The 114,993-nt window shown below is 59.6% G+C and carries 107 protein-coding genes (1 of these 107 only partly in view); 59 read left to right on the forward strand and 48 right to left on the reverse strand.

The window, feature by feature from the left end; all coding sequences use genetic code 11:
* On the reverse strand, window positions 1–498 hold a 498-nt coding region (locus FKB36_RS03520), incomplete at its 3' end, for an ATP-binding protein (RefSeq protein WP_315901824.1).
* A 408-nt stretch (window positions 499–906) separates the two neighbouring features.
* Here FKB36_RS03520 and FKB36_RS03525 point away from each other — a divergent pair.
* The 4 genes from FKB36_RS03525 (at window position 907) to FKB36_RS03540 (ending at window position 5,544) form a co-directional block, all read left to right on the forward strand.
* Window positions 907–1,392 (forward strand): hypothetical protein, encoded by a 486-nt coding sequence (locus FKB36_RS03525; protein WP_261596659.1) that lies wholly within the window; start codon window positions 907–909, stop codon window positions 1,390–1,392.
* Window positions 1,393–1,395: 3 nt separating this feature from the next.
* Complete coding sequence (locus FKB36_RS03530; protein ID WP_261596660.1) at window positions 1,396–2,181, forward strand: DUF1828 domain-containing protein; 786 nt, start codon at window positions 1,396–1,398, stop codon at window positions 2,179–2,181.
* A gap of 429 nt (window positions 2,182–2,610) precedes the next feature.
* Entirely contained in the window at window positions 2,611–3,750 is a 1,140-nt protein-coding gene (locus tag FKB36_RS03535; protein WP_261596661.1) for a DNA double-strand break repair nuclease NurA, read from the forward strand.
* Between the two features lie 9 nt (window positions 3,751–3,759).
* A complete protein-coding gene (locus FKB36_RS03540; RefSeq protein WP_261596662.1) occupies window positions 3,760–5,544 on the forward strand; it encodes an ATP-binding protein in 1,785 nt (594 codons plus the stop codon).
* A 228-nt stretch (window positions 5,545–5,772) separates the two neighbouring features.
* On the opposite strand, the gene FKB36_RS03545 is transcribed toward FKB36_RS03540, so the two are convergent.
* Window positions 5,773–11,133 (reverse strand): DEAD/DEAH box helicase, encoded by a 5,361-nt coding sequence (locus FKB36_RS03545; protein WP_261596663.1) that lies wholly within the window; start codon window positions 11,131–11,133, stop codon window positions 5,773–5,775.
* 127 nt (window positions 11,134–11,260) lie between these two features.
* On the opposite strand from FKB36_RS03545, the gene FKB36_RS03550 reads away from it, so the two are divergent.
* Together FKB36_RS03550 and FKB36_RS03555 are read left to right on the forward strand one after the other, a co-directional pair.
* Complete coding sequence (locus tag FKB36_RS03550) at window positions 11,261–12,298, forward strand: hypothetical protein (RefSeq protein ID WP_261596664.1); 1,038 nt, start codon at window positions 11,261–11,263, stop codon at window positions 12,296–12,298.
* Entirely contained in the window at window positions 12,291–13,178 is an 888-nt protein-coding gene (locus FKB36_RS03555; protein WP_261596665.1) for a hypothetical protein, read from the forward strand. The genes FKB36_RS03550 and FKB36_RS03555 overlap by 8 nt, the downstream gene beginning before the upstream one ends.
* Window positions 13,179–13,276: 98 nt before the next feature.
* Here the strand turns inward: FKB36_RS03555 and FKB36_RS03560 are convergent, their stop codons facing one another.
* Together FKB36_RS03560 and FKB36_RS03565 are read right to left on the reverse strand one after the other, a co-directional pair.
* Window positions 13,277–17,803, reverse strand: coding sequence for an AlbA family DNA-binding domain-containing protein (locus FKB36_RS03560; protein ID WP_261596666.1), 4,527 nt, complete (start codon window positions 17,801–17,803; stop codon window positions 13,277–13,279).
* Window positions 17,800–20,646, reverse strand: coding sequence for a helicase-related protein (locus FKB36_RS03565; RefSeq protein WP_261596667.1), 2,847 nt, complete (start codon window positions 20,644–20,646; stop codon window positions 17,800–17,802). Before FKB36_RS03565 ends, FKB36_RS03560 begins: the two co-directional genes overlap by 4 nt.
* 167 nt (window positions 20,647–20,813) lie before the next feature.
* Between FKB36_RS03565 and FKB36_RS03570 the strand changes: the two genes are divergently transcribed.
* Genes FKB36_RS03570 through FKB36_RS03580 form a run of 3 tightly spaced genes read left to right on the forward strand, consistent with a single transcriptional unit; the run spans window position 20,814 to window position 22,639 of the window.
* A complete protein-coding gene (locus tag FKB36_RS03570; protein WP_014866540.1) occupies window positions 20,814–21,257 on the forward strand; it encodes an EVE domain-containing protein in 444 nt (147 codons plus the stop codon).
* Window positions 21,258–21,270: 13 nt separating this feature from the next.
* Entirely contained in the window at window positions 21,271–21,699 is a 429-nt protein-coding gene (locus tag FKB36_RS03575) for a DUF365 domain-containing protein (protein WP_261596668.1), read from the forward strand.
* 4 nt (window positions 21,700–21,703) lie between these two features.
* Entirely contained in the window at window positions 21,704–22,639 is a 936-nt protein-coding gene (locus FKB36_RS03580; protein ID WP_261596669.1) for a DUF5655 domain-containing protein, read from the forward strand.
* Between the two features lie 105 nt (window positions 22,640–22,744).
* Here the strand turns inward: FKB36_RS03580 and FKB36_RS03585 are convergent, their stop codons facing one another.
* Window positions 22,745–24,616, reverse strand: a complete 1,872-nt coding sequence (locus FKB36_RS03585) for a DUF262 domain-containing protein (RefSeq protein ID WP_261596670.1) — start codon at window positions 24,614–24,616, stop codon at window positions 22,745–22,747.
* Window positions 24,617–25,040: 424 nt separating this feature from the next.
* Between FKB36_RS03585 and FKB36_RS03590 the strand changes: the two genes are divergently transcribed.
* Window positions 25,041–25,205: a hypothetical protein gene (locus FKB36_RS03590; RefSeq protein WP_214166643.1), complete on the forward strand. Its 165-nt coding sequence runs from the start codon at window positions 25,041–25,043 to the stop codon at window positions 25,203–25,205.
* Window positions 25,202–25,384: a hypothetical protein gene (locus FKB36_RS03595; protein ID WP_214166657.1), complete on the forward strand. Its 183-nt coding sequence runs from the start codon at window positions 25,202–25,204 to the stop codon at window positions 25,382–25,384. The genes FKB36_RS03590 and FKB36_RS03595 overlap by 4 nt, the downstream gene beginning before the upstream one ends.
* A 61-nt stretch (window positions 25,385–25,445) precedes the next feature.
* Here FKB36_RS03595 and FKB36_RS03600 read toward each other — a convergent pair whose 3' ends face one another.
* Window positions 25,446–28,574 carry an ATP-binding protein gene (locus FKB36_RS03600; RefSeq protein ID WP_261596671.1) on the reverse strand — a complete coding sequence of 1,043 codons (3,129 nt, stop codon included), beginning with the start codon at window positions 28,572–28,574 and terminating at the stop codon, window positions 25,446–25,448.
* Complete coding sequence (locus FKB36_RS03605; protein WP_261596672.1) at window positions 28,571–29,863, reverse strand: metallophosphoesterase family protein; 1,293 nt, start codon at window positions 29,861–29,863, stop codon at window positions 28,571–28,573. Before FKB36_RS03605 ends, FKB36_RS03600 begins: the two co-directional genes overlap by 4 nt.
* A 210-nt stretch (window positions 29,864–30,073) precedes the next feature.
* Between FKB36_RS03605 and FKB36_RS03610 the strand changes: the two genes are divergently transcribed.
* From FKB36_RS03610 to FKB36_RS03630, 5 genes are all read left to right on the forward strand, one after another.
* Window positions 30,074–30,844: a phospholipase D family protein gene (locus FKB36_RS03610; RefSeq protein ID WP_261596673.1), complete on the forward strand. Its 771-nt coding sequence runs from the start codon at window positions 30,074–30,076 to the stop codon at window positions 30,842–30,844.
* Window positions 30,845–30,850: 6 nt separating this feature from the next.
* The gene (locus FKB36_RS03615; protein ID WP_261596674.1) at window positions 30,851–31,345 is read left to right on the forward strand and encodes a hypothetical protein; all 495 of its coding nucleotides are present in this window, start codon (window positions 30,851–30,853) and stop codon (window positions 31,343–31,345) included.
* A 106-nt stretch (window positions 31,346–31,451) separates the two neighbouring features.
* A complete protein-coding gene (locus tag FKB36_RS03620) occupies window positions 31,452–32,603 on the forward strand; it encodes an HNH endonuclease domain-containing protein (RefSeq protein ID WP_261596675.1) in 1,152 nt (383 codons plus the stop codon).
* Entirely contained in the window at window positions 32,591–32,968 is a 378-nt protein-coding gene (locus FKB36_RS03625) for an HIT family protein (protein WP_261596676.1), read from the forward strand. Before FKB36_RS03620 ends, FKB36_RS03625 begins: the two co-directional genes overlap by 13 nt.
* Before the next feature lie 247 nt (window positions 32,969–33,215).
* The gene (locus FKB36_RS03630) at window positions 33,216–33,524 is read left to right on the forward strand and encodes a hypothetical protein (protein WP_261596677.1); all 309 of its coding nucleotides are present in this window, start codon (window positions 33,216–33,218) and stop codon (window positions 33,522–33,524) included.
* A 231-nt stretch (window positions 33,525–33,755) separates the two neighbouring features.
* Here FKB36_RS03630 and FKB36_RS03635 read toward each other — a convergent pair whose 3' ends face one another.
* Window positions 33,756–35,636 carry an RNA-binding domain-containing protein gene (locus tag FKB36_RS03635; protein ID WP_261596678.1) on the reverse strand — a complete coding sequence of 627 codons (1,881 nt, stop codon included), beginning with the start codon at window positions 35,634–35,636 and terminating at the stop codon, window positions 33,756–33,758.
* Window positions 35,637–35,795: 159 nt separating this feature from the next.
* Here FKB36_RS03635 and FKB36_RS03640 point away from each other — a divergent pair, with 159 nt between their 5' ends.
* A complete protein-coding gene (locus FKB36_RS03640; RefSeq protein ID WP_261596680.1) occupies window positions 35,796–36,245 on the forward strand; it encodes an EVE domain-containing protein in 450 nt (149 codons plus the stop codon).
* Between the two features lie 3 nt (window positions 36,246–36,248).
* Window positions 36,249–36,677 carry a DUF365 domain-containing protein gene (locus tag FKB36_RS03645; protein WP_261596681.1) on the forward strand — a complete coding sequence of 143 codons (429 nt, stop codon included), beginning with the start codon at window positions 36,249–36,251 and terminating at the stop codon, window positions 36,675–36,677.
* A 323-nt stretch (window positions 36,678–37,000) separates the two neighbouring features.
* On the opposite strand, the gene FKB36_RS03650 is transcribed toward FKB36_RS03645, so the two are convergent.
* Entirely contained in the window at window positions 37,001–38,188 is a 1,188-nt protein-coding gene (locus tag FKB36_RS03650; RefSeq protein ID WP_261596682.1) for an RNA-guided endonuclease InsQ/TnpB family protein, read from the reverse strand.
* 454 nt (window positions 38,189–38,642) lie between these two features.
* Here FKB36_RS03650 and FKB36_RS03655 point away from each other — a divergent pair, with 454 nt between their 5' ends.
* Together FKB36_RS03655 and FKB36_RS03660 are read left to right on the forward strand one after the other, a co-directional pair.
* Window positions 38,643–38,900, forward strand: a complete 258-nt coding sequence (locus FKB36_RS03655; RefSeq protein ID WP_261596683.1) for a UPF0175 family protein — start codon at window positions 38,643–38,645, stop codon at window positions 38,898–38,900.
* Window positions 38,901–39,400: 500 nt separating this feature from the next.
* Window positions 39,401–39,688 carry an HIT family protein gene (locus FKB36_RS03660; RefSeq protein WP_261596684.1) on the forward strand — a complete coding sequence of 96 codons (288 nt, stop codon included), beginning with the start codon at window positions 39,401–39,403 and terminating at the stop codon, window positions 39,686–39,688.
* A gap of 439 nt (window positions 39,689–40,127) precedes the next feature.
* On the opposite strand, the gene FKB36_RS03665 is transcribed toward FKB36_RS03660, so the two are convergent.
* A complete protein-coding gene (locus FKB36_RS03665; RefSeq protein WP_261596685.1) occupies window positions 40,128–41,822 on the reverse strand; it encodes an RNA-binding domain-containing protein in 1,695 nt (564 codons plus the stop codon).
* A 126-nt stretch (window positions 41,823–41,948) separates the two neighbouring features.
* Window positions 41,949–42,341, reverse strand: coding sequence for a hypothetical protein (locus FKB36_RS03670; RefSeq protein WP_261596686.1), 393 nt, complete (start codon window positions 42,339–42,341; stop codon window positions 41,949–41,951).
* Window positions 42,342–42,383: 42 nt separating this feature from the next.
* Here FKB36_RS03670 and FKB36_RS03675 point away from each other — a divergent pair, with 42 nt between their 5' ends.
* Together FKB36_RS03675 and FKB36_RS03680 are read left to right on the forward strand one after the other, a co-directional pair.
* The gene (locus FKB36_RS03675) at window positions 42,384–42,704 is read left to right on the forward strand and encodes a nucleotidyltransferase family protein (RefSeq protein ID WP_261596687.1); all 321 of its coding nucleotides are present in this window, start codon (window positions 42,384–42,386) and stop codon (window positions 42,702–42,704) included.
* The gene (locus tag FKB36_RS03680; protein WP_261596688.1) at window positions 42,694–43,053 is read left to right on the forward strand and encodes a HepT-like ribonuclease domain-containing protein; all 360 of its coding nucleotides are present in this window, start codon (window positions 42,694–42,696) and stop codon (window positions 43,051–43,053) included. The genes FKB36_RS03675 and FKB36_RS03680 overlap by 11 nt, the downstream gene beginning before the upstream one ends.
* Window positions 43,054–43,179: 126 nt before the next feature.
* Here FKB36_RS03680 and FKB36_RS03685 read toward each other — a convergent pair whose 3' ends face one another.
* From FKB36_RS03685 to FKB36_RS03695, 3 genes are all read right to left on the reverse strand, one after another.
* Complete coding sequence (locus tag FKB36_RS03685; protein WP_261596689.1) at window positions 43,180–44,103, reverse strand: hypothetical protein; 924 nt, start codon at window positions 44,101–44,103, stop codon at window positions 43,180–43,182.
* A 351-nt stretch (window positions 44,104–44,454) separates the two neighbouring features.
* Window positions 44,455–44,742, reverse strand: a complete 288-nt coding sequence (locus FKB36_RS03690) for a hypothetical protein (protein ID WP_261596690.1) — start codon at window positions 44,740–44,742, stop codon at window positions 44,455–44,457.
* Between the two features lie 4 nt (window positions 44,743–44,746).
* Complete coding sequence (locus FKB36_RS03695) at window positions 44,747–45,166, reverse strand: MarR family winged helix-turn-helix transcriptional regulator (protein WP_261596691.1); 420 nt, start codon at window positions 45,164–45,166, stop codon at window positions 44,747–44,749.
* Window positions 45,167–45,285: 119 nt separating this feature from the next.
* On the opposite strand from FKB36_RS03695, the gene FKB36_RS03700 reads away from it, so the two are divergent.
* The 6 genes from FKB36_RS03700 (at window position 45,286) to FKB36_RS03720 (ending at window position 48,071) form a co-directional block, all read left to right on the forward strand.
* The gene (locus FKB36_RS03700) at window positions 45,286–45,843 is read left to right on the forward strand and encodes a hypothetical protein (RefSeq protein WP_261596692.1); all 558 of its coding nucleotides are present in this window, start codon (window positions 45,286–45,288) and stop codon (window positions 45,841–45,843) included.
* Window positions 45,840–46,214, forward strand: coding sequence for an HIT family protein (locus FKB36_RS03705; protein ID WP_261596693.1), 375 nt, complete (start codon window positions 45,840–45,842; stop codon window positions 46,212–46,214). Before FKB36_RS03700 ends, FKB36_RS03705 begins: the two co-directional genes overlap by 4 nt.
* A gap of 77 nt (window positions 46,215–46,291) precedes the next feature.
* Complete coding sequence (locus FKB36_RS03710; protein WP_261596694.1) at window positions 46,292–46,549, forward strand: UPF0175 family protein; 258 nt, start codon at window positions 46,292–46,294, stop codon at window positions 46,547–46,549.
* Window positions 46,550–46,939: 390 nt separating this feature from the next.
* Window positions 46,940–47,080, forward strand: a complete 141-nt coding sequence (locus FKB36_RS13385; RefSeq protein ID WP_292559313.1) for a DUF3368 domain-containing protein — start codon at window positions 46,940–46,942, stop codon at window positions 47,078–47,080.
* A gap of 74 nt (window positions 47,081–47,154) precedes the next feature.
* The gene (locus tag FKB36_RS03715) at window positions 47,155–47,436 is read left to right on the forward strand and encodes a hypothetical protein (RefSeq protein ID WP_261596695.1); all 282 of its coding nucleotides are present in this window, start codon (window positions 47,155–47,157) and stop codon (window positions 47,434–47,436) included.
* A 107-nt stretch (window positions 47,437–47,543) separates the two neighbouring features.
* Window positions 47,544–48,071 carry a flavodoxin domain-containing protein gene (locus FKB36_RS03720; protein WP_261596696.1) on the forward strand — a complete coding sequence of 176 codons (528 nt, stop codon included), beginning with the start codon at window positions 47,544–47,546 and terminating at the stop codon, window positions 48,069–48,071.
* 261 nt (window positions 48,072–48,332) lie between these two features.
* Here the strand turns inward: FKB36_RS03720 and FKB36_RS03725 are convergent, their stop codons facing one another.
* The 4 genes from FKB36_RS03725 to FKB36_RS03740 form a co-directional block, all read right to left on the reverse strand.
* Entirely contained in the window at window positions 48,333–48,719 is a 387-nt protein-coding gene (locus tag FKB36_RS03725; RefSeq protein WP_261596697.1) for a hypothetical protein, read from the reverse strand.
* Window positions 48,720–48,768: 49 nt separating this feature from the next.
* A complete protein-coding gene (locus tag FKB36_RS03730) occupies window positions 48,769–50,910 on the reverse strand; it encodes a BMP family ABC transporter substrate-binding protein (RefSeq protein ID WP_261596698.1) in 2,142 nt (713 codons plus the stop codon).
* Between the two features lie 141 nt (window positions 50,911–51,051).
* A complete protein-coding gene (locus tag FKB36_RS03735) occupies window positions 51,052–51,327 on the reverse strand; it encodes a hypothetical protein (RefSeq protein WP_261596699.1) in 276 nt (91 codons plus the stop codon).
* Window positions 51,328–51,428: 101 nt separating this feature from the next.
* Window positions 51,429–53,843 carry a PAS domain-containing protein gene (locus tag FKB36_RS03740; protein WP_261596700.1) on the reverse strand — a complete coding sequence of 805 codons (2,415 nt, stop codon included), beginning with the start codon at window positions 53,841–53,843 and terminating at the stop codon, window positions 51,429–51,431.
* 327 nt (window positions 53,844–54,170) lie between these two features.
* On the opposite strand from FKB36_RS03740, the gene FKB36_RS03745 reads away from it, so the two are divergent.
* Complete coding sequence (locus FKB36_RS03745; RefSeq protein WP_261596701.1) at window positions 54,171–54,500, forward strand: tetratricopeptide repeat protein; 330 nt, start codon at window positions 54,171–54,173, stop codon at window positions 54,498–54,500.
* A gap of 296 nt (window positions 54,501–54,796) precedes the next feature.
* On the opposite strand, the gene FKB36_RS03750 is transcribed toward FKB36_RS03745, so the two are convergent.
* The gene (locus FKB36_RS03750; protein WP_261596702.1) at window positions 54,797–57,388 is read right to left on the reverse strand and encodes a hypothetical protein; all 2,592 of its coding nucleotides are present in this window, start codon (window positions 57,386–57,388) and stop codon (window positions 54,797–54,799) included.
* A 614-nt stretch (window positions 57,389–58,002) separates the two neighbouring features.
* Between FKB36_RS03750 and FKB36_RS03755 the strand changes: the two genes are divergently transcribed.
* On the forward strand, window positions 58,003–59,205 hold the full coding sequence (locus tag FKB36_RS03755) for a hypothetical protein (RefSeq protein WP_261596703.1): 1,203 nt from the start codon (window positions 58,003–58,005) through the stop codon (window positions 59,203–59,205).
* A 444-nt stretch (window positions 59,206–59,649) separates the two neighbouring features.
* Entirely contained in the window at window positions 59,650–60,342 is a 693-nt protein-coding gene (locus tag FKB36_RS03760; protein ID WP_261596704.1) for a hypothetical protein, read from the forward strand.
* Between the two features lie 273 nt (window positions 60,343–60,615).
* On the opposite strand, the gene FKB36_RS03765 is transcribed toward FKB36_RS03760, so the two are convergent.
* The 7 genes from FKB36_RS03765 to FKB36_RS03795 all read right to left on the reverse strand — a co-directional run bounded on the left by FKB36_RS03765 (window position 60,616) and on the right by FKB36_RS03795 (window position 65,981).
* Window positions 60,616–60,888: a hypothetical protein gene (locus tag FKB36_RS03765; RefSeq protein ID WP_261596705.1), complete on the reverse strand. Its 273-nt coding sequence runs from the start codon at window positions 60,886–60,888 to the stop codon at window positions 60,616–60,618.
* Entirely contained in the window at window positions 60,885–61,427 is a 543-nt protein-coding gene (locus tag FKB36_RS03770) for an MFS transporter (RefSeq protein WP_261596706.1), read from the reverse strand. Before FKB36_RS03770 ends, FKB36_RS03765 begins: the two co-directional genes overlap by 4 nt.
* 187 nt (window positions 61,428–61,614) lie before the next feature.
* Complete coding sequence (locus FKB36_RS03775) at window positions 61,615–62,298, reverse strand: SatD family protein (RefSeq protein ID WP_261596708.1); 684 nt, start codon at window positions 62,296–62,298, stop codon at window positions 61,615–61,617.
* 202 nt (window positions 62,299–62,500) lie between these two features.
* Window positions 62,501–63,328: a hypothetical protein gene (locus tag FKB36_RS03780; RefSeq protein WP_261596709.1), complete on the reverse strand. Its 828-nt coding sequence runs from the start codon at window positions 63,326–63,328 to the stop codon at window positions 62,501–62,503.
* Between the two features lie 279 nt (window positions 63,329–63,607).
* Window positions 63,608–64,699 carry a LolA family protein gene (locus tag FKB36_RS03785; protein ID WP_261596710.1) on the reverse strand — a complete coding sequence of 364 codons (1,092 nt, stop codon included), beginning with the start codon at window positions 64,697–64,699 and terminating at the stop codon, window positions 63,608–63,610.
* The gene (locus tag FKB36_RS03790; protein WP_261596711.1) at window positions 64,696–65,238 is read right to left on the reverse strand and encodes a hypothetical protein; all 543 of its coding nucleotides are present in this window, start codon (window positions 65,236–65,238) and stop codon (window positions 64,696–64,698) included. The genes FKB36_RS03785 and FKB36_RS03790 overlap by 4 nt, the downstream gene beginning before the upstream one ends.
* Window positions 65,235–65,981 (reverse strand): carboxypeptidase-like regulatory domain-containing protein, encoded by a 747-nt coding sequence (locus FKB36_RS03795; RefSeq protein WP_261596712.1) that lies wholly within the window; start codon window positions 65,979–65,981, stop codon window positions 65,235–65,237. The genes FKB36_RS03790 and FKB36_RS03795 overlap by 4 nt, the downstream gene beginning before the upstream one ends.
* A gap of 140 nt (window positions 65,982–66,121) precedes the next feature.
* Between FKB36_RS03795 and FKB36_RS03800 the strand changes: the two genes are divergently transcribed.
* Window positions 66,122–66,673, forward strand: coding sequence for a GNAT family N-acetyltransferase (locus FKB36_RS03800; RefSeq protein ID WP_261596713.1), 552 nt, complete (start codon window positions 66,122–66,124; stop codon window positions 66,671–66,673).
* A 73-nt stretch (window positions 66,674–66,746) separates the two neighbouring features.
* Here the strand turns inward: FKB36_RS03800 and FKB36_RS03805 are convergent, their stop codons facing one another.
* Window positions 66,747–67,595, reverse strand: a complete 849-nt coding sequence (locus FKB36_RS03805; protein WP_261596714.1) for an MBL fold metallo-hydrolase — start codon at window positions 67,593–67,595, stop codon at window positions 66,747–66,749.
* A 194-nt stretch (window positions 67,596–67,789) separates the two neighbouring features.
* On the opposite strand from FKB36_RS03805, the gene FKB36_RS03810 reads away from it, so the two are divergent.
* Window positions 67,790–68,479 (forward strand): Hsp20/alpha crystallin family protein, encoded by a 690-nt coding sequence (locus FKB36_RS03810; protein ID WP_261596715.1) that lies wholly within the window; start codon window positions 67,790–67,792, stop codon window positions 68,477–68,479.
* 5 nt (window positions 68,480–68,484) lie between these two features.
* On the opposite strand, the gene FKB36_RS03815 is transcribed toward FKB36_RS03810, so the two are convergent.
* Window positions 68,485–69,180 (reverse strand): uracil-DNA glycosylase family protein, encoded by a 696-nt coding sequence (locus FKB36_RS03815; RefSeq protein ID WP_261596716.1) that lies wholly within the window; start codon window positions 69,178–69,180, stop codon window positions 68,485–68,487.
* Window positions 69,181–69,292: 112 nt separating this feature from the next.
* On the opposite strand from FKB36_RS03815, the gene FKB36_RS03820 reads away from it, so the two are divergent.
* On the forward strand, window positions 69,293–70,876 hold the full coding sequence (locus FKB36_RS03820) for a DEAD/DEAH box helicase (protein WP_261596717.1): 1,584 nt from the start codon (window positions 69,293–69,295) through the stop codon (window positions 70,874–70,876).
* A 513-nt stretch (window positions 70,877–71,389) separates the two neighbouring features.
* Here FKB36_RS03820 and FKB36_RS03825 read toward each other — a convergent pair.
* Window positions 71,390–72,649: a glycosyltransferase gene (locus FKB36_RS03825; protein WP_261596718.1), complete on the reverse strand. Its 1,260-nt coding sequence runs from the start codon at window positions 72,647–72,649 to the stop codon at window positions 71,390–71,392.
* A gap of 295 nt (window positions 72,650–72,944) precedes the next feature.
* On the opposite strand from FKB36_RS03825, the gene FKB36_RS03830 reads away from it, so the two are divergent.
* Window positions 72,945–73,622: an FkbM family methyltransferase gene (locus FKB36_RS03830; RefSeq protein WP_261596719.1), complete on the forward strand. Its 678-nt coding sequence runs from the start codon at window positions 72,945–72,947 to the stop codon at window positions 73,620–73,622.
* A 108-nt stretch (window positions 73,623–73,730) separates the two neighbouring features.
* Window positions 73,731–74,186 carry an FKBP-type peptidyl-prolyl cis-trans isomerase gene (locus FKB36_RS03835; RefSeq protein ID WP_074368485.1) on the forward strand — a complete coding sequence of 152 codons (456 nt, stop codon included), beginning with the start codon at window positions 73,731–73,733 and terminating at the stop codon, window positions 74,184–74,186.
* A gap of 2 nt (window positions 74,187–74,188) precedes the next feature.
* On the opposite strand, the gene polX is transcribed toward FKB36_RS03835, so the two are convergent.
* A complete protein-coding gene (gene polX / locus FKB36_RS03840) occupies window positions 74,189–75,922 on the reverse strand; it encodes a DNA polymerase/3'-5' exonuclease PolX (RefSeq protein ID WP_261596720.1) in 1,734 nt (577 codons plus the stop codon).
* Window positions 75,923–76,071: 149 nt separating this feature from the next.
* Here polX and FKB36_RS03845 point away from each other — a divergent pair, with 149 nt between their 5' ends.
* Complete coding sequence (locus tag FKB36_RS03845) at window positions 76,072–76,506, forward strand: hypothetical protein (protein WP_261596721.1); 435 nt, start codon at window positions 76,072–76,074, stop codon at window positions 76,504–76,506.
* Window positions 76,507–76,513: 7 nt separating this feature from the next.
* Here the strand turns inward: FKB36_RS03845 and FKB36_RS03850 are convergent, their stop codons facing one another.
* On the reverse strand, window positions 76,514–76,780 hold the full coding sequence (locus FKB36_RS03850) for a hypothetical protein (RefSeq protein WP_261596722.1): 267 nt from the start codon (window positions 76,778–76,780) through the stop codon (window positions 76,514–76,516).
* Between the two features lie 85 nt (window positions 76,781–76,865).
* Window positions 76,866–77,249 carry a hypothetical protein gene (locus FKB36_RS03855; protein WP_261596723.1) on the reverse strand — a complete coding sequence of 128 codons (384 nt, stop codon included), beginning with the start codon at window positions 77,247–77,249 and terminating at the stop codon, window positions 76,866–76,868.
* A 67-nt stretch (window positions 77,250–77,316) separates the two neighbouring features.
* Between FKB36_RS03855 and FKB36_RS03860 the strand changes: the two genes are divergently transcribed.
* From FKB36_RS03860 to FKB36_RS03880, 5 genes are all read left to right on the forward strand, one after another.
* Window positions 77,317–78,114 (forward strand): FHA domain-containing protein, encoded by a 798-nt coding sequence (locus FKB36_RS03860; RefSeq protein ID WP_261596724.1) that lies wholly within the window; start codon window positions 77,317–77,319, stop codon window positions 78,112–78,114.
* On the forward strand, window positions 78,104–79,357 hold the full coding sequence (locus tag FKB36_RS03865; protein ID WP_261596725.1) for a serine/threonine-protein kinase: 1,254 nt from the start codon (window positions 78,104–78,106) through the stop codon (window positions 79,355–79,357). Before FKB36_RS03860 ends, FKB36_RS03865 begins: the two co-directional genes overlap by 11 nt.
* The gene (locus tag FKB36_RS03870) at window positions 79,354–80,034 is read left to right on the forward strand and encodes a potassium channel family protein (protein WP_261596726.1); all 681 of its coding nucleotides are present in this window, start codon (window positions 79,354–79,356) and stop codon (window positions 80,032–80,034) included. The genes FKB36_RS03865 and FKB36_RS03870 overlap by 4 nt, the downstream gene beginning before the upstream one ends.
* Before the next feature lie 121 nt (window positions 80,035–80,155).
* Window positions 80,156–80,893: an SIMPL domain-containing protein gene (locus FKB36_RS03875; protein WP_261596727.1), complete on the forward strand. Its 738-nt coding sequence runs from the start codon at window positions 80,156–80,158 to the stop codon at window positions 80,891–80,893.
* 107 nt (window positions 80,894–81,000) lie between these two features.
* Window positions 81,001–81,663, forward strand: coding sequence for an MBL fold metallo-hydrolase (locus tag FKB36_RS03880; protein ID WP_261596728.1), 663 nt, complete (start codon window positions 81,001–81,003; stop codon window positions 81,661–81,663).
* Window positions 81,664–81,670: 7 nt separating this feature from the next.
* On the opposite strand, the gene FKB36_RS03885 is transcribed toward FKB36_RS03880, so the two are convergent.
* The gene (locus tag FKB36_RS03885) at window positions 81,671–82,531 is read right to left on the reverse strand and encodes a mechanosensitive ion channel family protein (RefSeq protein WP_261596729.1); all 861 of its coding nucleotides are present in this window, start codon (window positions 82,529–82,531) and stop codon (window positions 81,671–81,673) included.
* Window positions 82,531–83,184, reverse strand: a complete 654-nt coding sequence (locus FKB36_RS03890) for a DUF432 domain-containing protein (RefSeq protein WP_261596730.1) — start codon at window positions 83,182–83,184, stop codon at window positions 82,531–82,533. The genes FKB36_RS03885 and FKB36_RS03890 overlap by 1 nt, the downstream gene beginning before the upstream one ends.
* A 471-nt stretch (window positions 83,185–83,655) precedes the next feature.
* Between FKB36_RS03890 and FKB36_RS03895 the strand changes: the two genes are divergently transcribed.
* From FKB36_RS03895 to hisE, 3 genes are all read left to right on the forward strand, one after another.
* The gene (locus FKB36_RS03895) at window positions 83,656–85,089 is read left to right on the forward strand and encodes a sensor histidine kinase (protein WP_261596731.1); all 1,434 of its coding nucleotides are present in this window, start codon (window positions 83,656–83,658) and stop codon (window positions 85,087–85,089) included.
* Window positions 85,090–85,580: 491 nt separating this feature from the next.
* A complete protein-coding gene (locus tag FKB36_RS03900) occupies window positions 85,581–86,021 on the forward strand; it encodes a NusA-like transcription termination signal-binding factor (protein WP_261596732.1) in 441 nt (146 codons plus the stop codon).
* Window positions 86,014–86,307, forward strand: a complete 294-nt coding sequence (gene hisE / locus FKB36_RS03905) for a phosphoribosyl-ATP diphosphatase (RefSeq protein WP_261596733.1) — start codon at window positions 86,014–86,016, stop codon at window positions 86,305–86,307. Before FKB36_RS03900 ends, hisE begins: the two co-directional genes overlap by 8 nt.
* On the opposite strand, the gene FKB36_RS03910 is transcribed toward hisE, so the two are convergent.
* From FKB36_RS03910 to FKB36_RS03940, 7 genes are all read right to left on the reverse strand, one after another.
* Window positions 86,308–86,754 carry a bifunctional nuclease family protein gene (locus FKB36_RS03910; protein ID WP_261596734.1) on the reverse strand — a complete coding sequence of 149 codons (447 nt, stop codon included), beginning with the start codon at window positions 86,752–86,754 and terminating at the stop codon, window positions 86,308–86,310.
* Window positions 86,755–86,800: 46 nt separating this feature from the next.
* Window positions 86,801–87,841, reverse strand: a complete 1,041-nt coding sequence (locus tag FKB36_RS03915; protein ID WP_261596735.1) for a lysylphosphatidylglycerol synthase transmembrane domain-containing protein — start codon at window positions 87,839–87,841, stop codon at window positions 86,801–86,803.
* Between the two features lie 198 nt (window positions 87,842–88,039).
* Complete coding sequence (locus FKB36_RS03920) at window positions 88,040–88,609, reverse strand: DUF357 domain-containing protein (RefSeq protein WP_261596736.1); 570 nt, start codon at window positions 88,607–88,609, stop codon at window positions 88,040–88,042.
* A complete protein-coding gene (dph5, locus tag FKB36_RS03925; protein WP_261597221.1) occupies window positions 88,606–89,358 on the reverse strand; it encodes a diphthine synthase in 753 nt (250 codons plus the stop codon). Before dph5 ends, FKB36_RS03920 begins: the two co-directional genes overlap by 4 nt.
* Before the next feature lie 34 nt (window positions 89,359–89,392).
* On the reverse strand, window positions 89,393–90,115 hold the full coding sequence (locus FKB36_RS03930; RefSeq protein ID WP_261596737.1) for an RAD55 family ATPase: 723 nt from the start codon (window positions 90,113–90,115) through the stop codon (window positions 89,393–89,395).
* A 13-nt stretch (window positions 90,116–90,128) separates the two neighbouring features.
* Window positions 90,129–91,979: a ferrous iron transport protein B gene (feoB, locus tag FKB36_RS03935; RefSeq protein WP_261596738.1), complete on the reverse strand. Its 1,851-nt coding sequence runs from the start codon at window positions 91,977–91,979 to the stop codon at window positions 90,129–90,131.
* Entirely contained in the window at window positions 91,976–92,605 is a 630-nt protein-coding gene (locus FKB36_RS03940; protein WP_261596739.1) for a metal-dependent transcriptional regulator, read from the reverse strand. The genes feoB and FKB36_RS03940 overlap by 4 nt, the downstream gene beginning before the upstream one ends.
* Window positions 92,606–92,763: 158 nt before the next feature.
* Between FKB36_RS03940 and FKB36_RS03945 the strand changes: the two genes are divergently transcribed.
* Window positions 92,764–94,377 carry a helix-hairpin-helix domain-containing protein gene (locus FKB36_RS03945; protein WP_261596740.1) on the forward strand — a complete coding sequence of 538 codons (1,614 nt, stop codon included), beginning with the start codon at window positions 92,764–92,766 and terminating at the stop codon, window positions 94,375–94,377.
* A complete protein-coding gene (locus FKB36_RS03950) occupies window positions 94,374–94,964 on the forward strand; it encodes an undecaprenyl diphosphate synthase family protein (RefSeq protein ID WP_261596741.1) in 591 nt (196 codons plus the stop codon). The genes FKB36_RS03945 and FKB36_RS03950 overlap by 4 nt, the downstream gene beginning before the upstream one ends.
* Window positions 94,965–95,256: 292 nt before the next feature.
* Here FKB36_RS03950 and uppS read toward each other — a convergent pair whose 3' ends face one another.
* Window positions 95,257–96,039, reverse strand: a complete 783-nt coding sequence (gene uppS, locus FKB36_RS03955; RefSeq protein WP_390895698.1) for a polyprenyl diphosphate synthase — start codon at window positions 96,037–96,039, stop codon at window positions 95,257–95,259.
* Window positions 96,036–96,968, reverse strand: coding sequence for a radical SAM protein (locus FKB36_RS03960; RefSeq protein WP_261596743.1), 933 nt, complete (start codon window positions 96,966–96,968; stop codon window positions 96,036–96,038). The genes uppS and FKB36_RS03960 overlap by 4 nt, the downstream gene beginning before the upstream one ends.
* Before the next feature lie 259 nt (window positions 96,969–97,227).
* Between FKB36_RS03960 and FKB36_RS03965 the strand changes: the two genes are divergently transcribed.
* From FKB36_RS03965 to FKB36_RS03985, 5 genes are all read left to right on the forward strand, one after another.
* Complete coding sequence (locus FKB36_RS03965; RefSeq protein ID WP_261596744.1) at window positions 97,228–98,139, forward strand: DUF7289 family protein; 912 nt, start codon at window positions 97,228–97,230, stop codon at window positions 98,137–98,139.
* 10 nt (window positions 98,140–98,149) lie between these two features.
* Window positions 98,150–99,034, forward strand: a complete 885-nt coding sequence (locus FKB36_RS03970) for a type IV pilin N-terminal domain-containing protein (protein WP_261596745.1) — start codon at window positions 98,150–98,152, stop codon at window positions 99,032–99,034.
* 9 nt (window positions 99,035–99,043) lie between these two features.
* The gene (locus FKB36_RS03975; RefSeq protein WP_315901817.1) at window positions 99,044–103,090 is read left to right on the forward strand and encodes a PKD domain-containing protein; all 4,047 of its coding nucleotides are present in this window, start codon (window positions 99,044–99,046) and stop codon (window positions 103,088–103,090) included.
* Window positions 103,091–103,475: 385 nt separating this feature from the next.
* The gene (locus FKB36_RS03980) at window positions 103,476–103,637 is read left to right on the forward strand and encodes a hypothetical protein (protein WP_261596747.1); all 162 of its coding nucleotides are present in this window, start codon (window positions 103,476–103,478) and stop codon (window positions 103,635–103,637) included.
* 44 nt (window positions 103,638–103,681) lie between these two features.
* Window positions 103,682–105,040: an ATP-binding protein gene (locus FKB36_RS03985; RefSeq protein WP_261596748.1), complete on the forward strand. Its 1,359-nt coding sequence runs from the start codon at window positions 103,682–103,684 to the stop codon at window positions 105,038–105,040.
* Window positions 105,041–105,404: 364 nt separating this feature from the next.
* Here the strand turns inward: FKB36_RS03985 and FKB36_RS03990 are convergent, their stop codons facing one another.
* The gene (locus FKB36_RS03990; RefSeq protein WP_261596749.1) at window positions 105,405–105,590 is read right to left on the reverse strand and encodes a hypothetical protein; all 186 of its coding nucleotides are present in this window, start codon (window positions 105,588–105,590) and stop codon (window positions 105,405–105,407) included.
* A gap of 288 nt (window positions 105,591–105,878) precedes the next feature.
* Here FKB36_RS03990 and FKB36_RS03995 point away from each other — a divergent pair, with 288 nt between their 5' ends.
* Complete coding sequence (locus FKB36_RS03995; protein WP_261596750.1) at window positions 105,879–106,775, forward strand: hypothetical protein; 897 nt, start codon at window positions 105,879–105,881, stop codon at window positions 106,773–106,775.
* 143 nt (window positions 106,776–106,918) lie between these two features.
* On the opposite strand, the gene FKB36_RS04000 is transcribed toward FKB36_RS03995, so the two are convergent.
* The 4 genes from FKB36_RS04000 to FKB36_RS04015 form a co-directional block, all read right to left on the reverse strand.
* A complete protein-coding gene (locus FKB36_RS04000) occupies window positions 106,919–108,124 on the reverse strand; it encodes a KamA family radical SAM protein (RefSeq protein WP_261596751.1) in 1,206 nt (401 codons plus the stop codon).
* Between the two features lie 280 nt (window positions 108,125–108,404).
* Complete coding sequence (locus tag FKB36_RS04005; RefSeq protein ID WP_261596753.1) at window positions 108,405–108,779, reverse strand: Zn-ribbon domain-containing protein; 375 nt, start codon at window positions 108,777–108,779, stop codon at window positions 108,405–108,407.
* 21 nt (window positions 108,780–108,800) lie between these two features.
* Window positions 108,801–109,169, reverse strand: coding sequence for a DUF2073 domain-containing protein (locus FKB36_RS04010; RefSeq protein ID WP_261597222.1), 369 nt, complete (start codon window positions 109,167–109,169; stop codon window positions 108,801–108,803).
* Between the two features lie 5 nt (window positions 109,170–109,174).
* Window positions 109,175–109,816, reverse strand: coding sequence for an Era-like GTP-binding protein (locus tag FKB36_RS04015; protein WP_261596755.1), 642 nt, complete (start codon window positions 109,814–109,816; stop codon window positions 109,175–109,177).
* A 213-nt stretch (window positions 109,817–110,029) separates the two neighbouring features.
* Here FKB36_RS04015 and FKB36_RS04020 point away from each other — a divergent pair, with 213 nt between their 5' ends.
* The 6 genes from FKB36_RS04020 to FKB36_RS04045 all read left to right on the forward strand — a co-directional run.
* Window positions 110,030–110,593 carry a CBS domain-containing protein gene (locus tag FKB36_RS04020; protein WP_261596756.1) on the forward strand — a complete coding sequence of 188 codons (564 nt, stop codon included), beginning with the start codon at window positions 110,030–110,032 and terminating at the stop codon, window positions 110,591–110,593.
* Complete coding sequence (locus FKB36_RS04025) at window positions 110,590–111,345, forward strand: CBS domain-containing protein (protein WP_261596757.1); 756 nt, start codon at window positions 110,590–110,592, stop codon at window positions 111,343–111,345. Before FKB36_RS04020 ends, FKB36_RS04025 begins: the two co-directional genes overlap by 4 nt.
* Before the next feature lie 37 nt (window positions 111,346–111,382).
* Window positions 111,383–112,330 carry a CBS domain-containing protein gene (locus tag FKB36_RS04030; protein WP_261597223.1) on the forward strand — a complete coding sequence of 316 codons (948 nt, stop codon included), beginning with the start codon at window positions 111,383–111,385 and terminating at the stop codon, window positions 112,328–112,330.
* 7 nt (window positions 112,331–112,337) lie between these two features.
* Window positions 112,338–113,177, forward strand: a complete 840-nt coding sequence (locus FKB36_RS04035) for a CBS domain-containing protein (protein ID WP_261596758.1) — start codon at window positions 112,338–112,340, stop codon at window positions 113,175–113,177.
* Window positions 113,174–113,956: a CBS domain-containing protein gene (locus FKB36_RS04040; protein ID WP_067072106.1), complete on the forward strand. Its 783-nt coding sequence runs from the start codon at window positions 113,174–113,176 to the stop codon at window positions 113,954–113,956. The genes FKB36_RS04035 and FKB36_RS04040 overlap by 4 nt, the downstream gene beginning before the upstream one ends.
* 546 nt (window positions 113,957–114,502) lie before the next feature.
* Window positions 114,503–114,993, forward strand: partial view of a deoxyhypusine synthase gene (locus tag FKB36_RS04045; RefSeq protein ID WP_261596759.1) — the 5' portion only. 487 nt of this gene lie beyond the right edge of the window; only the first 491 of its 978 coding nucleotides appear in the window; it begins with the start codon at window positions 114,503–114,505; its stop codon lies off the right edge, out of view.

Genomic DNA, 114,993 nt, shown 5'->3' on the forward strand with positions numbered 1-114,993 from the left:
TACTTGTTCGGTTACTTGTTCGGTTACTTGTTCGGTTACTTGTTCGGTTACTTGTTCGGTTACTTGTTCGGTTACTTGTTCGGTTACTTGTTCGGTTACTTGTTCGGTTACTTGTTCGGTTACTTGTCCCTCCGTCTCCTCTACGGCTTCGCGCTTAATTCCGGGTGAGATCTTCTCCGCAAGAAAAACAGTAAACCGAACTTTCATCCCGATCTCCTCGAGCACAGGCTCAGGCAGGTTCTGCTTCTCTGCCTCATCCAGAATACGGCAAAACCCGCTACCCCATTGCTCGATCAGACCCAGTTCCCGAAACACACGCGCGATGACGCGGTTGCGAATTTTAGATACGCCCTGTTTCACATCCTCAATGGTCATGCCCGGAAGCAGGATGCCCGGATTTTCTATCTCCACCCGGTCGTCATAGATGGCAACCCGCAGAGGCGCACCGATCTGCGAATAATCGGCATGTACTATAGCACCTGCTCTGGTTTCGAGTATTCATTGCAACCATGGATGAGCCTATTATGGGCCAATTATGATTCGTTTCAGTTCCTTAACGCAATCTTACGATCCCTCTCACTTTACGTACCTCAATGAGTAGCGCACGCCCGCTCCTGCCGTCCCCTCTTTACGGAAAATGCCTCGTTAAACAAGATCTGTAAGATCCCGCGTTGCGGTTGACTTCTTAACACTTTAGAGGTGATGATATTCCTGATTTGAGATGGAGCCCCCGCTCTTCAGGTAGTGCAGGGAAGCGATCTGCCGCTCATTCAGCCCGAGCGAGTCGAGTCGCTCTCCATATGCGGAGGACGGTTCTCACACCCGTGGTTATGGAAATAGTTATCTTTCTCCCCGGCGACCGTAGAATCATTGAAATGAAATAGTACTCCGGTGGAGGCTACCTGAATGAATTTGCGGCTCACTGATGATGAGATCGATGCGTTACTCAGAGAGGCCAAGCCGCTGCCGGGAGATTTCTCCAGGAGATTTCGCCCTAAAGAGAAGGGCGGCCATAAGGAGTACGAGATCGGTATAGAAGGTGCGAATCAATCCCGGTTCAGGTTAATATTTCGGCAAAGTCTATTCAACTCGCTGGACTTCTCCGTGATCCTCGGCTATATCATTCCAAACACAAACCAGGTGTTCCGGCTACGCCGATATAACGGGAAAAGTCACGAACACACGAACAGGCTTGAGCAGGAGAAGTTTTATGATTTCCACATCCATACTGCAACAGAGCGCTACCAGACCGCGGGCTGGAACGAGGATGGGTATGCGGTTCCGACAGACCGGTACCCGGATCACCACGGCGCGCTGAAGAGCATGTTCAACGACTGCGGGTTTGAGGGTTCAGCGGTAACCACGAAGGATCTTACCGACTGGGGGATATAACCAATGGCAATCGAGGCAATCGAAGAGGAGTTTCGGAGGAAGGTCTGCAGCCAGATCCATCTCCGCCCGGAGGGTATCAACCGGTACCGGGTCTTCACACCGTTTGTCTTTGACGATGGGGATAACCTCGCGATCGTCCTGAAGGATGAGGACGGCGCCTGGACGCTGACGGATGAGGGGCATACCCTCATGCACCTGACCTACTCGATCGACGCAAGGGAGTTAGAGCGGGGAACCCGCCAGAAGGTGATCGCGAGTGTGCTGTCCCGGTTCGGGCTGGAGAACAACCGGGGCGAGCTCGCTATTCGCATCACGGGCGACCGGTTTGGGGATGCCCTCTGGAGTTTCATCCAGGCGCTGATCCGGATATCGGATCTTACGTATCTGTCGAGATCGCGCGTCTACTCCACGTTCCAGGAGGATCTCCGTGCGCTCATCGAGGAGGCTGTCCCTGAGGGGCGCAGGGAGTTTGACTGGCACGATCCCGAGCATGATCCGGAAGGGAAATACACCGTTGACTGCAGGATCAACGGCATGCAGAGGCCGATCTACATCTTTGCACTCGCGAACGACGACCGGGTCCGTGACGCGACGATAAACATCCTGCAGTTCGAGAAGTGGGGGCGGCCCTTCGTCTCGGTCGGCATATTCGAGGATCAGGAGGAGGTCAACCGCAAGGCCCTCGCGAAGTTCAGCGATGTCTGCGATAAGCAGTTCTCAAACCTGCCGGGGAACAAAGACCGGATTATGCAGCACCTCCGGGATATGGCCGGGACGGCTTCCGGCTGAGGTTGCAGCGGCGTCCCGCTCTGCCCGGGGGAGGAATCCCCCTTTCATCACGTGATAAAACCCCCTGGCCCGGAACGTCAGGCCGCTCCCTCCACGATTGCGATCTCCTCCTCGGTGAGCCCGTAGAGTGGGTACACCGGCCGGTCGTGAGCGGCGGGGTGGTGGCGGTGATTGTGCGGGGGCTCGGGGGGGTGAGGCTGCTGGACATAATGTCCCTGGTCCCTGCCGCCCTCATTGCACCTTGTTCTAAAAGGTTTTTCCGAGGGGATTGGATGGCACCTTACTTATTCGGACCGTTGTTATCGATCAGATGTTTCTGACGTTCTAGATCCAAAATTCAGGAGAAGAGACACCTCAAAAGTCAGATCGAAACCGCAACATTAATTATAGCCCTTGCAAAGGTCTTCAATAATCAGGTTCCGTGATTATATGCAGGTAAACTCTCCCGATGTTCAGCCGTTCAACGAATTACCTGAAGCTCTGGTTGAAGAATTGCTCGACCAGTGCGGATCGATGGGAGAGACACTTTCACATTCATTCCGAAATTTACTCGATAATAAGGGCTCCATCCGGAACGATCTGGTTGAGAATGGTTTACTGAGGCATGACTCGGATCTGCTCACAAATCAATCATATCCAACAACCTGTGGCGTCGATGGTGCGTATACGCTGGAGAGGCTGCTTTCAACCGATATGGTTGCAGTAGCAGGAGTCGCCGTTGAAGGGCTGACCCCCCCAAGCGAGACCAGGCACTGGGAATACCCCCATCATCTCTGCGAGGTGCTGCCCGCCAGACACCACGATAAAACGGGCCTTGTCTCAAAGGCGATCATGCTCATGATGGAGCTGGAACTGGCCAGTTCAGCTCCCCACGACGTCATTTTTCTCGACGGGTCATTCACCACGCCTCTCATCAATATCCAGCAAGCATTGTACACCATCGATGGAGTCGATAACCATCTCTCAGAGATCCTGCTCGAACGAATGAAGACCACGATGGAGGCATACGAAACAGTCGTTCATGCCCGGCGGTCTGACCAGCAATTTGTCAGCGTGCCCAAGTACACGTCTCATAACCAGATAACTAAAATTCTCCTGAAAGAGGGCGTATATGAGGACCGGGCGCTCCTCTCCTTTGTACTGCATGCCGGCGAGTATATCCGGCCGTTTCCATTCAAGGTCCCGGATGGCCTGTGGTCTTTTGCAGAACCCCTCCTCAAGGAAACAGGAAGTCTGAAGGCCATCATTGACGGCATGAGTAATCTCTACGTAGTGTATTACCGCCCGTTTCTCCATTCACCAACCTTCAGGTTGGAGCTCCCCCGATCGGTCGCGACCGACAAAAACCGCCTAAGTATGGTCTTCGAAGCGATCAGGTTGCAATGTGGCACTCCCGGGATATTTGAGCCCTATCCCCTCTATCTGGCGGATAGAATGGTGAAACAGATGGGAAAGGTCATTCCTGCCATCAGGAAAGCAACGACGCAGGAGATGCTGCAATTCTGGGACCAGGCAGAGGCTGAGGTGTATCTGCTGATGCACGGCTATCGAACGGAAATTGGACGCTGAGCTGATACCATGTCAGAGATCAAGGAAAATTTTGACCGCACAGAGAAGATCGGAGTCGTCGGATCGCCGTCCTCAACAGCGGGACTGAATATCGATATTCTCGGTACTGCGGTGAAGAAGCGCCTTGTCGGTAGTCTGAGTGTGTTTCACTACACGCAGGACGGTGAAGATCACTACGCTATGGGTCAGATCACCGAAGTGCAGATGCAGAATGTCTGGACCCAGGATCCGACCATGCGGGGTATTATCCGGCAGAAAGGCAGGGTGGATCCGATAACGGAGCGGCAGGACGTCCACACCGCCAATATGATGGTAAGTTCGGTCTTTTCGGATGGGAGCAAGGGGATCGAGCCGAGCTCACTCGGCACGGTCCCTGCGACGGGGACATCGATCCGGCTGCTGGATCAATCCACCATGGAGTCTCTGTTCACAAACTATCGCGATGAGATGTTCTACTTAGGAAATGCCTACGGCACATCGATTCCGATGCCCATGTGGCTCAAGCATTTCGGGAAGTCCCAGGCGGGCAGCGGCGGTGTCGGTGAGGCATACCACATCGGGGTGTTTGGAAAGACGGGCTCCGGAAAATCAGTTCTTGCAAAGATGATGGTGATGGGGTATGCGCAGCACCCGTCAATGAGCATATTCATCCTCGACCCCCAGGGGGAATTCGCCGGCGATCTGGCAGAGGCTTCTCCTCTACGAAAAATATTGGTTGAGAGGTTAGGCAGGAACGTCGAGATCTACGATCTTCACAACCTTGTCCTGGACGATAAAGAGTTGTTCAAGAGGATACTGGCCAACTCCGGATTTTTTGAAGAGCTCGGCATAATCATGGACACAAACCGGTATCGTGCAGCGAATGAGGTGCTGAAAGCGCTCCAGCCAAAGAAACGATCGGCAAAGAAGGGCGGTCTGAGCTCATTTGGTATCGATACAGAATCGTCGTCACCTTCCGGGAGCATCCCACTCCATCAGGCGCACACCCGCGAAGCGTTCGACCGGGTGTGGGATGCGCTCGGCCTGGAGCAGGTTCAGAATAACATTTACACATCAAAAGATACCCGGGAGAGGCTCAGCCTGAATTACGAGACTGCCGATCCCGACGAGTTCTACGAGCGCTGGAGGAAGGTTGCCAACCTCTTCTCGTATGAGCATAAGGTTCGCGGGGTGAAGATCCAGGATCTGGTCAAGAAGATAGGCGAGCGGCAGGGAAATACTATCATCATCGACTTCTCCGAGAACAACATCCCGCCGGACACCTACTGGAACGATTCAATCCGGTTCATCCTGATCGGGGAGTTCCTCAGGACGATCAAAAGCGAGGCGGAGGCGTCATATCGAGCGAAGCAACTGCTCAACTGCCTTGTGGTCATCGATGAGGCCCACCGCCTTGCACCACGGGAAGATCCTGAGACCGAGGATATGAATGTCGTAAGAAATTCACTCATCGACGCCATCCGCACGACACGGAAGTACGGCCTGGGCTGGATGTTCATCAGCCAGACACTCTCCAGCCTGCACCGTGAGATCATAAGCCAGATACGGGTCTACGTCTTCGGGTTTGGCCTGGGGTGGGGGACGGAGCGGTATGCCCTGACAGACATCATCGGGGGTGCTGAGGATGCGATCCAGCTCTACCAGATGTTCCGCGACCCCCAGAGTTCCCTTGGCGAACGCACGTACCCGTTCATGACCATCGGCCCCATTTCGCCGCTTTCGTTCTCAGGGACGCCGCTGTTCTTCAATGCATTGAAGTATCCGGATGAGTTCTTGAGGATGAATTTTGAGTGAATTTTAATCGAGACTACCCCAATGTTCACCGAGACATGGATTCCAGGCCAATCTCCCCCTCTACACCCTAGAGGAACGTGGCAGCGAGATGTATTCGTTGTATAGTATCAGATCTGTTAATTTCCGGTGTTTCTACGGTTTTCACGCCCATTGCCGCGGTACTCAGCGGGTCCAATCAATTCAGGCAAAAGAAACAAAAAAACAAGAAATTTAGATCTGCATTAAGGACTATTGTAGCAACGCAGAAAGGCTCTTAATGCGCTCTTCCAGAGAATCCCGGTAATCTATCGGGAAGACAGTATAGCCCATCAGGTCAAGTCTATCCCTCTTTTGTATATCATCCCGCTTCTGAGCTTCCTGCTCATGATCCGGCCCATCAACAAAGATTACAATCGAGTGACCGTTTTTCTGGTAGGTAAAATCCGGACGGGCAATCATCTCATCTCCTTCTGCAATGACCTCCTGTCCGCTATCCGGAAGAGGAAGACCTGCCTGATAGATCGCCTCAAGAACCTGCTTTTCAAGAGAAGATTCACACCTTGACATAAGTTCATCGAGTCGGTTCTTCGCCGAGGGAGAATGGTCGGGGATGATGCTGACTTCTGCCATCTGAAGAGAACGGAGGAGAGGAAGCACAAGTTTTCGGTCAAGGATGTCGTGGTCGAACTGGTTGTAGTAGTTGCACAGACATTCGTAGCACGCACGGTCACACTTCTTCTCATCATATTCGTGGATGATAGTCAGCGCCTGTCTGATAACCTCGTGGAACGTGGAACGATCAGCGATGGACTCGAGTATTCCGGCGCCCCCTTCCGAAGTCTCGTAGAGAATGATGCTTGACTTCTTCCTGTTCTCGGGATCCGACATCAGGAAGTACCGGATCTCATCTACATCGACGTTCATGCTGATCTGGACGCCCTCGATGATCGCCTGAGCAAGGGTGGTAAAGAACGATCGATACAACTCCTCATCCAGCGGATTTCCCTCACCATCAAGCGGAACGGGCACATCAATCTTGACAACGTCGTGTCGGGTGTTCGTGTAGAGAATGATATTCCTGATGATATTTTCCTCAGTTCCGTTCCTCCAACACCTCTTCATCTCATTCGTTGAGTCAAGGTGGTCTTTCACCCCGTCCTTCCCGAAGATCCAGCGGTTGCATGCCGTGCAGAGTGTGAAGCCCGACTGTGGTTCATCCTTATCGGATGGTATCGGACCGTGGTTGATGCTGACGATCTTTCCCGAATGGTCGTAGGAGAGGGTGAGCAGCGGTTCGCCGGGGTCTCCCGCCACGTAAAATTGTCGTGCGCCTGAGGGGGCATAGTGGCGGGTGACCTCATAGCCGAGACGTTGCCGTTCTTCCTCGTCGCTCGTGATCGTCGATCTGGACTCCGCCAGCTGGTCGGGCATCTCAATTGAATGTTGAATCACTGCTGCATTTTCCAAGGACGCACCACAGTTCCTGCAGGCGCCACCGGTCATTGAGATCTCCTTCTCGTCCAGGAAGACCGCTTCACAGTATGGGCAGATGAGGACGGTGCTCATCGCGGGCTGGTTGTTCTCGGTCCTGAGCCGGGGAGTCCTGACCGAGTACCGGTTCCCGCTGAAGTACACGCTGTTGCCGGGTGCGTACTCGACCAGCGCGATGTTGCGATCCCGCTTCAATTCCGCCTCTTCCGACCCGAAGACCCCCTTGTAGTTGATTGCAAGGGATGTAACCTGTGTGGGGAAGCCGTAGTTGGGGAGGAAACCCTGTGAGCCAAGATACCGATAGGTCGTGAAGTCCCCGCCGCCGTTCCGCATATCGTTCAGTTTCTTCTCGATTGAGTCCCGTCTTCGCTTATAGACGCCTCTCTGCCGATCGGAGATCCGACCTCTCTGCAGGAAGATGTTAATTTCGTCCAGTTCTTTGAGGAGGGCTGAAAACTCACTCCTGAAGAGGTTGAATGCACCGTCAAACGAGGAGACGAACGAATCGACGGTCTGTATGATGAAAGTGTCGTCAAGCCAGTCGAGTGATTGCTTCTCCTCCGCAAGCACCTCGTTGATTGCGTTCAGGATCTGCACCCGGTGTTCCTCGATCATCTCGCCGAGGCGGGTTCTGCTGAGGCCGTTCTCCACATCCGGGGCGCTTTCCGTGAACATGGGGAGGTTATCCTTCTCGAAGTCGAGGATCCCATCGATCTTCTGCGGGATCTTAAGGGTGATGATCTCAAGGATGAGAGCATGGATGTGTGCACGGATCAGCATCCGGTTGTCCATCAGGAATCGGGGGGAGGCGATCTTTCCGGAGATCATCTTTGCTGGATACCGGTAGAAGTACTGGTCATGAGGACCGCGGCGTGATCCGACACCGCAGAACGTGAGGATCATCGAGGCCTGCGACTTCCGTCCAGCACGCCCGGCACGCTGTGCGTAGTTGGAGGGCGATGGGGGAACGTTTCTCAAGTAGACAGCCGAGAGGGTTCCGATATCGATACCCAGTTCCATAGTAGGGGTGCATACGATTACGTTCAGGCTATCCTGTGAATCCCGGAACCGGGTCTCAAGCAGTTTTCGAGTCTCCCCGTCGATCTGTCCGCTATGCTCCTCTGCATGGAGCTGGACCGCTTCCCGGAACGACCTTGTATACTCCTGCCGGAAGTAGTTGTTGGAGAGATCGAGCGAGATTAGGTCGGTGCAGTTCGGGTTGATGCAGAGGTTGAGTTCATGGAAGTGGGTCACCTGCCCGCATTTCCTGCAGACCTGCACCTCTCCGGGAGGAGCGAGCGAGAGTTCGATGATCTCGGGGTTGATCATGGAGAGAGTTCCAACCCGGTCGATACGCTCCTGCTTCAGCCCGCCTTCGCCTGCAAGCACTGCTTCTACATGTTCGACGATCTGTTGCGCTTCTTCAGTGGTCTCTGTTCCCAGCGACTTCTTTGTCCAGCGAACCAGCGACCCGTTCGGGTGGGTGAGACGGAAGACCGTGGCCCGATAGGTCTCTCTCCGCGCGTTGTCGCTGTACCCGGTTGGCCGCGTGGAGAGCAGCTCGTTGTGGAATATGAGATCCGGGTTCAGGAACCGCTCAATCCTTTCGGCAAACTCAAAGGGCCGCATGAAGAAATCGGAGGAGATGGCAAGATTATGCCGCATGATGTCCAGGAACCCCTTCAGGTAATCCTCCCGCCTGCGAGGACCTACCCGCGAGAGTTGAGATACGCCTTCCCAGAGGCTGTCATCCTCGGCGAGGCTGTCCAGCCCGGCATAGGTGACTCGCAGCAGGCCAACATCCTCAAGGTTCGGCTGGTTCTTCTGACGGGTTGAGCCCATTTCGAGGATGGTATTCAGCAGGAGGTATTTCCTGTACACTGGTTCAGCCTGTGAGCCCCTCCGCATTCTGCCCTGACCGGGATCCTTCTCGTATTGAGGGAGAGCACCGTCTGCACGATATTGCATAAAGGTGTCAAAGATGGCGTCACCTGCCTCGGTGAGAGGGAGGGAGTCCTCGGCATGAGCCAGGGCATGATACAGGCCCCGCCTGAAGTGGATCCGCTTCTGGATATTGTTCATGTGGGCGGCCTGTAGGGCTGTATCCTGCCGGTTATCGGAGAATGCGATGACTTTCTGCTCCATTTCAGGGAGGGTGGTGAGCATATTCGAGACTAAAATGTCGGTAGCGGTAGATCTCCCCACAGTGCCGAAGGAGAAGAGTTTGTTGAACTCCCTCCGCGTTCTCAGGTCATATGATACGCCGCAGCCTTCACTCGGACAGAACCGGAACGGCATCTCGATGAGAGTGACGCGGAGTTTCTCCGGGCACAGGCAGATCTCTCCATCTTCTCCATCAACAGTCAGTTTGTTACAGTCCGGGCAGTAAGTGCCGGTCCGCGGAGTGGCTATGGTGCGATACCTCTCTTTGACCGCTCCGGAATCGGTGCACCACCACTCCGGCGGGGATGCCCTTTCCTCGCTAAACTCTCCCAGATAGAGGTACAGGGCTTCTCCCTCCTGCGCGGGAGCATCCAGATCACGTGGTCTGACCGTTCCGTCGGTCAGGAGTTCGACACTGTAGTACTCCTGGCCGCAAGCCCGGCAGAAGACCATGGGGAAGGTGATCCGTGTTCGCCCTCTCTCCGCACAGACCGGGCAGGTGACCTCGCCGGCATCGTGAAGGTGGGGGCCGTCGCGGGAGAGGCAACACTTGATCTCTCTCCCCTGGGAGAAGTACATGTGCATCTTGGGGATGAACCGTTTCTGGAGGGTATCCCCAACAGGCACCTCGCTGAGCATCCCTGCAATGAACGCAGCCTCGATCTCCCGGGCAGCCTCTTCATATGTAGCGTCCTGCCTGACGGTCACGCGATATATGCGGATCAGGTCGGGAATGCTCTTTGGTTCGTCGGCAAGTTGATCCTCGATGAACTGGATGGTCTTCTGCGACCCGAGAGTCTCCCCGAGGTAGGCGGCTGAGGGATCCTGAATCCCGATCGGCTCGCCGATGAGTTGTTCGGTGAGTTCCTTCAGGTAGTCCCTGCCAGGCTCCTTTACCCGGAGCAGGTCGTCGCCGACGAGAACCCTGTCGGGAAGTTTGCTCTCCGTGCCGCGGGGCGGAAGGAGGAATGTCTCTCCGATGACCGATGTGCTGTCAAAGAGTTCACCAAAGAGTTTTGCGGCGAACGCGGCGATGGCCTCTCCTGCCCTCTCACCCTCCCCCTCTCTCACGGTCGCACTGGTTCCGATGCACCGGAGCGTGCCGGTGGTTCCGGTGTGCTGCTTCAGTCTCCGGATGAGGTATGCGGTGTCGGCGCCTTTCTTCCCGGTGTAGGTATGGATCTCGTCGAGGACGAGGTACTTGAGGATGCCGAGGTTCTCCGGCGGGAAGAGGATCTTGTCCTCGAACCGGGTGAGGATGTACTCGAGCATGACATAGTTGGTGATCAGGATGTCCGGAGGGGTTCGCTGGATCTCCTCCCGTGAGATGAGCTCGCTGTCGTAGGGAGCGTCCCGCGCGGTCCGTTCCCGGTATGTGATGAGCGCTTCGTTGTAAGTGTGCGGTGTATCGCCGGTGTAGATGGCGACCTTCAAACCCGAGCCGTCCAGGCGGGCCGCGAGGTCATCGTACTGGGAGTTTGCGAGCGCGTTCATCGGGTAGACGAGGATTGCCTTGATGCCCCGGAGGCCCCGGTCCTGCATCTCAAGACATGTGGAGACGACCGGTATCGCAAAGCAGAAGGATTTCCCGGAGCCGGTTCCCGATGTGACGACGGTGTTCTTCCCGGAGAGTATCGATCGTATTGCGTCACTCTGGTGCCGGTAGAGGCGGACCGGAGAGGAGGATCGGTCTTCCGGGTCCCTGGTGAAGTACTGCGAGGTTTCTGGATGGAGGATATGCTCTCCGGTGAGGGTCACAAATGAGTCTCCATCGGCATACCGGCGAGCAAGCTCGATGTACGGGCCTTTGTAGAGGAGGGTTCCCTCCTCGATCTTTCTGTCGATCCATTCTTTGATGACGGGATTCTTGAATTTCTGGAAAGAACTGACAAAGGTTCGATATGCGCCGGCAACTGTATCGAGGGCTGTTACCGGGTCAAAACTGGTATTTGTCATGGGACGTAATGGATCATCTCTGTTGCAGACAATAAGGTTTATGATAAGGATTGTGTGGATGATGATCGCGGGGCATTTAAGAAGCAAACCCTTTTCTCTATAAATTCCTTACAGTAGGTTAGCAGATATGAAACGCATCCAGACTCTCCAGGGTTTAAAAGAGGTGTTGCAGGCCGGTTTTGATGACAATGAAGCGCTTTTAGAGCAGTACGGCCAGACACACATCACGCAACTTAAAGCGTACCTGCTGGAGACTAATCGTTCCATCGACGAGGTTGGTTGCCCTCTCGGGAGCTGGAAGAGTCTCGATGCCAGCGGCTGGTATATCAATCATGGTAGCCTATCGCCGAATACTCTCTTCCTGGACACTACTCGTGAGCGGGTCTGGATACTTTACACGATACTCGATGCGACCGAAGCAGATGCGGTCACCGATAAATGGATCCGGAATTTGCAGGGCCTTGATAGGTGCTGGTTGTCCAGAAACCATCTTCTTCATTACGATGCTAAGGAATCGTGGCAACAGCGCGGCCTTGGGCTAAAATTTTCCGATGGGCTGGCATCTGATGAAGAAGCAGGATACTTCAGCCTGAAGGCCTGGTATGGAGCAACAGAAAAAGTACATGGTCTGGCAGAGGTACTGGAAACAGCGAGAGAAAATTTTGCAATATATAGCAGTCGTTGGCAGAAACTAAAGGAAGATTCGGTGACGCTGGCTGTAGAGTGGTATAGCAGCGGAAAGGTAACCGTCAACAAAGCAATTGATCTTGACGAGGTTATGTTATCGATCTCCGATATGGCGAATCGGTACGAGGATGCACTGGTTGAGGCGACAACTCTGAGGAATGAGAGCCTGGGAGCTTTTGAACTGAACTTCACCCAGAATATCGACCTTGAAGCATTTTCTAAAGCGGTATCGATGGGTAAAGGAAGGATGAATCTCTGGCTCATTGAAACCGAGACAGAGCCAGATTTCAGGCGGTTCAAGGGTGTAGACCTGCATACATGGGATAGAGTCTTCTTGGATGTCGGGTCTGACTTTGCATACCTGACGGTTCCGGGTAAAGGGTGTGTCAATGCGGCACCTCGGATAGCAACAATCCAGGGTGAAGATAACGCCGGAAAAACCTCAATTTTCTTCGACGGAGTTGAAGTTTTTGATTGAGGTGGACAGGAGGATCATCCTCTGGCGTAATACGATTGCTCTCTTTCACAAGTTGAATAAACCGAGGTTTGTCGGACCGTTTCGAGAGGCAGGGTATGCCTATCGTATCGAACCGATATTATCGGTGCGGAGGACCGGAGAGGAGAAAAACCCCGATATCGTGGCAAGCAGCCCTTCAGGGTGGCTGCTCCTCGAGTTAACCTGCAACGATCACTCAAAGAGTGATAAGCTGGATTCCTACAGACAGATTGATCCGCGAAGTTTGAGCCAGTATGGATTACACGTTCATCAGAGTGCTCCTGACACGATTTGCAGTAGGTTGTCTGAAGTTGATGATGGAGAGCACTGCCAGATAATCGTTAGAGATACTGTTCTTGTCAGGAGGTTGGACTGCCTGAGCGATACGAATCTCAAATCGGCTCTTCAGGAGTTTTCCGGGACGGAGTTAACCAGACTGCCCAATATTGCGATTAACTTGCTACCCGAATCCAAAAACCATGAGGTTCGGAGAGGGTTGGTTGACATCGTAATGCAGCTTTTCCAGCCGGGCAGTGAAGGGAAGACTGCGTATCAGATGGTGGAAGAGGGACTAGATAGACTATCGGATAAGGTCAGCGCAAGTAAGAAAACCGCGATGATGAACAGGGTAAAGCAGGAGATGGATGTTTTGGTGAATCGGGATCTTAAGGGATATCTCGAGCTGAGGGATGACGGTACATACGTTCCAACAGATAAGTTCAAGCCGCATCCAAAGGCGCTTGAGCGCATATCTTCAAGGCTGAGGGAATGGGCGGATCCCACACAACGAAGTCTGAGCTCTTTTGAACCTTGCAGTGATAGTGTCCGGTGCGATGGACCGAACACTGGTGATGGCAGTTAGTGCTGCCTGCCAGGCGGAGGCATGTATTCAGCCAGAGAGGGGAGATCTCAGGTAACCGGCGAATCTTTGTAGCGCTACATGAGAGGGCCTCCCCCCGCTCATTCCTCCTCACCCGCATCGGGATCCCCGGCCCCGCCGGACTTCCGCCTCTCTATATACTCGACCGCTTCACGCATCGAGAGCTTCCGCGACGACGACGACCCCCTGATCCAGAACTCGTCGTCGCCGTTGTTCTTCACGAACACCGGCTCGTTAGAAGCCCTGACCTCAACCGCCCAGAACGCCTTCCCGCTATCTTCGAGCGAGTGGATCATGATCCCGGGGAGGAACCGGTTGCCGAGGTACTGCTTCACCAGGTCATCGAATCGGAGCCGCAGGCCGTCTTCGTTCTTCCGCTGGGAGAGTTTCAGGTCGCCGTCGAGTCCGACGATCCTCCCGGCATCATCGACGCCGACGAAGAGCACCCCGCCGTGGGTGTTCATGAAGGACGCAAGGGTCCTCGCGATGGTGTGCTCGAGCGCCTTGTTCCTCTGCTTCCGCTCCCGGTCCCACGATATTGACTCCTTGAACTCGACCCGCTCGCTCTCGCCGCCGACGATGAGCGCTCTCCAGTCGGGCTTCCCGTCCTTCTCCGGAAGATCGGCCCGCATCACGCGCACAAACTCCCGGGCAAGGTCGTCGTATTTCCGGAGGATGACTTCCTTTGTGCGGTACCTCCCGTACTTCGCCTCGTCCTTGCGCTTCACGATGGGGAAGGTCTCCATGATGTAGTCGACGTCGTCCCGCGAGATCTCGTAGAGGTGGAAGTAGAGGGCGTCGAGGTCGCACCGGAGGTCGAACCGCCGCTCCTCGTCCCAGACGAACGGCCGGGGCGTGCCGTCCTCACCGACGGGGTTCTGCGGGAACCAGGCGTTCCACCGCGCCACGCCCACCTCGGCGAGGACGTCGCGGGCGAAGGGCTCGAGGTCCCGGGCGGTGTAGGTGAGCTCAATGACGCGAGGGGCGATGAAGTCGATGAGGGCCGGGGTGTAGGTGGAGGGGGGGAGGACGGGAAGTTGCTTTATGATATGGTACGTGAAATTTGTCCCACCCATTTTTTGCCGGATAATATAATCAAGAGGATAGGCGATGAAAGATGATATATAGAGCAATACATCCACAAATTCACTCGAGTTGTGAATGTAAATTAGCGGCATTGAATGCCCAACGGGAATATTCGGAAGAATGGAAGCCACGCAGGTTCTTTCATTTGTGGTGTTTGAAATATTCCGAAACCCAATGAGATGATTTTGTTCTGGGTATCTAGTGCGGGCAATGAAATCAGCATATGCTACCCAATATCTGGGCAAGGGAGACTCCTGCGTGTCATTATGGATCTCTTGGAACCTCTGGAATTCGTTACCACTTGGATTGGCATCGGAAAACCGATGGTCGAAGTGCCAAACCATCTTGCCCTCATACAACGGCAGCCAGACCTCCTCCCCCTTCACGAACCGGTTCCCGTCGAGCGCGAACCCCGCCGCCTCCATCTCCTCCTGCGTGCGGAAGAGGTGGGAGTCGTTGGACATATCGAACATTCGCTGGAACGAGACTCCCCAGGGGTTTCCCGCCTCGCCCTTCGTCTCATCGATCAGCACCGGCACATGCCGGTAGACCGCCTTCGTGATCTCCGCGTCGCGCTTCGACCGGAAGATCGGGCAATTCTTCGTGTTCGGGTTGATGAGCAATATCTCCTCGGGCGTGAGGGTGAAGTGCCGGTCGTCGTCGTGGAGGTCGTCGATCGTATGGAGGAAGAAGGCGAGGTCGAATGCGCCAGTGCCTGCCTCCATACCGGCCATCGTGAGCAGGCAGAACTTGAACCTGCTGTCGATCGGGAAGAATTTCTTTCTGTTTTCGATATCGTAAAGGCTCACCAGCGATGCCTCTTCAACGAGATCGCCGAAGAACGGAGCCGTCGTTGCATCGGTCGCGATCCCGGTCGGCACGATGATTCCGGCCCACCCCCGGGAGTTGATCGCCAGTCTAGCAAATTCAGCAAAGACTGTATAAGTGTTGACGTCTCCCGTCCCGGTCAGCGGGAATCGGCCCGATGTGCGGATGAAGAGGCTCTCGCACTCGCTTGAGCACTTTGCGGCGAGGAACTCCCCATAGAGTATAGGGTTCGTCTTCTTCAGCGCCGTAATCATCCGGTTCCGCTCCGTCGCATTCCGGGCGCCGGCGACCGCCGGGTCGCGGGAAGCAAAGAACTCCTTCTCCTGGATCTTGATCCGTTCCCATGGCGGGTTCCCGAGCACGCAGTCGAACCCCCCGTCCGCAAAGACCTCCGGGAACTCGAGGTGCCAGTGGAAGAACCGGTGCTCGTTTGCAATACGCCGTACCTCGGCCAACGTATCCTCAACGAGCATCCCTCCCCCGCTCGCCTGAACCATCCGCACCGTCGCGGTCGTCGGGGCTGTCCTCGCGTGCTCCCCATCCAGAGGCCAGAAGAACGCGGCGCACCAGCTGTCTGCGGCCAGGCGCTCCTTTGCATACTCGGATGAGGCTATCAGCCGCTCATACTCGGTCTTCTTCGCCTCGACGCTGTCGGGGTCGTCCTCAGAGGCCTCCGCAAGCGCCGCAAACCGTCCGGCACAGGCCTCCAGCACCGTAGACCGGGCGGAGAACTCCTCGAACGTCCGGGTCTGCCGTTGCTCCTTGTTTGCCGCTTTGATCCTCTTTGCGACTTCTTTTGAATCTCCCTCCACCGCCGTGTAGGCCTCGTCCGGGATGCCTCCCGCGATCAACTCCGGCGTCGCCCCGACGAGCGAGTTCCCGCACTTGATATGGTGGTCGAGGAAGGAGAGCGGCTTATCGCCCACCAGCGCGTTGATCCAGAGTGAGACCCTCGCGAGTTCCACCGCCATTGGGTTCAGGTCGACCCCATAGATGCAGTGCGCAAGCACGTCCCGCCGGGCTGCCTGCACCTCCTGCGCCGAAGGCAACTCCGTCCCGGCGCGGATCTTCGCCAGTTCCCGGCCGAGCCGGTTTGAGGCCGCGATCAAAAACGCCCCGCTCCCGCACGCCGGGTCACAGACGCGGATCGAGAGGAGCGCCTTCTCCCTCGCTGCAGGATCCGGTCCTGCCCGGGAGAGCCGGTCGGCGATCACCGGGTCAAGAGCGCTCTTGATCAGCTCCGCGATCAGGTCAGGGTTCGTGTAGTACGACCCCGTGGTCTTCCGCTCCGAGCCCCGTGGGTCCAGCATGAACTGGCCGGGCCGGTACTCCCGCCCGTTGACCTCCTCAAAACCCGTGGTGATCCGCGGCGTGTAATCGAGCAGGCTCTCGTATATCGCCCCGATCTCCTCCACCGAGAGGTCGGCGTAACTGATCCGCTGGCGACCGTGACCCCTCTGCCGCCTCCCTCCGGTCTCTGAGACTGTCCAGGTCAGCGAGCGGATCGCGTTCATCAGCGCCGTGTTCCGACACTTCGCATCCTTCAAGAACCGGGCCCCGTCGTTTGAAAAGAGCATCCCGTCGAACGCGTTCACCCCGAGTTCGGGCACCCCCTCCTCAAGCATCCGAAACGTCACAGAGAGCCCTTCCCAGAGGTCGGTGTTCCGGTCGTCCCGCCCCTCAAACGCATCCACCCGCTCCCGAAGCGACGTGATCGAGTACTCCTCAAGGAAGAGGTCCCCGTGGTCCCCGCCGCCGCCGAGCATCCCCCGCTGCTCCGCAAAGAGCATGAAGATGATCCGGTACACCACCATCAGGACCTCCTGATAGTACGCCCGGCAAGCCCCGTCATCGCCCCGCAGCCGCTCGATCAGCGCCCCGTCCAGGAACCCGTTCCCGAACTCCTCGATCGCCTGAACCACGTTCACCCGCAGGCTCTCACCGATCTTCTCCCCCGCCTGACGGCTCACCTCGTAGTACTCCTCCAGCGGCTCTCTGCCGGTCGCAGGATCGCGGGCGAACCGGCTTGCGTGGCAGAACCGGTAGAGCGCAAGGAACTCAGGGTAACTCCGGTTCAGGAAGATCCCTTCGAGATCGAACTCCACATACCCCGGAACCGTCGTATGATGGTAGTCCCGCAGGATCCTGATCACCGTCTCGTTCATCAGCACCGCCCAGGTCGCATCGTGCCGGTTCAGGCAGTCCTGCAGGGCATCGTGGGGTGAAGGCTCCCCGCGGGAGGGACGGACGTCCGGGTCTGTCCCCGGCGCCAGGATATGGATCACCGGAGGTTTCGGGATCCCCTCGCGGGCGAACCAGCCCCGGTGGGAGAACCGGTACTTCAGCCGGTCGCTGATCACGATCTGCTTCGTCGTGGACGTCGGCTCAAACCCGAGCGCATCCAGCACCGGCCGCTGCCAGAGACGCCTGACCTCCTCCGCACTCATCCTTCCAGCCAAGATATCCCGGAACTTCTCATCAAACCGGCGGAGGAGCCGCTCCCATACATCCCTGACCTGCGCGAGGAACTGCGCCTCATCCTGCGGCGGCAGGTCCTCTTCCCGCCAGGGCCGCACGAACGTCATCGGCCGGGCATACTCAAACCCGTGCTTCTCGTCCTGCAGCAGGGAGGCAAAGTGTTCTGTGACAATCCCGCCCGAGACGCGGACAAAAGACTGCTCCCTCCCCCTCATCGCCGCACCTCCGCCGTCGGCACCGGCTCAAGCAACCGCAGCGATATCAGGTCGTGGGAAGCGACCGAAATCTCCGCGGCGCCGGAAAGCCACCCGGGATCGGGGTAGACCGTCGCGAGCTGCTCCCGGAGTGCCTCCCGTTCAGCCACCAATTCCTGGCGCCGGGCCTCGATCCGCTCGGCAAAGATCGACGACCACGTATCCTCGGCAAGCGCCCGGACAAGGTGTTTCTTCACGCTCGCCTCGCGCCCGGGGGGCAACGGCACCATCTCCACACGGTCGAGACCGGCGGCCTCCTCCTCGCCCGGGAAAGACCCCGTGACCAGATCGCAGGCGACCGGCACGATCTCCTCCACCAGCGAAGGGCGTGCCCCGCCGATGCTATAGCGAACGAGGAAGTGGTAGAGCGCCGTCACGTGGGCCACATTCGGGGTCGCCACCACGCAGACCCTGCCGTACATCTTCGTCTCCGGTGAGAAGACATCGCGCTTGACGAGCTCGATCAGGCGGCGCACCACCGGATGGCCTGTGTTCAGTTGCTCGATACCGGCCTCCTGAAGAGCGATCCGCTTCTCGAACGTAGCCTTCTCGATCACATCGGGTAAGCCCGGCACCACCAGATCATTAGAGAGCAGGATTCGCAGTGTCTGGTTGCGGTCATGGTTCTCCGTGATCTCGCAGCCAAAGCGGACAAGCCCATTTCTTACAAAACGCTCGAAATCCTTCTCTGTCCCGATAACCTGCTCCGAAAGCGCCATCCGGGCCCGAACATCCTCGAGATCGACACCGGTCTGCCCGTAGAAACTCTCCCTCTTGATCTTCTCGATAGTCTCTTCGCTGAACGGATCGACCCGCTGCCCCGAACCGGGCCTATCCTGGTACGAATCAAACAGCGTCCGCTGCGCCGGCGGCAGACCGACATCCAGCCCCATCTCCCCGATAAGAGAGATCACGTCCGCATCGTCGCCGAAGAACGGCGGAGAGAATCCATAATCCTCCCGGATCTGTTGGGCCTTCTCGTACAGCACCCGGAGAATCTTTGCATCGAGCGTATCCCGCATCACCAGCGTCCGTATATGCACCTCGGGCTCGGGCTGCCCGTACCGGTCCAGCCGGCCGTTCCGCTGCTCAAGCCGGTTCGGGTTCCACGGCAGCTCGTAGTGAATGACCTGGTTGGCCATATGCTGGAGGTTCACCCCCTCGCTGATGCAGTCGGTCGCGACCAGAACCCCATATTCCGCCTTGATGAATGCCTCCATCACCTCGTGCCGGTTCTTCTCGTTCAGGTCGCCGTACACGGCAAACACATGTGCAGGATCGATGCTCTTCAGCTTCTTCGGTATCTCTCTCGCGAGATAGTCCAGCGTATCCTTGTACCGGGTGAAGATCAGGACCTTCCGCGGGCCGTACTGTCCTCGCATCGCCAGGTCCAGGTAGCCGTTTCTCCGGGTGAGCTCCCGGAGCTTGCTGTCCTTTGCCGGGGTCACGTCCCGTGCCATCTTCATCAGGTCCCGGAGACGCTCCGCTTCCGCTTCCAGTGCCGTCAGGCTCCCGTAAACCACCTGGTCGAGACGCTCGGACGCCTCCTCATCCGAGAGATCGTTGTCCCCTTCTTCATCAAGGGCGACCGCCTTCGCATGCCCCTCCGAGATTGCCTGCTCCTGCCTCTCGTCCTCCTCCCGGATCTTCTCCTCGATCCGCTTGAGCCGGTTCTCAAGCGATATCTGTAACGCACGTGGAGAGGAGAGCCCCCGGCGGTGGAGGTGTAGCACCACCCACCGGGCCATCGTCCTGACTTCAATACGGTCATCCCGTTCTGCGAGATCGAGTAGACCGGTTCCGTAGTTGCTGAGTTCGTTTATGATCGTGTGTTCCTCGGGGAACGCCAGATCGACGGCAACCTCCTTCTGGTCGCGGGCCGGGAACGGATTATCTTCAGCGGCGTGGGAACGGAACCAGTCAACCACATCTTTTCGCCGCCGCTGGCAGACATGGTCTTTCGCCAGGGCCCGGTTGATCACCGGCTCATGCGGCGGGCCGGTTACAATCCCGCAGTCGAGCATGGTAAGGAGGCTCGCAAAGGTATCGGTATAGCCGTTATGGGGTGTTGCTGTGAGCAGCAGGAGATGTTTTGTCTTCTTCGCGACCTCTTTCGCCAGGGTGTGCCGGAGCATGCCAGTGCTCTCCTTCTCGGAACTCTGGTGGGGTTTTGCGGCGAGATGTGCCTCATCGATGATCACAAGATCCCAGCCCGCGCTGATCGCAAAGGGGCGGACCCGCTCGGATTTGATGTAATCGATGGAAGTAATGATGCACGGATAACAATCCCAGGGGTTCGCCCCCGGTGGAATGCCCCTCTCAAGGCCGCGGAGATGCACCGACGAAAAGATCTTTGCATCAATCTGGAAGAAGAACCGGAGCGCATCCTTCCACTGCTCCCGAAGGTTCTGCGGGCAGATGATGAGGATCCGGGATGCCAGGTTCCGGGACTTCAATTCAGAAACGATAAGCCCGGCCTCGATTGTCTTACCAAGCCCGACGTCGTCGGCGATCAGCATCCGGACTCGCTCCCCCTGGTTCAGGGCCATGATCACGGGAGCCAGCTGATACTCTGTCGGGATGACCGCACTCTTCCGCAGGCTCATCAACGGTGCAGTCCCGTGCACCATGGAATACCGGAACGCCTGAACCAGCAGGCGGTTGGTGGCGACATCTCCGATTATCTCCGGGTTCGGCGGATGAATTCTCCCCCTCTCAATCCGTTCAAACGGTGTGAAGAAACGATGCTGCTCTGCGGAATCGCTGTCGATACAGGTCGCACAGAGGATGTCCCCATCGACCAAATCAACTCGCCACAGGCGCCTCCTTAACGATACAATATCTCCTGAACGATATCCCATATGCTCACCAGTTTGGGATGCCTCAAAGGGGCAATCAGAGTTAGAGGAACAATCTTTTTCGAAACACCATAAGCAATTCTCTTTTATCCCATGAAGGCAAAGGGACTCTTATGGAGCACTGGCTTGCAATATCCAACCGGGACAATTCAAAGGTTGTAATAAAGAACCATATCTGGGGAGTTCCCAAACGGCACATCAATACAATCAGTAAGACGAAACCCGGTGACACTCTTCTCGTCTATGTCGGGCAGCAGGTGATCGATAGGGATACCACGCTTCCGCCGGCGATCACTGGGTGTTTCGAGATCACCTCAGAAGTCTATGAAGACACAAAGCCAATCTTCACCGCACCCCCGAAACTCGGAGCCGAAGTATTCCCGCTCCGGATCAAGCTCAGACCCATCAAGATCTTCGATCCTCCGATCGAATTCAAACCACTTATATCGGAATTGAAATTCATCACCAACAAGACACAGTGGTCCGGGCACATTCGGGGCCAGGCAATGCGGATCATCCCCGAAGAAGACTACCAGCTGATAATGAACCAGCGATAACAGAGGAAGAACCATGAGCACTATCACCGGTGTCACCTTCCCGGTCCCGAAACACCTCATGCCCCGGTTCTTTGCCGAAGGCAAAACCGTCTTCATCAAACCCGCCACCGTCTTCAAGGAACTCCGGAGCGGGATGAAACTCGTCTTCTACCAGTCCCACGAGGATACCGGCTACGCCGGGCAGGCGACGATCAGGCGGATCGTCATCGAAGACGACCCCCTCGCGTTCTTCGAGACCTTCGGCGACGCGATCTTCCTGACAAAAGAGGAGGCAAAAGCCTATGTCGAGAACCAGGAACGGTGGCAGGGGGTCCGGGTCAGGAAGGAGGCGCCCCGGAAGCGGCCCTGGATGGCCCTCGAACTCGAGGATGTCCAAAAATACGATACGGTGAAGAAGCCGGAGCGGTTTGTGCCGGTCGGGGGGAAGTACCTGCGAGAGTGAACCCATGGGCGACATCCGCATCTTTCGCATAGACGGGCCGGAAGCCTGCGAACTTAAGGGGTCTTCGGTCGCACTCGAAAAATCCCTCCAGGTCTACATCGAGAAGAACCTGGAGCAACTGCTCGGGATCACGTTCCTTGAGAGCGAATACTCGACGGGGAAGACGCACGGCGGCCGCATCGATAGCCTGGGGATCGATGAGAACGGTTTTCCGGTCATCATCGAATACAAACGAGCCATCAATGAAAACGTCATCAACCAGGGTCTCTACTACCTGGACTGGCTCCTCGATCATAAAGGCGAGTTCGAGTTGATGGTTCTCAAAAAGCTGGGCAAAGCCTACGACGAGAAGTTAGACTGGAGCAACCCGCGGCTCCTCTGCATCGCCGGTGACTTTACGAAGTACGATGTCCATGCAGTCCAGCAGATCAACCGCAACGTCGAACTCATCCGTTACCGGCAATTCGAAGACAACCTCCTGCTGTTAGAACTCGTGAACGCGACCGCTGCACAGAACGCCGCTACTGCCCTGAGTACCACCACAAAATCCAGTGAGGGCACCGGGCTGAGACCGGCCCGCACTGCACCGTCATTCTCTGAAAACCTTGAACGGTCTGATGTAGTCCTTCGGGACCGCGTCGAGGCGTTGAAGGCTTACATCGAGGCGCTCGGGGACGACGTCCAGACAAAGGTGCTCAAGTTCTATGTGGCCTTCAAGCGGATCAAGAACTTTGCCTGTATGACCATAGGCGTCCAGAAAAGAGAGATTGTCGTCTGGGTGAAGGTCGATCCTGATACAGTTGAAATCGAGCCGGGATTCACCCGGGACGTAAGAGAGATCGGTCATTACGGCACCGGGGACCTGGAGATACTGATCCGCTCCGATGCAGACCTGGAGAAAGCGAAACCCCTGATCCTGCAGAGTTACGAGGCGAACTAACCAAAGAAAAACGGAGGTGCTCAGCCGGGAATCTCCGGGGCACAGACTTCCGGCCGGCACCCGTGCTGAACCCGCCCCGCAACGTTTTTCCCGGGCGCCATCAGGTTATTCAGCGTAGATCTCACCAGCGGCAAGCTGCCTACCCTCAGCAAGGTATTTTGCGGCGCGGAGAATCAACTCTCCACGGGTGCGGAGGAACGCTTCAAAATCAGCCTTCAACTTCTCGTTCTTCTCGGACTCCTCAAGATCCTCGTAGCCCCCGTTGGCGAGCTCCCGAATGGGGATAAGATGCGATTGCAGCCGTTCACAGACGATAGTCTCTGATGTCCAGGCATACCGGTCCTTGAGATATTGAAGAGGGTCTTTCCGGCCGATGCTCATATTTGTCGTATCCGCGATGAGTGCGCAGTTCAGAGCGAGGAAACTGGGAATCTCAGCCTCTTTCAGCAACGCATCGGGATAGATATGGTGATAGTGCCGCTTTTCTACGGTGCCTGCATCAAGGTGTTCTCCGGTTGCGAAGTCGAGGGCTCCCAGCCGGCAGGCGACGGCCAGTACGCCGCGGCCACGGATGGTCGCCCTTTTCGGCCATTCGGCGGTCATGAGTTCTTCTGCTTCCACAAAGGCGTGATCAGCGAAGATGGGGACGTCCTCAATGCTATAAAGAGAGCCGTCAGGTTTGCGCTCGCCGGTGATGATCTGTTTCAGTCTGTTGAAATCAACAAATGCACGGGTGGCGGCTGCGTTTTCATAGCGGTCGGTGAAGAAAGCGTACCAGAGATATCTCTTCAGCAGGAGCTCATCCTGCCCCCGCTTGTCGCCGGATTCAGGGATATATGCATACAGGGCGGCAATGACGGCGAGCACGGCATTCGTCGGCAGGCGCTCTCTGTCGTAGATGCCTTCACCTTTCAGGAATGCAGCCATGCGATGCAGACTGTACGCCATCGTCTCCCAGTTCTCGACCATCAGCGCCTTGTCCATCTCCCATGCCCCCCGCTGGTTCGGGAGGTGCCCCTGAAGAAGAGCAGAGGTGGTAAGGATCTGGTCTGAGAGCGGCGAATACCGGGCGATTTCCGGATATTTTGCATCGAGTTCCGTCTCGAGATCGTGAAGGGACTGCTCCATAACACTCTCCACTTCCGCGACGATGATGTCATATTGTGAAAGCGGCTTGCTGTTGGTATTCATGTTGATGAAGACGTTCAGGGCAACGGTCTTGTCGGTATGGGAGGGGAGAGAGAGGTAGGGGAGGTTATAGTTGGCTATGATCGAACGAAGGTCCTTGATCCGGTCGCTGACCCGTTTCTTATACTCAAAGAACCTGAGCAGTTCCTCTTTTTCTCCAGCAGGCTCCAGTGGCTTTGTTGCCGTCTCAATCCACTCATCGATCTCGTTCTGGATGTCTTCCGGTCGCATGAGGTTGGTAGGGATCATGCCACGCTCAAGACACTGCGCCGGGTCATCGCACCAGAGTGGATAGCGTTCACCATTCTCCCGGTAGTAACGACTTCGACAGAACACGGTGAGATTCTCGCGTTCCGCATCCCCTTCATACTGGTCGAGCTCCTTGAGATAGATGAAATAGGTCTCATTCTCGTAGTTGTTGTGAAAAACCCGCCAGAGTGCCGTAAGGCGCTGCTGGCCGTCAAGCAGGTGCTCGTAGACGCGACTATCCGTTCTGGGAGCGGTCATGAGGTACCGGGAGATGAACTTCTCGTTGTCACCGACCTGCAGAACGAGCGTAATACCCAGGGGAAGGTTATGAATGACCGTCTCCACCAGGCTGCAGATGCGCTGCCGGTCCCATGCCTCGAAGCGTTGAAACCGCGGTAACTTAATCTGGCTGTGCTTTATCTTGCCGTACCATTCGTCCAGGTTTCTGTTCCGTGCTTGCATGCTCCTTCCCTCCCGATTGTTCTTCAGTCTTGGATCGATCCCGATTGCCTTCAGTTCCAGAATGTCCACCTCGCCCACGCGGATCTGAGCAAGTCGCAAGTTATGGAAGAGCGAGGATATATTCACGAAAACGGACGGCCTGTTCGGAACACAATGATAACCTGTTGCCCGGACATTCTATAACACCTCCGGTTTTTGTTTGCTTTTTCGTTGTTCTATGTGTAGCAGATATCGGTTTAGGCTTCACATCTGAGTGCTCGATCTTGCTTCTCCTGCCATCCATCCATATAACCGGCGTTTGCTGAGATATTAAGAGGGCTCGCCTCAGCCTCCATTCACTACCAGATTCTCTCTCTTCCCCCCACCCAATTCATCAGACATAACCAATCACCGATACTACCCAATCTTTCCCCAGGTGAATCACCAAGCGACTTCCACTCAACATCCTCAACCAAAACCAACACCCATATCTCCCCGGCCCCCGATCTCTCCTGCAACAACAATGGACCTCGCCCAGTACCGCCGGATCAACACCATCATCGAGCGCGACAGCGCCGACGCGACCTACAAGTATGTCCTCCTCCGGGGTGTCATCGAGATCTGCCAGCAGTCCTCGCACCTGCGGGAGGAAGACGGCGATCAGGTCTCGTTTCCCGCTCGAATATGAACACTATCACCGGCGTCACCTTCCCTGTGCCCAAACGTCTCATGTCCCGGTTCTTCAATGACGGCAAAACCGTCTTCAAAGACCTCCGGAGCGGCATGAGACTCGTCTTCGGCTGGCCCCGGGAGAGACTGATCGATAATATTGGCTGCTTTCCGGTATCCCCGGGCGTCCTGGTGTGAACTACAAAAGAATGGATGGATTGACCAGGATGTCTTCTGACGACATCCCAATCAGGCCTGCTCACACCCCGGAAATATCCATCACCACTGCATCAGGCGTCGCTTCAACCAGATCATCAACCGTCTGCGGGTGGCAGGTGAAATAGAGGACCTGGCATGTCTCTGCGAGGTTCGCAATCGCCTGACAGGCATTTTTCCGGCGATCCGGATCGAAATTGACAAGTATATCATCAAAGATGACTGGCACCGGAAGAGACGAGGTTGCATAGTCGCAGATATACCCAAACCGCAGTGCAAGGTAAAGTTGTTCGGCAGTCCCCCGGGAGAGTTCGTCAATCTTCTTATGGGCGCCTGTCACCTCCTCGACATAGGGCTCAGACCCGTCAAACGGCTTGACCACCCGGGTATACCTCCCACCGGTGATCTCCGTGAAGAACGATTGGGCCTCCCGAAGGATCTCGGGCTGACGTTCCCGTTCGAAGGTCTCCACCGCCATCCCAAGAAGACTGGATGCCGCGGTATAGACTGCCCACTGCCGGGAGACCTGACTGATCTCTTCCTTCAGTGCAGCCTCACGAGAGAGGAGGTAGGTGAGTTCATTGTCACCCTCGATCCCCGATAGCCGCTCTTTAAGCGTCCCAATTCTCTGGTGGACATCCTTGATTGTACCACGGATCTCCCGAAGTTCGTTCTCCCTCTCCTGAAGACGGACCTGCATCAGGACGGGATCGTACTCCTGTAGCGCCGTGATGAAGTCATGGTAGCGCTCTTCCCCGCTGATCCTCCTGATCGCAGATTCAGCATCCTGGATGCTCCCCCTAAGCCTCTGCCTCTCACGTGACAGACGCTCGAACTCACGGTACTCCTCCGGCGTCTCTACACCACGCTCCCTCAGCATGGCATCGATACGCGCTTTTACTGCGTCATACTGAGCAGAAGTCCTTTGAAGTGCCTCCCTCTCCTCATTCAGCCGATTGGTGAGCGTATTGTAGTTTCTCTTTGCCTCTTCCTCATCACGAAGCAGCCGGATGAGCCCCTCCAGTACAACATCAGGAGAACCGCTCAGAGATTCGTTGCAGGCATTGGCGACGGCGGCGATCTCCTCTTCAAAAGATCGAACCTCCTCAGATAGTTCTTCTTGCCTCTTTCTCGTCGCTCCAACCTGTACATACAGGCCGGCAGCCTGCCTGATATCGGCGATGAGATCTGAGATGAGGTCAGGATTCATCGTTTCAGGAAGATCCCGTTCCCGACACCATCGTCTCCATGCAGCCTGAGCATCTTCACGTTCAGAGAGGGCAGCATCCATCATCTCCTGTGCCTTATTCAGCGATGCATCTGCGCTGCCAGAGAGGTCCTGTGCACGATCAATCTCCTTATCGAGGTCGGATGCCCTATCTGCCTCCCTGACAGCATCTTCGTGTGCGTGGACGAGAGCCTCGACGGCCGTCCGCGTGGGGAGGGAATCACACCCAAGCGATGCCGCGCAGGACCGTATCTTCTCTTCCCTCCTGGAACGCTCGTGCTCAATCTCTCTTCGCTGGAGAGCGAGCGTCTCTCCCTCTCCTTCATGATGAGCGGCATCCACTATATTACTCTCTTCACCCGCCTTTCTCCCGGCAAGGAAGATACCGGCTGCAGCAACGAGCAGGATAAAGGCGATGATCCCGGCAATCTCGAGTGTCCCGGTAAGAGAACCCCACACAAAGATGAGGAGGGCCGAGAGCGCGACCAGGATACCCGGCCATGAGGGAACCGCCCGGACAGAGTAGATTGATGCTTTGATCTCCGCGGTTCTCGCCTCTTCCTGCCGGACTGAGAAAAGCCGCGTCTCAAGTTCCTGCACATGCTGAATCTCACTAAACATTTCACGGGAGAGACCGAGTCGTTCTCGGGCAGTGCCCGGGTCTGCGACATCCCCGATATCATCCCGACGTCTCTGCAAGTCCCTGAGACTCCCCTTCCTCTCTCCTGCCTCCGTCTCCGCCACCTCGAGCCGGGACTGTTGCACGGCACAATCGTTTGCAGTCTTTGCGAGGCGATCGCGGAGCTGTTTAGCATCATCCTTGGCGGGAACCGAGATGTCGAACCTGGTGATACGCTCCTCATCCCAGTCTCCCCCAAGAGCCTTCAGCATCGAGGCAAGATTCGCCCGCTGCTGTTCACCCTCCAGTTGAGCGGTCTTGAGATCGTTCACCCGGGTCCGATACTGCTCAATCTTCCGTTCGAGTGCGTGTATGGCGTCAGCCTGACCAAGGACCTCTTCCCTGACCACGCAGCGTTCAAACTCCTCTTCTGTATGGCTGTGCTTTTCAGTCAGATCTCCATACTCCTCTTCAAGCCTCTGGACCTCAGCCTCTATCCGGCTGAGTTTCTCAAGTGCATCGGCTGGAAATGGCTTGATATTGGGAATTTTCTGAAGAGCGTCACGTGCTTCTTCCCGCTTGACATACACCTCCCATGCCTGCCCAAGCGCTTTGAGGTAGGCGATCTCTTCGTCGACAGCCTTCTGCCTCTCCTCCACCAATCCAACAGACTCGCTCTCCCGGGCGATTGCCCCGTTGATCTCATCGTATTCCCCCTGCCTCTTCTTCACATCGCGGATCTTCCCCTCGACGTCTTTCAGGTCTGAGATCAGGTCATTGATCTTTTTCTTCTTCCCCCTCACCACATAAATCTCATCTGCAGATTTCTGAAGCGAGGTTGCAACCTCCCGGATAGGGAGATTCCCGGCACCTGCAGCAGCCAGCCGATCTCTGATTTCATCTCTCCTGAGTGTCGAGATCTCCTGCAACTCATTGAGCCCGATCGCACAGACGTTCTCATAGAATACCTGGTCGCATGGACCCAGCAGGGACAGGGGTTTTAGCCCCCTCGCAGTGGTGCCGTCGGCATAGGTGAGAGAGGGGTTGCCCCGAACCCCGTTACGGGAGAGGATGTACTCCCGGCCGTCCTCTCCCAGGACCTCCAGCCTGCCACCGATCTTTCCGCCGTTGAGAGGAGGGTAATGGTTCAGACTCCTCCTCCCGTCCGGAAATCCATAGAGCATCCGGCGGATGAAGGCAAGTAAAGTTGTCTTCCCTGCCTCATTCGGACCGACGATCGCTGTCAGGCCTTCGCCGAACGCGGTGGACGGCTTCCAGTCGTGGAATTTCCCAAAACCATCGATATAGAGCGATCTGATCTTCATTCTTCCCCTCCTTCAGAGAGTTGGGAGAGAAGCAGGGCCTCGGCTTCACGGATGATAGCATCGAACTCCTCGTCATCCGGATCGTTCGTGTATGCCTGGGCATATGACTGATAGAGAGAGGATATCTCTTCTCTCAGGCGGCTTCGCCCGTTCTCGCTGGATATCGCCAGATCGCTCTGTCTGCAGATCTCTCCGAGGATGTCGTCGCGGGCAAGGGCCGCATCACGGTCGATGACAGGGACCGTCCGGCATACGATCCGTTCAGGATAGAATGGGTATCGGCCGGCCGGTGGATCTTCAATGAGTCTATCTTCGAGTGCAGCGATCCCCCCTTTCGCTACGAGTTCACGATGAAGTGTCGTCGCACCGGCGAGGATAAGCCGGCCGACGACAGAAACTCCCTCTTCTTCGGAAACCATAGCAAGATTCCTTCGGATCTCTTCCTCAAGGATTCCGAGGTCTTCAGAACCGCTGACATCAATCTCGATCTCTTTCCAGAGATGCCCGCAGGTCCTGACATCTTCAACCTCGACGGCACCATCAGCACCGACCGTCACGAGACGACACCCACGCTCGCCGGTCTCTCCCATATCACGTCCCTGCGGGTTGCCGGCATAGACAATGTGTGGATCTCCAGAATCAAGGACTGTGGGCTGATGGATATGGCCCAACGCCCAGTAGTCATAACCACATTGCCTGAGGTCCTGGATACTGCACGGAGCATACGGTTCATGGCCCCGGGCTCCTCCAACGCTACAGTGGAGAAGGCCTATCGTGTAGGGCCATTCCTCCTCACGTTGAGGGAACTGCTCCGCAAGATTATCGCGGATATAGGCTGTCGCAAAACTCATCCCTGCGATTGCCGCAAGAGGTCGCCCTTCCTGGTCGCGATGGATGGTGACCTCCGGTTCTTTAGATGAGAAGATGAAGGCATTCTCCGGCATCGCGATCGATCGTGACCATGCATCATCCGGGTCGTGATTGCCACGGACGATGTATGCGGCGATGCCATTCTCGCCGAGTCGTTTAAGTCCTTCTTTGAACTGGAGTTGTGCCCGGATGTTCTTGTCTGCGCTGTCGTAGACGTCACCTGCGACCAGCAGGAAGTCGACTGCTTCTCTTATACAGAGGTCTATTATCTCCCTCCAGGCACCGTAGGTTGCATCGGCCAGATCAGCAGAAGTTTTCTGATCTGCCCGAGGGAGGCTCATGACCCGGCTTCCAAGGTGGAGATCAGCGGTATGCACAAAGCGAAAGGGGCGGAAAGCGCTTTGGGACGGGGGAGGCATAAGGGACTATTTATCAGGGGTTGATATAAATGAATTCATTCCGCCTCCCTGATCGGAGATCACCAGGATTTCCGCGACCGATTTGCTGTTTCGCCCGATTCAGTCTCCTGATACCTCACATTAGTTCAGTACCAATGATCCGGAGCAACCGAGACATATAAGAATCTTTTTCGACTCCTCACCGAATAGTATTCTATTAGGAGCAATCTAATGGCAGATTTCCTCGACGCACCGGGGGTTGGTGCAGCATTCGTCGAGATCATCAAGAGCGCTGAGGAGCAGATCTCGATCATCACTCCTTACATCAGCCTGACCCCGCACAACCTGAAGTATCTTCAGAGCATTGACAGCAAAAAGGTCCCAATCGACATTGTCTACCGGAGCGATACAACCCCGAACCCGGAGGATCTGGCGTTTCTCAAACAGCTGCAGAGTGCCCGAATCTACAAGTGCGACGACCTTCACGCCAAATGTTACATGAACGAACAGTTCGGCGTCATCACCTCGATGAACCTCTACAAACATTCACAAAGCAACAACTGGGAGATGGGCGTCCGGTTCTCCCGGGAGACCGATCCCGACCTCTACGCTCAGACCTCCGAAGAGGTCGACAGGATCCTGCAGGCAAGCAGCCCGGAGAACAGTGGCCGGACGGCTACAACGGCCACCGCGAATCAACGGACCTATGAGCCGAGAAAGCCCACCAGAACCATATCCCCGAAATTGAAAGTCCCTCCGAAGAAAGGATTGCTTGAGAAAGCGCTGGATTCGGTGCGGGGAGAGGTAGCATACTGCATCCGGTGCGGTGAGACGATCGATTACAACCCGGAGAAGCCGTACTGCCCGAAGTGCTTCGCTTCCTGGGCCCGCTTCAACAACCCGGACTACAAGGAGAAGGTATGCCACAAGTGCGGGAACAAGCATACGACGACAAAGACCCGGCCGGTCTGCAATGACTGCTATAAGACCTACTACCGGTGACGGCCTATGGGGAAAGGATCTCCACCGGCAGGCAACTGCTGCAACGACCTCTTCGATGCGTTTGAGTTCACACGATTTCAGGACGCAGAACCGCCGAGGCGAAAAGGGGTCTACGTCATCCGGATTCACCAACGCGGAACTCCGGCAGACGAGGTCCGCGAGAAGGCTGTCGGTCTTGCCGAGTCAATTGGCTGGGACGTGGCAGGCCGGTTTCTTCGCAGCCGGCTAAACCGGCTCTCAAAGGTCGGCGACTGCCCGACGATCTATATCGGGTCGGCAGGAACATACGCCGGGAGCAAGAACACCCTCCACGGCCGATACTTGGAACTTGCTACCCGCCATACCGCCAAATATCCGGTATGGGCGCTTCTCTCTTCCGGGTGGGAGTTGCAGTATGGATGGATGATCGTCGACGAGAACCCTGGAGCTGCCGAGGAGGCTTTGAAAGGGCAGTACCGAAAGGCGCACGGCGGGGAGCTGCCCGCGCTGGTAAGCCGGTGAGCAGGGCTCATCTCATCCAGGGTAACGGGACGCTGCCGGCAGAACCACCCCCCAACCAAAACCAACACCCATATCTCCCCGCCCCCCGATCTCTCCTGCAATAACAATGGACCTCGCCCAGTACCGCCGGATCAACACCATCATCGAACGCGACAGCGCCGACGCGACCTACAAGTACGCCCTCCTCCGGGGAGTCATCGAGATCTGCCAGCAGGCCTCGCACCTGCGGGAGGAGGACGGTGATGCGGTCTCGTTCCCCCTCGGCCTGCTCGTCGAGAAGTGGCTGCTCTACTACTACCCGATCTTTGCAGCCCCGGCGTTCATCCCGCAGAAGAACGGGGAGACACCGGACCAGGACACCGGCAAGGTCGTCTCGTTCCGGAAGCACTTCGTGCCGGTCATCGACTACTACCGGGACCGGGGCGGGATCTCGGTCTTCTACAGCGACTACGCCCACGGCACCATGCCGGCGGAGATCCGGCCCGCGTTCCGGGCGCTCGTGAAAGCGGTCCGGAAGACCATCACGGAGATGCCGATGAAGCACCTCGGCTACTCGCAGTCAAAGGAGCACTATTCGGTCTTTGACTACAACCGGCCGCTCTACCGGCTCTCCGGCGACAGCCCGGTCGACCGGGCCTCCCTGATCGAGAACTCCGGCCGGTTCTCCCTCTCCCGCGACCTCTGCACGGTATTCGAGCACTTCGGGGGCTTCATCTCCGGGGAGGAGTGCCTCTTGAAGAAGTGGGCCGAGTTCTCCGCGGCCGCGGACAAGACCGGGACCGTCACCGAGGAGGGCATGCTCTCGCTGCTCACGAAGACCCCGACGACCGAGCGGGCGATCGCGGATGCAAGGACAATCTACCGCTCAATCTTCGAGGAAGAGGGGACGCTCACCTGTGTCTGGTCAGGGAGGGCCATCTCCTCGCCGGAAGCGATGCATATCGACCATGTCCTCCCGTTCTCGGTCTGGAAGAACAACGACCTCTGGAACCTGCTCCCCGCTCTTGACTTCATCAACACTAGAAAACGCGACCGCATCCCCGACCCTTCGCTCCTCGAATCCCGGCGAGACTGCATCATCGGCTACTGGGACCTCCTCCACGACCACGCCCCCCGCCCCTTCGAGCGGGAGATCACGGTCTCGCTCCTTGGCCTGGAGGCACCGAAGAGCGACTGGCAGGACCGGGCCTTCGACCACCTCGCCGAAAAGTGCGCCTACCTCATCCACGTCCGGGGGTACGCGGCATGGACCCCCTGACCTGCCCGTTCTGCAACCCCCCGGAAGAGGAGATCGTCCTCGCAAACGACCTCTGCTACGCTCGTTACGATAAGTACCCCGCGAGCCCCGGCCACCTCCTCCTCATCCCCTTCCGCCACGTCGCGAGCCTCTTCGACGCGACCGACGAGGAGCAGGCCGCCCTCCTCGCCCTCGTCCGGGGGGCGAAAGCCCTCCTCGACGAACACTTCCACCCCGGCGGCTACAACGTCGGGGTGAACGTCGGCACCGCCGCCGGCCAGACGGTGATGCACCTCCACGTCCACGTCATCCCCCGTTACACCGGGGACGTGGACGACCCCCGGGGCGGGGTCAGGGGGGCGGTCCCGGAGAAGAGGGTGTATTGAGGATGCCCCGACCGATGTACGCCGGACGGCCAAGTCTACCGGGGCGACGCAGGGACTGCTCTCATCTTCACGTCGGGGAAGGTGATCCTCGCCGGGTTCAAAGACCTGGACTCGATGGAGGCGTTCGCGTCCGGGCTGAAGGCAACGATCAAGACCGCTGCATAGTCCTCGCGTAGACCCGGGGTAGAGGCACCATGCCGTCGATCGCCGTGGCGATTGGACGTCAGGAAGCACCCTGCAATCGCCGATGACCGCACTGAACTGGTTCCTGATCTCGGCAGCGGGGTTCCGTTCATGCCTGGAGTGCCGGTGCCTTCTCGTTCCCGAGAATGGAACGCCGCCGCTTTCCGGCGCAGACGACTCCCCGTCGTTTGTGCCACAGGCGGTGGCACTATTTCAACTCCGCCTGGTACCAGTACTCGCGGAAAAGATGGACATCGGCCCGGTGTTCCACCCTGGGACCCTCTTCACCACCGGTAGCGGAGGAAGAACGGTCTCCACCGACCAGCCGGGGTGCAGCAGCGCCTCCGTATGGGCGCAGTCGGCGATCCGGTAGAGGTCGAGCTCACCCTTTCATCCAGCCGGCCCGAAACGACCACGGGCCGGGCGCGACTCGATCCAGCATCGCCCGGTATACCCCGCCGGGGTTGCCGCGAACCTCGTAGGATCCTGCCGGGAGCGTGGGGGATCGTCGCCCTCGCCCCGGACGACGATCGCGGCTCCCTCTCGTGCGAGAGTTATCGTCCAGTGTGCCATAGACGATCGTGGTGCCGGCGGCAGACCACCGTCACTCCACGTTCTCCGTCAGGGCCACCGTCCGGTATCCCTGGCGGGGATGATTGCGGATATTCTTGTATTTTGCCTCTATTCTGCCGTCTTCCAGCATAGGATTGATGTAGTGGTTCCGGAGCGAGTCCTTCCTGCGGTTCAGCAGATCCGCCAGCTCATCGAGGGTCAGGAAATCCTCCTTGCAGAGCTGGAGAATCGTTGCTTCAACGACTCCTCTGGGTGCTTTCCGCAGAGATCTGACCGGTTCCGCAATCTCATGCAATGTATCCAAATGTTCGGAGTTCCTCGGCAAATGTTCGGAGCTTGTGACCAAATGTTCGGAGCTCTCGATCAAATGTTCGGAGTTCGACTTCGAACAAATCCCCCCGGCTCCGAACATTTCATCTCCCATCGGGTGGCGGCCTGGCCGGTAGTAGAAGGTGTTTCTGCCTGAACCTTCGCTTATCAGCAGTCCTTTTTCGACCAGACCGTGGAGAGCAACGGTGATGTCGTGAGGGTGTGCTTTCGTCACCTCCTTCAACCGCCCGTGGTTCACGCACCCCTCACAGTGGGCGGTCAGGAGAGCCAACCGCTCGATCTCACCAAGTTTACTGAACGATTCGCCGAGTTCGGCCTTCAGGTCATCGACAGCCTTCTCCGGCACAAGACTGATCATCTTGAGGATGAAGACCGTCTGGTTACTCTCGTGCCGTTCCTCAAGCACCGGCTCGCGCCAGTGCTGGAGCTGCCAGTTCCGGTAGATCTTCAGGAATCCCGACCCCGCCTGCTCACCAAGGCCGATCAACTGAAACATCTTCTGGAGGTTCCGGTTCCGGCAATCGCTCACGCCCCCCCTGATCGCTTCGGCCTTCGGTACCCTCATCAGGCCGGGGTTCCGGAACCCGAACAGATCAGGGCGTTTCACAACAAGAATTGAGCAACTACCCGAATAATCAGCATGAATCAGAGTATTTACAAGCGCCTCACGCAGGGCCTCATGAACCGGGGTCTCTTCGACTCTCTCGTCGCCTTTCAGCTGAAAAGGCACCTTCAGGTCGCTTGAGAGTCGCTTCATGACAATGCGGTAAAAATCATACAGATTCCCCGACCACGACCCATCAAGTGTGACCCGATCGACCCAGCGGGTTTCGGGCGTCTCCCGCTCCTGATAGTCCACGATGTAGGTGGGAACAGCATCGAGGATCGATCGGAACTTCCCGAACATCAGCAGCCCTGCGAGCGTGAGCGCCTCCTTTCCGGTCTGTCGATCCCGTGCCCATCCACCAATCTGCCGGAGGAACTCCGGGTCGTTGCACTCGTTGAACGGGTGATCCGGCTTGCGATTGGAGAACTGCTGCCGGTAGATCCGAAACGACTCTCTATCAAGATCGTCAAGACCATAGTATTCCAGGATAACAGCATCGCGGGTGTCGTTCGCCTGCTCACCAAGCATCTGCTTCACAAGGTCAGGCGGACACCGGTAGTCCCCCTCGTTATTGCGCCGGTATGTTCCCATCAAGGGGTTCTGCCCGATGTATACCGGCCGCTGTTTCCGAGAAGCTTGAGGTATCCGAACAAGTACCACTGTCTTCTCCTCAACATGGACTGGTGTAATGTCCCGGTTCTGGAGGAGGTTGACACTCACCTTATTTGGGTTATTCAGGGAATTCCAGATGTCCTGTATGATCTTCTGGCGATCGGGCAGGTCATGGAAGAGAACGCCGTTCCGTGTTTCTTCCGCGCCGAGGATAATATAACCACCTTCCGTATTCGCCATCGCAGAATACGTCTCCCAGAATGAGCCGGGGAGTTCTCCCTTGCCGCTCTTCCCCCGTGCAGTCTTCAACTCGACGTCAAAGCCCTCCTGCAACGACGCCAGATCAAAGAAGTCCCTGCTCATGCGCAGCCGTTTCCCACCAGAGCGAGTTTTACCGTGGCCATACCCTCCAAAAAGTCCTCAATCATTAAAATAGGATCTCTGTTAGAGATTTCCTCTTTACAAATACAATTATCCACCGGCTTCAAAAGGCTTTTCATATGGGTGCCTGAATCTCCTACTATGGCCCACTGGATCGCCTCCTCCAACCGGGACAACGCCAAGATCCTCGATGCGAAGCACATCTGGGGAGTACCCAAACGAAACAAAACCCTCATGCAGCGGGTGAAGCCCGGCGACACCATACTCGTATACGTCCGGCAGGAGAAAGAGGACGACACGATCCTCCCCTCAGCGATAACCAGCGCCTACGAGATCGTCTCCGAGCCCTACATAGACCACTCCCGCCTCTTCGTCACCCCGCCGCATATGGGCGACGAGGTCTTCCCCTACCGCATGAAGGTCCGGCCGGTCGCAGTCTTTGCCGAACCCCTTGAGTTCAAGCCGCTGATTCCAGACCTCACATTCATCACGAACAAAACGATGTGGAGCGGCCACCTCAGGATAGCCATGCGCGAGATCCCGGAGGAGGACTACCGGCTCATCCTCAGGCGGGCAGGAGTGGAGGCGTAACCGATGTCCGAGATCACCGGCGTCACCTTCCCCGTCCCAAAACATCTCATGCCCCGGTTCTTCAAGGACAAAAAGACCGTCTTCATCAAGCCCGCCACCGTCTTCAAAGAACTCCGGAGCGGCATGAAACTCGTCTTCTACCAGTCCCACGAGGATACCGGCTACGTCGGGGAGGCGACGATCAAGCGGATCGTCATCGACGACGACCCCCTCGCGTTCTTCGAGACCTTCGGGGATGCGGTCTTCCTGACGATAGAGGAGGCCAAAGCCTACGTCGATAACCAGGAGCGCTGGCAGGGGGTCCGGGTCAGGAAGGAGGTGCCCCGAAAGCGGCCCTGGATGGCACTGGAACTTGAGGGTATCCGGAAGTACGATACGGTGAAGAAGCCGGAGCGGTTTGTGCCGGTCGGGGGAAGGTATCTGCGGGAGTAAAATTTATGGGCAATATCCCGAAATCGATATGCTGGACCGAGACCAGCTGCACTCTTCTGATCCCACACCTCTAGGGCCTATTCCTTGGCGAGTTTTTTATGAGGCTGCACGGAGTTGTATGCTGCCTCAAATGCAGCAAAGTAGTCCGCAATCTCGCCTTGCAAGCGCTTGCAAGTTGAGCATCCACAAAACCTGATAGCGAGATCGCCGGTTCCCACACGGTGCATGGCCGTATAGCGATAACCAAAGGGTTGTCGTTCGAACTCGCAGGCAAAGATGCTCTCGATGTTTTCGGTTTTATGAACAGTTTGTGGAGCCGTGAACTACCCCGCCCTGAAGGGCGTGGCTTCCTGCTTCATAGACAACACTTGCATCACAGCGATGTGATGTAGCGGTATCATCTCCACAGGCTCAAAGGGCTGTTCCATCCCCGAGCGGTGAATATTCACCGCAGCATTGTAATCTCGATCCGCAACAAACCCACAATATGGGCATTCATGAACTCTCTCAGAGAGCATTTTTTTCACAATGCTTCCGCAGTTCGAGCACATCTGTGACGTATTCCGGGGATCGACTTTGACAAGGTTCGTACCAGCACTTTCAGCCTTGTACGCGAGATAAGCATAGAATCGTCCCCATGAAGCATCGTGAATACTCCTGTGTAGTCCCGGAGAGTTGCCGTTCTCCTTCAGACCTTTGATATCCAGGTCTTCGACGCAGATCGTTGCATAGGTGTCAACGTACCGACGCGAAAGTTTGTGCAGGAAATCGTTCTTCTGGCTCGTGATATGTTCATACGCCTTCTCCAGTTTCCCTTTTGCCTTCTTCCAGTTTTTCGAGAACCGTTGTTTCCGGGCAATACTCTGGTGTAACGTCTTGATCCGGTCACGTGAGTGCTCATAGAACCGGGGATTCTCGATCACCGCACCATCGCTATCGACTGCAAACGAATTCAGACCGAGATCGATCCCGACCGATCGTCCTTCACGCTTCGGTTCGGAGACCTCTTGCTCTACCTGAACGATCACATACCATCGATCCCCGCGACGGGTGATCAGGACGCCCTTCACCGTGCCAGCGTACGGGCGGTGCATTGTGAACGGAATCGCTCCGATCTTCGAGAACGTAATCGAACTATGTTCCCGGTCGATCTTGAACCCGGACTGGTTATAGTTGAGCGTCCGGTATCGGAATGCGCTCTTGAACCGGAGTTTGCCAATCTTCCGTCCTCTCTTCTGTGTCTGGGAGGGAGCAGCGATGTTACTCCAGAGTGTATAGTTGACCATCTGGAGCACTTTGGAGTACACGCCCTTCAGAAATGGATTCTCCTCTTTCAGCGTGACGATCCGCGCCTGTGTTCCTCGCATCGTCGGAGTGATCCCGTGCTCCCGCGCGGTAGTACATTCTTCGAGAAGTGTGTTGTAGAGCCACCTACAGGTATCGAGCGCACTGTTCAGCCGTGTCTCGGTGGTTGCGCCGGGATACGCCCGGTACTTGTAGGAGAGGAACATCGACGCTGCAAATACGTTGGAGGACGAGATAGGCGTTATCCATGCGGGGTGAAAGTGAATTGGGAAGGGGACGCCGCTTTCATCCCCGGTCCTCTCGACCGGGGACTTCCCGCTCCGCCCCCTTCACCCCCGAAAGTTAAATTCGATGAATTTTTCAAGGTACATCAAAATTCGTGGTATGTGGATAAGGTCTCCGCATCCACCACAGAAAAGTCCCCCACCGATATTGCATTCACCGCAATGAGGACATTTTATCGGGTAATGAAAATACCTCTCGCGATCCATAAGGATCAATCATAATAGGGTCAATATCGATGTTGTGGTTCTCTTCACTATCACAAGATTGGATACATCCGACAATACGCCATCGACCGGGAAGGATCTCTCCGCCCCTCGCTCACCACCAAATTTATCGGTTCTCCCTCCCATCCCTTATTCATCAGGTGCAGCGGCTATGACCGATATTACCATCACCGTCCCACGGGATATCGTACAGGCGCTCCGGCTCCCTCCCGACGCCGTTGCCGCCGAGTTGCAGCGGGAGCTTGCCGTGGCGCTCTACCAGCGGGGCATCCTCTCCTCCGGGAAGGCGGCGGCGCTGGCGGAGATGACCCGGTGGGAGTGGGAGGAACTGCTCGGGGCACGGAAGATCCCCCGGCATTACGCCGACGAGGACCTCGACCGGGACATCGCCTATGCTACTCGCAGTTAGCAACTCCTCACCCCTGATCCATCTTTCACTGATCGGCCGCATCAACCTGCTCAGGCGCTTTTCATGTATCCATATTCCTCCTGCGGTCTGGTAGGAGGTCGTGGAACAGGGCGGCGATCGTCCGGGTACAACCGAGATCCGGGAAGCCCGTGAGTCAGGATGGCTGCGCGTGGTTGAGCCCTCCAACAGGGCTCTGGTGCGCCTGCTAAAACAGGAACTCCACCCCGGCGAAGCAGAGAGCATCGTCCTTGCCATCGAGGTCAGGCCCGACGTGCTCCTCCTTGACGAGGCCGAGGCCCGCCGCGTAGCAGGGCTCTACGACCTTCCGGTCACCGGTATCATCGGCCTCTTAATCCAGGCAAAGCGTGAAGGGCTGGTCGCATCGGTTGCGGAGGAGATGGACCGGTTGCGGAGCAGGGGAACTTCCGGATCCATGATGCTCTCTACAGGCGTGTTCTTGAGATCGAGAAGGAAGGATAAACCGGAGATCAGATACCTTATTGGCACGGACGAAGTTCGGATCGGAACGCCCCTACCGCCACATCTCCACCCTCTTCGACGCGACCGACGCGGAGCAGGCCGCCCTCCTCGTCCTCGTCCGGGAGGCAAAAACCCTCCTCGACGAACAATTTCATCCCGACGGCTACAACATCGGCGTGAACGTGCGAGCAGCCGCCGGCCAGACGGCGATGCACCTCCACGTCCACTTCATCCCCCGGTATGCCGGCGACGTGGACGACCCCCGGGGCGGGGTGCGGGGGGCGATCCCGGAGAAGAGGGTGTACTGAGAGGGCTGAATGGGATGCCAGGGGAGAACGCAACGCATCAAAAAGGCAGAGAGGACTCAGCGGGCGGGAGGCCGCACTACTTTGATTCAGGTGGGGACAGGCCCTCACTTCCGTTCGGGCGTGAACCAGGGGCAGCGGCATCCACCGGGCTTCGCAGCACAAACCGCCGTGGCATCGCAAGTTGCAGGTTCATCTCCGCAGTCTCTGCATGCTACCCGGTGACGGGGAAGACGGCAGAACGGTCGAGGAGAAGCGCCTCAGTCGTCGAGGGTGGTCCGGCCCTCTGGTATCGTGGCATCCCTATCTCCAACCATTCCCCAATCTTCGCCAATCTTTCCCCAATCCAGGTTTGAAAATCTCAATGAATTAAGGCCTATTTTTTGATTCAAAGTACAGCATTTGAGATCATTCCGCCAATCTCCGCTAATACTTCCATCAATCAGGCATCATTCGACGTACGAGAGGCCAGTACCCACTTCGCACCCCTTGTCCTCCCGACAGTCGTGATCGTCCCCTCTATCCGCATCTCCTGGAGCAGATCCTTGATGAAATGGCGTCTTTGATCCTCGTTCAGAGCGTCGGAAACCTTGTCCAGCAACAGACCTTCGATCTCCGGCCACCGTGCTTCATGATACGTTTGCAGGTACGCCATTACCATATCCTTGAAGTATGCCTTGTCAAATGACCGCTTCCGGATATAGTCTGCCCGCGTATCCGTCTCGGCGGCGACACTCGCCGACACATACAGATTCGGAGATCGCCCCTCGATGAGTTTCTTCTCGCGCAGAGCGTCTCGCTCCTCTCTGGTTACCGGCCGGCCCTTCTGTACCTTATCGAGAGCGATTACATCCATCAAAGTAAGATCCTTGCGCTCGATCAGCATCCGGGTATACCGCTCGTCGATCAGCCGGCCGGGGATCGTGACCCGCACCACACTTTCCTCGTCGAGATCATAGTCCGGCATCGGGAAGTTGCGGTCCCGCTGTATTCTAAACATCCGCTTGATCCCGCTGCCGATGGTATCGATCATGTTCAACTCGACCATGGCGCCGGCAAGGAAAGGATTTCGATACTGATCGGACGGCATATCCCGTTCAATCACGCTCATGACTGTTCCGGGAATGAACTCGCCGCGATTGGTAAACATCAGGGAGCCCGGCCTCTCGGTCACCGTAATGCGGGCAGCCTGCCGATAGTCCTGGTGGGCAATACAGTTGTGCAACGCTTCACGGATCACCCAGGGGTCATACTGCGTCACCTCAAGGGGGAACAGCGTCTCTCCTGAAATATAACGGACGGTGAGGTTTCGGACCTTGCTAAAAACCCTGTCGACGGCGAGGATCAGCGGTAGGCCGAAGTGGGCATAGTCGACCTCGATCTCATCCTTGTCCCTGAGAACCCAGGTGATATGTGCAATTGCAGGTGAGAGAAGGGACGCTGCCTCATTCTTTCCAAGGAGGATGACCGCAGTATTCGTAATCCGACCCTGACTACATACTTTCGCCTTCGTAAGGAAAGTAAGGTCATCCCACTCGTCGACTTCTTCTGCACGATCCCGGTGTTTCTCCTGGTATTTCTCTTTGTATTTTTCCCGCGCAAAGGCGATCGCCTCAGGATCGAGATCCGCAAGAGTGGCTTCCTCACAAACCTTCGCCGACCAGTCGTCCAGAGGGGCCTGCCGGCGTATCTCTTCGATCTCGTGGAGGGCAAGAGGCCCGAGAGACTCATGGATCCGGCCATATGCAACACCCTTCCACGTGGCGGGAATGCCGCGGGAAGCTGGGGGGATCTCAAACATCACCACCCGCTTCCCATCGACCGTGAGTTCATGGACATCGGCAAACGTCATCTGGTGATTCGTATGCTGGGCGATCTGCTCTTTGAGCCGGTCGAGGCCGGGAGAAGTGAGGCGATAATTTGAGCCGACAATCTTCCGGGGCGATCTATCAGTGATGCCGAAGAGCAGCCACCCTGCCGGTTTCCCATACAGGTTGGCCTCATTGCTCAGTGCCGAGAAGTATCTCCCCAGGTCATCGAAATCAAAGTTGGTCTTTGCCTCCTTGAACTCGATCCACTCGGTTTCGGCCGGAAGATCCATCATCTCCCGCAGTTGAGCACTGAGATCCACAGACATCACCTCTCCTCCCGGTCACCCTGTTTACATAAAAGATGAGTCAGTTCCTCTTTAAGCCTCTTCCCCGTCTTCTGCACGGCCGCCGGCACGGTCTGACATTTGATCCAGATACAAGGGATAGCCTCCTCACTTGAGCAGGACATGAATAGACCTGGGGAACCGGGACTTATGATGCGTGATATATGCGTGATGCTGCGTGATTCCGATCATCTTTTTTAACCTCGCGAGGAGGATGCGATGTTCCGGCAGGAGCGGCTTGTCCGCAGGGTCCGGCGTTCCAGTGGAATGCGACGGGTCAAGGGGCTGAAATGATAATGCACCGCGAGCCCCGGCCACCTCCTCCTCATCCCCTTCCGCCACATCCCCGACTTCTTCGATGCGACCGACGCGGAAGAGATCGCCCTCCTCGCCCTCGTCCGCGACGCGAAAACCCTCCTCATCGGCCAGACGGTGATGCACCTCCACGTCATCCCCCGGTATGCCGGCGACGTCGAAGACCCCCGGGGCAATCTTCATCATCTCCTCGCCCCCAGGTACGATCGGGAGGAGAACAGAACCCGCATGACAGACCCGATGCACCAGGGGGAGAAGAGCGTCTTCGTCGCCCGGCTCGAAGGAGTGCTCCCGCTGCTCCGTGAACGGTTCGGCGTAGAGAAGATCGGCATCTTCGGATCGACCGCCCGGGGCGAAGACCGGCCGGAGAGCGATGTCGATGTGCTGGTCGAGTTCGCACCGGGGCAGGCGACGTTCCGGAACTTCATGGAACTCGCGTTCTACCTCGAGGACCTCTTTTGCCGCCGTGTGGACCTCGTCACCGAACAGGGGCTCAGCCGGCACCTTCGGCCGTATGTCGAACAGGAGGTCGTCTGGTGTGAAGCGTGACACCCTCTACCTCCGGCATATCCACGACGAGATCGCATTTCTCCGCGAGATCGGTAAAGGACTGACATATAACGGACTGCTTGCGGATCCGATACGGCAGCGTGCTGTCGTCCGCTCAATCGAGATCATCGGAGAGGCGACCAAGAACATCTCTGGGCCCCTGAAAGAACAACACCCGGAGATCCCCTGGCGGTTGATTGCCGGTTCCCGGGACAAGCTCATCCATGCTTACTTCGAGGTCGACTGGAGGATCGTCTGGAACATCATCCAGAGCGAGGTCCCTATTCTGGAACAGGGAGTGCAGGCCATTCTCACGGAACTCGATATCCCGGAAGAGGAAACGGAATAACCGTTCTATCGTCCGGGAACTGACCGCCGTGGCTCCGGGCCTCCGCGGTCGTCGGGTAAAACCTGGAACACCCCCTCACAAGCGCGAGGCGGGTCGAGGGGAGAGGAAGTCATCCCCTCTTGCCGCTCATATCGTCTTCTCCAGCACCCACCCGACCAGCCCCGCGTCCACGACCATCGCGGCGAGCCGCCGGGGAGGGACCAGCACCACCCCCGAGTCCGCGGGCATTTCGTATGCCGCCAGGGCGTCGTCGGGGGAGTGGACGACGTAGAAGAGTCTCCTGAACTCGCCCCGGTTGAACCGGTCCGCATACGCACGAAACTCGGCAAGGGTCGACCGTGACTTCACCTGAACCTGGTAGGACTCGTTGTTGATCCGGTCCTCGAACTCAATGTCCGCAAACTTCATCGTCTTGCCGACGACGCTCCGCCGCCGCCAGCCCGCCCCGGAAAAGACCAGATCGACGAGCACCTCGAAGTCCTTCCAGTGCAGGTGCCGGACCAGGGCCTCGGTCCGGCAGACCAGATCTTCCCGTGCATCGACGACCGCGGCATACTCGGGCGTATGTTCGTCGTTGATCAGGCGCCTGAGGGTGTCTGACGGCCCGACCGTGCAGGACGTTGCCCGGAAGGCCTGCAACTGGGCGACGGCGCCGGGCAGGGTGTTTGCGAGCAGCACTTTTCCCTGCAGGCTCCTATCGTGCCAGCCGCCGTCGGTCAGCCGGTATTTGGATATCCCATCCTCGAGGATCGGGCCGTCCTCGAGCCGGCACCACCAGAGCTTCGAGTCGGAGAAGGTGATCCAGACGTCGCGGTGGTTCGAGCCGTGGATCGTCCGAAGGGAGTTGAAGTCGTGGGTGGCAGATCCGGGATTCTTCACCTTATGCCGGATCGCCCTCTCGATAACGTCCCATCTCTCCTGGTGGAGATCAACGAGCGCGACGTTGGTCCAGCCGATCCGCATCTTTCCTTCCTCGATGCTCGACTGCTCCCACTTCCCCTTCTCGCCCAGCTTGATGTAGTACGCATGATCGAACTCGATGCTCCCCATGGCTCGCTCACCGGAATACGAGACGCTACTGGACCCCGGTGCTTAAAAAGGTAATGCTACGTTTCCCTATTGCGCCATCGTTGATCAGGAGCGTCTTGTTCCATCCCGGGACAGGCAGCGGTTATTCGCGAGCGGCCCGGGAACAACCTTTTTTCCCGGTCACCTCTAACAGGTTATCATCTGACAATCCGGCACCGGAGAACGGACGGCGACTGCGTATGGAAGAGTACACGGTCGAGGAGGTCATCGGCTACCGGATAGAGATCATCCGGGCAAGCGAGGTCGAGGAAGGCCGGGGCCTCGAGGGGCGGCTCCTCAATCCTGGAAACCTCGACTTTGTCACCACCCTGGTCATCGATTCTCCCGCTCCTGCCGGTCGTAGTCCTCCACCTGATCCATCATCCAGCGGGCGATGGCACGGAAGGTCGCGGGCGACATCCGTGCGTCAAAGACGATCCGGCGCTGTATGGACTCGACAACCATCTCGCCGTCCTCGCCGGCACCGATCTCGGGCAGATCGTAGTAGAACGCCACCTGGCCGAGCGTGGGGGTCAGGGTCCCGTAGACCCCGTCCACGGGGGCCACGCCGCACGCCGGCTCCCGTGATACCTCGATCGCCGGCCGCCTCTTGAGGGACATGCACCTATTCCTCCCCCGGCGCCGAAGCCGTGATCCTGCCCGCGGAGAACGGACTCTCCTGGCAGTGCGTCCGTGCGGGCCCGGTGTCCTCCCGCGACGGCAGGAGCCCCCGGTACAGGGCCGTGATCAGGGCCTTCCCGAGTGTGGTCGGGACGTAGAACGATGCTTCAGCGTTACCGATATCGTCGAGGCTGCGGGCCTGCCTGGCGACGAGCCCCGCGTTTGTGAGCGCTTTCAAGGCCCTCGATATCTCCGGGGGCTCCGCCTCGAAGAGTTCGCGGACCTGGTTGAACCGGAGTCCCTCGTCCCTCTCGAGGAGCGCAATGAAGATCGCCCATGCCTTCCGGTTCCCCAGGGGGGCCGTGGCGTTGATGATCACCGAAGGGACATTGGATATCTGCCGCTCAAGGATCGTCTCGTTCATGGTTCACACCCGGACCGCATATAGTTCCACATTTGTTACCGCAATATATAATCCTACGTATTCAAGTAACAAATTTGATACTATTATCCGTTATCCGTGAGAACCACGATACTCCTCTGATGGATCTCCTCGCCGGACTCAACAGGGACCTCGATTATGCAGAGAGGCTCAAAGACGGGCTCACCGTCGGCCTGTTCGGTTCGTTCAAGAGATCACACCTCGAAGCGTTGAGACACCACCTCCGCGAGCGCGAAGGGTTCAACGCCCGGATCTCATACGACCTTACGGCATCTCACCCAAAAGAGCCCGGCGAGGACGAGCGCGCCTATGACTTCCGGCTGGCAGAAGCCCTTATCGAAGAGAGCCGGGTATACATCGTCCATTTCTTCCGGGAAGAGGAGGGCGAATACGGCATCAACGATTCAGCCACCCTGGAGATCGGGATCCTCTACGGCCTCTCCGCCGCCTCTCCGCAGGTGAGCCGCTACACCCTCATCCTCTGCGAAGAAGGCTACGATGCCAGGAACATCGGCGGCATGCGACGCGGCATACGGCCCTACACCGAGAGGGAGTGGCGATGGCACGATTTTGAGGACCATGACGAGGCAGTCCTCTCCGCGACCCAATTCTGCTACGACTGCCTGCTGGACTCCTCACGCTCACCCAGAGTGATATGAGGAGGCGTGATAGTCCCCGGCATATCCGCGGGCAGGATCGTCGTTCTTCGCGAGATCGGCAGGGAGGGCTGGCACGTGAGTTGCTGCTCGCAAGTCATTGTGGAAACGTCGCTCGCTCAATCGAGACCACCCGATACGCTCGCCGGGCAACGGCCGCCAGTCCCTTCGACACGGAAGAGATCGCCCTCCTCGCCCTCGTCCGGGAGGCGAAGACCCTCCTCGACGAACAATTCCATCCCAACGGCTACAACGTCGGCCCCGTCGCCGGCCAGACCGTGATGCACCTCCACGTCATCCCCCGGTATGCCGGGGACGTGGACGACCCCCGGGGCGGGGTGCGGGGGGCAGTCCCGGAGAGGAGGGTGTATTAGAGAAGACCTCCCCGGCCCTCGCTCACCATCAGATTTATCGGTCCTCCCTTCCATCCCTTATTCATCAGGTGAAGCCTATGGCCGATGTCACCATCACCGTCCCCCAGGATATCGTACAGGCGCTCCGGCTCCCCCCCGATACCGTTGCCGCCGAACTGCAGCGGGAACTCGCCGTGGCACTCTACCAGCGGGGCATCCTCTCCTCCGGGAAGGCAGCGGCGCTGGCGAAGATGAGCCGGTGGGAGTGGGAGGAACTGCTCGGGTCACGGAAGATCCCCCGGCACTATGCCGACGAGGACCTCGACCGGGACATCGCCTATGCCGCTCGCAGTTAGCAACTCCTCACCCCTGATCCACCTTTCACTGATCGGCCGCATCGGCCTGCTCAGGCGCTTTTCAACCGTGTGGATCCCTCCTGCAGTCTGGCAGGAAGTCGTAGAACAGGGCGGCGATCGTCCGGGCACAACCGAGATCCGGGCTGCCCGTGAGTCAGGATGGCTGCGCGTGGTCGAGCCCTCGAACAGCGCCCTGGTCCGCCTGCTCAAACAGGAACTCCACACCACGGGAACTGTAAACAGTTCCCTGTCAGGCAAATTTCCAATTTGCCGTGAGGAGAAGCGGAGAGCATTGTCCTTGCCATCGAGACCCGGCCCGACGTACTCCTCCTTGACGAGGCCGAGGCCCGCCGCATAGCGGGGCTTTACGATCTCCCGGTCACCGGCACCATCGGCCTCTTGATCCAGGCAAAGCGTGAAGGGCTGGTCTTATCGCTTGCAGAGGAGATGGACCGGCTGCGGGAGCAGGGGCATTTCTGGATCCACGACGATCTCTACAGACGTGTTCTTGAAGAGGAGAAGGAAAGATAAGCCAGAGACTGGATGTCCCATCCAGGCGCGGACCGGGACTCAAACAGGCCAGGACTTAAAGTGGGGGATGAATAATGCATCGATCTCCTGTCGTCGTCCAGCAGACCGAGAGCAACTACCCGGCATACTCCCCGGACCTCGCCGTCGATACGTGGTCACCGGAGCGATCCGTGATCTTGGGCCATCTACGTAGCGGTCAACCGGGGGTAATCTTCACCGGCACCGGGGAGCGGGCTACCAGATCGAGATCATCCGGGCAAACGGCGTCGAGGAAGACCGGGATCTCGAGGGCCGGCCACGTTTCGGGCGACCTCTACGGCCGCGAGATCGCCTGGTGCGGGCGGCATGGGCGGTGAGCGGATCCCTCCTCTTCCTCCAGTCACGGCCGCGTGCGGCATCCGCCGTATGGATCCGCTACTCTTATCAACCGGGCGGGATCACCCCCCTGCGAGGCCGGCGGACCATGAGAGTGATCGTTCTCTATGCGAGCATGTACGGATCGACCAGGGGCATTGCGGAGTTCATAGCCGAAAGACTCAGGCAGCACGGCCTGGAGGCGGAGGCACGAAGCGTCGACGCGGCACCGGAGATACGAGACTACGACGCCGTCGTGATCGGGAGCGCCGTCTACATAGGGCACTGGATGCGGGAGGCGACGGAGTTCGTGCGGAAGAACAGCGGCGTTCTCGACGGCCGGCCGGTCTGGCTCTTCTCAAGCGGGCCGTTAAAGCCCGGGCCGGAGACTCTCCCGCCGGACGCCCCGGGGATCGAGCCCGACGAGATCGGCGAACTCCGCCGGCTCGTCCATCCCCGGAATACCCGGGTCTTCTCCGGCGCGCTTGACCCGGCAAAACTCGGGTTCTCGCACCGGCTCATCCGCAGGCTGCCGGCCGGGCGCGATCTCCTTCCCGAGGGCGACTTCCGGAACTGGGACGATATCGAGGCATGGGCGGCCGAGATCGCCCGGGAGATTGCCGTTCCCGCGGCCTAAATCGCAGCGAGGACGTTTGCCGGCGTCCCGCGTTCGTGATCAGAGAGTTTGACAGCATTCAATCAAAGGGCCGCGGGCCGGTAGGAGCAGATGCCACGGCTGCTTTCCGGCCAATGGGGCCCGGACGAGGAGAACAACGGCGTAGTGCGGGAGATTGCCGGAGGCAGAAGAACACGGGAGGCTTCCTCCGGCCGACCGACCGGCATGGTATCGTGGAAGACCCCCGGAGAAGAGGATCTACCGGAGCCGGCCCGCCACCCCTCAGTCCCGCTCTATCCGCGAGAAGAGCCCCTTCACGCTCCCCGCAACGATGAAGGCCACGCCCCGTGCCCAGACCATGAAGAAGTCCACGGCGACGAACGCGAGCGTCTCCTCCGGGAACATATGCTCGCGGACGTTCCGGAGCGAGAAGTAGGCGAGCAGCAGCCACGCGGTCGCGACGAGCCCCTGGCCGAAGACCGATATCCAGAGGCCGAGGGTGGCAAAGACCAGGGCCAGGAGATAGCCAAGCAGGCTCGTCGCGAGCGCCGAGAAGAAATTCAGCACAGTGCCGCGGGTCATCACGTCGCGGAGCTGCGGCACGAGCATGACCGCGAAGAGTATCGTTATGCCGGTTATGGCGAAGTCCTGCCAGGTCGTCTCGATCACCCGTACACACGCGGTGCAGCATACAGGTATGACCTGCGAACATATCAGATCACCAGATTTCGGCCAGGTACTCCCCCTCCGCGGCGACGGCCCGGTCGTGCCACTCCGTGCCGACCCATCCATACTCGCTGAACCGCGGGGAGACGAAGAGCCCGGTCCCGCCGTTTTCAAGCGTCCAGACCTCCTGCCCGGGGGTGAACCGGCCCGCGACCTCGTCTTCCACCGCGCAATAGACGATCGCGTCGATGTTCTTCACCACCGACGCAGCCACCAGGTTCGGGGCGAGGTAGGACTGGTCGGCATCCTCCCCGATGAGGAAGACGTCGCCGGTCTCCCGGACGGCGTCGACGATCCCGGTGTTGGAGGAGCCCGCGATCATCAGGATGACGTCGGCGTTCCCGGCCCGGAGGTCGCGGGCGAGGTCACCTGCACGCCCCGGCATCCCGAACCCCTCGAAGGACTCGCCGACGTAGAGGACCGTCACGTTCACGGCCGGATCGTATGCCGCCGCCCCGGCCCTGAACCCCTCGACGAAGGGCTCGATGACCCCCACCGGGGCGCCGGCGACCGCGCCGATCCTTCCTGTCTCCGTCATGTTCGCCGCCATCACGCCCGCAAGGTAGGAGGCACCGTAGGGAACCATCACGGCGTCGCAGGCGTTCGGGAGGCCGTGGTCTTCCTGTTCGAGGGTGACGAACCGGATATCAGGGTTCGCCGCCGCCCAGCGCCGGGAGGCGTCGGTGAACTGGAACCCCTCGACGATGACGAGGTCGGGCTTCTCGGTGAAGTTCTGGGCAGCGAAGACGGCGTCGAGGAGCGCGAGGTCGGCGTAGGTGAACTCCCGCTTGGTGAAGTCGAACGTCTCCTCTGCCCGGAAGAGCCCCCGGTAGGCCGAGTCGGCAAACGACCGGTCGCCCTTTTCGAGCGGGTAGACCATCCAGACCACGGGTCTGTCGCCGCCGGTGCCAAAGAGAGCGGGGAGGCGTTCCGGGACCTCCGCGGACGCGACCGGGGTGCTCTCGGAGAACGCCCCGCCCTCGACCGTCCAGCGAGTGTAGTAGCCGGCGAGCGGCCCCGCGGCGGAGTTCTCGCCGAACCGGAGGGGGCCGGAGGCGCCGGTGACCGCCGGGTGAGCGCCCGCACGGATCATCGCCGCGGCCTCGGACGCCTCCCGGGGGTCCCAGCCCAACGTGGCGCCGTCGCCGGAGACGACCCACCGCAGAGAGGCCGCGAGCGGTTCGCCGCGTGCCGCCTCCTGCCGGGCCGCGGTGTAGACGGCGAGGAGGAGGCCGTCGTAGGCCTGTGCGGCAAACGGCGGGGGTTCCTCGCCGAAGACCTCGTCGTGGGCGATCGCGTAGCCGGTCGAAGGGTCGGGAGCAAGCGACGTGCCCGATATCCCCTCCGAGCGTTCACCCAGGCGCTCGATCAGGTCGGGCGAACGGCCGGCGTCGGCGAGGAAGACCGGGGTGGGGAAGAGGGCGTCCGCGAGCCCGGCGGCCTCCTCGGGGTAGACGGCGGCGACGACCAGATCGGGCTCCTCCCCGGCGGCCCGGGCCGCAACCGCCGTGATATCGTCCGGTGAGTCGACGAACGCCGTCCCGGTGAGCCGGATCCCGTTCCGTGCCGCCGCTGCCGGGGCGAGCCGGACGAACGTCGCCCCGTAGGTGGTGTTTGCCGCAACGAGCGAGACGTTCTCTACACCGGTATCGGAGAGAATCCCAAAGATCGCCTTCAGCTGCTCACCGTCACCGGAACAGGTCCGCCAGACGAGATCGTTCTCCCGGAATTCGGCCGTGACGAGGCCCGAGGTGGCGCTCGGCGACATGAGGAGTTTGCCCCGCCCGGTGACGAGGGGAGCGATCTCGAGGAGTTCCGCGCTCGTCGCTGGGCCGATGATGACGTCGATATCCCCGCGCCCGGCAAGCTCCTCCGCGTAGGCGGAGATGTTCCCCGTGCTCGTGTCGCGGTAGACGAGTTCGACCGGCCGGCCGCCCTCCCGGTTCAGCGCCTCCGCCGCCCAGGCGAGGCCGTCGAGGGAATGGGTGGCAAGCGAGCCGTTAGCCGGCAGGAGGACGCCGATCCGGACGGGATCGGGAGCGGCGGTGCAGCCTGCGGAAAGGATCGCCGACGCGACGATGCAGGTGAGCAGAACGAGCGGCAGGAGGGCAGGGAACCGGGGTCGTGGGGTCATGACAGATCTTCGTCCGGGCGCCGGGGTCGCGGCCGGCAGCCGATGCACTATACGTCGACAGTGGTCCGGATATGGTTTTTTATCGGAGTTCCGGCGGCCAAGCGGCCCTCATCCCGGAGTGCCCCGGTGGAAGGGTCCTGATCAGGGCATCCCATCCAGGTGCTCCATCTTCAGCCTGAGGATCCGGCCGCAGGACTCGTCGATCCGCTCCTCCGGGATCTTCCCCGACTCGACGGGTTCCTTCACGATCCCGACCGCCCTCTCCGCGATCTCCTCGTCGCAGTCGAGGTAGTTCTGCCTGGTGATCCCGGGATATCCGCCTCCTGGAAGGCGTCGCGAGGCAGACCCCGGTCTTCTCCCTCGCGCGTGCGTAGCCGTCGGCCGCGGGCGGGAGCGCCGAACCTCCCCGACGTGCAAGGGGAAGAGCGTAGAGCATTCTCGACGCCTTCTGGAGCGGCGCACCCCCCACGTCAAAGGCCCTGCTCCACCCCTTCCAACCCCGCAGGCTGACGACCGGCTCAACACCGGGCAGAGGAAGACGGAATATCCTCCTCTCCGGATGAGAGCGGACGCAAGACCAGATACAGGGCAGGTTTCCGGTCATATCGAACCATTCTACCCCAGGCCTCTACATCACGTATGCCGTTGCCGGAAGACCGCAGACACAAACGGCAGGACAGATCACTGCTCTCATAGGAGACCAGGCACCGTAACAACCCGGGAGGAAGATCTGCTCCACTCTCCATATACTCGCGAAACGACCTCCCGGCAAGTTCGGCCGCGTCGCGGCACCCGACAAGGGTTGCAGCGAGTTTGTTTGCATCAAGGATGCACCCGTCCCGGTCGAGGATAACGATGGGATACGGCATCTGCTCTACGAGCAGCCGGAAGAACTCTCTGCCTTCGCGGTTGCACTCCCTTGCAAATCGCCGTAACAGGGCAACTGAAGCCTGGTTAACAAATGCCTCGACGGTCTCCCTGTTCGTAACATCGCCCGGTCGAAACAACTCAATCAGGATATTACCAAAAATCTCGCCCTTACAGGCAAACCCCATGCAAAAACCCCGGCCAGGTCTTAACCTCTCTTGAGCCTGTACGCAACGCTCCTGTGGGATCCTGTGGAAACAGAGATCGTACGGCGATAAAACTTCAATGAGTGCACCTTTATGGAAGTCCGTCTCGGACAGGGGCAACTCACTGATAGGAAACGATACCCCGAGCGGATTGACGATCCCGAGAGCCTCCCAGAGCGCATTGGTCTGCTCTTCTTCTCCCACAACAGCACGGAGCGTAAACTCCCTCTGCTCTGGATCGAACGAGTTGATGCCGATGACACTCTCCGGGACGAGATCGTAGAGGCGATCCGCAATGTAACGGTAGAGATCTACCGAGTCCTCCATCTCGATGAAGTTCATCGCGGTCCGGGAGAGGAACTGCAGGTTTTGGACCTGCACTTTTTCGCGCGCCAGGCTCTTCTTGAGGGTGTCGTTGGCAACCCTCCTATCAATCGCAATCGCAGCCTGCCGGATGAGCGCCTCGATGAGATCCTTATTCGGCAGCAAGGAGCCACGTTTCTGGCTTATCCCGACATTGCCGATGAGTCTTCCCTTGGAGACAAGCCCCATCAGATAGATGTCAAGTTCTCCTGCTGTTTCCACAATCTGTTTATGCAGAAGCCGGGAGCGTGGAGGCACCTTTACAAGACTCCTGCACTGGATAAGTTCCGTCATGTCGGCCTTATTAATAAGAAAAAGCATCCCCGCGGGGCGCGTTCCCGGGGATTGCTCCGTTATCTCCAGTGCAGTAGAATCCCCGACAATACTTTTGAGAACGAGGTTTTGCGTAGGTCCATCGATGATGTCGATCCATACCAGAGGTAGCGGGGCGAGCGAGTAGACCTGCCGCACAACGTAATCGTAGATGTCATCATCTTCGCCCATGTCCATAAAGGCCATACCGGTCTGCGAGAGGAACTCCATCCCTCTGATATAGTCGTTGATCTTCGCTGCAGCCTCGCGCTTCTCGGTGATATCCCTGCCCATGCCCTGACATTCGGAGAGGTGGTCGGAGGTATCAAAGAACGCGCGCATTGTCCACGTATTCCAGCGGATCCGCCCTGAAGGATGATGTATCCGGCATTCGAACGTGGAGACCGGATGATCGCGGCTCAGCGACCGAAATGCCTGATCCCTCGCATGGGCATCTTCATTGCATATACGGGGAATAAAGGGCTTCCCGATGAGATGCTCCACGCGCTCCTCAGAATACCGGGCATACGCAGCATTCACAAACGTGGCGGTGCCGTCCGGCATGCACCGGACGATAAACTCGGTCTGATCCTCGATGATACCCCGGTACCGGGCCTCACTCACCCGGAGCCTCTCCTGAGAGGCAACCTGATCGGTGATATCCTCAATGATCAGCGTGATACCCCGGGCTCCATCCTCAAATACCGTCGGCATCCGTTTCACGCGGAAATGACGCTCTGTTTCCTGCAGAACGCAGCGCATCTCAATGATCCGGTCTGGTGCGTCGCGTAACTCCGGCGGTGATAGATTGTTCTTCAGTGCAACGAGAATGGGGTTTTGTGAGATATGTATACTCGTGCCGACGACCGATTCCCGATCTTCGTTGAGCGCTACGAGCATCGGTTCGTTGACCTTCAGGATCCTGTTCTCATCATCGAGAACAACGACCATGTCGGAAGAGAAGTCAAGCATGGCAGATATGGGGACGCGATGGGAGAGGAAGTATACCTTTGCAGCTCCAATCTCCTGCATGTCGACCTGCCCGGAGATGAGGAGCATATCGAGATATTTCGATACAAGATTCCTGTTCATATGCAGTTTAGAAGAGACATCCGAGATGGTCATCCCCCGCGGGTTCCATTTCAGGTATTGTTTGATTCGATCCATCCTCTCCTGATCGAGCACGCTCATACAAGGGAATTAGGTGCTGGCATAGTAAATTTTTTTATTTGCAGGCCCCTAAACGAGTATCGGAGATTCTGCCGGGTGCCCTTCTTTCCGGCGCGTATTCAACACACAGCCATACCCGTAACTGCGACGGCATCTAAGGGTGTGCAGGATCACGGCAAAATGCATATCAAAATGTGCATGGCACACTATGGTGCATATTTTCATTGCAGACTTATATGGCGAAATTAGTGTGCAAATTCATAATAAAGGGTGGATTCCATCTTATTTTGGCACAGGACAACTGATGATGTGCCGTGTGACCACAGGAAAGGTAAAGCGGAGATGCAGACATTTAACTTCAACACGGAACACCTGATCCGACAGGCACAGGAAAAGTCGATGCGAGGAGATCACGCCGCTGCAGTGGAATGCCTGAGGAAGGCAATTGACATGGAACCGCAGCACCCGGGGGCGTTTGCCCTGATGGGGGATTGCTGCGACTACCTCGGTCAGCATGAGCAGGCAATCGCAAGTTACGATCAGGCAATCAGGATCGATCCCTATCATGCAGATGCATGGTTCAACAAGGGAATGAGTTTGAGATCGGTTGGGAGGGACGCAGAAGCAACGCAGTGTATTGCGAAATCAATCGAACTGTATTGCGGCCGTTGAGGCAGCATTAAGTTACCACACACCACAACTTTCGACGCTGCCGCACAACAAAGGACCGGTAAGCAGTCATGAGAAAAATACATTTTTATGGTCCTAAGACCGGACAAGGCAGTGGATGAACATTTCAGCGATCGCCGACCTCTAATACCGTGGTTCTTCTCCCGCCTATCTGCTCGAATCAATGCGCCCTCATACCATCCGGGATGCCGGGCGAAGCGAACATCTTCCTCAAGCAGATCCCCCTCCCGGGGGATGATTCCTGCATTCCTATGAAAATGGGGTTGACCTGACCCGCATCACGATGCATCAGGGACACGTTCCGTATAGGCATGGAGGAACCGCTGGCCGGAGTAAACCTCATCTGTCGCGGATTTCCCCGATTTTCCTGCCTGAACAACGACTCCTGCATCATTCCAGGGTCCTCGCTCCGTGAGAACAACCGCCCCCTCTGTCTTCCCGTACACAGTAAGAGCTGCCTCCTTGATAGTCAGTGACTTCCCCGTGATGCCGGCCCGGAAACCGTAAGCCTCAATTTTACCGGCCATCATGGATATCTCCCCACACGGCACGGACACCCCGTAATTCTCACTTTCAATCGTTACAACGCCCCCTAATTCGAGATCTCCCTTCTCAACAACAATACCACAGCCCCCCGAATCCCTCATCCGTGAATTGGTAATCCTGATAATCCCGCAAGGGATCTTTGCTGATCCTGACGGGATGAGCACCCCGTAATCATCCGCTGTAATCTCCACTCTCCCGTTGGTAATAATCAGATTGCCTTTCTCGGATACAATTCCGCCAAACCTGCCGGTAACAATGACGGTCGCTCCATGGATGCCGATATCCTTTGTCGTATAAATCCCCACATTACCATTTGCATTCATATTTACCACGGTACCAAGGATCAGGTTGCCCTCTTTCACCGAAAGACCGATCTCCACACCAGTAACTTTCAGACGACCACGTTCAATTTTCAGCGATTTACCCACAGAAAATCCGACATTACCGGAAGCCGAGAGATTAATACTTTCAATTACCGCAGATCCTGCCACAACCAGTCCGTTTTTACGGCCGGATACGGTGATGGATCCAAAGGTCGAGGTCATCTTTTTCCCGGAAATCCGCATGCCGTCTTCAGCCTCCCCGGAGACAGATATATCCCCGCCGGACATGGTATAGGAGCCGTTCACCACAATTCCGTTGATCCTGCCAATCCCCATAATCCGGCCACCGGAAATTTCTGCATTACCTGCAATCTGCATTGCCGTATCTCCTGTAAGCATCAGACCTCCCCCGAGATAGTTCAGGTCACCTCCAACAGATATTCCGGTCTCCCCGGATGCAGTGATATTTCCGTTTTGTATCTGCAGGTTTCCTCCAACCGCGATGGCAGTTTTTCCGGAGATTTCGTAGTCCCCGGAAAGATCCATATTCCGGGAAACAAAACACCCATAATCCTCTCCTGACAGAGTACCATTCGACCGGAGAATATTGCACGAACCGTTTACCTGCACACAGGATGTTGCATTCAGATCAAATGTCGAAACGTCAACGGTGAGACTGCCCTCCTCCAGACGAATACCTGTATCGCCGCAGGAGGCGTCAAAAACAGCAGAAGATACAGATATAGAACCGTGGTGAATCAGAATTCCGCATCCCTCAGGGCTCTCGATCTGCAGGCCCCCTACGGAGAGATTCATATCTCCCGCAAGGTCAATTCCTGCACGATTTCCATAGATTGTCAGGGAACACATGCCGGTTGTGGTTAAGCCCCCGAATACCGATCTGATTGCTGTCGTTTCAGAACTGATGTCGAGTACGCTGCCGTCTGTGACGGAGATGTTCCCTGACGCATAGATCCCGTAATCGTTTGTCCGGATGATGAGGATGGTTTGTGCAATTTGCAGGGAGCCGGACTCGACAAAAATCCCTCCGTCGTCTCCCTTTATGGACAACGCTGCAATACCCGTAAGTTTCAGGTTTCCGTTGCGAATGCGAATTCCCGGCCCATGAGGGCTGAAGATCTGGTTGTCAATCTGTTCCACCCGGATGGTGAGGTCTCCGGATGCTTCAATTGACGAGCCATGATAGTTGGAAAGGACAAGGGTGCGTGTTTCTGCAACCCAGTTCCATCCTTTGCCATAACAGTCGCCTTCGCCGGAGTAGGATCTCCCGCCGATGACAAACTCCTCGTTGGCCTCCGGAGCTCCTGACCTGTATTGATTGCTGTTTGCGGCATCAAGATTGGTATGCGGCTCACCGTCATGTTGTTTTGCGCAAAAGAGTTCGTAATCCAGTCCCTGCTTTAGTGTTGGGCCTGCAATAGCCAGAAGACCGGTACAGTACGTGATTACGCTGTCGAAATCCCCACACCGCCGCATGGTATCGAGGACCGGGACCCATTTGTTTGAAGGGATGTCGGCGAGTGTTTTGTTGCCTGCAAATATCAGGGACAGGGCTTTTCTACGGCAGGAGACGGCTATCTCACGGTGGCGCATGGTATCAGCGGACCATGCGGCCCGGAGATAATAGTCTATGGCTTTTTCCGGATTGTTCTCCTCCAGCTGGATACGTGCAGCACGTATATACCGTGAAGCTAACGGGGGGATATCCGGATTCTGGAGATCGCAGTAATCAGGAGACTGCAGGAAGTCTTTGGTGATTGCTGTTTTCTCCCCGATGTCTTTTGCAATGTATCCGCAATGTGGACATACTTCAAGTTGGTTTTTAAGAATGTCCGTTGTCAGTTCCTTTGGACGACCCTCAAGCTCCACTATTCCCGATGTCCCTGCCGTAACGGGATGCGTAGAGGGTGCACTGTTTATCTGTTTCGATGATTTATGGCAGACAAAACAGATTTTGGGGACGGTCTCAATCTGCGGCATGGCAACTTAAACGTTGGTGATAACTCAGTATACGCCACGCAACTATATCCAGTTAACACCTGGCTACGATCATCAAGATCCTGGTTACAATGCTCATACCGAAACTGCAACTCTTGGAGGAAGAGGGGAGTTTCCGGGCATTAACTCCAGGATATTGCAGTAATCGCTGCATTTCAAAGGACCAGAATATTTCTGGTACCATTAAATATAAACATTCCCATATGGTATCGGTTAATGTAAAGAGTACCGCCGGCCAACCCGCTTCCCTCCTCTTCATCGTTCTCTCCCATGCAGGACCTGCCCGGCACCGTACCGGCAGGTGATCCGGCATATCCCGGAAGAAGACCGTCGGCGTTCCAGCGCTCCTGCCGGCTATATCCCGTCCGAACGGATACCCCCGGAGCATCCGCGGCTTTGACGGCATATATGCCGCAGCCGGACAACCAGAAGGCGCGGGACGACTTCGGGCAATTCTTTGTGATGCTCGATCCATTTCTTCGACACAGGGGGACGTGTCTGACAACCGCGATCTGCCCACGCCCGGTCATGATGACGGAGAATACTCATAGTTTAAAAAGGTAGCGTCACAACACAATACAACGGATAGGAAAAATATGAAAATTTTAGAAGAGACGGGCATCTCCCTGGAAGTGACTCATCTCCTGGCCATTGGCCTGATAATGCTCGCCCTCAGTACCGTGCTCTTTTCGGTGGCTGCAGGGGCACTGCCCTACTATGAGGATGGCGTGTACGGTCTCCTTCTGATTATGTTCGGCCTGCAGCTGCAAACGATAGGAAAAACCCCGATCGGATCATTGAAGAGATCGTGGCCGGGACTCATTTCAGGGGTCATCATCACCGCAATTGGTTTTGCCACCTGTTTTATTCCGGGAGTTCTTGGCGACACCCCAAAGGTTCTGGTGATGATCATCCTCGGAGCCGGCAGTAGTTTGCTGCTGTTGCAACTGGTTTCTGCAGATGAGGTGCATCGGTTCCGGAACACACTCGATGACGGAGTAGTTACCCACCTTACCGTCAGCGGTGCAGCAGTCTCCATCCTGGAGATTCTGATTGCAGTCTTGATTGCAGCACAGATTTACCGGCCGTTCCTCATTTCGACCGATATTATGGCGGTGGTCGCTCTGCTCTTCGGCATTGCCCTGTACTACCTCGCCTCTATGCTACAGAAGGTGCATCGACTTCACGCCGGGTCCGAAATCTCCACAAACACTCCGGGCGCATCCCTTTATACCATCATGGGAATGCAGTTCGGTCTCTATATGCTGGTTCTCGGCTGCCTGCTGGTTCCGGTGAACCTCGGACTATTGCCGTATGCTACAAGCGCCATGCATGGCGCCCTGATAGTGCTGCTTGGTGTTCAGGCTCTGGTCAGCGGCACTATGATGACGTTCGCGTTCAAACGTAACTGGATCTTCTTCTTTGTGGGGATGGTGTTCGTTGCGGTCGGGGCATTTGCTATCATTGTTCCTGACACGATTGTTGAGTTTCTGATTCTCTTTATAGGAGGTTTCGTCATCCTCGGAGGATTTCATCTTCTTTACATCCTCATTTGGCCAAAACCAAAGTCCGCGGAGCCCACCCCGAAACCGAAAGGAAAAGATCTCCTGCTGATGATTGTGCTGCTTGCTCTGGCACTGCTTACGGTCGCCTTGATGATCACCTTCGGCCTATCGATGCTTATCAAAAACCTGATTCAAGGTCTCATACTTGCCGTTGTTCTCGTATGCTTCGGACTGTCACAGTTCGCTCTGTTTTATGTCCAGTCACTCGCGGAGAAGAAACACCTTATCGGGTGACAGTAAGGCAGACGGCGGTGAACTCGTCTACCCCTTGAAAATATCCACCAGCGCTTTTTTTCCCGACTCGATAGCCGGCACACGGCCGGTTCTCCGACAGCATCCATCTCGTCGACACTCACTGGCGGCTGCAGTGCAGCCCCCTTCGCCGCGGCCTTCCCGCCGGGTAGTCCACAAAGACAATGGTTTCAATTTAGCCGGCGATACGTACGAAACCCGCAACGGCATGCCGGTTCCCCACCCGACATTGCACAACAGATATAAGTTAGAATTTATTCATAAGAGAAATAATTAAATATAATATTACAATCCCCGAGATCCGGGGAGGCAACCGTATGGAAACCTATTAATAATACTTATTTTTAGTATTAGGTAATATTAAATAGAATTACCGCACAAGATCAGGATCATACGTTGAACGCTCAAATACGGAGTCTGAAAAACATGCGTGCAATCAGCAAAGAAGGCGGTTTAACCCTTCAGAGGCCTTACACCAAAACCGCCGTAGATGGAGGTCGAACCGAGAGTAATACCCTCTCGATCGTCCTGGTGTTTTTCGATGTCCGTGATAAATCCATACCGGTCGCAATCAGAAGATCCATGGAGGAGTTGATTTCATCTCTTCAGAACGAACTTTCAAAGCCTCTTAATCTCTCGATAATGTATCGTGACAATCCCCCCATAGCCCAAATCGAGCATAGAAAGGACGAGTTCCGCCGGATTATGCACGGGATCGACGGCTCCATCAAAATAGGCATTACGGAAGTCGGCCTCTGGGATCCGGTTCCGCCTTCACGATACCTGTACGCCATTGACTGCGATAACCACGCCTCTCTTCTGTCACTCCACCGTTTCAGGCAAGAAAGCGCAGGGACAGAACAGTTACTGCAACGTCTGGAAAAGGGAATTGTCAAAGCCTTCGGGATGGCTTGCGGCCTATACCACTGCAATGATCAGGGGTGTTTCCTGACGTATCATCTGGGGGAATTGGACCTTGATACGAATATGTATGTCTGCAAGAGATGTAGAGCAGACTTTGTCCATGCGTTGCAATCTCTAGGTGCGGCATCGTGCGAAACGGCGCATAGAGAGCCCCGTCGAGTAGGGGGGGTCATCCCGATACCCGCCCAATCATGATGCCGCATGCCGGGAGAACCGGTCCGGGGAATGAGCGCGCATACCGCTCGTATCATTGAACAATCTTCTTAACCACCTCTATCCGGTTGGAGAAGCGTTCAACCGCTGTGCGCTTCTTGTAGACCTCCGGATAAAACCGGATTGACCTTCCCCGCCCGGGGTGTTTCCGGGCTCTCCGGTTGACCGGGATGCTACTTCTAATTCCCTGATTTCAGTGTACGGACCAATCTCTCGGGCACCGTAGGTCGCATCCGCCGAGATGATGCAGGTCGTTTACCGTTCCTGGAGTCTCGAATGCTTCGCTGGTTGGGATGTAGAACCAGGGATCCGTCGAGATCCCCCGTGCCCGTCGAGGTCTCGCCCGGTAACTACTTCATCTCGATCAAGGAGGTCCAGGGAAAGGCGCCCTTTGACCAGCTCAAGGTACATCGGGACGAGGGAGGTCATCCCCGACAGCACGAGCCGGTTGAGCATCGCGGCGGTGAAGAGCCCCGCGGCGAGGACAGCCAGCAATGCTCCCGTAAAATCGAACTCCCCCTGCGTCATACACCAACCGGCATCCCGGGGATAACGAGATACGCGATGGCGACAGCACAGATCCCCACCGGCACGTTGAGGTAAAAGATCCACTCCCACGAGAGGAGGTGGAGGATGACACCGCCGAGGCCGAACCCCGCGGCAAGGCCGCGGGCGTTTGCCGCGGAGAAGTAGCCGAGCGCCCTCCCCCTGACCTGCTCCGGGAGCGAGACCAAGAGAAGCGCAGGACCCGTTGCCGTGATCATCGCGCCCCCGATCCCCTGCAGGGCACGGAACAGGATGAGCCAGAGAAAACCCGGCGACGCACCGCAGAAGAACGAGCTCGCGGTGAAGAGGGCAAACCCCGCAACGAAGATGTTTTTCTCCCCATCACGTCCCCGAGGCGCCCGAACGGGATCAAGAGCCCGGTGACGGCAAGCAGGTAGATCATCAGGACCCAGGAAGCCTCGCTGGCCCCCACATCGAAATGCCGGGAGACCGTGGTGAGGGAGAGGATGACGATGCTCGAGTCCGGGCCCCCATAAAGGAGCCGAGCACGATGGCAGCAATGATGAGGCCTCGTGCGGTCGTTTCGCGTAACCTGCCTACAACCGATCTGTACCGTTCCTTCGGGATCACTCTTCCGGATCCAGTTTCAATCGGTCAGGGAAGAGCGCGGGGGCAGCGGCGGCCCGTAACGGCCGGCGTTGTGGGATGTTTCCTGCGGCCGTCACGGTAGCGAACGGCCCGGCCCCGTCACGCGCCTATCTTTTCCGCGGGTTCGATCCGTTCCCGGACCTGCAACCGATACCATTCGATGATCTTCAAAATGACATCGTAACCCGTCCCCCTGAGGCGGTAGGACACCGCGGACTGGCTTGTGCCGACGCGGCCCCCGATCTCCTTCTGCGTGAGCCCCTCGAGCGCCAGCATCACGGCTTCGGCCTGCCTCTTCGTATACCCGTCAATCATCATGTCCAGGACGCTGCAGAAGATCGACAGCGTCGTGTTGACGCTCGCCCAGGGTGTCTTCACGATGATACCGCGCCCGGCCTCCTTCATGCCATCCAGCTCGAGGCCGGAGAGCCGGAATGCCTCGCCGTCCCCTTCGCCGGCCGAACCATCTGCCGGCAGGTGGCGGGCGGTTCCAATCCCGACTGCAATCCGTGCATCCATCCGGAGAGCGCTGTTGTCGCGGTCGAACCCGGCAATGAGCTTGAGGCGCAGGAGAACTGCATCCTCGAGCGCTTCCTCCGGGTTTGAGGAAACGCCCTGAAAGCTGTCTCCGCGGAATATCGAGAACGGCGCTATGTAGTCTTTCCCGATATCTCCCAGTGTATCCTTCAGGCGGCGTATGCACTCTTCACCGTATGCACTTTTGATATCGCGGGAACGGACCAGATCCCCCGTGAGGACTGCGTAAATTTTTCTTTCAGTCATGGCGCTACCGTCGCCTCCTCTTCAAGGTTTGTTGTCGGCAATCCGATATGAATATTTTCCCTTATAATATCATAATATGAGTCTTTTAACTTATATATGAAACTCATGTAGATATTTACTCATAAAGGGACGCACAGGTATCTTCATGTATATTCCAGGCATCCGCGCCCGGCGACTCCACGATCAGGTTGAATCGGACAATTCACATCCTGGACAGTTGAAGGAACTCCGACAAATACCCGATGAGCTGCTCAATCCCGCCCTGGCATACCAGGTAACCGGCAGCCGCCCCGATAAGGACCGCAACCGCGAAGCTCACCATCGTTCCTACGATGATGTACTCCGACCTCTTCGTGTCATTAATCCTGAAAAGCCCCTTTGCTGCTATGAGGAATCCGATGGCCGTGTACTCGTTCACCAGGATGAACGTCACGATCAGGACCCGCTCGACATATCCGATCAGACGGCCCGCGTGATCCAGTCCGTCCTCTCTTGAAGCGTCCATATCTTTTCGCCAGAACCGGATGACGCTGCCGACCAGGATCCCGCCGGGCTGAAGGACCAAAAGGAATGCGGTAACGACGATCCAGATCCGGATAATCTCGACCGGGCTGCCGCACGGGTAGGGGGCTGGAGTCTGTGGAGAGAGCAGCGCCAGAACGATGAAGAGAACCGCCAGGTGGGCGATAAAAAGCCACCCTGCAGGTTCAGGCATTCCATCCTTATCATCCGGATCTCGCCCGCGGGCCATCCTCTTTCGAATGCCCACCACCAGGTCGGGCAGCATGCCGTCGATGACGAAATGCGCTACCGTAACAAGGACAAAGGCGTACAGCAGCGCGTCTCGGAATTGCAGGAGAAGCCCGGGAAGCGACGACGGGTCTCTCAGGACGAATGTGATGTTCCAGAGGCTGGTAAAGAGGAACGTCAGCAATCCTGCCGTGAAGGCATGGTATGCCAGGGGCCCGGAGCGCCAGCCGTTCCCGGATCGATCCTTCGTCGGAGGTGCGGGCCGGAGAAGAAACTCCACCACTAAATATGCAAGAAATAGGCGGAGGAACAGCTCGATGCCGTGGGAGATTTCCATTGGAGTCAGGTAGTTATTCCTCTGAACTCCTACATTACTTCTCCTATTTGTTCCTGAGGAGAACGAACGTATTTATGCAATTATATCACCAAAATAGAACTACTGCCCGGGTATCTTGCTTCGGTCGGAGCGCCCGCGTCCGCCGCAACCGCAACTCCACGCTCCGGCAACAGGGCAGGATCCTGAATAATGCAGGGGAATTTTTACACCAGGACCCACGCACTATATAGCGACCGATTCCGCCACCCGTACGAGTTCGTCTCTCCCGAGCATGCCGCTCGTGATCCGGTAGGAGTATTCGCCGTCACGCCAGCGGACCTGGTCCCGCCCGTCGGCGGAGACGTATTCGGCCTCCCGGCCGCCGGCGAGGAGCATCGTCTCAGGCGTGCCGGGGAGGACCGGTTCTTCCCGATAGGGGTCGTAGAGCCGCTGCATGACCTCCAGGTCGCCCGTGCCGTCCGTGAACCGGAGCACCGTGTAGGCACCGGGGAGGACCGCCCCTTCGTTAAAGACATAACCCTCCGGGAGGGAGGACGGCACTTCCACACCGTAACGCCGGGCGTCGTCGATGCTCCATAGGAAGAGCGGCGTGAGCGCGGCCGTCGGCATCGGCCGGACCTCGACGCCTGCCGGCGGGTCGAAGGTGAAGAGGTCGTCCGGGAGCCCGGTGTTCGCCACGGGATCGGTAAATTCGGCAGAGAGGACCGGGTCGCCCCCGCTGCCGTACATCTCCACGCCGAGGAGGAGCCAGGTCTCTGCGTCGATCCGTGCCCTGAGGCGGTACACTCCCTCCCGGTTCCGGGTTGGGGCCTCAAAGATCTTCGCTTCCCCGGCAACCTCCAGGATATGGGCGGTGCGGCCGCCGACAGATTCGCTGCCCCGGTAGGAGGCATTCTGCTCCGCAAGCGACTCCGCGACTATTCCGGCATACCCCCTGACCTCCTCTGCCCAGCCGGGGTACGGGGGGTCGGAGAAGGCGGATGTCATATACGGTCCGGCGACCGTCAGCGCGGTCTGCGTCGCCGGGTCGTAGCGCCACTTCCGCGTGCCGTTCGAGAGCGTCACCGTCCCGGCGAGGTCCGCGGGTTTTAGGTATTCCAGCCGGTAACAGTCGGGACCTTTCCGGAGCAGCCTCGCGGTGACGCTCTCGGAACCGGCCGTTATCGCTACGGTGGCGGTGAACTCCTCCGTCCGCTCCTCCGCCGCGACGAACCGGGCGGCGATCTCGTCCGCCGCCGGCGGGTCTGCAGCGGTGCCGATGCACCCGGCGGTCCAGGCGAGGAGGAGGAGGAGCGCGAGCGCCAGAGGCTTCATCGGCAGGCCACCCCCGCCAGGATAAGGAGCAGCCCGACGAGCGGCATGAGGAGGAGGGCATACAGGGGTCCGACAAACTCCATGACACCCGGTGCGGGCACGGGAGGGGGGACGAAGAACGCATTAAAGGCCAGGAAGAGCGAGACCATGCCGAGTACCGCGACGACGATGATCGGCATCCGCACCCCGTCCCGGCAGCCGTCCGGGAAGGAGGAGAGGAGCAGCGCCGCGGCCGGGGGGAGCAGGAACATCATCAGGAACGCGGGATCCGCGAGATAGTACGGCACAGCCCACGCCACGACCCCCGTCCAGAGGACAAGAGCGGCGCAGACGGCGACAAACGGTATGCCCCGGCGCCACCGGGGCGACTCCTGCTGCATCGCCCGCAGGAACTCGACGGACCCGGCGAGCGAGATGAGCGATAGCGCGAATACGACGGTCCGTGAACCGACGGCCCCGCGGGTTGCAAGCGTCACCGCCATCGTCGCCCAGAGGAAGAAGAAGACCGCACTCGAGGCGATGAGCTGGCCGGGCTTCATCCCCGCTTCCCCCTCGCACGAATGGCCAGCAGCCCGCCCAATAGCGCAAGCACGCCCGGTCCGGCGGAGAACCCGGGCACGGTCCGGCCCTCCGGCGGCTCCGGCTCTACCTCAAGGTCGAGCTGGTTGGTGGTGTTCTCGAAGACGACCTCACGGTGCAGGGGGAGGTAGCCGTCCTTCTCGACCGAGACGGTCTGTCCGTAGCCGAACGCGTTCGCTATAAGGTAGCCGCCGTCGCCGGCGGTCTCGGTCGTCACGGGATGCGGGCCGCTGGCGAGCGGGAGGGCGGACTTAAACGTCACCGTTGCGCCGGGGACCGGACGGCCGTCGGCGTCCCTCACCGTCCCGATCACGGAGATCCACGGTGGCGGGGGGATGTCGACGTTGACGGAGACGTGCAACACAGCCTCGGAGGTCTTCCCCCGGTTGTCGATCAGGGTCACGGTGATCGTCTCGTTGCCCTCCGCGACCGGGACGGTGCAGGCGAAATTGGTCGCGTTCCCGCACGAGACCGCCCCGGCGCTGCTCTCGACCACGACGTCCCGTATCCCGTTCGAGGCCTCGGCCCTGCCGGCGACCGTGACCTCGGGCGGGGCGAGATCGCTCCAGATCGTCTCGTACTGCTTTGGTGAGGTGACGGAGAGGAACGTCGAGGTCTCGACTGTCGCATCCGCGGCTGTCGCCGGGGCTGCTGCCGATATCAGCACGAGGATACAGAGGATCACGGGAAGGTTTCGTCTCATGGTTCTATTCCATAAAGGTAGAATGGGAAGGGGTCCTTTATACCCTTTCTGTACCGGGGGGCCGTAGCGTCTCTCCGGGGACCGATCCGCAACCAATAAGAACCACCCCCGTAGATGATCGTATTCGGGCTGTGACCATCATGAAACCCATCCGCATCCGTACCGAACGCCTGGACCTGGTCCCGGCAACGCTTGAGGTCCTCGAAAGCGATCGTAACGACCGCCAGAACCTTGGACGCCTCCTCGATGCCGAGATCCCGGGGTCGTGGCCGCCACCGCTCCTCGACGACGAGACGCTCGTGGCGTTCATCCAGATGCTGGGCGAAGGCGGCGACCCGCTCTTCGCTGCCTGGTACTGGGTGCTTGACGACCCGGCAGCGGGCGGACGGGTCCTCATCGGCACCGGGGGGACGGCCACGCCCCCGACGCTCGAGGAGACGGAGGACCGGGTGCTGATCGGCTACTCGGTCCTCGATGAGTTCCAGGAGAAGGGGTATGCAACCGAGGCGGTCCGCCACCTCGTCCCCGCAATCTTCTCCAATCCGGGCATCCGGCGGATCGAGGCGGCGATCTACCCCGACCTCGCAACAGCCATCCAGGTGCTGGAGGAGAACGGGTTCGCCCGTGCCGGCGAGGGGTTCGAGGAAGGGACGGTCTCCTACGTCCTGGAGAGGACCGACGCGCCGGTCTGAACCGGGCTGCCGTGCCCGTCCGCACCGCCCGATCGTCGCCGATGGCCATCGGTGACGGCCGGAGAATCTTTTCTCAGCCCCCGTAGAGGTATCGCCCGCTGATATCCAGCAGCATCTCGCCCCGGTAGAACGGATACTTCCCGACCAGGTGCTTCTTCAGGCTCTCTACGTCGTTACTCTCCATGAGCGCCGACTTTGCGTCCTCGAGGTATCCCGCCATGTCCGCGAGCGCCTGCATGTTCGACGGCAGCCCGTGCCCGCCGAGGACGAAGTCGTGCTCCTTCTCCAGGTAGCGGCGGAGGTGGGCGAGCCAGGGGCCCATCTCCTTCTGCTGCAGGAAGACATGAACCCGGTTGTAGACCATGTCCTGCGCGAGGAGCACCCGGCTCTCCGGGAGTTCGATGACGAGATTGACGCCGGCCTCAGCCCCCTCGACCTTCTCGTAGGCGAGCGCGACACCGTCGATCGTCTCGGTTCCCGGCCGGATGATATGCTCCGGGGCCGTCACCGTCTCCGTGATCGCGTCGGAAAAGATCGGGGCGTAGCCCTGGATCATCGCCTCCCCGCCGCCCACGATCCCGTCCGCGACCTCCGCAAGAGCGTGGATGGGGACGTCTCTGAAGTATTCGCAACCGAACCAGTGGTCCGGGTGGCTGTGCGTGATGATGACGCGCACGATCGGTTTGGCGAGACTCTCGGCGTACCTGCGGAACTCTTCCGCGTGAGGACGGAGGAACTGCGTGTCGACGACGATCAGGCTATTCTCCGTCTCAAGGATGTGCGAGTTGACATAGACCGCCATCTCCGGGGCCTCGCAGGTGTGGATCCTCAGGTTCTCCCGGGGGATGACGGTCACGACGCCGGCAGCCGGCAGCACGACCGCGGTCTTCCGGGCCGTTTCTTCTGCGGTCAGGGAGGTCATGGAACCCGAGTGGAGACGCACCCTATACCTATTCATGGGTGCGGAGCCCGGTCCACCGGGAGGCGGGGTGTCGGGTGAGACTCGCAGGTCTCGTCCTCCGTCTTCATCAGGATGCGAGGACCCCCGCAGAGGAACCTATATAATCCCGTTCATACCCTGTGAACCTGCCTGAAGACGAGGCAGGAGAAGTAATCATGGCATGGAGAGGTTCGCCACGCGGGCTCCGGGCCGAGTTTGACGAGATGCTCGGAGAGATGCAGAAGCAGTTCAGCGATGTGATAGGACGGATATCGGGAGGAGCACCGCAGGGCTCCCCGCTCGGCGGCGCCGGGACGATGGTCGACGTCGTCGAGCGCGAGGACGAGATCATGGTCGTTGCCGACCTCCCCGGCGTCGATCGGGAGGAGATATCCGTCCGGCTCCTTGATGCGAGGACGATCAGGGTCACCGCCCGGAGGGAGGAGGAGAAGGAGGAGCACGAGGTCGGGTACCATATGCGGGAGCGGAGATACGGCGCGATATCCCGGACGGTCACCCTCCCCACCGACGTCCTCGAGGAAGGGGCGACCGCCACGTTCAAGAACGGCGTCCTCGAGGTGCGGCTGAAGAAGGTGGCCGAGGAGCGCGGCAGGGAGATCCGGATAGGCGCGGAGGCCGGAAAGGCCGCCGCAGAGATGCGGCGGGAAACGATCGAGGGGGAGTACCGCGAGGACCGGGAGAAGGTGAAGTCGTCCGGGTACCTGAGCCCCCGTGAGATACAGGAAGCGGCGCGGAAAGTCCGGATAGAAGACAGGGGGAGCCCCGAGGAGCAGGAGATGGCCGCGAAACTCCGCGAGCAGAAGGAGCGGTTATACGAGGAGGGGAAGAAGAGGCTCGCGGAGTAACCCCGTCACAGCGCGAGGTCCCGGAGGATCTCGAACCCCGACTCGATCGAGGCCAGGTACCGCCGGTTGCGCCCGCCCGGGTAGGGGAGGCAGAGGAGACGGTGCTCCTCAAAGATCGCTTCGGGAAAGGGGGCGGTGACCCTTCCGGCGCCGGAGAGGGCGCTCGCGTAGGGCTCGATCTCCCGGAGCCCGGCGAGCGCCGTGTTCCCGAGGGCGACGACATACTCCGGGGCGAGGGCGGCGATCTCGGGCGCGAGGATATCTCTCGCGCTCATCCGGATGAGGTCGGCCGGGATGGCCGCTTTTCGGTTCTTCCGAAAGACGCACCGTACCGTATCGACGAGATAGAGACCCTTCCCGGCGAAGAGGTCGAGGTTCTCCCGGCGCGAGGTGCCGTCGAGTCCGAGCAGCGAGAAGAGGTTCTCCGCAAGCCCGCGGGAGAGGGGCGCGGCGCCGGGACGGTGCGGCGCGTCGTAGCGGTCGTTCCAGAAGTAGGGATAGCCGGAACCCCGGCAATCGGCCGGTTCCGCGACCTCGCGCCGGACGGCGGCCCACGGCGGGGACTCGGCGACGAAGAGCACCTTCACGCGGCCGGGTCTCCAGGACGCGGCGGCGCAGGCGTCGTGGGGCAGGAGGTCCGGCAGGAGGACGCCGGAGAGATCGGGGCGCTTGAGCGCGTAGCGGTGGTACACGTCCCGCATCGCGGGTGAAGAAGGCACTCGGTCCATCACTTGAAGTTCGGCGTGATGAAGGATATCGTTGCGGGTAGGGGATGCGACATATAAAGAGGTAGCAACACCAAGAAGTTGGAGAATGGAGAAGAATATTACCTTCCAGGAACTCAATATCTCGCCAGAAGCACTCCGTGCAATAGAGGATATGGGGTTTGAAGAGCCCACACCCATCCAGACCAGCACCATACCAGCGATACTCGACGGGCGCGATGTGACCGGCCAGGCGCAGACAGGAACCGGAAAGACCGCGGCGTTCGGCATCCCGGCGATCGAGCGCGTCGACCCCGGGAGCCGGGAGACACAGGTCATCGTCCTCTCCCCCACCCGGGAACTCGCCATCCAGACCGCCGAAGAGTTTGCCCGCCTCGCGAAGTACCACCGGGGCATCAACATCCTCCCGATCTACGGCGGCCAGCCGATCGACCGGCAGTTCAGGGCGCTGGAACGCGGCGTCCAGATCGTCGTCGGGACGCCGGGCCGGGTGCTCGACCACCTCGACCGCGGGACGCTCTCGTTTGGCGGGGTGAAACTCGTCGTCCTGGATGAGGCCGACCAGATGCTCGACATGGGCTTCCGGGAAGACATCGAGAAGATCCTCGACGAGACCCCGGGGGATCGCCAGACGGTCCTCTTCTCGGCCACCCTCCCGAAACCTATCCTGGAGATCTCGAAGAGGTTCCAGAAGGATCCCGAGTTCATATCGGTCGCGCGCCGGGAGGTGACCGTCCCCCAGATCGAGCAACTCTACCTTGAGGTGCGGAGCCGCGACAGGCTCGAGGTCCTCACCCGGCTGCTCGACATGTACGACCCCGACCTGACATTGATCTTCTCGAACACCAAGAGGGGCGTCGACGACCTGACCACCCACCTTCAGGCCCGCGGCTACTTCGCCGAGGGGCTCCACGGGGACATGAAACAGATGCTGCGCGACCGGGTGATGGCAAAGTTCCGCGGCGGGAACATCGACATCCTGATCGCGACCGACGTCGCCGCCCGGGGCATCGATGTCGATGACGTCGACCTGGTCATCAACTACGACGTCCCGCAGGATATCGAGTACTACATCCACCGCATCGGCAGGACGGCGCGGGCCGGGCGCACCGGACGGGCCGTCACGTTCGTCGGCCCGAAAGAGTACTTCAAACTCCGGACGATCCAGAACTACACGAAGATCAAGATCGGCCGGATCCCGCTCCCGACGCAGGGAGACGTCGAGGAGAGCCGGACCCGGAAACTGATCGACCGGGTGCATCAGACCATCGACGAGGGCGATCTCGACAAATATGTCAACCTCGTCGAGCGGATCGTCGCCGACGACTACACATCGCTCGAGGTCGCTGCCGCCCTCCTGAAACGGGAACTCGGCGGGCTCGGCCAGGGCCAGCCGCAGGATATCAGGCCGGCCCGGGGGCTCGCCCTCCTCAGGATCCCGGTCGGGAGGGAGGACCAGATCCGGCCGAAGGATATCGTCGGAGCGATCGCGGGGGAGACCGGGATCCCGGGTAACGTCATCGGCGCGATCAACATCTATGAGACCTACTCCACCGTCGACGTGCCCGCCGAGGCTGCCGAACAGGTCATCGAGGGGATGAAAGGGAAGACGATCTCGCGGGTCCGGCTGACCCGGCCGATCGAGATCATCGAGCCGTCCGGCGGACGGTAGGCCGGCGGAGCCGGTCTTCAGGGCAGAGCCGTCGTCGAGCCGGGACGGTTCTGCCGAAACCGGTGCATCGTCCGCTACAAACCGGTGGGATCGCCGCAGAGCAACGCGGAAGTGCGGGGAATTCTCCAGGGTAGCGGCACCCGTCCCGCTCGTGAGAAACGGTTATATACACAGACGCGTATCCTACAGCGTCGGGGGGTGGTGGCGTCAATAGGTTACGGTACAATCTCTTGTCTTCCGAAGTCTCATCGCCATCGAAGAAATTTCGAGGATTATCTGCCCTAAGACCCGTAAATACCATACATCAGTAATGGTGTGCTGCAAACTCCTGCCCGGGTTCGACCGGCCACCTCTGCTGTCTGCCCTTGCATCGGGGGGCGCGACGGGCAACCCGCCCCAAAGCGCCTCCTCTGAAAAAAAATCGGATCCCCGGAAATATCCACACGAATCTGCCGGACGGGTGTGGCCGCGTTCACGGCCGCACCCGGAGCAGATGAATGTCCGCTTTTGCGATCAGGTGTTCTGAACGCCGAGCTCCGCGCTCAGCATCTCCAGGTAGTCGGAGAGGAGGCGGGTGATCAGGAAGTTCTGCCTGACGTACTCTTTTCCCGCCCGGCCGAGCCGCTCCCCGAGTTCCGGGTTCTCGAGGACCTCCCGGATCCTCCAGGCAAACCCGTCGATATCGGTCGCTTCGAGGAGGAACCCGGTCTCGCCGTCCTGGATCTGGAGCGGTATCCCCCCGACCCGGGACGCGATGACCGGCCGCCCCTTCCAGAGCCCTTCGGTGACGGTCAGGCCGAACCCTTCGCGGAGCGACTTCTGGAGGATGACGCACGAGACCCGCTGCAGGGCGTTGACGAGCAGGTGGTCTTCGGCGGTGATCAGGATGACGTCGCCGGTCTCGATGAACTCCCGCGCCTTCTCCTCGACGCTGCGGTAGATCTCCCAGCCTTCGGGGTCGTCGGGGGCCATGCTCCCGCAGAGGACCAGCCTGCAGTCGACGTGCTCGCGCACCCGCAGGAAGACGTCGACGACGCCTTCGGGGTCCTTCCACTTGTCGAACCGCGAGATCTGGGTGATCAGCGGTTTGTCCGTCGGGACGCCGTACTTCTCAAGGAGGTCTGCGATCTCCGCGTCGGTGAGGTCGCGGTTCTTCTCCGAGAGAGGGTCGATCGCCGGGCGGCAGATCCACTGCTCCATCGGCATCCCGCGGCGCCGGTACTCGTCGTGCGAGATGACCATCCGGTCGTAGTCCAGAACGAAGTTCTTAAGGAACTCCCAGAGACCGGGATCGGGGTTCGAGAGATCGACGTGGCACCGCCAGACCCAGGGCTGGGTCTTCTCGTAGAACCGGATCAGCGGCAGGGGCTGCGGGTCGTGGATGACCACGAGGTCGTGGTCGATCGTCATCTGCCCGGAGAAGCACTCGTTCGTCTTGAGATAGAGATCCTTCTCGGCGTCCGAGAAGTGTATCGCCTGCCCCTGGAGCGCGTTGTGGAAGTTCTTCGTGATGACGAAGAAGTCCCCCTCGCCGGTCAGGATATTCCACTGCGTCCTGATCCCGACGTCGTTCATGAGCGGAACGAGCGAGAGGATCATCTCCGCCACGCCGCCGCTCTGGTAGGTCGAGTTCACGTGAAGGATGCGCTTCCCCTGGAGCGCCGCCGCCTTGCGGTAGATCCCGGAGATGACATCGTCGCCGACGATGGGCCGGTGGTCCTCGAGTGTCCGGCCGTTGTCGCAGATACAGGTTATTCCGTCCATATAGGCCATCAAAAAACTCCCCCTCAAAGGTAGCGCAGAGACTTACTGCACTGGACATATATACGCGTATAATAATAAATGTATGTTTATAAAAATACTCTCTCCACCGTGAGATCTCGCCCGTTAAGCGAAATTTTCCGGTGCGATGTGGATTTGCACGGTGCAGGGCGATGACGGGGGAGCAAAAAAGATTAATAAAATGAGGAGATTCTGAGCCCGGAGGCGATGCGGATCCAGAGAGCGCGCCGCCGGAACAAAAGAAGAAATGCCCATATAGAGAAGAACCCCAACGTTATCCAGCGCGATGTATCGAGAGCAGAACGGAGGAGACGGCACCGGCCCAAAGACGCCCCTCTTCACCACGCACGACGGCATAACCTTCCGGAGGATGCCGCCCGGGGCGGACGCCGTCTACGTCGTCGGCGAGTATCGCTTCGACGACATCCGGCCCGACGACAGAGTCCTTGACCTCGGGGCCAACGTGGGCGCCTTCTCCATCCGGGCCGCCCGCCGCTCAGGGCACGTGACGGCCATTGAGCCCATCCTCACGGAGGCGCTCCGGGAGAACGTCGAGCGGAACGGCGGCGGTGTCGAGGTGGTGGACGGGGCGCTCGGGACGGGGGAGAGCGTCCGGATAACCTGGGGGAAAAAGACCCTCGCCGTGACGACCCGCACCCTCGGCGAGTTCGCCGCAGCGGCCGGGGGATGCGACTTCCTGAAGTGCGACTGCGAGGGCGCGGAGTGGTCGATCAGGCCGGATGACCTCGATGGGGTGCGCCGTATCGAGATGGAACTCCACGTGCCCCCGATCGGGGGGCCGGTGAACCGGAGACTCCTCGACTACATCGGGGAGCATTACGACTTTGAGATAGAGCGGACGCCCGGATACGACGTGATGGGTGTGATGGGGGTCCTGCACGCCGTCCGCAAGGACGGTCACCGAAGATCCGCAGGCCAACGCCTGACGCGGCGGTTCAGGTAATCCCGGCCGGGATACCATCGCCGGTAAATTCTCTGAGATCCGGCTGATCGCAGCCCACCGGCATGAATAAATAGAGACCGATAATAACGCACCCGATGGTGATGCAGTATGGCGCAGGCAAAAGCAGGCGACACCGTAAAGGTGCACTACACCGGAAAACTGGAAGACGGGACGGTCTTTGATACGTCAGAAGAACGGACGCCGCTTGAGTTCACCATCGGCAGCGGCCAGATCATCCCCGGGTTCGAGCGCGCCGTGGTCGGCATGGAGCCGGGAGAGACGAAGACGGCGACGATCTCGCCCGAAGAGGCATATGGCCAGCACCGCGAGGATATGACCATCACGGTGGAGAGAGGACAGTTCCCCGAGGATATCAACCCCGAGCCCGGTCAGCAGCTCCAGGTCCAGCAGCCGGACGGCAGGGCGGCGATCGTCGTCGTCAGCGACGTAACGGAATCGACCGTGACCCTGGACGCAAACCACCCCCTCGCCGGACAGCCCCTGACGTTCGATATCGAGCTCGTGGATATCATCGGCGCCAGACAGGAGCAGGTGGCCGGGTGACCTCAAGAGCGCAGAACTCTTCTTAACTCCGGAAGCGGCCGGGTGTTGGCGATATCGCCGGCCGTTAGCCACCCCCGCCGGGCGGTCGCAACCCCGAGCTCCATACACCGGAGGTTCTCGCGGCGATGGGCGTCCGAGGCGACGGAGAACCGGACGCCCGCTCCAAGGGCCGAACGGGCGTTGACGTCGGAGAGGTCGAGCCTCCCGGGGAAGGCGTTGATCTCCATAAGGACCCCGAGCGCTGCTGCGGCGTCGAAGATCGTGGCGAGATCGATCCGGTAGGGTTCGCGGGAGAGGAGGACCCGGCCCGTCGGGTGGCCGATGATATCGACGTGCTCGTTCTGCATCGCCGCGAGCACCCGTTCGGTCATCTCCTTCTCGGACAGTTTGAACCCCGAGTGGACGCTTGCCACCACCACGTCGAGGTCGGCGAGGGTGCTGTCGGGGAGATCGACCGTGCCGTCCATGCCGATGTTGCACTCGGTGCCGGTGAGGATGGTGAACCCATCGTCGCTCTCCCGATTGATCCGCTCGATCTCCCGCACCTGGTCGGCAAGCCGTTCGGGGGAGAGGCCGCGGGCGACGTGGAGGGTCTCCGCGTGGTCGCAGATGGCTATGTATTCGTAGCCGAGCGCCCGCGCGGCGTCTGCCATCTCCTCGATGGAGTGAGCGCCCTCGCTCCAGCGGGTATGGACGTGGAGGTCGCCGCGGATCGCGTCGTAGCCGACGAGGTCGGGGAGCGTCCCCGCCCGGGCGGCCTCAACCTCGCCGCGGTCCTCCCGGAGTTCCGGTTCGATCCAGGCGAGACCGAGAGCGCGGTAGATCCCGGCCTCGTCCTCTCCCGCGACCGTCCGGCCGGTCTCGAGATCGACGAGCCCGTACTCGTTCAGCCGCCAGCCCCGCGCGATCGCGAGTCGCCGCAGAGCGATGTTGTGCTCTTTCGAGCCCGTGAAGTACTGGAGGGCGGCCCCGAAATGTTCGTCCTCCACAACCCGGAGATCGACCTGGATGCCGGTCGAGAGCGCCACCGAGGTCTTCGTCGGCCCCCGGACGAGGACGCGCTCGACCCCGGGGAGGGTGGTGAAGGCCTCCATCACCTCCTCGGGTCGGGGAGAGGTCGCGAGGATGTCGACGTCCCCGATCGTCTCCTTCCTTCGCCGGATCGACCCGGCGAGGTTCAAGCGGCGGACAGAGGCAAGCGAGGCAAGCCGCCGCTCGATCTCCCGGGCGACGGGGAGGATCTTCCCGAGAAGGCGGCGCCCCTCTGCCGTCCGGCTCACGTGGATGCTCGCGAGGATGTTTGCCTCGGTCTTCTCACCGAAACCGGGGAGATCGCGGATCCGGCCGGCCAGCGCTGCCGCCTCCAGGTCGTCGACCGTCCTGACGCCGAGTTCCCGGGAGAGGGCGATCGCCTTCTTCGGCCCGATCCCCGAAACGCGGGTGAGGTGTTGTGCACCCTCCGGGAGCTCCTCACGGAGAGCGGCAAGGTACCCAAGATCGCCGGTCTCGACGATCTCGTGGATCTTCTCGGCGATAGCCCGACCCACCCCGGGGATATCCTCGAGCTCGCCTCGCCGTGCGACGTCGGCGATACGCTCCGGCAGGCCCTCGACCACCATCGCCGCCCGCCGGTATGCCTGCGGCCTGAACCGGACGCCCTTGATCTCCAGGAGGGTGGCGACCTCGTAGAGAATAGCCGCGACCTCGACGTTCGTCACCCTTGAGTGGTTCTCCATGACGCTCACCGGAAGGCAGGGACTGTGCGCCCTCCAACCCCGGGTTAATTCATCGTCGGTGCCGACTTGAAGGTTGTGGTCTTTGACGGAAGAAGCCCCGGCCGGTAACTCCATAAGATTGAAATGCTTTTTACTCCTGGGAGGAACGCATGGCAGGGCACAGGAAGGAGTCGGTTGCCGAAGTCCTCATATCGGGAGTCATCGGGATCGTCGTCTTCCTGATCGTGCTCGCCATACTGAACATCCTCGCGGGCGCCTACATCCAGGCACCGATCTTCCTCCAGATCGTCGAGTTCCTCAACGCCAACCTCGGGCTGCTCATCCTGATATCGGCCCTCTTCCTCATCGGCGACCTCTTCGGGGCGCTTCCACTCCCGCTGAGCCTTCCCGGCCCGGTCTTTTTCGCATCCGGCGCCGTGCTCCTGGTCACCTTTCTCGTCCGGCTCTTTCTGCTCATCGGCGAGATCACCGGCGTCGGGGTCTTCTCCGTCCTCGAGGGGGCGCTCTCGATCCCGGTCTACCTCTTCGTCTTCGTCGTCGCACTCATCGCGGGGTACATCGGGCTCATTGCAGACCGGGCATGACCGGGGGCTACTCGAACCCCTCCACCTCCTCGAAGGTGCTCACCGCGTAGTCGCGCGGCGTCCCGGTCTTCGGGTCGATGTGCACCAGCACAAAGAGTTCGTGCTCGCCGTTCTCCCAGAGGGCGAGGGCGGGCCTGTCCTCCTTCGCCTGGAACCCGAGCGTCTCGAGGAACTCCCGGACCTCGTCGTAGGTGGGGTTCGCCGCGAGACTCTCTCTGATCCTGACCATCATGGCCTCCTGTGCGTCCCGGTTGAGGGGTACCTGTTCCGGCATACGCCGACCATACCGTGTATGCCGGGATAAACCTGACCCGCGGGGGTGAAGAAGAGTGAGCCTGCCGGCGGGCCCCGGAAAGAGGTTATCGGGCGTTGAACCCGGCAGGCCCACCTTCGCTCTCTTCCAGGTCGGCGTAGGAGGCCACCCGGTAGCCCGCGTACCCGCCCCCGAGGTTTATCTGCAGGAGGACGAAGATCTCGAGTTCGGGCTGCACCCATATCGCGATCTTCTCCTCGTCCCGCTCCGGTATGAAGTTGCGCGACCGGAGCGCCTCCCTGACGTCGGTGTAGTCGGGCGTCGCCTGGATGATCTCCTCGATCTCCACCATCATGGCCTGCCGCTGCAGGGTCTCGAACTCGCCAAGCATGCCGCCCCCGAACACCCCCTTCGTATAAAAGATGATCCGGGATACGGCGGCGCACCGGACTGCGTCAATCGAAGCGTGCCGGCACGATTCGCCGGTCATCGAGGTGCACAACCTTCATCAGAGACCTCGTTAAACCATACAACAACAGAGCCCCGCACGAGAGCCTATGACCGACGACGACTCAAGGACACTCATCCTCGATACAGACAACGACGACCTGCAGGAACTCTCCGAATACCTGGACGTGCTGAGCAGCAGCACGCGCTTAAAGATCCTGAAAGCCATCGAACGAAGCCCGAAAGACGTCCGGCAGATATCGGCCGCGATCGAGACGAGTTACGAGAACACGAAGAAACACCTCGACAAACTGATGAGCATCGGGGTCGTCCGCAAAGAGGCCGGCCTCTCGCGCCCGACCGCAAAGGGAGTCCACCCGGTCTGGAAATACTCGCTCGTGCCCGGAGGGCTCGAAGCGATCACGCGGAGCCTCGGGCTGTTTGCGAACCTGAAACTGACCCTCACGGACGCCGTGCTCGCGAAGAAACTCGCCGCCGTCCGGGAGACGTTCGCGGGGGAGTTCTCCGGGCAGCCCCCGGTCGTCATCCTCCTCGGGGGCGCGGAGGACGGCAGGGTCTTTGCGCTCGCCGAGGAGAGCATCGCCGTAGGTCGGGCGGACCCGGGAGCGCCCGAACGGGCCGGAGAGGCGATCGTCCTCGGCGAGGAGTACGCGGCGGTCACCCGCGTCTCGAAGCCGCACGCCCGGATCACCCGCCGCCGAGACGGGGTCCGGCTCATCGAGGACTGCGGCAGCACAGGCGGCACCTTCGTGAACGGTACGCCGCTCAAGCCGGGCACGCGGCGGGAACTTCACGACGGGGACCTCATCGAACTCGCGAAAGGCGCACCGGGAGCAACCCTCGTCTTTGTCGTTCCCGGGGGGGTGCCGGTGCCGGATGCCGCCTGACCGGGCCGGGCGGGCGGCCGTCCTGCTCCTCGCCGCCGCGCTGCTCCTCGCAGCCTTCGTCCCCATCGTCTCGGGCGCCGGAGGCCCGCCCGAACACGCAAACCCTTCCCCCCAGGGGATCGAGTCCGCCGGAAAGAACCCGAACGAGGATAAAAACGCCGGTCCCGATCAGAACAAAGGAAAAGGTGCTCCGCAAGAGACGCCCTCGCCTGCCGCGACCGCCACGCCCGACGATACCCCGACAGAAGTGACGGCAACCCCGGCCGAGACCGACCCGTTCCCCTGGCTCGGGGCCGCCCTGGCTCTCGCCCTCCTCGCCGGCGCCGTCGTTATCGGCGCCCGATACCTGAAGCGGCCGGACGGGGGGGAGGCGGAGCCCGCCGCGACCGTCCTCCCCGATGCGTACCGGACGGTGCTCTCCCGCCCGGGAGGGTTCCCGCCCGAACTTGCGGAGCGCTACGACCATGTCGCCCTCGTCGGGAGAGGGGGGCTCGGGCAGGTCTTCTCGGCGGTCAGGCGCGATGACCGTCGAACCGTAGCGGTGAAGATCCCGGCCGCCTACGACGAGGCGACAGGGAAGACCTTCATGAAGGAGATGCGGTTCTGGGAAGACCTGGCTCACCCGAACATCGTGGCGGTTCACTCGGTCAACATCCTCCCGGTGCCGTTCGTCGAGATGGAGTATCTCCCCCGGACGCTGAATGACCTGGAAAAACCCCTCCCGGCGGAGACCGCCGCCCGCATTGCCGCAGGCATCGCTGCGGGGATCGCCTACGCCCACGAAAAGGGCGTGATCCACCGGGACATCAAGCCGCGGAACATCCTTCTTGACGACGACCTGACGCCGAAGATCACCGACTGGGGGATGAGCACGACGGTGGCGGCGAGCCGGGACACCACCATCGCCGGGTTCACCCTCACCTACGCGGCCCCGGAACAGATCGCCCCGGAACGGTTCGGCAGGGCCGATGCACGGACGGACATCTACCAGCTCGGCGCCGTCTTCTACGAACTGGTGACGGGGAAGCCGCCCTTTGCCCGCGAGAGTCTCGCCGGGCTGGCCGAAGCGGTCATCCGCGAGCAGCCCGTCCCCCCATCGGAGATCGACCCGGACCTTGCAGGACTCGACCTGATCATCCTCCGGTGCCTCGCAAAAGATCCTGCCGACCGCTACCAATCCGCCGCCGAACTCCTCGCGGCGATCGAGGCATTGACGGGCGATGCAGGAGTGGAGAAACCGTGAAGAGCCTTCTTTCCCGGTATCTCGCCCGCGCCAGGGCGATGCAGTTCCACTACCTGCTCGCGTCGCTCGTCCTCCTGCTCGCCGTCTACCCTTACGTGATCGCGGGGCCGAGCGGCCCGGTCGCCCTGAAGGTGCTCACGTCCTTCATCCTGATCACCGGCGTCTACGCCGTGAGCAACCGCCGAAGGCAGGTCGTGATCGCCGGACTCCTCGCGGTGCCCGCCTTCGGCCTCGGCTGGCTCCACGTCATCACGGGCGACCCCGCCACCGGCGCCGTCGAGAGCGTCTTCACGCTCCTCTTCTACGCCTTCACCGCGCTTGTCGGCCTCTCGAGAGTGCTCGGGACACGACGGATCACCACCGACACCATCTACGGCGCGGTCTCCGTCTACCTCCTCATGGGCCTCACCTGGGCGACGGCCTACGATCTCGTCGAGAGCATCAACCCCGGATCGTTCTCAGCCGGGTCGGGAGGGGGTACGCTCGCCTTTCCTGCGTTCATCTACTTCAGTTTCGTCACCCTTGCGACGCTCGGCTACGGCGACATCACGCCGGTCACCGACCAGGCCAGATCGCTCGCCCTGCTCGAGACCGTCAGCGGGACGCTCTACATCGCCGTCCTGATCGCCCGCCTGGTGGCGGCGGCCGGATGGCGGAACGATGCCGGGAGCGAGTGAACTGCCCCTCGATTCCGGAGAGGAATGGCGGATTTCTCGATCCGTCCTGTTAAAACTACGAAAAATCTCGTAGTTAAAGCAAGATATTTATTTCGACCGATTCAAGAGATGATTGATACGTATGCGAGGAAAAGCAGCACTTCTGGGGATCGCCCTGATGGTCCTCTGCGCCGCGGTGATCGGCAGCGTCACCGCACAGTTGCCGCAGGAATCAAAAGACAAACTGATCCACGTCTCCGGCACGGGCAAAGTAACGACCACGCCTGATGAGGCCGTCGTCGTCTTCGCGGTCGAGACCGAGAACGCCGACGTCAAGGCGGCACAGCAGCAGAACGCCGAGAGGATGGACGCCGTGGTCAATGCGCTGAAGAAGGCCGGCATCCCGGAGAAGGATATCAGGACCGCCGGCTACAACATCATCCCGGTGACCGAGACCGACAGCCGGGGCCTGACAACGTCGAAGGTCAAGTACTACCGGGTCGTCAACAGCCTCGAAGTCACGATGAACGACGTGAACCGCGCCGGCGAGATCGTCGACCTCGCGGTCGCGAACGGTGCAAACAAGGTCAACCGGTTCGCGTTCACCCTGAGCGACGCAAAGCAGCAGGAGTTCCGGTCGCAGGCCCTGACCGCCGCGGTCGCACAGGCACGGGGTGACGCCGACGCCGTCGCCGCGGCCATCGGCAAGACCATCCTCGACGTCAAAGAGGTCAACGTCGGCGGCAGCTACGTGCCCATGGCCTACGACACCCGCTACTCGGGCATGGAGAAGGTGGCAGGCTCAGCCGTCGCAACCCCGCTCGAGGTCGGCGAGATCGACGTGACCGCCACCGTCTCCATCTCCTACATCATCTCCTGATCACCTCTACCACCTCTTTTCGTCTGCGAGATCCGGGGCCTCCGAACCCCGGACTGCCCCATCGGAAAGCATAATCCCCTCAGAGGAGAGACCTGGAAGTCTCTCCTATGTTCACGATAACCGAGGTCTACAACAACATCCCCTGCCGGGAGGGGCTCACGGCAGACTGGGGATTTTCCTGCCTGATAGAAGAGGCGGGGCTGCTCTTTGACACCGGGGCCAAAGGAGACGTGCTCGTATCCAATATGCGGGTGCTCGGCATCGACCCTGCGGCCATCCGGCGCCTCGTCCTCTCCCACGACCACTGGGACCATATCGGCGGCATCGAAGCGGTTCTTGCCGCGAACCCGGCGGCAGAGGTCTATGTCCACGACGCATTCTCAGAAAAGACGCTCTCGGAGATACGGAAGTATACCGAGCCGCGGATCGTGACAGAGTGGACGGAGGTCGCGAACGGTATCGCCGTGACCGGGCCGCTCGGGACGGATACCCGGGAGCAGTCGCTCGTACTATCGACGCCGGGCGGTCACCTGGTCGTCACCGGGTGCGCACACCCCCATATCGGCCGGATCATCGAGCAGGTCTCGGCGGCCGGGCCGGTTCGGGGCGTCATCGGTGGGCTCCACACCGTCACGGGCGAGGACATCGACGCGCTCGCAGGGGTGGCCTACCTCGGAACATCGCACTGCACCGACCGGATCGGGGAACTCGCGGAGCGCTACCCGGGGTCGTTCGTGCCCGGCGGCGTCGGGAAGACGCACCGGTTGTAAAATAGGGTTACTCTTCCCCTCCGTTCATCTCAACAGCCCGGTTCTTCCCCTCAAGCCCGTCCACAAACCGGACGGTGCGCTGCGGGATGGGTATCTCGATGCCGTTCTCTTCAAGCGCCTGTTTGATCTTCCAGAGGAGATCCGTCCGGACGTCCCACCAGTTCCGGGCCGGCGCCCATATATAGGCAGTCAGGTTGACGCTGTGCTCGCCGAAGTTGTCGACGAAGACCGAGGGGGCCGGGTTCTTGAGTGCGAAGGGGTGCTTCTCGATGACCTCCCTGGCAATCCGGATCGCCGCATCGGCGTCGTCCTCATACCGGATACGGATCTCGTATGTGAACCGCCGGGCTGCGTTATGGACGTAGTTCGTGATGTTCGAGGTGAAGACCTTCTCGTTCGGGATCCGGACATAGATCCCGTCGTACATCTTGACGACCGTCGAGAGGATACGGATATCCTCGACGCTGCCGGTGACGTCCGCGACGTTGATGTTGTCGCCGAGCTTGATCGGACGCTCGAACATCAGGAAGAGGCCGGAGATCAGGTTCGAGACGACGCTCTGGCTGGCAAAACCGATGACCAGACCGGCGACTCCTCCTGCTACCAGGAGTCCGGAGAGGTCGAACTTCAGCTGCGGGAGCGCGATGACGAAGGCCCATATGATGATGATGTAGTAGACCAGTTTTGCAAACAGTTCGGATTCATTCTTGGGCAGCCGCTCGGCGAGGATTCTGCGGACGTTTATCGCGGCAATCTTCGCAATGATCACGCCGACGGTAAGGATGACGGTGAAATACAGGATATTTACGAGGGTGATCTCGCCAATCCCAAGCGGAATCTCCAGGATCTCGGTCACGTTGAGTGCCATCAGTGCCCCCACTCCATCAGGTGGCCCCGGTTGAGCACCGGGATCTTGCGGGCCCTGTTCAACTCCACGGCCTTCTCCATGCCGGGCCGGAGAGGCGCGTCGACGAAGTCGGTCTCCGCGAGCGTCCTGGAGATGATCCTCATCGTGGCGGAGGTCGCAACGAAATCGCCGTAGTAGATCTTCATATCGACGCTGTTAAAGACCGCACACGAGACCTCCATCCACTCGAGGGAGAGGTTCTGAACGGAGAGTTCCATCACCCCCTCGCGGTAGAACTCGACCGGAGGGATATCCGGGTAGATCGCGCTCCGGCAGTACAGGGCAATGACCCCGCCTGCCGGAGGACCATAGAGCGTATACTTCTGGGTGCCGAGACCGAAGATATCGAGCACCTCGATATCCCTTGCGGACTCTATAAAAACGCCGATCTCGACGGGAAACTTCAGGTAGACTGTCTGGGTGGCGCCGGGCTCGATCATCATCGGGGGGAACTCCATCAACAGGAAGTCCGTGATGTCCCTGGGGAGACTGCCCGGCTCCACCGGGTTGATGACGATCTCACCCGTCTTTGAGACCAGGATTCGCTCGAACGTCTGTCCTTCGCACCTGCGCCGGTACGTCAGGAGACCGTCGACGCTCCCGGTTTCCACCATGATATCACCGGATTCCTGGTGAAATGTGTCCCTGTAACGCCCGAACATCATCTATGATCTGCAAATACTCAAATATTAATCTACGCGATAGACGCGATCTCCCGGGTTCGCGTTCCAGTACTCGATCCCGGCAGACGAATAAATGCGGCCGATTATGGCGATACTCGAACGGAATAGAGCGGTTGTGGGGAATACTTTCCGATTATCAGGAGAACGAACTGGGAAGGTATAAATAATAAATCTTTTTGATAGTATATTTCGCAGAAGATAAATAGACACTCTTTTAAGCGACCGCTCCAGACATTTTTCCTGTGCGTTCGCCCCGAAGAGTGATATACGGGGGGCGTAGATCGGCCGGCATGGAGGGCTTACCCGGAGTTCCGGGCGAGAGAGCCTATTCGCGGCGTTGCGGGACGAGAAGAGTTCCCGGGTGATACGGTGAAGATAGAACAGAAAAGGGTCAGTGAATCCATGAACCACAGCCAGATACCCGTGAGTATCTTCGCCCACCTCCAGCAGCCGACGCTCGTCCTCGACTGCGAGGGGCGGGTGATCGTCTGGAACGAGAGCATGGAGCGGTCCACCGGCGTCCCGGCGGAAGAGATCGTGGGAAAAGGCGGGTACGCTCATGGAAAGGCGTTGTTCGGCGAGGCATACCCCACACTGGCAAACAGCATCCTGACTCACGAGGATGTCGGGAGCGCCCATTACCGCCTGTTGCAGCACGAAGGTGAAGAACTGCTCGCGGAGTCGCAGATCCCGGCGTTCTCCGGGAGAACGGCCGTCTGCGTGGCAGCCCCGCTCTACGATACCGGCGGCCGACAGATCGGTGCGGTCGAGACCTTCCGCGAGGCCCCGCACGAGGAGGAGGCCGACGAGTCCCGCGGCGTGCCGGAGGAGCAGGTGCAGATCCTGGCGAGCGCCCTGCCCGACATGATCTTCACGCTCGATGGGGACGGCATCTTCACCCAGTTCTTCTGGGGCGGCGGCTGGAACCTGGGCGTAAACCCGGATGAAGTCGTGGGCAAGACGCCCTATGCCCTGTTTCCGCCGGGAGAGGCGGACTTTCTGGCCGGGGCGGCGTGCCGGGTCATCGAGACGGGGGAGAGCGTAGCGGAGACCCGATCGTTCTCATGGCGCGATGAGGAGCGGTCGGTGCAGATCGCCATCCATCCCCTGCACAACGCTTCCGGGAAGACCGTGGCCGCGACCGGGGTGGGCCGGGACCTCACCCGGGAGATCGCCTGCGAACAGGCCAGCCGGCTCTCCAGCCTCTACCTCGACCTGCTCGGCACCGATATCTACAACACCAGCATGGTTGCGGCAACGATCATCGAGATGCTCCGCGACCGGCTCTCCGGCGAGGAGGCGGAACTCGCCCAGAGGGTCAAGATCACGATCGAGCAGGGGATCAACGTCATCAAGAACGTCGAACTGCTGACCACGCTCGACCGGCACAGCATCCGCCTGGAGCCGGTCGACCTCTCCGCCGCCATCCGCGACCAGGTGCAGCGGTATGGGGGCATCGATATCAGGTATGAGGGGGGGACCTGCATGGTCTGGGCAACCCCTCTTCTTGAGCACACCATATCGAACCTGATCAGCAACAGCATCAAGTTCGGCGGCATGAAGGTCAGGATCGACATATCCGTCATGGAGACCGCCGACACCGTGATGCTCACCGTCGCCGACACCGGCATCGGCATACCGGACCACGCAAAGCCGAACATCTTCGACCGTTTCAGCCGTGAGGGGAGTAAAAACTCCTCCGGGGGCAGGGGTCTCGGGCTTCACATCGTCAAGACCCTCGTGACCCGCTACGGCGGACGCGTCTGGGCGGGCGACCGGGTTCCCGGCAAACCGGACGAAGGGGCGGCGATCAAGATGATCCTGCAGAAGTGCTAATGGGATTTTTCGCGAATTTGGGTGCGGGCCGCCGTCCTGAGGATGGATCCGGATCGCGGCGCTCCTCCCCTGCCTCCACCGGTCCTGGACATCAGTAGCACCCACCCCGCCCGGCCTTCGGCCTCCTCCCCCGCCCACGAGGGGCGGGGGCAGTGCGTGGCGATAGCCAGTGGGAAGCCGTGTCACGGGAGGGGAACCAGGATTACACCCATTCCAGTATCTTCCCATGCAGTGGACCGTGGGGGCATCGCCATTGGGGGCGGGGCCGACGGGGAGGGGGCTTGCCCCCTCCCCTGTCTCTACTAACCCCACCAGCCGGATATCTATCTCCCGGCCCCGGATCCTCACAGCACCACAAGAGGCACCGTCCGGGTGAAAAATCGGGCGCACTCCTCTCCGCCGGCCTCTTCCCCCCGGTGCCCGGGGTACTCAGATATATATCCCGCGAGCGACTATATCATACCGCATCATTCCCATTGGGGACCGCTTCAATGATACCAACCATATGCTTTAAAGAACGAAGATATATCGAAGAGTTGAGAATTCTTACCCGGGCGACCGCGCTCGACTGCATCATCGACGAGCGCTTCGACCGCATAGTATACCTCATAAAAGAAGGAGACATGGGTCTCGCCATCGGCCGGCAGGGGAGCAATATCAGGAAGATGCAGAGGGTTCTTGGTAAACGCATCGAGATGGTCGAGTACTCGGCGGAGATCGAGCAGTTCGCGAAGAACGTCTTCAAGCCTGCTGCCGTCATCGGCATTGCGAAGAGAGACGACGGGAAGCTCACGGTGTATGTCAGCGAAAGCGACCTCGGCATCGCCATAGGAAAAGGCGGATGCACCATCGAGAAGGCACGGGTTCTCCTCTCCCGGTACTTCGATACCGAACTCGGCGAGGTGCTCGCAGGAGGTGAGGCCCATGCGTGACTGGGATATCCTCGAAGAGGTCTGGCAGGTCATCCAGGACCGGGCGGAGCACCCGTCTGCCGAGAGTTACGTCAGTTCCGTCCTGACCCACCGGAAAGGGGTCGATAAATCCCTCGAAAAGGTCGGTGAAGAAGCGGTCGAGTTCATCCTTGCCGCGAAGAACCAGGTCCCGGAGAGGACGGTCTCTGAGGCGGCCGATCTCCTCTTCCACCTGCTTGTGGCGCTCCAGGCATCCGGCACCGATGTCGGCGACGTGCTCGACGAGCTCGCGGCACGCCGGAAGTGATCAGAGATACTCTTTCAGGTCGACCATCCGCGGGAGGTCGTCCTTTTTTACCGCCGCCGTCTCCACGACCGTGTCCTCGATCATGATCGGCGCCCGGTAACGCAGAGCGATGGCTATCCCGTCGCTCGGCCGGCAGTCCATGATCTCGGTTCGCGACCCCTGCCGCAGATGGAGTTTGGCGTAGAAGACCCCCTCCTCCAGAGAATCGATGTGCAGAGAATCGAGCGATATCTCAAAGTTCCGAAACATCTCAACGATGAGATCGTGGGTGATGGGCCGGGGGAGCATCTCGCTGTTGAGCGCATTGCTGATCGAGATCGCTTCCCATAGCCCGACGTAGATGGGTATCGTGCTGTCGCCCCCGGCATCCAGGATGACCGTCGGCGCCGCTCCCATCTCGCTCACCGACATGAACACGCCCTGCACCCTGCAACTTTGAGTCGTCATGTGATCACCGGACATCAGCCTTCTGATGCTTAAACCTTGGGGTCAATCACCGCTGCTTTCTGGCACGGGCAAGGAACTCGCGCCGGACAATGACGAGACTCGACAGGAGACCGAGGAGGATGTTCAGGTAGTAGAAGATCAGCCGCCAGAGAAGGACGAAGACACCCACGATCGCCGACGGGACAAAGAGGCTGTAGAGCGACGTGGCGCCGATCTCCGCAACGCCCGAGCCGCCCGGGGTGAGCGGGATCATCATGATGATGGCGATGACGAGCTGGACGACGAACGACTCGATGAAGTACGGGGGCTGCCCGAGGCCGACGAGCAGCATCGATGCGACGACGAACTCCGAGACCCAGAAGAGCAGGGTGAAGAGTATCCCCCACACGAGGCCGCTTCTCCCGTGGTTCACGAACCTGACGAGCCCCCGGTTGAAGTTGTCCACCTCGCGGTCGATCGCTTCAAGCAGGCTCTCGAGCCGCTTTAAGCGCCAGCGGCGGTCGATCCACCGCGAGATCCCTTTGAGCGCCCGCTTGAGATGGTCCGGGTTCTTGACGGAGTAGACGAAGACCAGCACGAAGAGGATGACGAAGATCCAGGCAGCGTACATCAGGGCGCTCAGCCCGCTGAACCCCGAGGCGAGGCTGCTCCAGTAGCTGCCGAGGAAGAGCATGGCGAACGCCCCGAGCACCCCGAGGATGATCCCGTCGAGGATCCGCTCCATGATGACGACGGCGGTGGCGTCCCCGACCGGAACGCCCGCCCGGTAGAGTTCGTGAACCCTGACCGGTTCCCCGCCCGCCTGGGACGGAGTGATCGCCGCGACGAGCAGGTTCGCCAGAACCAGGTTCACGCAGTGGGTGAGGTGCACCCGGTAGCCGAGCGACGCCGACATCTTCTGGATACGGAGCGCCCAGAACCCGAGCGAGAGGAGGTGAAGGAGGACGGCAAGAACCAGGTAGTACGGGTTGATCCGGCTGAGGTACTCGATCGTCGACTCGTCGACGGTGAAGTAGAGAACGCCCGCCATGACAAGAGCGCTGAAACTGAGCGAGACGATCAGCCACTTCCACTGAGACTTCTTCATCCTCTGCGCTCCCGGGCACGGGGACGGCCCCCGGAAAGACCGCCCCTCACCCCCGGGTGCCGCAGCCGTCCGCAAACGGCCGGGCAGCACCGGGGGGAAACACCCGAATTTTTAGTAATAAATTATCGTGCGGCTACTATTTAACGATGGTTTCATCGAAAAATCGATAGAACCGGGGATCCGCGAAAAAACCGGATCCTAAACGGTGAAGAGGCCCCGCTCCCCGGTTATCCGAAACAGCCCCGCGCGGATACCGGCATCAAGCCAGGCGTAGCCGTAGCTGAACCGGGCAAGGGCGGCGGCGCGGTCGCCGGCATCGAGGCACGCCGCACCCTGCGCATACCAGCCGCGTGCCGCCGAATAAAACTCCCCGGCCGCTGCCTGAAGCGAGCTCGCCTCGTCCGCCGCCGCCTCGACCCCCGCGAGGGCCGCATCAAGCATCCGCCGGTAGCGGTGGGTCTTCTCGTCAAGATGGGCAGCCTGTGATTCGGGTATGCCCGCATCCACCGTCTCCGGGGGGTGGGCGAGAGAAGGCGCAAGCAGCCCGAGGCGCGAGCCGGCGTCAAGCCACCCGAGCCCGTAGGCAAACGCGGCGAGGGCATTCACCCGGTCGCCCGCCCGAAGAAACGCAAACCCGTCGCTGTGGTAGGCGGCAGCCATCTCGATCACCTCCCCGGCCGCCCGGGAAAGGGAGGTGCCGTCCGGGACAGCGATCCGGGCGAGGGAGAGTGCCTCCCCATACAGAGCGCCGTATTCGTCGAGATTCATAGGCCGGCGAAGATCTCCAGGTACTCGCGCTCCATCGGGTGGAGGTCCGCCGGCACGGCGAGGATATGGAGCGGGGGGCCGAAATCCGTCTCCTTGAGGGTCGCACCGGTCCCGGCGGCAACCACGGGGTGCTCCGACCCCGCACGGGCGATCCCCACGTAGAGGGCGGGCGGTTCGATGCCGCGCTTCTCTGCCATCTCCTCGAGGATGGCGATCGCCTCCGGGACGCGCATGTAGCGATCCTTCTGGATATCCAGGTAGACGAGCGTATGGAGGTTCTGCGCAAGATTCGCCGCGACCGTCTCGAGGGGGGCCGTCGGGAACCAGCCCTTCGCGGGGAACGGCACCGAGCAGGACTTCCCGAACCGGTAGTTCTGCAGACCCGAGAGGCCCGAGACCGCGCTCGATATCGACGACGCGTGGATGATGGAGGTCTCGATCCCGGCGGCGGCAGCCCGCAGCCGGAGATCCGCATGCGTCGTCGAGACCATAGGATCTCCTCCGGTCAGGAACGCCACCCGGCCGGCAGCGGCGCAGTCGAGGATCTCGCGGGGGTTCTGCTCGACGTCCTCCCGGCCGAGCACCCGGATCTCCTTCTCGAAGAACGCTTCCATCGCACCGACGTCTGTTCCCATCAACCGCGACGTATACGCCTCCAAAAAGACGACATCGGCGCTCCTGACATACTCAAGGCCTTTGACCGATATGTCCCCGAGGTCGAAGAGCCCGAGGCCCACGAACGTCAGGATCGATCTTTCACTCCCGGGGGTTATCCGGGTACCGTCATCCCTGCTCAAACGTCAGTGCTCCGTCGTCGTAGAAGTACCGGATCCAGGGGGTCGTCCTCCCGCGGATGCCCGTGATGCGGAAGTCCCGCTTCACCGTCCCTCCCCCGTCCTCGACCCTCACCTCGATGACCGTGTTCATCAACTGCTTGATCGTGGAGATGGTTCGCTCGTCGAACGACTCGCTGTTGAGGGTGTAGATCCCGATCCCCTCCAGTTTCTTCACCCGGTTGGTGATCACGTGGAGGAACCTGTAGGTCACCTCCAGCTGCGAGTACATGAGGAGCGTCGAGACCGAGTGGAGGCAGAACCGGATCGGCGGAGGCATCGGACCCGGAGGTTCCGCCACCACCGCTTCCTTCCACATATCCTCGACCATCCGGGAGAACTTGATCCCCATACTGGTCAGGTCGAGCGGGCTCGTGACGAACTTCGCCATCGCCGTGTCCCGCAGGGTGGGCACCGAGTTCTTCGTGACCGCATCGATGATCCCGACCCGGTTCCTGGCCGCCCCGAACCTGCGGAACGAACCGATGACGTCGGAGGCACGCTCGTCGGTCGAGATGGCAACGGCCCATTCTCCGGGCTGGGGAGAGGCAATCCGGCATGCCAGGAGCTCAGCATAGGAGAGAGGAGGCGCCAGAAGGAGAATATTTGTCGCGGCCCGCAGGCCCCCATACTCCTTCTCGATGGCCGGGATGCCGGTTTCGTAGGTGTACATCTTCTTATACCAGTTATGACAGGAGGTAATGAATAAGCCCTCCGACCAGGAGCCCGAGGGCAACCGTGTAGGCCGTGATCGCGAGCGTGATCCTCGAGCCGACTTCCCGCAGCAAAACCGTGATCGTCGCGAGGCAGGGGACGAAGAGGACGGTCACGATCGCGAATACGTAGAGCTGCAGCGACGAGAGCACCGCCCCGAGGTCGGCGGTGCCCGCGAGGATGGCGAGGGTCTCGAACGCCATCTCTTTTCTGAGGATCCCGAAGATGAGCGCCGTCGCCGCATAGCCCGGAAGGCCGAGGAGGGCCATGGTGTAGGGTTCCACAAGCCCCTCGAAGTACGCCATGACGCCGAAGAACTCCAGAAGGCCGAGGACGATGCTTCCCGCGAGGAGGAGCGGCATCGCGATGAAGAGGAACTCCGAGAGGCGCGCCCAGGACTTCTTCATCACCAGTTTCGGGTCCGGCCAGCGGAGCGGGACCATCTCCATGATCATCCCGAACCGCTCGCCCGGCGTCACCCGGGAGAGGACGAGCCCGGTTATGAGGATCAGGAGAAAGACGATGGCGTATACGCTGAACGCCGCCGCGATGCCGACGAAACTCGCCACGATCCCGGCGATGATAACCGTCCGGGCCGAGCAGGGAACCATCGTGACCAGGAACGAGGCGATGATCCGCTCGCGCCGGGAGCGCAGGAGCCGGATGCTCATGATGGCCGGCACGTTGCACCCGAACGCCAGGGTGAAGGGGATGACCGCCCCGCCGTGCATCCCGACCCGGTGCATAGCGTTGTCGGCGAGGAACGCCGCCCGGGTCATGTACCCGGAGTCCTCCAGGATGGAGATAATAATGTAGAAGAGGAAGACGTACGGGAACGCTATCCCGAGGCCCGCCTGGAGCGCGATGAGGACCGATGTCCCGAGCGTCTCGACGAGCGGCGGCAGCCCGAGCGCGACGAAGGGCTGTATCGCAAAGACATCGAAAAACTCCACGATAATCTCTTCAAGGAACGATCCCGCGATGAAGACGAAGAGGAGCATCCCGATCAGGATACCGATCAGGATCGGCATCCCGGGGATGAGCCGCGTCAGGATGCTGTCCGGATCGGTCTGGGGGAGGTTGAGTTCCTCCTTCACGGTGAGGTCGGCGATCTCGTGGGCGAAGTTGTGTCGGTTGGCCGCGATGATCTGGGCGACCGTCATCCGGTGCCGGGACTCGATCTCGTCGGAGATCGTCCGCGCCGCCTCGATCAGTTCCGGGTTTTCGCCGAACCCGAGGAGCGCACGAACGCTCTCTTTTCGGTCGGCACCGAACATCTTCCCGAGGCTCCGGACGGCTGCCTCGATGTGGTGGTCGTAGGGGATCTCGACCACCGACGGGCTCGAGGCGGCGAGGGCCGCCGGGATGATCCGGTCGATGTTCTTCCCCTGCGACGCCGCCGTCTGGATCACTTCGACGCCGAGAAGGTCGTGAATCGGGCCGGGATCGACCTCAAGCCCCCGTTTTGCGGCCTCGTCGATCATGTTCAGCACGACGACCATCGGGAGGCCGTACTCCGCCACCTGGAGGAGGAGGTAGAGGTTGCGTTCCAGGCGGGTGACGTTCGTCACCACGATGACCGCGTCGACGTCCTGCTGCTCCAGGAACCGGCGGACCAGGCCTTCCTCGTCCGAGTTCCCCTCGAGCGAATAGACCCCGGGCAGGTCGACGAGTTCGACGATCTCGCGCTGGAAACAGGTGTTGCCCCGCTGCAGCTCGACGGTGGTTCCGGGGTAGTTGCTCACCTCCACCCCGAGGCCGGTGAGCTGGTTGAAGATGAGGGATTTGCCGACGCTGGGGTTGCCGATCAGCGCGAACTTCATGGACACGACTCCACGACGATCGATCGCGCGATCTCGGGGCTGATAGCGATGTCGCAACCTTTCACCCTGACGACGACGGAATCGTTGGGGAGTTTGCGCCGGATCTGCACGATCTCTCCGGGGAAGATGCCGAGATCGAGCAGCCGCCGGTGCCGCCGGGGTCCGCGCATCATCGCCACCCGGACGGTATCGCCTTCCTTGCAGTCGAGCAGCGTGCAGTCCCGCCCCCGGCAGCGTCCCATACGCCCCCGCGGAGACTGGGCGCCGTCCATGTAGGAGGAGAGCCGGTCGATCGTCTCGTCGGATATCCCGTGCTCGAGGGTGCAGGCCTCCCTGCTCGCGGCATCCTCATCGACGCCGAGCATCTCCGTCAAAAAACACTGGAGAACGCGGTGTTTCCGGGCCACCATTGACGCCAGCGACGAACCCTTCCCGGTAAGCCTGACGGCGTCGCCGTCCGCCCGCTCCAGGTATCCTTCCTCGACCAGAGAGGCGACGGTCGTCCCGGCGGTCTCCTTCCCGGTATCGAGAGCCGCCGCTATCTCGTCCAGCGTCGCCGCCCGGCCGCCGCTCTCCGTGATCGTGAGGATTGCTTCGAGATAATCCTCAAACGTGGAACGAAGCATCTACAATCAATTTTACTTCTATAAGTTTATGGATTTGGGTGGTACCAACAGGGACTAGGGTGCGACGAGGAGCGGATTCACTTCTGCTCCCGGATGATCACGGGTTGCCCGGGACCTGCGCGTCAACGTCTATATGGTTTTAGGGACGACCGGTGATCATGAAGGCCCCGGAGCGAGAGGTCACGAACAGGGATGTCGCCGAACGACTCACGCTGATGGCTCGCCTGCTCGGGATCGCGGGGGAGGATCAGTACCGGATCGCGGCCTACGAGCGGGCGGGGCGGCAGATTGACCGCCTCTCCCTCCCGGTCGCCGGGCTCGACGAGGAGGAGCTCACCCGTATCCCGGGGATAGGAGAGAGGATTGCCGGCCAGATCCGCGAGATCGCCGCCACGGGAACGTTCGGGGAGTTACGAGACCTCCAGGAAACCATACCCGGATCGGTCGTCGATCTGCTCGGCGTTGCCGGGGTGGGGCCGAAGACGCTGCACACCCTCTACAAGAAACTCGGCATCCAGAGCCTGGACGACCTGGAACAGGCGGTGAAGGGGCACCGGCTCAGGGCGCTCTCCGGATTCGGGGCAAAGAGGGAGGAGACGATCCAGCGGGGTATCGAGCAGTTCCGGCGAAGGCCGAACCGGATGACCCGTCCGCAGGCCGACGCGGTGCTCGCGGCCCTGCCGGACGGGCCGTACACGGTTGCGGGGAGTTACCGACGGGGGTCGAGCACGGTAGCCAGGCTCACGATCGTCGCTATCGAAGACCGGCCGGAGACCCGCGAGGGCGGCGATGACGGGGTGGACGTCCGGTTCACCGAACCCGGCCGGTGCGGCACGGCGCTCCTCTGCGCCACCGGCTCGGCCGCGTTCCTGGAGAGGCTCGGGGAGGTGGCGGCGCGACAGGGCTACCGGCTCACGCCTGAGGGGCTCGTGGAGGCCGCGAACGGGCGGCTGCAGGAGTTCGCAAGCGAGGAGGAGGTATTTTTGTTCCTCGGGATGGAGACGGTTCCGCCGGAACTGCGGGAGGACCGGGGCGAGATCGAACTCGCCCTCCGGCACGCCCTCCCGGGTCTCGTCGGGATCTCCGACGTGCAAGGCGATCTCCACGCCCACACCACATGGAGCGACGGGCGCCAGTCGCTTGAGGATGTGGCGGAAGCGGGGGAGAGAAGGGGCTACGAGTACGTCGTGATCACCGACCACTCTTCAAGGGTGCGGCCCGAGGCGCTTACGAAGCAGCAGGCCGAGATCGAGCGTGTCAACCGGCACCACGACTGCCGCCTCCTCTCCGGGAGCGAGGTGGATATCAGGAGCGACGGCACGCTCGGGTACGAGAACAGGATCCTTGCCGACCTCGACCTGGTGATCGCCTCCGTCCACTCGGGGTTCTCCCAGGACCAGGACGTCCTGACCCGGCGCATCCTCACCGCGATGGAGAACGAACACGTCGATGTCATCGGCCACCCCACCGGTCGCCTGCTCGGCCGGAGGCCGGCGTATGGCATCGACCTCGAACGCGTCATCGCACACGCAGCGGCGACGGGGACGGCTCTTGAGATCAACGCGTCCCCGCACCGGCTCGATCTTGAGGATATTTATATCCGGCAGGCTAAGATGAAAGGAGTGAAACTGGCTATAGGAACGGATGCCCATAGAATCGGCGAGTTTGCAAATATGCGCTACGGTATAACTCTGGCGCGCCGAGGCTGGTGCACCCCGGACGACGTCCTGAACACCCGCTCCCTGTCCGCGCTGCTGGAGTGGACGTCATGATCTACCGGTTCTACGAGAAGATCCTCCTTCGCGATCTCCGGACGCTCCCGGAGCACGTCTGCTTCATGATCACCGAGCAGGACATGCTCGACGCCCCCGGTAACCTCGCCCGCGCCGCCGGGTGGTGCCGCGACCTCGGGATCAAGAGCGCGACGTTCCATATCAGCACCGCCGACCCCGCCCGGCTGGAACGCTGCCTCCCGCGGATCCGCGAGGTCTCGGCGATCGCGCGCCTGACCCTGCACTACCGCGACGAGAAGGAGGTCAGCGGCGAAGGCATGGACGTGACGGTGGCGATCGGCAAGAGCGGCCGCGAGGAGATCGCCGGGTGCGTCAGAAGGATGGCCGAGGACGGAGTAGATCCGGAATCGGTCGACGAAGACGTCCTCGAGTCCTACCTCACCTTCAAATACGAGCCGGACCTCGTCATCAAGACCGGCGGCGACCACCTGACCGACTTCCTCATCTGGCAGTCGGTCTACTCCGAACTCTTCTTCCTCGACGTCAACTGGGCGCTGCTCCGGAAAGTGGACTTTCTCCGGGCGCTCCGGGACTTTCAGTCGCGGGCGCGGCGGTTCGGGAAGTAAGCCGGCGGTGGAGACCGGTAACAACCAATCGGGTTGAGCACCGAAACAGCCTCACGCGAAGAGCGCGAAGCCGCGAAGGGGAGTTGTACGCCATTTTACCGGTCTTCGCGCCCTTCGCGGCTTCGCGTGAGATCGTAGGGTTAAACACCAGAGGTGTGGAGTACGACTTCCCTGCAGGAAGTAGTTATACCCGCCTCCCGGACTTCACGCTCTTCTCACGTTCGATGCTCAAACTCCGTTCCTGATGGAACATCGTACTTCGCATGAAACCACATCGACGTGGAGGTGACCGTCAGCCCCGCCGGGCCACGCGCTCTTTTAAGCGCATGCGCTGGTCGTAGACCCGCATCGCACGCAGAAGATCGATCTTCCTGAACGCCGGCCAGTAGGGGGCGCAGAAGTAGACGGCGGACTCGTGGCCGTTCGCGAGCCAGGGAAGGAAGTTCGAGGTCCGGTAATCGTTGCCGGTCCTGACGATCAGGTCGACGGGTGGGATGGGTGCACTCCGGTTGAGGTGGTTTTCGACGGTGTCGGGGTCGATGGCCGCGGGGTCGATCTCGCCCCGCCCGACCCCGTCGAGGATCGACCGGGCGGCGTGCACGATCTCGTTCCGGCCCCCGTAGGCGAGCGCGATGTTGATGCAGTAGTTGTTGTAGTGCCGTGTCGCCTCTTCCGCCGCGTCGATCGTCGCGAGGAGGTCGTCGGAGAGGAGGGAACGGTCGCCGATCATCTGGACCCGGATACGGTTCCGGTGCACCCGCTCGTCCTTCATGACCGCGATAAATTTCTCCCGGAAGAGGGTGAAGAGCGATTCGAGCTCGGTGCTGTCCCTGTGGAAGTTCTCGGTGGAGAAGGTGTAGAGCGTGATGTGCTGCACCCCGAGGTCGCACGCCCAGTCGAGAACCTGCTCGGTCGCATCCGCCCCGAGCCGGTGACCGGTCGCCGTATCGAGCCCCTGTTCCCGGGCATAGCGGCGGTTCCCGTCCTGGATCACCGCGATGTGCCGGGGGACGTGCTTCACCTGCCACTGCAGGTAGCGCTCGTAGAGGGCGTCGATCCCTGATCTGGGCGTCAGAGCGGCGTCACCTCGACCACCATGCCGCCGTTCGGGTAGCGCTCGACGACATACTTCTTCCCCGGCAGCCCGGCACCGTGCTCGGCAAGCACCCACCACGCCATCTCGATCCGCCCCTCAGAGACGGCATACTCATCGTCATCAAATTCCTCCAGGAATCCGTCGACGGGACCTTCCGGCTCGAGCACCCCGTAGACGACGGTTCCGTCATCCGTCACCTCCTCGAACGGACGCGCAGTGTTTGCAGCGATCCGCTTTAACCGTTCCCGTAGCTGGACCGAGTCCTTGAAGACCGACGAGCAGAAGTGGACTTTCGGGTCGCCGGCGAGTCTCTCCGCCCACTGGCGGGCACCCAACACGGCGTTGTGCACGCCATCCTCGAGTTCGAGCCCGCGGTCGCGCATGGCGTCGGCGCAGGTCTCGCCCCACTCGAGTTCGTTGATGTTCAAGAAGTCAAGGAGCGGGAGGGCGGCGCCGAGGTCCTCGATCCCGGGAAGCGCCGGAACCTCGATCCCGATGAGGAAACCCATCTCCCGGGCGAGGACGGCTGATTTGGCGAACTCGGTATCGAGAATACAGGGCCAGACCTCATGGGGCGGGTGGAGCCGGATCTCGTCGACCAGCCCCTGCAACCGCCGGAGCGTGATCTCATCGGGGGCGAGGCCGGTGTAGAGGTGGATTTGGTGTTCCGGGCCGAAGTGCTCCTTGAGAGCCCGGCAGTACTCCACCACCCGGTCGAGCTCGAGGAGCGGTTCGCCGCCGGTGACCCCGGTCCCGAGAGCGCTCATGCTCTCGGCAACCTCGATGGCCTCACGCGGTGATGCGACCTGCCGTTCGTTTGCAAAGATCACATCCCGCCCTTTTCGCTCGCGCGAGAGCGGGCAGTACCAGCAGGTGCGGCGACACCGGCCGGTAACGAAGAGAACCATCTTCGCTCCCTGGTGGCAGAGGACGCATCCCGGAGAGAGGAATCGTCCGCCGGGGGATACTCCCGACTCCTGTGGCATACTGTAGTATTTATGGGCCGGCTGAGGTGAAAAGGTTTGATGGTGGGGGAGATGAGACGGGAGAGGCCCGGCGCAGGCATTAAATAGCCTGGCCCCTTCCGGATTAAGGTTTGCCCGGCGGAACGCGGATGGCGAGAAACAATAGATACATATAGCCCCCTGACAGAGAATTACTTTGACTATGCCGTCCCGCGCGCGTGACGACGCTCTCTCGGAAGTCGTCGGATTCGTCCTTATCCTCGCCCTGATCGTCGCTGCACTCTCGCTCTACCAGTTGTACGGGGTCCCCGCGGCAGGAAGGGAGAAGGAGATCGCGCACATGAACGCGGTGAAGGACCGGTTCGTGGACTATAAGATTGCTCTGGATTCGCTGTGGGTGAACAACATGGACTACAACAGGAACGGGGTGCTCCTCTCGACGGCCTTCGACCTCGGCACGGACTCGGCAGCGACCGGGGGCAAGGCGTTTGCGTTCCCGATCTTCTCACCCGCGGGGTCGGGGGGGACGGTCTCGGTGAAGAGCGGCGGGGCAAATCTGACGATTGAGGCTGCAGGGAAGCCACCGGTGACCATCCCCCTCGGCAACCTCACCTACCGCTCCTCGAACCGTTACTGGGTGGACCAGACCTGGACCTACCAGATGGGCGCGGTCTTCCTCTCCCAGGAGGGGGGGGCGACGGTGCGGGTCGGGCCGTCCATATCGGTCTACAACACCAGCGGTAACGCCTCGGTCTGCATCACACCGGTGAACATCACGGGCTCGGCTTACCTTGCCGGCTCCGGGCCGGTGCGGATCGAGACAAGGCTGCGTGACATGCCGCCCTATGAAAATCTCACGGGAGAGTTCCCCTGGGTGAACATCTCAATCGATGCAGGCGATGAGGGGTATGCACTGGCGTGGGAGAGAGCGTTCAAGGAGACGGCACGGCGCGATGCAATCAACACTTCATGGTACAAGGTCGACAGGGCCTCAAATACGGCATACCTGTACATCGAAGGTCCGTACACTAACACCACACCGGACGTCAGTCTCAGGACCATACGTGCGGACTACCGGGTGAGCATCACATCCGCGGCATCACTGATCGAATGAGGGAAGACTGATGAAATCGATGGACGAGAAAGCGGTTTCTGAGGTGATCGGGGTCGTCCTCCTGATATCGGTGACGGTGCTCGGGGTGGCGCTCGTGGCGGTGACGTACTTCTCCCAGCCGGCGCCCTCCGAGATCCCGCACGTGAGCGTGGTGGCGGGGGCGACGGCAGATAACGCTACGTTCATCCTCTCCCATGAGGGTGGCGACGCCCTGGCGGAAGGGAGTTACCGCATCTACGTGGAAACCGAGAGCGGGCTTGAGGATCAGACCGATAAGTTCGCCCTCGAAGGCGACGACGATGTCTGGTCGATAGGTGAGAACCTCACGTATAAGGGTACACCGGGAAGGGTCGTCATCTCGGTCGTCGACTCAGGCGGTGGAGAGATGATGATCGCCGAACCGGCATACGTGGCCGGGGCGGTGGACGCCGGTGGGTATGTGGATGAGGGGGGATCGGGGACGATGCCGGCGGCGGCACCGCCGGCGACGCCCGGAGAGGGTCCATTCGTCAAAAATAAGGATGGGGTTTCACTCTTCGAGGAAGTTAACTTCTATCCAGGGAAGAACCAGGATCTGAATAATCTGACGTTTTCCGGCAACGGTGGTAACGGTGTTGCAACGCTGGAGGCTAACTTCACATTGCAGAACGTGGACCGGGTTGACTTTCTTCTCTATCCGCTCAAAAAACCCCCTGGTAATGATGAGAAAAAAGTGGAGATAAACCGGAGTATCGTAAACGGCAGCGATGGAAATTATACCTGGGACGTCAAGAAGAGTGCATTAAACCCGGTCAATAATGGGGATAAATACGTAATGATTTTAATCGCGTATAACAGCACAGATCATGTGATCGGGGTTAGCGCACGCGTTGTGCCTGTGATTGGACTAAAATAGTGAATAACCATGAAATCCGACACCGCCGTCTCCGACCTCATCGCCGTGATGGCCCTCATCGCCGTCTTCGTGACAGCGACGGCGATCGCCGGGGTGGCGCTCCTCTCCTACCCGCCCGGCGACGCGGCGCCCGCGATGATCGCCCGCAGCGTGACTGATGAGAGTGGGAGCACCTACATCTACCACGACGGCGGCGACCCTCTCGAATGCGGGCACTTTGCGATCCTCGTCGACGGTGTCGACCGGACGGAGAACTTCAGCCTCGTCGATGCTTCCACGGAGGATCCATCCCCCAATACTGACTGGACGTCGTGGAAGACCGGGCAGGCCCTCATCCTCGTCCCCAATGCTGATGTGACCATCTCCGAGGATCCCCACATCCAGATCGTCGGAGAGGGCATGAGCCGCACCGGCAGCGATTGGCTCCTCCACGACATCGGGAACATAACACCCACACCGACTGCACCCACACCGGTGTCCCCGGTTGCGAACTTCATCGCGACGCCGACCTCCGGCGAAGCTCCACTTGCGGTCAACTTTACCGATCTCTCCACCAACGCCCCGACCGCGTGGACCTGGGACTTCGGCGACAACGCAACCAGCGACCAGCGGAACCCGATCCACACCTACACCGCGGCCGGCACCTACACCGTCACCCTCACCGCAACCAACGCCGCCGGCAGCGATGACGAGGTGAAGACCGGCTACATCACGGTCAGCAGCGGCGGTGGCTCCGGCGGCGGCGAAGCGCCGGTCGCAAACTTCACCGCGAACATTACCGAGGGTAACGCTCCGCTCGCCGTCCAGTTCACCGACACCTCCACGGGAGTGCCGACCTCGTGGGCCTGGGATTTCGGAGATGGGAACACCGCCACCGAACAGAACCCCATCCACACCTACGAGAGCCCTGGCAACTACTCAGTGACGTTGAACGCAAGCAACGCCTACGGATACAACGTCAGTGCCCCGACCACGATCACCGTGCTGGAACCCCTGGTGGCGAACTTCACCTATACGCCGAATGAAGGCAATGCGCCCCTAGCCGTAACCTTCAATGACACCTCAACCGGGAACGTAACCGCCTGGTCCTGGGACTTCGGCGACGGCAACACCTCGACCGAGAAGAACCCGATCCACACCTACGTGAGCGCCGGCAACTACACCATCTCGCTGAACGCGAGCAACGCCTATGGGTTCAACGTCTCCACGGTCACGGATGCCGTCAGGGTGCTGGAGCCCCCGACAGCAGCCTTCACTGCAACCCCGACCGAAGGGAACGCTCCCCTGGCCGTAACCTTCAATGACACCTCAACCGGCAACGTCACCGCCTGGCTCTGGAACTTCGGGGACGGCAACACCTCCACCGAACAGAACCCGATCCACACTTACGCCGCCGAAGGTACCTACACTGTCACCCTGAACGCGAGCAACGCCTATGGATACAACGTCAGCGCTCCGGTCACGATCACCGTGCTGGAGCCCCCGGTGGCGAACTTCACCGCAAACGTCACCGAAGGGAACGCTCCCCTCACGGTCCAGTTCACCGACGAGAGCACCGGGAACGTCACCGCCTGGCTCTGGAACTTCGGCGACGCCAACACCTCCACTGAACAGAGCCCAAGCCATATCTACGCGAGCCCCGGCACCTACACCGTCTCCCTGAACGCGAGCAACGCCTATGGATCCTCGACCGAGACCAGGGTTGACTACATCACCGTGCTGGAGCCCCCGACAGCAGCCTTCACTGCAACCCCAACCGAAGGGAACGCTCCCCTCACGGTCCAGTTCACCGACGAGAGCACCGGCAACGTCACCGCCTGGCTCTGGGACTTCGGGGACGGCAACACCTCCACTGAACAGAACCCCGTCCACACTTACGAGAGCCCCGGCAACTACACCGTCTCCCTGAACGCGAGCAACGCTTACGGATACAACGTCAGCGCTCCGGTCACGATCACTGTGCTGGAGTCCCCGGCGGCAGCCTTCACTGCAAACGTCACCGAAGGGAACGCTCCCCTCACGGTCCAGTTCACCGACGAGAGCACCGGGAACGTCACCGCCTGGCTCTGGGACTTCGGCGATGGCAACACCTCCACCGATCAGAACCCCGTCCACACTTACGAGAGCCCCGGCAACTACACCGTCTCCCTGAACGCGAGCAACGCCTATGGGTTCTCGACCGAGACCAGGGTTGACTACATCACTGTGCTGAAGTCCCCGGCGGCAGCCTTCACCGCAACCCCAACCGAAGGGAACGCTCCCCTCACGGTCCAGTTCACCGACGAGAGCACCGGCAACGTCACCGCCTGGCTCTGGGACTTCGGGGACGGCAACACCTCCACTGAACAGAACCCGATCCACACCTACGCGAGCGCCGGCAACTACACGGTCTTCCTGAACGCGAGCAACGCCTACGGATACAACGTCAGCGCTCCGGTCACGATCACCGTGCTGGAACCCCCGGTGGCGAACTTCACCTACACGCCGAACGAAGGGAACGCGCCCCTGACCGTAACCTTCAATGACACCTCAACCGGGAACGTCACTGCCTGGATCTGGGACTTCGGGGACGGAAACACCTCAACCGAACAGAACCCGAGCCACACCTATGCGAGCCCCGGCATCTACACCGTCTCGCTGAACGCAAGCAACGCCTACGGGTTCAATGTCTCCACGGTCACAGATGCTGTCAGGGTGCTGGAACCCCCGATAGCAGCGTTCACCGCAACCCCGACCGAAGGGAACGCTCCCCTCACGGTCCAGTTCACCGATCAGAGCACCGGCAACGTGACTGCATGGGCCTGGGACTTCGGGGACGGCAACACCTCGACCGGACAGAGCCCGGTGCATATCTACACGAGCGCCGGCAACTACTCCGTGACGATGAACGCGAGCAACGCCTACGGATACAACGTCAGCGCTCCGGTCACGATCACCGTGCTGGAACCCCCGGCGGCAGCCTTCACTGCAAACGTCACCGAGGGTAATGCGCCTCTGACCGTCCAGTTCACCGACGAGAGCACCGGCAACGTCACCGCCTGGCTCTGGAACTTCGGCGATGGCAACACCTCCACCGAACAGAACCCCGTCCACACCTACGCGAGCCCCGGCAACTACACCGTCACCCTGAACGCAAGCAACGCCTACGGTACGGCCAGCCTTTCGAAACCGGGTTACATCCGGATTACAGAAGACTCCTTCATCAACTTCATCATCGACGAGAACGTATTCGTCTACGGCAACACCCTCAAATTCAGCGGGAATAATATCAACGGGCCGGGCGCAACGGTTGTTATTACCGGAGGGCTGAATACGAACGACCTCAACGGAGGTGCCTCTATCGCCGTATCGGACATCTATTTCGACGGAGCTGTTACCCTGGATGGAGGGAGCGCCGACCTCGGGTCGCCGGTGCAACCCGGATCCATATACGTCAACGGCGATCTTGAGTTATGGAAAGGAAGCCGAGACATCTACGGCGACGTATACGTTAACGGCAACTTCCGCTTGAAAGACGCGAAGATCCATGGGAACGTCTACGTCAACGGGGATCTCACGTTGGATTGGACGCCCACGGTTGCGGAGAACGCACGCATCTACTACACCGGCACGCTCACGAAACCCGACAACTACGATGCCGGTATCCTTGCAAAGTGCATCCACCAGGCAACGGTGCCGGGATTCACCATGCCGGATGAGGAGATACCCCCCACAAAACCCGCCGACTGGTATGCGGCAAGAGGGTATGACCCGAGCGGGGACCTGACGAGCAACATGAAGATATTTGCCGACAGTTACTCCTCCATATCCAGGAAACCCACTGCAACCAACGTCACCATCATCGCAAGCACAGGCGACATCACCATAACGGGAATGGGCGGGAGCGGCGTAACCGGCGTCTTCTTCGCCCCCAACGGGAAGGTGACCTTCAACGGCGGATCTCTCGAAGGGGTCGTCATCGCCCGCGACGGGTTCTTCGTCACCAGCGGCGGAACGCAGGTCACCTTCAAGAACGTCGAGGAGTACATCAGCAATCCCGCTGACTACCCGTTCTGATAGGTGAAGATAAGGATTATAGGGCCAGCGGTCGGCCCATAACCTCCGCCCCACCACATGTACCCCCGGTAGGAGGGACGACCCAGCATCCCGGCAGGACAAAACCCCCACTTCCCGCCGGCCTGCGACCGCACGACTGCAACGTCGGGCAATCATAATCGTGCAGAAAACCTTTAGCTCCCTCCAAAAACCGACGCGTACCTCCCCCTCCGTTTGACGTCGGATTCCCGATCTGACCGTCGAAAAACTCTCCCCCGACATCACTGACGGCGAACTCCGGCTCCGGCAGCCCGGCCTCGGTGCAGTGCCGGATCATGTCCTGCGTTCCCGTGCCCATCCGTTCGCCCGGGCGTCAGAGATCGTGGAAGTGTGTCGCGGGGGGAGTATGGCAACCATGGACATCGAGGTGGTTGTCCCAGAGCACCACACTCCCGATTACATGCCGGTTACATATCTGGCAAAGCGATGTGCGAGAAGATATGACGATGAAGTGCCCCATCCAGAGTTCCCCAAACGCCTCGTCCCGGTCGGGGCGGGAAGTCTATAAAAGAGTGACCGTCGATGTAGTATCAGTAGTCAACTGCATCCACCATGATTGAGAGCCAGAACATCGAATTCAAGGAGTCCTGGAAGGACGAATATCTCAAGACCCTCTGTGCATTTGCAAATACAGACGGAGGAGTGCTCAAGATCGGTGTCGATGATGCCGGGAGACCGGTCGGCGTCCATCAAGTGAAACGGCTCTTACGAGAGCTGCCCAACAAGATCCGAAACAAACTTGGTATAACCCCCTCCGTTGTTGCTGAGACAGTCGCAGAGAACGACATTATCAGCATCACGGTCTCCCCTTCCCCCGTCCCGGTCTCGTGCGACGGCCGGTACTACCAGCGTAGCGGAAGCAACACGTTCGATCTTGCCGGACAGGAACTTGTTCATTTTCTGATCCGTAAATCCGGGATTACCTGGGATACGCTCACCGGCGATTACTCCATCGACGATATCGATCCCGAAACCGTCAGAACCTTCGTTCGTCTGGCAAAGCGGTCGAATCGACTTGATACTGCGGATGAAGAGGAACCCGTGGACTCGATTCTGCGCCGCCTGGAGCTTGCCGTCAATGGAAAATTGACCAATGCCGCCATCATGCTCTTCGGCAAAGAGCCGCAACGGTTCTTCATCAACACCACCACCCGCGTCGGCCGGTTCAAGGGGAGGGATATCATCATCGGTGATGAGGAGATCTCCGGGAACCTCATCCAGCAGTTCACACGAGCAGAAGAGCGGGTGAAGAGTTTCATCGATGTCCGATATGAGATCTCGGCGGACGCAATGCAGGAGTCCTTCCAGCGCAAGGAGATCTGGGACTATCCGCTACTGGCAATTCGTGAAGCGCTCCTCAACGCGCTTATCCACCGGGACTATTTCAATACCGACATTCAGACGCAGATCCGCATTTACGATGACGCCATACGGTTCCACAACCCCGGATCTCTGCCGCAAGGAATCACGATCGAGATGCTCAAGACCGAACACTACTCGTTCCTGCGCAACCCCCTCATAGCAAAGATATTCTACCTCGCAGGGTTTGTCGAGAGGTATGGCTCCGGCATCGGGCGCATCGTGGATGCACTCGCAGAGACCGACCTCCCGGAGCCTGAATTTCAAAGCAATTCATTCGGGTTCATCGTGCGCATGAGAAAGGATCTGCGGTTTACCGAAGATTCCCTGCGAGACGCCGGTCTGAACAAGCGGCAGTTGCAGGCGATGTCCTTTGCCAGAGAAACCGGAGGTATAACTGCTGTGGAGTATGCAGCAATTGCGCCGGAGGTATCAGAGAAGACCCGGTACCGCGATCTTCTCGATCTCGTCCATCGCGGCTTGCTGGAAGCAGTCGGTGCGAAAAAGGGCAGAAGGTACGTTTTAGCTCGTTCACGCCCCGGAAACGCCTGATGTGTTGAGAGTATACCCTGCAAGATATCGGACATTTATCGGACATTTATCGGGCATATCGGACATCTTCTGTTTTTAGGGATGTCCGATATCTGACGCTCGGGGGATTCTCTCGTCGAGGATTGAAGCGCTACAAGATCCCCCGCAGCCTCACGACGCTCAAACATCCTGCCCGTTGAGGAAGTCGTTGCTCGAAAACCCTCCGGGTTTTCTGGAACTCCGGTTCTACGAACCGTCGCACGTCCCGGCAGTCGCTACTCGAAAACGCTTCGCATTTTCTCAAACTCCGCCTGCCTCGCACCTATTGGTGCTCGTGCTCCGGCCCTCCGGCCCATCGCACCCACCGGGGCACGCGTCGTTCACCTCACCCCCTCCCTCGTGTTTCCCCCCGCACCAACCGGGCATAACACCCCTCGCAGAGGCTCGTCTGTGCTTCATGGGAGCGGTAGACTGCTTTTTTCGTATTGCAGACATCGCACCGGCCGAGCTCGACCTTCACCCGGAGAAACTCCCGGTGATCGAGGACCCCCGATAGGAACTCTTGCGGCATGGGTCCTCGCCTTGCATTGCTTTTCAGCGTTCTTCTCCGCCCTCGCCGTCCCGTCGCGGCCTGCCCACGAGAAAATACCCTAGGCGATCGAGGCCGATCTTGAAGACGAGTATGATCTCTGCGCGAGAGCGGGGAGACTGCTCGCAGGAGACTTCCCGGAAGAGGAGTGGGGCATCGCTGCAGACCGGCTTCTGAAAAAGCTGGAAGATATCGCCCCGGTACAGGAAGACGGCAGGTTTGCCCCACGATACCGGCGAAATCGCCTCGTAACCATGATCGTGACGGCGCTTGATAAGGCAGGACGAGGCAACATGCCTTCGGATGGTGGAGGCCGGCAGAACGAATACCTATCCTGAGCTTGTCGCGCGCCTGCTCCGCGAGGGGCGGCGCGATGAGGCGCTGCAATGGATCTATCGGGGCATCCAGGAGACGGAAGAGACGGCTCCCGGCATTGCCGATGAACTCCGGACCATCCTGCGCGAGACATGGGAGAGGGAGGGCGACTGGCCTGCCGTAACCGCCGTCTGTGCTGAAGCGTTCTTCTACGAACCGACGTACCCGGCCTTCAGGGACCTGGAGGAGGCGGCGCGCCGTGCCGCGGTCCGGGACGAGGTTAGGGAGGCTGCGATGCGCTACCTGATCAGCGGGGAACGACCCCCGGCAGGAGGTGGTGTAATTTCCGGGGTGCTCCCCGACACGGGTGTGGGGGTCCGGGCGCCGCGAAGAGGAATCACCGCTCCGGGCGCCGACACGCTTATCGAGATCGCGATTGCAGAGGAGAAACCGGACGAAGTCCTCCGCTGGTACGACCAGTGGGAAGAAGTCAAGATTGACCGCTACCTGAGATATAATCTGGAGGACCGAGTCGCGGATGCGGTCGCCGATGCACACCCGGAGCTGGCGATCGCCATCTGGAGGAAGAAGGCGGAGAGGCTCATCACCGAAGTCCGCCCGCGGTCGTACGAAGGGTCCCTGCAGTACCTGAGAAAACTGCGGTCAAATACGGAGACCCCGGAGTGGGAGGAGTATCTCGGGGAACTGCGGCACAAACACGCGAGAAAAAGGCGGTTCCTTGAGGTGCTCGATCACGCGGAGGACCAGCAGATCGTTGAAGGATATCCGATTGACCATACGTTAGAAGCACAGGTGTCGTGGTGCCCCCGTAGCGGCGATGTCGAAGGCTGAAGCGGATGAGTATTCGAGTGGGGGATAGGGCCGAGCCCACGCCTATATAACCTCTGCAGAGGTTTTGTACCCCGATAACCCCTGCTCCCGCCATCCGCACGGGACAATGACAGATGTGCCGGGCATGGCAGGTAAGCTCCCCATCACCCCAGCGTGCACCCCTGTCCCGGCTGCGCCGACGTGTCCGGGGCATCATCTGCCGGCTCCCTCACCCTTCCTTCGTCCACCAGCTCCATGTAGTCGTCGAACCAGTAGGCGTCCGGGTTGCTCCGGTAGACCATGAACCGCCCGAGATCCCCCGGGTCTGCCGCCTGGTTGTACTTGAAGTAGGTGTGCCTGTCCGTCTTCCCGAGCACCTCGATCTTCCCCGTCGCGTGAGAGATCACGAACCGGGCCCGTTTCGCAAGCCCCGAGCATATCGTGCGGGCCTGCTCGAAGATCCGGTATGACTCCTCCACCGGCACCGCAAACGTCCTGTTGCCGACCGACGGACGACACTGGAAGACGTAGTAAGGGTTCGCGCCGATGAACGAGAGTTTGTCGAAGAGCGCCGCAAGCACCTCCGGGTCGTCGTTGATGCCGCGGATGAGCGGCGTCTGGTTCATCACGACCGCCCCGGCTTCCTGCAGGAGGGCGACCGCCCGGCATGCAGCATCGGTCAGTTCCCTCGGGTGGTTGAACTGCGCCATGATGTAGATACGCTTCTCGTCCATGCTGTAGCCCCGGATCATGTCGAGCAGCATCGGATCGTTGATGATCCGGAACGGATTGTATGCCGGCATCTTCGTGCCGATCCGGATGATCCCAACATGATCGATCTCGCGGATCTGCCGAACGATATCGAGCAGCCGGCCGGTATCGAGGAAGAGGGGATCGCCCCCCGTAAGGAGGACGTTCGTGATCTCCGGATGGTCCCGGATGTAGGCAAGCCCCGCGGAGATCTCGTTATTCACCTCATGCGCCTCCTCGATGAAGAGGCGCTTGCGGAAACAGTAGCGGCAGAGGCCGCCGCAGACCTCGCTCACGAGCAGGAGGGCGGTCTCACGGTATTTATGCTGCAGCCCCGGAGCCCGGGTATACCGGCGCTCTGAGGACGGGTCAAGCTCCCCCCAGGGCTCAAGCTCCTCGACGGTCGGCACGATCAACCGACGGATAGGGTCGGCCGGATCGTCCCAGTCGATCAGCGAGAGGTAATAGTCGTTCGCACGGAACGCAAAGAGGTCGGTCACCTCCGCAAGGCGGGCGCGCTCCTCCGGACCGAGACCGGGAACCGAATCGAGCGACGAGAGGTAGATCGGGTTTACGGTCTCCTCCCCGATCGTATTCTGGATATCGTATGTCGTGTTCATGGAGTACCTCCTGGCCGACACTCTCCAGTGCAGGAAACAATCCGCTAACTGCCGGGGACAGGTGCACGAGAGCAGAGATCGTGAATGAAATCCGATCTACGCAAAGGTTCATGAGAGTTTCATGTTCTCATGCAGGAAACCGTCGCTCCGACATGCGTCATTGAGTGTCGGATTATGTATTGCAACTCAAAAGGGTTCTGAGAATATTTATAATTTCGGTTGGGGGCGAGATGCTACCGGAGCAGCGTCCGCCTCCCTATTTAAAGCGGCGGGTGCCGTATCACTTCTTCTTCCTGGCCATGGAGAGGATATCCACAACATATTTACCTTCTTTTTCCAGCCCGACGACGACCTCGTCGGACCGGGCCAATTTATCGATGTTCAGTTCGTACGAACCGGGACCGAGGATACGGATACTCTCGATCCGCTCAAAGACCTCGATCTCCTCCTTTCGCCGGTCCCGCTGGACCTCAAGCACGTTCTCTCCGGTATCCAGGGCGATCTCATCGATGCTCTTCTCCTTCAGCACATCGTCGTGCCGTTCGGCCTCACGGATGTAGAGAAACTTCTTCCCGCCGCAACTCGGACATCCTTTCAGTATCTTTGTCGAACCGTCCTCGAACTCCCTGCCGCATTGTGTGCACTTGTGAGGCATCCCTTCACCCCCGCTGTCCGTTCATCTCGACGAGGAGACCCATGCACTGATGAGATCCTTCTCCTTCTTGAGTGTCTTGAGCTGGTTCGCCGGCCCGATCACGGTCAAACGGGACTCGGAGCGTTTCCCGCCAAGAAGTTTCGACAGGAAACCGCCCTGAACATCCTTGATCGGATAGGTCTCCATCTCGATCCCGGAGAACCCGTCCGGCGCGATCTCCCGCATCGTGATCTCGATGAGCTTGCTCTGCTCCTCCGGCGCAAGGCCCTTCTCCAGGATAACGATGTTTCCTTCCATAACGTCATCGAGGATCAGGCGGATCTTCTCCATCGACGTGAGGCGATCGAGACGTTCCGCAGAGATCAGATCGATTTGTACACCCTGTATCATCTCCATCACCCGAAATATGTCGTCATCTTCTCGTACAACTCATCCACGTTGTTCCCTTCAAGACCCGATATGGAGATGACCGGATGCTGGGGGAACGCACTCTTGATCCGCGCGGCGGACGCATCAGGGAGATCGTTCTTGTTCGCGACGATCACGACCGGGAGTTTCCGGCTCTCGATGATCCCGATGAGCATGATGTTCACCTGCTGGAACGGGTCCTGCGTGGAATCGAGCATATAGATGACGCCGTCGATATCCTCGCGGAGCCAGTGCATCGCCTCGGCAACGCCTTCGGTCGCCTCCCGGGCCCGCTTGACCGCCTCCTCCTTCTCGATACCGTACTCGACGAACTCGTTGTAATCGATCTTGGTCGTCACGCCGGGGGTATCGACGATGTCGATGGTGACCGAGCCGCCGTTCTGCCCGGTGATGGTGATATCCTCTTTACGCCGGACGCGCCGGGTTTCATGCGGCACCTCGCTGACCGGGCCGACCGCATCGCCGACCCAATCCCGCACAATCCGATTCGCAAGTGTGGTCTTACCGGCATTGGGAGGGCCGTAGATCCCGATGCGAAAGGTTCGCTTCCTAAAGAGCGCCTTCAATAGCCCCGAGATCTTTCTTTTAGTACGAACAAAGAACGTCATTAAGCTCCCTCAGGCAGGCAGGAATTGCCTGTACTTAAGTGAGATGTGGCACTCACAAATAAATATAATTATATGTTCCGTCCGGCTGATTCTCCCTAATTTTTGCAGACAAACAACTTTCCCGGTGCGAGAGAATTCTTTTATACTGCTGAAACCTAGATAGACTTGCACCTGGAAAATTAGCCCTAATTGCGACCAGTTCAGGAGAATACCATGATGAATAATAGTGATACCATCCGCTTCGAGACACGCATACCGGTCAGGGAGGTCATGCAGAGTCATCCGATAACCATCGATGTCGGTGAGACTGTCGCCCGGGCGGCGCAAGCCATGTGCCGCAACGAGGTAGGGAGTTGCATCGTCCTGCAGAACAACCTGCCCACCGGGATCGTCACGGAAGAGGATATCAACTGCAAAGTCGTGGCTAAAGATTTAAAACCGGGTGAAGTCCACGTCAGCAAGATCATGAGCACGCCTCTGATCACGATCGGTGCCGAGAAGCTGGTCGGGGATGCCGCGGGAATGATGGTGAAGCATCGTGTCCGCAGGCTCCCGGTCGTCGAAGACCAGGTGGTCATCGGGATCGTGACCGTTCGGGACATCCTCACCGTCGCGGCCGAAGTAAACGAACTTCTCGCGGATCTCATCGAGATCAACCGCGAAGAAGAGTACGCCATGGGCGTATGTGACCGATGCGGGAATCTGTCCGATGACCTGTCAAGGGTCGACAACCTTATGCTCTGCCCCGTCTGTCGGGAAGAGGAGCAGTTGTTATGAAGGTGGCCTCAGACCTGATGGTGGACATCCCCACCCTGCATTACGACGATTACGTCACAAAAGCAAGGAGCGTCCTCAGAGACGACGTCTTTCGCGAGGTCTACGTCGTAGACGAGAAGGGCCGTCTGAAAGGGTATCTTGACATCTCCGACGTCCTGCGAGTCGTGGACACCAAATCGAACGTCACGATCAAGGGGTTCGTCCGGGAGGCCGCCCGGGTCGGCCCGGGGACCTCCCTTGCGGAGGCGGGCGTCGCGATCCTGAACGCCCGCACAAACAGCGCTGCAGTGGTCGACGAAGACGGCGTATACCAGGGAGGGGTGCTCTTCTCCGAACTCTTCCCCGTCCTGATCTCGCGCCGCACCATCCCCGGCAGGGTCGAGGACGCCATGTCGCGAGAGCCCGTCACCTCCGCGCCGGACGAGCCCATACACCGCATCTACAGCCTGATCGTCACAAGCGGATTTACTGCATTCCCGGTGGTGCAGAAGAACGAGACTATCGGCGTAGTCTCCCGCCGCGATCTCCTGCGCGCCGGGAATGTCCGCATATCGGTGAAGAACCAGGCGGACACCACCGTCGAGCGAGTGATGACGACGCCCGTCATCTCGGTGACGCCGGACGACACGATAGCGGCGGCGAGCCGGCTGATGGTCGAGCACGATGTCAGCATGCTCCCGGTCGTCGACGAGAAGAAGCGGCTAGCCGGCGTTATCGACCGGCATGATGTCCTCAGCGGCCGCCTGCCCTGAGGAAGACTCACCACCCCAATTTCAAAGGAGTGATATGATGCAACCCAACTCGAATAATTCGGATAAGAGACCGGCCGACCGGCTCTTGAAGATGCCGGGCAAACGCGAACGCGGGCCGGTCGACTTCAAGACGAAGATCGCCGAGCACGAAGGCGAGATCATGGCGATCGCCACAAGGGACGTCGTCGTGGCGCAACAGACGACCACGATCATCCAGGCGGTCGAGATCATGACCCGGGAAGGGTTCCGCAGGCTGCCGGTCGTCGACGCGGGGACGCGCCATCTCCGGGGGATCGTGACCGTCGGCGACATCATCAACTTCATGGGCGGCGGCGACAAGTTCAACCTCGTGCAGGTGAAGCACGCCGGGAACTTCCTCGCGGCCATCAACGAGGGGCTCCGCGAGATCATGACGCCGCACCTGGTCACGATGCCTGTAACCGGAACCATCGGCGACGCGGTTGATATCATCGTCAACAGAAATATCGGCGGGATCCCCATCACCGACGCCGAAGGGGAGCTGAAGGGGATCGTGACCGAACGCGACGTGATGAAGGTGCTCGCCACCGAGAACTCGAGCCGCAGGGCGGAAGATATCATGAACGCTTCGGTGCGCGTCACCGCACCCGACACACCTATCGGCAAGGTCTGCCGGGAGATGGTGAAATGCCGGTTCAGACGCCTTCCGGTTGTTGCCGACGACGTCCTCTGCGGGATCGTCACCGCCACCGACGTCATGAGTTATCTCGGGAAGGGCAAGGCCTTCGAGCGGCTGACGACCGGGGACTCCGCCGAGGTGATGGGGGTGCCGGTGCGCTCGCTCCTCTCCGGGGAACTGCACACCATCACGCCTGAGCGGAACATCCACGAGATCGCCCTCGAGATGATCCGGCGGCGGGTCGGGGCGCTCCCGGTCATAGAGGACTCGCACCTTGTCGGTCTCGTAACGGAGTACGACCTTGTGAAAGCGTTTTCTGAGGAGTGATGCGAAGATGCGAGCTATAGACGTGATGGCATCTCCGGTGTACGTCGTTGCACCGACCGACAACGTCGCCTATGCGCGAAACCTCATGCTCAAACACCGGGTGTCGAGGCTGCCCGTCATGGAAGGGGACGAACTCCGGGGCATCCTCACCAAGAAGGATATCGCGTACCGGCTCAGGCAGACGGAACCGATGTGGCGGCGGCGCCCGATCGACCGGATCCCGGTCAGTATCCTGATGGCGCCCGACCCGATCACGGTAGCGCCACAGACCGGCGTCCGCGATATCGCGGCCATCATGCTGGATAAGGACATCTCCGGGGTCCCCGTCGTCGAAGAGGGCAGGGTGGCCGGCATCGTCACCAAACTGGACGTGATGCGTTCTGCCCATATCCGCGGGCTCACCGCCAGGGTCGACGAGGTTATGGAGGATGCGGTCACGGTGAACCGGTATCACTCGCTTGACCACGTCATCGACACGATAAAGGGAAAAAACGATAAACTTATTGTCGTTAACGACAATGGAAGCCTTGCCGGCATAATTACGGAGAGCAACCTCGCATTTTACGAGTATCTGGACGAGCGGATGAACCTGCCCAGGAAAGATGTTACTCACCTCAGGAAGGAGGCGCCGGCGGGGCAGAAACGCTTCAGATACGTCGTTGAGGTATCGGCAGTTGCAGAAGACATCATGAGCCGCCCGGTCATCACCGTCTCCCCCGGTGCATCCCTCCAGGATGCTGTCGGGCTGATGCTGGAGCACCAGATCAACAGCCTCGTCGTCGTGGAGGACGACGATATCCGGGGCGTGCTCAAGAGAGATGATATCATCAAGGAAGTGGCAAAATGAGCGACAGATTTCAGGTACTTGTCAAAGACGTGATGGCAAAACCGATCACCATCGCGAAGTCCGCCTTTGTCAGCGAAGCGCTCGATAAGATGCTCGGTGAGGGCGTCGATCCGCTTATCGTGACCAACAACGGCACGGTCATCGGAACGACGTCCCGCGCAGCAATCGCCGAGACGCTCGGGAGCAGGAAGACCCAGGCGCTGAAGGCCACATCCATTCATGTCGCGAACACGGTCGAGGAGAACTTCACCTCCGCGTATCCCGACCAGAGCATCGACATCCTGGTACCGTTGCTCCAGCACTACAAGCTGGTCGTGGTCTTCGATGCCGAGCACCGCCTGATCGGGCAGGTGACGGCGGGTGATCTCTTGAAGGTGCTCCGTCCGGCAGGCGGCACCCTCGAAGTTATGGAACCGGCGTACACCATCCAGAGCGAGGAGCGCGCCGTCCACCTCCGCCGCAGGATGCTTGACGGAGAGATCAACCGCTTCATCGTGGAGGACGGGGACACCGTCCTCGGCATCGTCACGGAGACCGATGTCGCGAAGGCGCTCCACGCGCTGAAGGATATCGTGGAGGATACCCGGCAGGAGTACCGGATCAGGAACCTGCTCGTGCGGGACATCATGACCACGCCCCTGATCTCGATGGACGCGAATACGGACGTCTCCGAGATCATCGACCTGATGCTCAAGAAGAACATCAGTTCCGTCCCGATCAAGCAGAACAACAGGATCGCGGGCGTCGTGACCCGGAACTCGCTCGTGCAGGCCCTGTGAAGCGGCCGGATACTACTACACTTTTTTTGCGGGCGCGGGGATTTTTGGGGCAACGCTATCTCCTGTAGTTGTAAACCAGCCCTGGTCGTGACGTTAGCCGGCGGGAAACCGTGTCCCGGGAGCGAATTGTGATTCTGCTCTTCTTCAGGGCCTCCCCCGTACTCAGCACTTCGCTAAAATGGTTGAGGTAATCTTCAAGAGGTCAAACCATCGACCTCCCTTCGCGTTCTCCCGCGTGCTTCCGCGTGAGTAAGTTGGAGGATGTCAACAGGACCTCGCGCGAAGGGCGCGAAGCCGCGAAGTTCGGTGCCCGGGTTCTCACCCATGCAGTGGACCGTGGGGGTATCGCCACTGGGGGAGGGGCTGACGGGGAGGGGGCACGCCCCCTCCCCTGTCTCTATTGCGTAAGGTCCTTCCTTTGTAGCCCCCACCCACTCCTCCCGACCCGCCACAATGACAGCCCCAAAACCTCCATCCGCCCCGCTCCACCGGACCGGCACCAACCATTAATACGCCACAATCCGAAATGGGTAACAGGATATTTCCATGAAACCAACGCAGCCAGTCAAACCAAACAGCGATATAACGGCCCTCCTTGAGTCTATGAGCAAGACCGGTTTTCAGGGGAGAAAACTCGGGGAGTCGCTCGGCATCTGGACCAGGATGGTCAACGATCCCGACTGCACGATATTCATGGGACTCTCGGGCGCGATGATCCCGGCAGGCATGCAGAACGTGCTCATCGAACTTGTCAAGCATCGTTACGTCGACGTCATCGTCTCGACGGGCGCAAACATCTTCCACGACACCTGCGAGCACCTCGGTGTCCGGCACTACCTCGGCCACCACCACGCCGACGACGAAGCGCTCTTTAACGAGGGGATCGACCGAATCTACGACGTCTTTGCATATGAAGAGGAGTTTCGGAGCATCGACGCGGAGATCGCCCGGTTCGCCGACGAGATAGCGCCGTTCCGGGGCTCATCAAGGGAGTTCATCCGCCGTCTCGGGGACTGGCTCCGGGAGAGAAAGCCCGA

This window comes from Methanoculleus formosensis (assembly GCF_025384765.1).
Taxonomy (GTDB): domain Archaea; phylum Halobacteriota; class Methanomicrobia; order Methanomicrobiales; family Methanoculleaceae; genus Methanoculleus; species Methanoculleus formosensis.

Coding starts and splice junctions, on each gene's coding strand:
- FKB36_RS03525 (WP_261596659.1), top strand. CDS start 907: ATGAATTTGCGGCTCACTGATGATGAGATCGATGCGTTACTCAGAGAG.
- FKB36_RS03530 (WP_261596660.1), top strand. CDS start 1,396: ATGGCAATCGAGGCAATCGAAGAGGAGTTTCGGAGGAAGGTCTGCAGC.
- FKB36_RS03535 (WP_261596661.1), top strand. CDS start 2,611: ATGCAGGTAAACTCTCCCGATGTTCAGCCGTTCAACGAATTACCTGAA.
- FKB36_RS03540 (WP_261596662.1), top strand. CDS start 3,760: ATGTCAGAGATCAAGGAAAATTTTGACCGCACAGAGAAGATCGGAGTC.
- FKB36_RS03545 (WP_261596663.1), bottom strand. CDS start 11,133: ATGACAAATACCAGTTTTGACCCGGTAACAGCCCTCGATACAGTTGCC.
- FKB36_RS03550 (WP_261596664.1), top strand. CDS start 11,261: ATGAAACGCATCCAGACTCTCCAGGGTTTAAAAGAGGTGTTGCAGGCC.
- FKB36_RS03560 (WP_261596666.1), bottom strand. CDS start 17,803: ATGAGGGGGAGGGAGCAGTCTTTTGTCCGCGTCTCGGGCGGGATTGTC.
- FKB36_RS03570 (WP_014866540.1), top strand. CDS start 20,814: ATGGAGCACTGGCTTGCAATATCCAACCGGGACAATTCAAAGGTTGTA.
- FKB36_RS03575 (WP_261596668.1), top strand. CDS start 21,271: ATGAGCACTATCACCGGTGTCACCTTCCCGGTCCCGAAACACCTCATG.
- FKB36_RS03580 (WP_261596669.1), top strand. CDS start 21,704: ATGGGCGACATCCGCATCTTTCGCATAGACGGGCCGGAAGCCTGCGAA.
- FKB36_RS03590 (WP_214166643.1), top strand. CDS start 25,041: ATGGACCTCGCCCAGTACCGCCGGATCAACACCATCATCGAGCGCGAC.
- FKB36_RS03595 (WP_214166657.1), top strand. CDS start 25,202: ATGAACACTATCACCGGCGTCACCTTCCCTGTGCCCAAACGTCTCATG.
- FKB36_RS03600 (WP_261596671.1), bottom strand. CDS start 28,574: ATGAAGATCAGATCGCTCTATATCGATGGTTTTGGGAAATTCCACGAC.
- FKB36_RS03605 (WP_261596672.1), bottom strand. CDS start 29,863: ATGCCTCCCCCGTCCCAAAGCGCTTTCCGCCCCTTTCGCTTTGTGCAT.
- FKB36_RS03610 (WP_261596673.1), top strand. CDS start 30,074: ATGGCAGATTTCCTCGACGCACCGGGGGTTGGTGCAGCATTCGTCGAG.
- FKB36_RS03615 (WP_261596674.1), top strand. CDS start 30,851: ATGGGGAAAGGATCTCCACCGGCAGGCAACTGCTGCAACGACCTCTTC.
- FKB36_RS03620 (WP_261596675.1), top strand. CDS start 31,452: ATGGACCTCGCCCAGTACCGCCGGATCAACACCATCATCGAACGCGAC.
- FKB36_RS03625 (WP_261596676.1), top strand. CDS start 32,591: ATGGACCCCCTGACCTGCCCGTTCTGCAACCCCCCGGAAGAGGAGATC.
- FKB36_RS03630 (WP_261596677.1), top strand. CDS start 33,216: ATGACCGCACTGAACTGGTTCCTGATCTCGGCAGCGGGGTTCCGTTCA.
- FKB36_RS03635 (WP_261596678.1), bottom strand. CDS start 35,636: ATGAGCAGGGACTTCTTTGATCTGGCGTCGTTGCAGGAGGGCTTTGAC.
- FKB36_RS03640 (WP_261596680.1), top strand. CDS start 35,796: ATGGCCCACTGGATCGCCTCCTCCAACCGGGACAACGCCAAGATCCTC.
- FKB36_RS03645 (WP_261596681.1), top strand. CDS start 36,249: ATGTCCGAGATCACCGGCGTCACCTTCCCCGTCCCAAAACATCTCATG.
- FKB36_RS03650 (WP_261596682.1), bottom strand. CDS start 38,188: ATGTTCCTCTCCTACAAGTACCGGGCGTATCCCGGCGCAACCACCGAG.
- FKB36_RS03655 (WP_261596683.1), top strand. CDS start 38,643: ATGACCGATATTACCATCACCGTCCCACGGGATATCGTACAGGCGCTC.
- FKB36_RS03665 (WP_261596685.1), bottom strand. CDS start 41,822: ATGTCTGTGGATCTCAGTGCTCAACTGCGGGAGATGATGGATCTTCCG.
- FKB36_RS03670 (WP_261596686.1), bottom strand. CDS start 42,341: ATGATGAAGATTGCCCCGGGGGTCTTCGACGTCGCCGGCATACCGGGG.
- FKB36_RS03675 (WP_261596687.1), top strand. CDS start 42,384: ATGACAGACCCGATGCACCAGGGGGAGAAGAGCGTCTTCGTCGCCCGG.
- FKB36_RS03685 (WP_261596689.1), bottom strand. CDS start 44,103: ATGGGGAGCATCGAGTTCGATCATGCGTACTACATCAAGCTGGGCGAG.
- FKB36_RS03690 (WP_261596690.1), bottom strand. CDS start 44,742: ATGTCCCTCAAGAGGCGGCCGGCGATCGAGGTATCACGGGAGCCGGCG.
- FKB36_RS03695 (WP_261596691.1), bottom strand. CDS start 45,166: ATGAACGAGACGATCCTTGAGCGGCAGATATCCAATGTCCCTTCGGTG.
- FKB36_RS03700 (WP_261596692.1), top strand. CDS start 45,286: ATGGATCTCCTCGCCGGACTCAACAGGGACCTCGATTATGCAGAGAGG.
- FKB36_RS03705 (WP_261596693.1), top strand. CDS start 45,840: ATGAGGAGGCGTGATAGTCCCCGGCATATCCGCGGGCAGGATCGTCGT.
- FKB36_RS03710 (WP_261596694.1), top strand. CDS start 46,292: ATGGCCGATGTCACCATCACCGTCCCCCAGGATATCGTACAGGCGCTC.
- FKB36_RS03715 (WP_261596695.1), top strand. CDS start 47,155: ATGCATCGATCTCCTGTCGTCGTCCAGCAGACCGAGAGCAACTACCCG.
- FKB36_RS03720 (WP_261596696.1), top strand. CDS start 47,544: ATGAGAGTGATCGTTCTCTATGCGAGCATGTACGGATCGACCAGGGGC.
- FKB36_RS03730 (WP_261596698.1), bottom strand. CDS start 50,910: ATGACCCCACGACCCCGGTTCCCTGCCCTCCTGCCGCTCGTTCTGCTC.
- FKB36_RS03745 (WP_261596701.1), top strand. CDS start 54,171: ATGCAGACATTTAACTTCAACACGGAACACCTGATCCGACAGGCACAG.
- FKB36_RS03750 (WP_261596702.1), bottom strand. CDS start 57,388: ATGCCGCAGATTGAGACCGTCCCCAAAATCTGTTTTGTCTGCCATAAA.
- FKB36_RS03755 (WP_261596703.1), top strand. CDS start 58,003: ATGAAAATTTTAGAAGAGACGGGCATCTCCCTGGAAGTGACTCATCTC.
- FKB36_RS03760 (WP_261596704.1), top strand. CDS start 59,650: ATGCGTGCAATCAGCAAAGAAGGCGGTTTAACCCTTCAGAGGCCTTAC.
- FKB36_RS03765 (WP_261596705.1), bottom strand. CDS start 60,888: ATGACGCAGGGGGAGTTCGATTTTACGGGAGCATTGCTGGCTGTCCTC.
- FKB36_RS03775 (WP_261596708.1), bottom strand. CDS start 62,298: ATGACTGAAAGAAAAATTTACGCAGTCCTCACGGGGGATCTGGTCCGT.
- FKB36_RS03785 (WP_261596710.1), bottom strand. CDS start 64,699: ATGAAGCCTCTGGCGCTCGCGCTCCTCCTCCTCCTCGCCTGGACCGCC.
- FKB36_RS03790 (WP_261596711.1), bottom strand. CDS start 65,238: ATGAAGCCCGGCCAGCTCATCGCCTCGAGTGCGGTCTTCTTCTTCCTC.
- FKB36_RS03795 (WP_261596712.1), bottom strand. CDS start 65,981: ATGAGACGAAACCTTCCCGTGATCCTCTGTATCCTCGTGCTGATATCG.
- FKB36_RS03800 (WP_261596713.1), top strand. CDS start 66,122: ATGAAACCCATCCGCATCCGTACCGAACGCCTGGACCTGGTCCCGGCA.
- FKB36_RS03805 (WP_261596714.1), bottom strand. CDS start 67,595: ATGACCTCCCTGACCGCAGAAGAAACGGCCCGGAAGACCGCGGTCGTG.
- FKB36_RS03810 (WP_261596715.1), top strand. CDS start 67,790: ATGGCATGGAGAGGTTCGCCACGCGGGCTCCGGGCCGAGTTTGACGAG.
- FKB36_RS03815 (WP_261596716.1), bottom strand. CDS start 69,180: ATGCGGGACGTGTACCACCGCTACGCGCTCAAGCGCCCCGATCTCTCC.
- FKB36_RS03820 (WP_261596717.1), top strand. CDS start 69,293: ATGGAGAAGAATATTACCTTCCAGGAACTCAATATCTCGCCAGAAGCA.
- FKB36_RS03825 (WP_261596718.1), bottom strand. CDS start 72,649: ATGGCCTATATGGACGGAATAACCTGTATCTGCGACAACGGCCGGACA.
- FKB36_RS03830 (WP_261596719.1), top strand. CDS start 72,945: ATGTATCGAGAGCAGAACGGAGGAGACGGCACCGGCCCAAAGACGCCC.
- FKB36_RS03835 (WP_074368485.1), top strand. CDS start 73,731: ATGGCGCAGGCAAAAGCAGGCGACACCGTAAAGGTGCACTACACCGGA.
- polX (WP_261596720.1), bottom strand. CDS start 75,922: ATGGAGAACCACTCAAGGGTGACGAACGTCGAGGTCGCGGCTATTCTC.
- FKB36_RS03845 (WP_261596721.1), top strand. CDS start 76,072: ATGGCAGGGCACAGGAAGGAGTCGGTTGCCGAAGTCCTCATATCGGGA.
- FKB36_RS03850 (WP_261596722.1), bottom strand. CDS start 76,780: ATGCCGGAACAGGTACCCCTCAACCGGGACGCACAGGAGGCCATGATG.
- FKB36_RS03855 (WP_261596723.1), bottom strand. CDS start 77,249: ATGACCGGCGAATCGTGCCGGCACGCTTCGATTGACGCAGTCCGGTGC.
- FKB36_RS03860 (WP_261596724.1), top strand. CDS start 77,317: ATGACCGACGACGACTCAAGGACACTCATCCTCGATACAGACAACGAC.
- FKB36_RS03865 (WP_261596725.1), top strand. CDS start 78,104: ATGCCGCCTGACCGGGCCGGGCGGGCGGCCGTCCTGCTCCTCGCCGCC.
- FKB36_RS03875 (WP_261596727.1), top strand. CDS start 80,156: ATGCGAGGAAAAGCAGCACTTCTGGGGATCGCCCTGATGGTCCTCTGC.
- FKB36_RS03880 (WP_261596728.1), top strand. CDS start 81,001: ATGTTCACGATAACCGAGGTCTACAACAACATCCCCTGCCGGGAGGGG.
- FKB36_RS03885 (WP_261596729.1), bottom strand. CDS start 82,531: ATGGCACTCAACGTGACCGAGATCCTGGAGATTCCGCTTGGGATTGGC.
- FKB36_RS03890 (WP_261596730.1), bottom strand. CDS start 83,184: ATGGTGGAAACCGGGAGCGTCGACGGTCTCCTGACGTACCGGCGCAGG.
- FKB36_RS03895 (WP_261596731.1), top strand. CDS start 83,656: ATGAACCACAGCCAGATACCCGTGAGTATCTTCGCCCACCTCCAGCAG.
- FKB36_RS03900 (WP_261596732.1), top strand. CDS start 85,581: ATGATACCAACCATATGCTTTAAAGAACGAAGATATATCGAAGAGTTG.
- hisE (WP_261596733.1), top strand. CDS start 86,014: ATGCGTGACTGGGATATCCTCGAAGAGGTCTGGCAGGTCATCCAGGAC.
- FKB36_RS03910 (WP_261596734.1), bottom strand. CDS start 86,754: ATGACGACTCAAAGTTGCAGGGTGCAGGGCGTGTTCATGTCGGTGAGC.
- FKB36_RS03915 (WP_261596735.1), bottom strand. CDS start 87,841: ATGAAGAAGTCTCAGTGGAAGTGGCTGATCGTCTCGCTCAGTTTCAGC.
- FKB36_RS03920 (WP_261596736.1), bottom strand. CDS start 88,609: ATGAATCTCGACGAATACGGCGCTCTGTATGGGGAGGCACTCTCCCTC.
- FKB36_RS03930 (WP_261596737.1), bottom strand. CDS start 90,115: ATGTACACCTACGAAACCGGCATCCCGGCCATCGAGAAGGAGTATGGG.
- feoB (WP_261596738.1), bottom strand. CDS start 91,979: ATGAAGTTCGCGCTGATCGGCAACCCCAGCGTCGGCAAATCCCTCATC.
- FKB36_RS03940 (WP_261596739.1), bottom strand. CDS start 92,605: ATGCTTCGTTCCACGTTTGAGGATTATCTCGAAGCAATCCTCACGATC.
- FKB36_RS03945 (WP_261596740.1), top strand. CDS start 92,764: ATGAAGGCCCCGGAGCGAGAGGTCACGAACAGGGATGTCGCCGAACGA.
- FKB36_RS03950 (WP_261596741.1), top strand. CDS start 94,374: ATGATCTACCGGTTCTACGAGAAGATCCTCCTTCGCGATCTCCGGACG.
- FKB36_RS03960 (WP_261596743.1), bottom strand. CDS start 96,968: ATGGTTCTCTTCGTTACCGGCCGGTGTCGCCGCACCTGCTGGTACTGC.
- FKB36_RS03965 (WP_261596744.1), top strand. CDS start 97,228: ATGCCGTCCCGCGCGCGTGACGACGCTCTCTCGGAAGTCGTCGGATTC.
- FKB36_RS03970 (WP_261596745.1), top strand. CDS start 98,150: ATGAAATCGATGGACGAGAAAGCGGTTTCTGAGGTGATCGGGGTCGTC.
- FKB36_RS03975 (WP_315901817.1), top strand. CDS start 99,044: ATGAAATCCGACACCGCCGTCTCCGACCTCATCGCCGTGATGGCCCTC.
- FKB36_RS03980 (WP_261596747.1), top strand. CDS start 103,476: ATGGCAACCATGGACATCGAGGTGGTTGTCCCAGAGCACCACACTCCC.
- FKB36_RS03985 (WP_261596748.1), top strand. CDS start 103,682: ATGATTGAGAGCCAGAACATCGAATTCAAGGAGTCCTGGAAGGACGAA.
- FKB36_RS03990 (WP_261596749.1), bottom strand. CDS start 105,590: ATGCCGCAAGAGTTCCTATCGGGGGTCCTCGATCACCGGGAGTTTCTC.
- FKB36_RS04000 (WP_261596751.1), bottom strand. CDS start 108,124: ATGAACACGACATACGATATCCAGAATACGATCGGGGAGGAGACCGTA.
- FKB36_RS04005 (WP_261596753.1), bottom strand. CDS start 108,779: ATGCCTCACAAGTGCACACAATGCGGCAGGGAGTTCGAGGACGGTTCG.
- FKB36_RS04010 (WP_261597222.1), bottom strand. CDS start 109,169: ATGATACAGGGTGTACAAATCGATCTGATCTCTGCGGAACGTCTCGAT.
- FKB36_RS04015 (WP_261596755.1), bottom strand. CDS start 109,816: ATGACGTTCTTTGTTCGTACTAAAAGAAAGATCTCGGGGCTATTGAAG.
- FKB36_RS04020 (WP_261596756.1), top strand. CDS start 110,030: ATGATGAATAATAGTGATACCATCCGCTTCGAGACACGCATACCGGTC.
- FKB36_RS04025 (WP_261596757.1), top strand. CDS start 110,590: ATGAAGGTGGCCTCAGACCTGATGGTGGACATCCCCACCCTGCATTAC.
- FKB36_RS04030 (WP_261597223.1), top strand. CDS start 111,383: ATGCAACCCAACTCGAATAATTCGGATAAGAGACCGGCCGACCGGCTC.
- FKB36_RS04035 (WP_261596758.1), top strand. CDS start 112,338: ATGCGAGCTATAGACGTGATGGCATCTCCGGTGTACGTCGTTGCACCG.
- FKB36_RS04040 (WP_067072106.1), top strand. CDS start 113,174: ATGAGCGACAGATTTCAGGTACTTGTCAAAGACGTGATGGCAAAACCG.